Origin of the sequence: Qipengyuania vesicularis (assembly GCF_019711415.1) — a bacterium.
Classification (GTDB): domain Bacteria; phylum Pseudomonadota; class Alphaproteobacteria; order Sphingomonadales; family Sphingomonadaceae; genus Qipengyuania; species Qipengyuania vesicularis.
Window position 1 is genome coordinate 449,784 of the sequence record NZ_JAIGNJ010000003.1, and the last position, 109,911, is coordinate 559,694.

Consider the following 109,911-nt stretch of genomic DNA (forward strand, 5'->3'; position numbering starts at 1 on the left):
TACTGCGAAATGACTATCCGAACGATCCTCGTCGATGACGAGAAGCTCGCCATCCAGGGCCTTCAACTGAGGCTCGAACCCTTCGAAGACGTCGAGGTGATCGAGACCTGCCAGAACGGCCGCGAAGCGATCCGCGCGATCAAGACTTTGAAGCCCGACCTCGTCTTCCTCGACATCCAGATGCCCGGCTTCGACGGCTTCAGTGTGGTGCAGGGCGTGATGGAGATCGATCCACCGCTGTTCGTGTTCGTCACCGCCTTCCAGGAACACGCGATCCGTGCCTTCGAGGCCAATGCGGTCAATTACCTCATGAAACCGGTCGACGAGGACAAGCTTGCCGACACGATCGAGCGCGTGCGCCAGCGGCTCGCCGAGAAGAAGAGCTCAGACGAAGCCGACCGCCTGCGCGGCGTCCTGTCCGAAGTCGCACCCGAGGCGGTTGATGACATGGACGAGAGCGATACCGAAAGCGCCGGCCGTTATGAGAAGCTGATCAACGTGAAGGACCGCGGGCAAATCTTCCGCGTCGAGGTCGATACGATCGAGCACATCGAGGCCGCGGGTGACTACATGTGCATCTATACCGGCGACAACTCGCTGATCCTGCGCGAAACGATGAAAGACCTCGAACGCCGGCTCGACCCGCGCACTTTCCAGCGCGTACACCGCTCGACGATCGTCAATCTCGACCAGGTCCGCCAGGTGAAGCCGCATACGAACGGCGAGTGCTTTCTCGTGCTCGACAGCGGGGCTGAGGTGAAGGTCAGCCGCAGCTATCGTGACGTCGTGGCGCGCTTCGTTCACTGATGGCTTTCCAGCTCGACGGGTTCGACCTCGACCAGTTCGTTCGCGATACGCTTGCCGAGGACCTCGGCGAGGGCCTGCCGGGAGGCGGGCGTGACGTCACCAGCGAAAGCGTGATCCCTGCCGAGGCGCGCTTCTCTGGCGTAATGGATACACGCGATGCGATAGAGGTTGCGGGCCTTCCCGTAGCCAAAGCCTTCTTCCGCGCACTCGATCCGGGCATGACCATCGAGATCCTGGTCGATGAAGGCGCCAGCGTGCCGGCCGGGACCGATCTGATGCGGCTCGAAGGCAATGCGCGGGCCATGCTCACGGCGGAGCGCAGCGCGCTCAACACCGTCCAGCACCTATCCGGCATCGCGACCATGGTCGCCGAATATGTGCGCACGATGGACAATCCCGACTGCACGCTGCTCGATACGCGCAAGACGATCCCCGGCCTCCGCCACCTCGAGAAGTACGCCGTTCGGATGGGGGGCGGGGCGAACCACCGGATGGGCCTTTGGGACGCGGCGATGATCAAGGACAACCACGTCCTCGTCGCTGGAAGCGTGGGCGAGGCGGTCCGGCGGGCGGTCGCGGCGGGCGTAGAGGACATCATCTGCGAAGTCGACCGGATCGACCAGATCGAACCCGCGTTGCAGGCAGGTGCGACGCGGCTGCTGCTGGACAATATGGAGCCCGACACCCTGCGCGAAGCGGTCGCCCTTGTCGCCGGCCGCGTACCGACCGAGGCGAGCGGCGGGATCAACCTCGACACGATCAGGGCCAAGGCAGCCACCGGCGTCGACTATGTATCGGTCGGCCGCCTCACACAAAGCGCGCCCGCTGCGGATATCGGTCTGGACTTCACCCCCCTGTAATTTATATCAATTGTTGCGGGATCGGGAGGGAGACGGCCATGCGGCCACAAGCGATCAGGATTTTCGAGCTGCTTTACTTTGGCGCGATCGCGCTGGTTCTTGCCAATGCGGTTCGCGACTACAATGGCATTATCGAGGCAGCGGGCGGCGATTTGACGCGCCGCGGGCTCGATCCCGACACGCTGCTGATCGCCAGCATCGCATTCGTCGTCGGCATCATGCTGCTGCTGTGGTTCCTTGCCGCGCGGCTGCGGGTTGGATTTGTGCGCTACGTGCTGCTTGCAGTGACCGTCTGGCAGGCGTGGGAGCTGGCCATCGTGGTCTCCGACGAGAAAAGCGGCAGCGTGCTCGTGGCCGGTGCTTCCGTAGTCCTGCAGGCCATCGCGGTCGCCTTCACCTTCCTGCCGTCTGCCCAGGCATGGTACCGGGGTGACGATTTCACGCCTGGCGACGATTTCTAGCCTGCGATCCCTTCTCCCGGCGCTGGCATTGGGGCTCATTCCCACGACCGCCAGCGCACAGGCCTATCAATGCAGCCTGCCGCGCTTGTCGCAGGTCCCACAAGTCGAGAGCGAAAGACCGCGCCGCCTGCCCGTCACCGGCTATACGCTGGCACTGAGCTGGAGCCCTGAGTTCTGCCGCTTCCGCGAGGACCAGCGCCGTCACGCCCGGCAATGCTCCGGCCGCGATGGCCGCTTCGGCTTCACCGTCCACGGCCTCTGGCCATCAAGCGGGCGCAGCTGGCCCCAATGGTGCGGTGGGCCCGACATGCGCGCCGAAGAACTGCGCAAGAACCTCTGCATCAGCCCCGACGCCGCGCTGGTGACCCGCCAATGGGAGAAGCACGGGACCTGCATGGTGCGCCGCCCGGCGACCTACCTCAAGGTGACGCGGATCCTCTATAATGGCCTGCGCTGGCCCGACTTCGTGCGCATCAGCCGCGAGGACGACCTGACTGCGGGCACGATCCGCACGCGCTTTGCCGATGCCAACCAGGGCTGGTTCCCTGAAGCGGTCGGGGTTCATCTCGACAGCAAGGGCTGGCTGGAAGAATTGCGCCTCTGCTATGACAAGCGCTTCATGCCCACGGCCTGCGACCGGCGGCGGTTCGGCGCAACGAATGGCGAAGCGGCGAAGATCTGGCGGGGGCTATGACGCAATCCACGCCCACGCTGCACCTGCTCTGCGGCAAGATCGCCTCGGGCAAGTCCTCGCTCGCAGCCGCATTGACGAGCGAGCCACAGACAGTGCTGATCAGCGAGGACCAGCTCCTCTCGGACCTCTATCCCGGAGAGATCGATACGCTGGAGGCCTTCCGCGATGCTTCCGCGCGCCTGCGCAAGGCGATCGCGCCGCATATCGTCCAGCTGCTCGCCAACGGGCTGAGCGTGGTCCTCGACTTCCAGGCGAATACCCCTGGTTCGCGAAAATGGATGAAGGACCTCGTCGAAGCGAGCGGGGCCGCGCACAAGCTCCATTGGCTGCGCGCATCGGACGAGACCTGCAAACGGCGGTTAGGTGCACGCAATGCGGCCGGGACACACGAATACCAGGTGAGCGAGCAGGAGTTCGACCTCTTCACGAGCTATTTCGTCGAGCCGGAGGCGGATGAGGGATTTGTCGTCGAGATCCACGAACAGGATTGAGCCGGGTTTGACGGCGGGCCGCAACTGGGAGGCAGGAAGACGTTAGCCTATCCATCCTTCCAGCCGGTGCACAGACATGATCCGATACAGGCCATCTTCGCAGCCTCCGCCAAACTTGCCAGTATCCACTGCATCTTTAGCCTCCTCGAAACTATCGAAGAGGCAAAATCGGTTCGTAGGCAGTTCGCTAGCAACCGAGTTGCAAGATAGCGGTGAGTGGTCGGGAAAGTCACGATAGGCGACCACGTCATATCCTAGCTTCGTCGGACAATCCGCACGCACTGGGGGTGTCACATCAACTTCAATGCTCGAAGCGTCTGCAAACGTCAGGTTCTGCCAACCTTTTGGATCGAAGCTCCAGCCATCGCTATCGAGCTCCTGCTCGTAGATCTCGTAATAGAAGAGCGATGCGCCCTCCAAGCTGACACTGGCCTCTGCAGCAATTTGGAGGATCAAGTCCTTAGTATTCGCCAATCCGAGCCTGTTAAATTGCCAGCTATGTAACAGGTCGACGATATCATCATTCACGCATGCGGACACGCTGCAAACTTCATCCACATTCGTGTCTTTAGTCTTCAGCCAGTCAGGAGGAGGCGTGGTTCGCTTCAGAAGGTAACCTGCTGGAATCATGAAGTGGTATTAGCTCACTCTTCCGATGACGGCTATCGGCTCGCAAGCGGAAAGCAATCTCACCGCCGCTCCCTGAAGAACTCGCGCAGCACCTCTGCAGCCCTTGCCTCGCCAAGCCCTGAATAAACCTCCGGCCGGTGCAGGCATTTCTCTTGCTCGAAGACCCGCGCGCCGTTTTCTACCGCACCGCCCTTGGGGTCGCTCGCGCCGTAATAGACCTTGGCCAGCCGCGCGTGGACGATGGCGCCGGCGCACATGGCGCAGGGCTCCAGCGTGACCCAGAGTTCGCAATCGGTGAGGCGTTCCTCGCCCAGCACCTCGGCGGCGCGGCGAATCGCGAGGATCTCGGCGTGGGCGGTGGGGTCGTGGTGTTCACGCGGGGCATTATGCGCCTCGGCGATAACCTCGCCGCCGCGCGTGATGACTGCCCCCACGGGAACCTCGCCCGCGGCCGCGCTGGCTTCGGCCAGTTCGAGCGCGCGTTTCATCGGCTGCGGAAGGGTCCAGGACGACATATTGGACGCACCGCTAGCCCGCGTGCTGCGGGGGCGCAACGTGCTTGACGATTCGCACCCTCGCCGCTATGCGCGCCGCTTTCCGGGAATAATGAGCCCCGCACCCGCATTTGCGGCCAAGGGAACTCGCCCGCCCATTCGAACGAAGAGATCAGTCATGTCGCGTATTTGCGAACTCACCGGCAAGGGCCGCCAGGTCGGCAACAATGTGAGCCACGCCAACAACAAGACGAAGCGCGTCTTCCTGCCGAACCTGCAGAACGTCACGCTGCTGAGCGAGAAGCTGGACCGCAGCTTCAAGTTCCGCGTGTCGACCCAGGGCCTGCGCTCGGTCGAACACAACGGCGGCCTCGACAACTGGCTGCTCAAGACCAGCGACGACAAGCTCTCGGCCAATGCGCTCAAGGTGAAGCGCGAGCTGAAGAAGGCTGCCGCCGCTTCGTAAGCTGGCGGCGCTTCGGCGCTGTTTCCTGATCGGAATTACAAAAGGCGCGTGGGGCCTACCTGCGCGCCTTTTGCCGTGCGGACCACGGAGGATTTGCCCACCGCAGCTTGAGCAGCAGCGTGCGCTGGTGCGTGGCGAAGTTATCATCCGAGATCAGCCAGAACAGCCAGCTGCCGTCCTCTTCCTCGGTTACGGCCAACCCTTCGAAATTATCGCTCGGGAGCGGTTCGTCGATCGGGGCGAGGAGATTGGCATGGAGCACCTTCCCCCCGGCAATCTTCGCCGGATCGGCAATGGCGATGACAGAGGGGAAACGCGGCGGAAAGCCGAGCTCGAAGCCCCTCAGCAACACCGCAATCCGTCCATCGGGCAATAGCGCGGCATCGGAAGGCCGGAATCCTTCGGGCGCCTGAAGCTGGAAGCTGATCGGCTTGGCGCCGCTCGTCGGGTCAGACAGGAACAGCAGCCCCTCGTGCCGGCCGTCACCGCCCGAATACTCCTCGATCACGACAAAGCGCCCATCGGCCAGCCGCACCAGCGATTCGGGGCCTGCATTGCCCGCCCAGTCCTTCATCGCGTCGGGCTTTACCGCCTTGCGCCGTTCGAGCTTGGCGCCAAGCGCCATGATCTCCTGCCCCCACTCGAGGCCCGCCCACATCTCGCCCGTGGCAGGATCGATCGTGAGCGATTCGACGTCGACCGACATCTTGTCGACCATGCGCGAGGCAAGGAATGTCTCGATGCGCGGTGCTTCGCCCGAAATGTCCGGGCGCTCGAAATGGAGCAGTCGCCCGGCATCGCTCGCCGCAAGGAAGCGCGTGGGCGAACGGGCGACAAGCGCCGAATAGCCGCCGAAATTGGCATTCCCGCTGGCAAGCTCCCACGCCCCTTCGAGCACCAGGGGGCCCGCGCGCAGTCGCTTTGGCGCGAGGTCGATGACCTCGACCGGCGCGGTGTAATCCTTGGGCGGCACGTGGCTGCGCACGAAGGTGCCCGGCGCAAGGCCGCCCGCGACAAGGGCCAGGAGGAGCAGGCGCTTCATGCGCATCCTATGCCCCCGCCAGTCTTTCGTTTCGATTGACCTTCCGCCTCACGGTTGCGGCGGCAGGAAGAGCAGCGGATCGAGCCGCTTGTCTTTCCAAACCAGGCTCCAGTGGAGGTGCGGGCCCGTGGCGCGGCCCGAAGCGCCGACATTGCCGAGCAGCTGGCCCTGCTCGACCGCATCACCTTCCTTCACCGCTAGGCGCGAGAGGTGGATGAATGCGCTGTTGAGCCCTGCGCCGTGGTCGAGAATGATGATGCCGCCCTCGAGGCTGAAGCCGGTCCGCGCGAGGACAACGACACCGTCGGCAGGAGCGACAAAGGGGGCGCCATTGCCCGGGGCGATGTCGATCCCAGAGTGATAACTGCCCGGCTCGCCGCGATAGATGCGCTGGCGCCCGAAACGGCCCGAAACCCGGCCCGCGACCGGCCAGATAAAGTCCTGGCGCCAACCCTGTGCGCCCGTCTCCTTCGCGCGCGCATCGCGAATCGCCAGCCATTCGGGCTCTCGCTTCGCCCACCATTCCTCGTCATTGCCGCCACCCGGACGCTTGGCGACATTGACGCGTTCGATATCCCATGCGCGGGGACTGATACTGAGCGGTAACTCCACAGTGGGACCGACCCTATGGCTCGCGCGCAGAACCATGCGAACCGGCGCATCGCGGTCAAATGCAGCGAAGAAGTTGCCCTCACTGTCGAAGGAGAGGGGTATGTCATCGAGAGCCGCCGAGACGCTACCCACCGGTACTTTCCCGCGCACCCACCCGCCCTGCGTGAACTCGCCCGAATGCAACTCGATCGCGAGTATTTCCGTGCGGATCGGCGCAGGTGATCTTGATTGTGAGGCCGCCGGAACCGTGCTGGGCGCGGCGTTCGGTTCACCGGTACCAGTTTCCACCGACGAAACCTGTTCCGCCACAGGTGTTCCCAACGAGCAGGCAGCACTGAAGAGAAGGAGAAGCGGTGCGACCCAGCGCAATCTCACGGCTTCAGCCGCTCGGTCGCCAGTTCGGCGCTGGCATAGGCTTCCTGATACTCGACCGACCAGTAGCGCAACTCGTCGAGCGGGATCGGCACGCCACTGGCCGAGCAGAAGACATGCTGGCCCGCGCGCAGCACGCGAAAGCCATTGGGGCCGTACTGGAGCTTCGCCTCGCCCGAGGAACCGGAATTCTTGTTCATCAACATGGGTCTCGCCCTAGCAGCAAGCGTCTATCCGAACAAATCATCCTGCGCCGGCGGCGTTCCCTTCGCCTTGGGCCTTGGCGCGGGCTTGCGCTTTGGCGCGGGCGGAGGCGCATCGCCGGTCGACACGGCAAGATCGCCATCGCGGAACTTGAGCGTGAGCGCAGGATGTTTCGCGGCCTCAGCCCTGTCGGTCAGCGTGCCGTCCGGCCCGACCACGCGGACATAGCCGCGCTTCAGGACATTGTCGGGATCGAGCGAGACCATCAGCCGCGCGGTTGCCGCCAGCCTCTCCTGCGCCTGGGAAAGGCGGCTCTTGAGCAAGGGTGCGTTGAGCCGCGCGCGGTCCGATTGCAGCCTCTCGCGAGCCCGTGCCGCACGCTCGCGCAAACCATGGCCGAGCCGCGTGGCAAGATCATCAAGCCGCTGACCCTGCGGTTGCAGCAGGGCATCGGGCTGAGGAAGGCGATCCGCACGAGCTTCCAGCCGTTCGCGCCCTAATTGCACCGGGCGCAGGATCGCCCGCTTGGTGCGCGCCTCGAAATCGGTGAGGGTCGCGGCGAGTTCTGCGCGGACCGGAACCGCGATTTCGGCGGCGGCGGTCGGCGTTGGCGCGCGCCGGTCGGCGGCGAAATCGGCCAGCGTCGTGTCGGTTTCGTGCCCCACCGCGCTGATCGTCGGGATCGAGCATTCGGCGATGGCGCGCACCACCTGCTCCTCGTTGAAGCTCCACAAATCCTCGATCGACCCGCCACCGCGCGCGACGATCACGAGGTCGGGCCGGTCGGCATGGCCTTGGGGCATGGCGGAAAAGCCGCGCACGGCAGTCGCCACCTGCTCGGCAGCGCCCTGCCCCTGCACCAGCACCGGCCAGACCACCACGCGGCTCGGGAAGCGGTCGGCAAGACGGTGGAGGATGTCTCGAATCACCGCTCCGGTTGGTGACGTCACCACGCCAATCGTGCGCGGGAGGAACGGGAGCCGACGCTTGCGTCCCTCGTCGAACAGTCCCTCCGCCGCCAGTCGCGCGCGGGTCTTTTCGAGCAGCGCCAGCAAGGCCCCCTCGCCCGCCAGTTCCATCCGCTCGATCACGATTTGGTATTTCGAGCGCCCCGGATAGGTCGTGAGCTTGCCCGAAGCGACGACCTCAAGCCCGTCCTCCGGCTGGAAGGGCAGGCGCTGCGTATTCCCGCGCCACATGACCGCATCGATCACCGCCTTCTCGTCCTTGAGCGAGGCGTAGAGATGCCCCGATGCCGCGCGCTTCACCCCCGACAACTCACCGCGCAGCCGCACGAAGCCGAAACGATCCTCCACCGTGCGCTTCAATATGTTCGAGATTTCGCTGATCGAGAGCGGCTCAGCGTTGTCGCCGGGGCGGGCCTTCGCTACCAAGCCGTCATCGGCATCATCGGGTGGGAAATCGGCAGCCATGAATATCCTTTTGCTCGGCAGCGGCGGGCGCGAACATGCTCTGGCATGGAAACTGGCGCAATCGCCGCTGTGCGACAAGCTGTGGGCGAGCCCGGGAAATCCCGGAATGGAGGAATGCGCCGAGACTATCGCGCTCGATAGCAGCGATCACGGCGCGATCACGGCCTTCTGTGCCGCCAATGCCATCGGTCTCGTGGTGATCGGGCCCGAGGTGCCGCTCGTCGAAGGGCTGGCCGATTCCTTGCGCGCCGCGGGTATCCGCGTGTTCGGTCCGTCGAAAGCCGCCGCACAGCTGGAGGGCAGCAAGGCCTTCACCAAGGAACTGTGCGAACGCGCCAATATCCCGACTGCCAAGTTCATCCGCTGCACCTCGCTCGAGGCGGCATGGGGCGCGCTCAAGAAATTCGACGCACCCTTCGTGCTCAAGGCCGATGGGCTGGCCGCAGGCAAGGGCGTGGTCATTGCCGAAACCCGCGAGGACGCGCAGGAGGCGTTGTCCGAAATGTTCGACGGCAAGTTCGGCAGCGCGGGCAGCGAAGTCGTGATCGAGCAATTCCTCAAGGGCGAGGAGGCGAGCTTCTTCGCATTGGCCGATGGCGAGTCCATCGTCCCGCTCGCCAGCGCGCAGGATCACAAGCGCGTGGGCGATGGCGACGAGGGGCCGAACACCGGCGGTATGGGCGCCTATTCGCCCGCTCCGGTGCTTACCGACGCCCTGCGCGAGCAGGCCATGCGCGAAATCATCGAGCCCACGGTGCGCACCATGCGCGCAGAAGGCATGCCCTATTCCGGCGTGCTCTACGCCGGGCTCATGCTGACCAAGACCGGGCCGCAGCTGATCGAATACAACGTACGCTTCGGCGATCCCGAATGCCAGGTGCTGATGATGCGGCTTGAAAGCGACCTCGTAGAACTTATGCTGGCATGCGCCGAGGGGCGTCTGGGCGAGATCGAGACGCCGAAAATGTCGGACGACTTCGCACTTACCGTGGTGATGGCGGCAGAGGGCTATCCGGGCACGCCCAAGAAGGGCGGAACGATCGACCTTGGCGAGGCCGAGGCAAATGGTGCCAAGGTCTTCCACGCGGGCACGAAGCGCGATGGCGACCGGCTCGTCGCCAATGGCGGCCGCGTCCTCAACGTGACAGCCAAGGGCTCAAGCGCGACAGAGGCCAAGACCAATGCCTATGCCGCCGTCGACGCAATCGACTTCGCAGACGGCTTCTGCCGCCGCGACATTGGCCAGCGCGAGGTGAGACGAGAGCGGCACGGGTGATGCAAGAAACCTGCCGCTGTTGTCCGTTTGCAGGCTGAACCAGGTCTAGCCGTTACGACAGAAAGTGGGGTGGAAAGCGGACACCAGTCCTAATTTGCGTTGGTTGCGATACATCACCGGCGTCGCATGGACAGCCCGCGGTGCAGTCGATGCGACGCCGAAGCCCGGAATATCTGTCACTTGGCCGACTTGCTTCCGGCCGAGACCATCACAGCGAGCCGGGATTGGGCGGCTTTGCTCATCGCTAGCCGTGCAGTGGCATCTGCAATTTGCCGGTCAGCCTCGTCCCACGCATTCTCGCGGCATTCCCTGTGATCCGGATAGATCTTGATCGGACCCTGGATGCGTGCGGGGCAGGCCCAGTTGACGGCCACTGCGACGCGGCTCCTCAGGCGCTCCATGTCCTGTGCCTGTGAGATGTCGAGATCGTTGAAATCGACGATCCTGACCCGCGCATCAGGGGATGCCTCGACAAGCAAGTCCGGAGTGTCCTGAGCCTGCAGCGGTGCTGCAATCGCAAGGGCAGCGAAACCGATGGCGATGGCTCCGATACGATTCTTGGTCATTTGATTATCCTTTCCTCATGCGTTTTCGGTCGCGGTGGGGAACAGGAAGATGCAGCCCGTACTGTGGGATGTGCCCTCCGCGATCACTCAAAGTGCTCTTCATCCAGAGGGCTCGGGATTTCCGATTGCCCTTTGGTTAGACCTTTTTGCGCCAGGGCGGGAAATGGTGCCTTGGTGGTTGCATGAGGATTGCGTGAAACTTCGCTGAAACCTGTTGTTTTCCTTAAAAGGAATCGGCGCAAGCAAAGAAAAACAGATACTTACGGCTCTACCGGAAGTTCGACAGACGGTCCTACCAAAATTGGCAATTCGCGCCGGTTTGTGACAAGATCGCAAGACCGACTGATGGCAACAGCTTTTCTTAAGGTCGGGGAAAGGGGCCGGTGTGGAAGAGTTTCGCATCGGGTCGCATATCTTGCAGCCGCATCGCCAACTCCTGCTGGATGGCGAGCATGTACACCTCGGCCCGCGCGCCCTGTCGATCCTGACCATCCTCGCAGAAGCTGGCGGTGAGATCGTCACCAAGGACGAACTGATGGAAGCCGTCTGGCACGACGTCACCGTCGAGGAGAACGCGTTGCAGGTCCATGTCACCGCAGTCCGCAAGGCGCTGGGAGATGATGCCGGTCTGCTCCACACTCTGCGAGGTATCGGATACCAGCTTGATGCAGCCGAAGCGCTCGAATTTCCGCGCGGCGCGGGCTCGGCAGGTGCAGGTGAGCCGGAACCGCCCGCTGCCGATCAGGATGTCGGGTCCATCCGTCGAAAGACCGGTCCTTCCTCGTTGGCCATCACCAGCCTCGGGATATTGGTCGTGATCGCGGTGATCGCGACCGTAGCCCTATTCGGATCGACTAACAGCCCGACCCAGCAAGCACCCACATCGCTTGCGGTTCTTCCTTTCAACGTAAGCGGAGACGAGGAATGGCGGGAGCGCGGAGATGCCTTTACCGCTTCGATCTCCAGCAACCTTGCCCGCGTCCCGGGTATCGACCTCGCCCCCAGCGCTGCAATCGACGCCTTGGACGGCCGGAACCTCTCGCCGCAGGAGATCGGCCAGCGACTGGGTGTCGATCACTTTATCGAGGGTGATGTTCTGGCATCGAACAATCGCCTGGTAAGCCAGGTCAAGCTGGTCGAAGCTCGCTCCGGACGAGCAGTCTGGTCGCGGGAGATTGCGGGGTCGCCATCCCATCCTGACGAGTTCGAAGCACTGCTCCTGACCCGGCTTTCCGGCACGATCCTCGCCTTGCGCCGTATGGCCAGTGGCGAGGTCCACATTCCGGATGATCTCGACCCGCGGGCCCAAGAGGCTTATCTCGATGGCCTGTCCTTTCTGACCGCACGCGATTCATCGGACTGGCAGCACGCATTGCGACAAATGCAGCTTGCTACGTCGATCGAACCTGACTTTGCCGCTGCTCATGCAGTGGCGGCCTACGTCCTCGCGATCGGGACCAACAGCACCTTCTTCACACTCTCGCGAGATGAATACATTGGTCTCTACCAAGAACACAAAGATAAGGCACTCGCGCTCGACCCTGAAAGCTTCGAGGTCGAAATCGCTGAAGGCATCTTCCAGCTCAACACACATGGAGATATCGGCGGGGCGCTCGCGACTGCGCAAAAACTACTTGAGCAAAATCCCGATGATCCCCGTGTCGCCGCCTTTATGAGATCCGCGCTCCAGCTGGCTGGCCGCCCGAGGGAGGCCGCGATGCATGTTGAACGCGCCATGGCGGCAGATCCCTTCAACCGGATTCTTAAGCGGTTTCACCGATACTCTCTGCACGGGGCCGGCGACTATCCAGCGGTCCGGCGTAGCGTAGTGGAATGCCGGATTGATTGCTGGTTCGCCGCATTTCAATGGTGGGGTGCATTGCTCCAGCATGGGACCCCGTATGACTTTAGAATGGATATCGGCACCATCGCCGAAATGGTCGAGGATGAGCGCGCTTTCTATTCGGGAGACCTGGGGCCATCGCGATCGATAATCATGCACACCGAATTCATTTTCCTCGGGGAGAAAGGCACGGTGGAATGGGATGCGGAGGGACAAAATGATGGCTTGATGCCGCCCAGCGACTGGTTTTTGATCCTACTCCTTTACGGATATGTCGACGAGGCATTCGGGCTCGTTGAGAATTTCGATTTCAGTCGTCAGGGCATCCACATCGTGATACCCCTCTTGGTTGGAGGGCGGCTAACCGCCTCCGACGAGATCCGCGCCGACCCGCGCTACATGGCGATGTTCGAAGAGCCTCATATCAAGGCTCTGGTCGATTACCGGAGGGAACAAGGTGTGACCGACGGTTTACCAATCACCCGGTGACTGGGAGGGTCCGAGAAACGGCGCCTAAGGACCCTCTCCGCCTCTCGATCAAGCCAGCGAAATGTGCCGCTTCAGGTGGTGGTCCACGCTGCCGAATTCGCTTTCGAAGATCGTCAGGCGCTTGAAGTAGTGGCCGATGGCATATTCGTCGGTCACGCCGTTGCCGCCGTGGATCTGTACCGCTTCCTGACCGACGAAACGCGCCGACTGGCCTACGCCGACCTTGGCCGATGAGGCGGCACGTTTGCGCTCCTTTTCGCCCGCATCGAGCTTGAGCGTGGCGAGATAGGTCAGCGAGACGGCGGTCTCGTAGGCGGTGTACATGTCGACCATGCGGTGCTGGAGCACCTGGAACTTGCCGATCGGCACGCCGAACTGCTTGCGCTGCTTCGAGTACTCGAGCGTCATGGCGTGGGCGACCTTCATCGCCCCGCAGGCCTCGGCGCACTGGGCGGCGATGGCCTCGTCGGCGACCTGCTCGATCAGCGGCAGGGCTGCGCCTTCCTCGCCGATCAGCGCGTCGGCGGGGACCGAGACCTTCTCGAAATAGATTTCCGAAGCGCGGCGACCGTCGACGGTCTCGTAATCGCGCGTGACAATGCCGTCGGCGCTCTTGTCAACGATGAAGACGCTCACGCCCTCGGCATCGCGGCGGTCACCACCGGTGCGCGCGGTGACGACGAGGTGGCTCGCCCAGGGCGCGCCGATAACGACCGCCTTGTGGCCATTGAGGACATAGCTGTCGCCGTCCTTCTTCGCCGTGGTTTCGAGGTCGGCGTAATTGTAGCGCCCGCGCGGTTCGGCATAGGCGAAGGCGAAGACGCGGCTACCGTCGGTGATGGCCGAGAGGTGTTCCTCGCGCTGGGCTTCGCTGCCGGCGTGCTTCAGGAAGCCGCCTGCGCAGACGACGGTGGGGACGAAGGGTTCGACCACAAGGCCTTTGCCGAATTCCTCCATCACGATCATCGCATCGACCGCGCCGCCGCCGAAGCCGCCGACTTCCTCGCTGAAGGGCATGCCGAGGATGCCGAGCTCGGCCAGCTGCGCCCAGATTTCGGGGCGCCATCCGGCATCGCTCGCGATCGCCGCGCGGCGGGTTTCCCAGTCGTATTGTTCTCTGACAAGGCGCGAAAGTCCGTCGCGCACCATGTCCTGTTCTTCGGTGAAGTTGAAATCCACGGGTCTCTCTCCGCTAGAACTCTGGCCTTAGAGGCCGAGGATCATTTTCGTGATGATGTTGCGCTGGATCTCGTTCGATCCGCCGTAGATCGAAGTCTTGCGCATGTTGAAATAGGTCGCGGCAGAGTGGTGCGCGTAGTCCGGCCCGATCGGATATTCGTTCGAGCCCGCATCATTCGCGATGCTGCCGTAATAGGGCGCGGAATAGCTGCCGACCGCTTCCAGGGTGAGTTCGGTCAGCCGCTGCTGGATCTCGGTGCCCTTGATCTTGAGGATCGAGCTTTCCGGCCCCGGGCCCTTGCCGGCCTGCTCACCGGCGAGCGTGCGCAGTTCGGTGATCTCGAGCGCGGCAAGGTCGATTTCCAGCTGGCTCACCTTGCGGGCGAATTCGAAGTCCTCGATAAGCGGCTCGCCGTCGATCGTCTCGTTCGCGGCGATCTCGCGGAGCTTCTCGACGCCGCGCTTGGAGCGGGCGACACCCGCGATGCCGCTGCGTTCGTGGGCGAGCAGGAACTTGGCGTAGGTCCAGCCCTTGTTCTCTTCGCCGACGAGGTTCTCGACCGGAACGCGCACGTCGGTCAGCCAGGTCTCGTTGACCTCGTGGCCGCCGTCGAGAAGCTTAATCGGCTTCACTTCGACACCGGGCGATTTCATGTCGACGAGGATGAAGCTGATGCCTTCCTGCGGCTTGGCAGCATCGGTGTCGGTTCGGCAAAGGAAGAAGCCCCAGTCGGCATATTGCGCCAGCGTGGTCCAGGTCTTCTGGCCATTGATCACATAATGGTCGCCGTCGCGGACCGCGGTGGTTTTGAGCGAGGCGAGGTCCGAGCCAGCGCCCGGCTCGGAGTAGCCCTGGCACCACCACACGTCGCCGCTGCGGATGCCGGGCAGGTGCTTGGCCTTCTGCTCTTCATTGCCGAAAGTGTAGATGACGGGGCCGACCATGGAGACGCCGAAAGGAAGCGGCATGACCGCGTTCACGCGGGCGTTCTCTTCCGACCAGATGTAGCGCTGCGTGGGCGTCCAGCCGGTGCCGCCATATTGTTCGGGCCATGCGGGGACCGACCAGCCCTTTTCGCCGAGGATCTTGTGCCAGGCGAGGAAGTCTTCACGCGAGAGATCTTCGCGCAGGCCGACGTCGCCCAGGTGCTTGGGATAGTTCTCTTCGATGAAGGCGCGAACCTCGTCGCGAAAAGCCTGCTCTTCGGGGGTGAATTCGAGATTCATGGGGTCACGCTCCGCTTGTCATCCTCTCGCGCCCGCGATTCCGGGCTTGCTGGCGGATTTTCTTCACCAAGCGCGGCGGCGGCGCAAGGTTGCAAATCGAAATTCTTCGGGGGGCGAGCTGCCCGCAAGCGCTCTTTCTTCGGGCGCTGCCGCTACGGTAATGCGGGCGGTGGGGCCTTGAAATGGCGCGCGTCAGGCGCACGAAAAAGCCCCACCTTTCGAGCGGGGCTTTCGTGATTCCAGGCCAGGAAGGCTCGAATCGGGGTCAGCCGAGCTTTTCTGCGACCAGCGCTTTCAGGTCTTTTTCCGAGCGAGCACCGATGTGGCTGATGATCTCGCCAGCGCAGATCGCGCCCATGCGCAGGCAGGTTTCGAGGGCCTCGCCGCGGGTGTGGCCGGTCAGGAAGCCGGCGGCAAATAGGTCGCCTGCCCCGGTCGTATCGACCACCTTCTCGATCGGTTCGGCGGCGACCTGCGCGCGCTCGCCATTCGCTACGGCAATGGCACCCTTGGCGCTGCGGGTGGCGACGAGGACGGGCACCTTGTCCTGCAGAGCGGCGATGCCGGCTTCGAACTCGCTCTCGCCGGTCAACGTTGCCAGTTCGTGTTCGTTGACGAACAGGATGTCGATCTGGCCTTCCTCGATCAGCGCACGGAAATCGTCGCCGTGGCGGTCGATCACGAAGCTTTCCGAGGCGGTGAAAGCGACCTTGCGGCCAGCATCGCGGGCAACTTCAATAGCGCGGCGCATGGCGCTGCGCGGTTCTTCCGGATCCCACAGATAGCCTTCGAGGTAGAGCACTCCGGCGCTGGCAATCAGCTCCTCGTCGAGCGCTGCGGGCGGCAGGAACTGCGAAGCGCCGAGGAAGGTATTCATGGTGCGCTCGCCATCGGGCGTGACGAAGATCAGGCAGCGCGCGGTCGGCGGGTCGCCCTCGCGCGGCTGGGTGTCGAAATCGATGCCGACGGCGCGGATGTCATGCGCGAAGATGTCGCCGAGCTGATCCTTGGCAACCTGGCCGACGAAGGCACATTGCGCGCCCAGGGCTGCCATTCCGGCGAGCGTGTTGGCCGCCGAGCCTCCCGAGATTTCGGTCGCGCGGCCCATCGCGTCGTAGAGTTCCCTGGCGCGATCGGTATCGACGAGGGTCATGCCGCCCTTGGCAAGGCCCAGCTCTTCGATCAGCTCGTCTTCGCAGGGGGCCATCACGTCGACGATGGCATTGCCGATCGCGACGACGTCGTAACGGGGGTCGGTCATGAAAACTCCGGTAGAATCTTTGAAATGGGGGAAACTCGTCGGGCGCGGTTAGCGGTTCATCGCGCATAGGCCAAGGGCGGCGTTGACTTGACCGTCGCAGCGCGCAATTCGAGAACACACGATGATGTCGCTTCCACGCGCCCTTGCCTTGTCTTTCAGCCAGTTGGGCGATCCCGCGATTATCAGGGTTCTGGCCAAGAGCCTGGTGATTACGCTAGCGATATTCTTCGCCATCGGCGTCGGCTTCTGGTTTGCCCTCGATGCTCTGGTGGAAGACTGGATCGTGGCCAACCTCCCTGCCGATTACAGCGATACGGTGGCCGGCATCGTCGCATTTTCGGTTGGCCTGCTGGGCCTTTGGCTGCTGTTTCGTTTCGTCGCGCTCTTCGTCCTGCAATTCTTTGCCGAAGAGGTGGTCCGCGCCGTCGAGGCCAAGCATTATCCGCGCGAAGCCAGCGCGGCCCGCTCGCTTGGTTTCCGCCAAGAGATGGCCAACGGGCTTCGCTCAACGCTTCGGGCGCTGGTAGCGAACCTCATCGCCCTGCCCTTTGCGATTATGCTGCTTGTGACCGGGATCGGCACGGCGCTGCTGTTCTGGGCGGTGAACGCCTTCCTGCTGGGCCGCGAGCTGCAGGACATGGTCTGGCTTCGCCACCGACAGGACGAGGCGGAGTTGGCGCCCATGGGCGGATCGAATCGCTTCCTTCTAGGTGGCGCGATTGCTGGGCTGCTGCTGGTGCCCTTCGCCAACCTCCTCGCCCCTGTGCTCGGCGCGGCAAGCGCCACCCACCTGGTGCACCGCGGGAGGGCCGGGATTGCGTAAACTCCTCCCGCTGGCGGCCGTCTCGGCAAGCCTGTCGGCCTGCGTCAGCACGCCGCCCGACTATTTCCCGCAGCAGCGCCCCGCGCCATCGGCGAACCGTCCGGCCCCACCGCCACAACAGCCGCCTGTAAGGCCGGCGCCCTCGACGCCTACCTTCATTGCGCCGCAGGTCATGAACCTGCCGGGGCTGGAGGCCGTCATCGGGCGTAATGCAACCGCGCTCGCCAACATCTTCGGCCTGCCGAGGCTGGAGGTGAAGGAGGGCGATGCGGTCAAACTGCAGTTCTCGGGCAATGCCTGCGTGCTCGACATCTATCTCTATCCACTTCGGCCCGGCGGAGAGCCGAGCGCGACCCATGTCGAGGCGCGGCGTGCCAGCGATGGGGAAGATGTCGATCGCGCCGCCTGTGTGCGAGCCCTCAGGCGTTAGTCGAATTCGAGGTGCGCTTCCGCACCGCCTTGCTTCGGCAGCGGTCCGTTGGGTGGTATGACCGGAACTGCCATGCCCGCCTCGGGAGGCTTGCGGCGCTTGCCCCACCGATCATTGAGGAATGGATCAGATCGCCTACGTTCCCGCGACTCTCGCAAGAGCTGGCGAACTTCATCAAGGAGCCGGTCGGAGCGATCCATTCGAAAACTATACCATGAAGCTTTCGCCGCAGCCGCATGCGCCCTTGGCATTTGGGTTGTCGAACACGAAACCGGCGGAGAAATCATCCTCCACCCAGTCCATCGTGCTGCCGACGAGGTAGAGTACGCTGGCACCGTCGATGTAGAAGACCCCGCCGGGGGTTTCGATCTTCTCGTCGAACTTGGCTTCCTCGGTCACATAATCGACCGAATAGGCGAGCCCTGAACATCCGCGACGCGGGGTCGACAGCTTGACGCCAATCGCGTCCTCGGGCGCCTTCGACATGAGTTCGGCCACACGCTCTTCCGCGCGCGGCGTCAGGATAACGGCAGCCTTGGGGGCGGGGCGGGTCGTCGTATCGGCCATCACAGCATCCCCAGTTCGAGGCGAGCCTCGTCGGTCATCTTGTCCGGGCCCCATGGCGGGTCCCAGACCAGATTGACCTCGGCATCGCGCACGCCGGGAACGCTGCCGGCGCGCAGTTCGACCTCGCCCGGCATGGTCTCGGCGACAGGACAATGCGGCGTGGTCAGCGTCATGGTGACGGTGACATCGCATTCCTCGTCGACCTCGACGCCGTAGATGAGGCCCAGATCGTAGATGTTCACCGGGATTTCCGGATCGTAGATCTCCTTGAGCGCATCGATCACGGCCTGCTGAAGCTTGCCGCCCGCGCCGGTCGCAAGGTCGGCTTCGGGCTGCTTCGCCAGGAAGCCTTCGAGATAATCGCGCTTGCGCTCGAGCTTTTCGCCCGCGGTTTCGTCGGGGTCGACGGCGTCCGAGACTCGCGCGCGCGGAGGCTTGCCGACCACGGTGTCCGCCGGCGAGGGAGCGGCGATGAAATCCTGTTCGTCAGAGGGTTTGTTCATCCGAAGATCCTCCGGGTCCTTTCAATTCCGCGCAGCAGCGCGTCGATATCGCTTTCGTCGCTGTAGAGACCGAAGCTGGCGCGCGCCGTTGCAGGGACGCCGAGATGCGCCATCAACGGCTGCGCACAGTGGTGACCGGCACGGATCGCGACGTTCTCTTCGTCCAATATGGTGCCGAGATCGTGCGGATGAACCCCGTCGAGCGCGAAACTGACGATACCTGCGCTTTCCTCCGGTCCGAACAGTGTCACCGCATTCAGTTTCCGCAGCTCTTCCCGCAATTTGCGAGCCAGACCTGCCTCATGCTCGAACAGGCGGTCTGGGCCCAGCGCGGCGACGTAGTCCACGGCCGCATGAAGGGCGATCGCTTCGGTGATCATGGGCGTGCCTGCCTCGAAGCGCTGTGGTGGCGGGGCGTAGGTGGTGCCTTCGAAGGCCACTTTCTCGATCATGGCGCCGCCGCCCTGGTATGGCGGCATCTCGTCGAGGATTTCCTCGCGCGTCCAGAGGACGCCGATGCCTGTCGGTCCATAAAGCTTGTGACCCGACCAGGCATAGAAGTCGCAATCGAGTGCTTGCATATCGAGCTTCATCCGCGGCGCAGCCTGGCATCCATCGAGCAGGATCTTTGCGCCGACCGAATGGGCAAGCTCGGCAGCCTTGCGCGCATCGAGGACTGAGCCCAAAACATTCGAAACATGTGCCAGCGCAACCAATTTGGTTCGCGGAGCAAGCAACACCTCCAGACCTCCGAGGTCGATCTGCCCATCTTCGGTCAGCGGACAGACATCGATTTGAGCTCCGGTTCGTTCTGCAAGTATTTGCCAGGGAACGATATTCGAGTGATGCTCGAGCGTCGAAAGCACGATCCTGTCGCCCTCGCCGATGCGCGTCGCACCCCAGGTCGCGGCCACGAGATTGATCGCCTCGGTTGCACCGCGCACGAAGACGATCTCGTTCTCGCTTTTCGCACCCATGAAGTCGGCGACACGGCGACGTGCGGCCTCGTAACCTTGGGTCATGCGCGCCGAGCGGCCGTACACTCCCCGGTGGACGGTCGCATAGTCCCGGCCGAGGGCGCGGCTCATGGCGTCGATCACCGCCTGCGGCTTTTGCGCCGAGGCCGCCGTGTCGAGATAATGCCAGACTTCGCCTTCCGGCGTCACGAGGCCGGGGAAGTCGGCTTTCCGGGATAGGGTCGCCGTCTCGCTCACAGGTGCTTGTCCAGCTTGTCGAGCGCGACCTGCAGCAGGCGCTCCTGTGCATCCTCGTCATCGAGCGCGACCAGTGCATCGCCAATGAAGGCCTGCACCAGCAGGCGGCGCGACAGTTCGGGCGTCAGCCCGCGTGCCGCCATGTAGAAGCGCGCGCTTTCATCGAGCTGGCCGACCGTGGCGCCGTGCGCGCACTTCACGTCGTCGGCGAAGATCTCGAGCTGCGGCACGGCGTTCACGCTCGCGCCCTTTTCGAGTAGCAGGCCCTTGAAGTCCTGCGCGGCGTCGGTCTTCTGCGCATGGCGCACCACGTCGATCGAGCCGAGGAAGTTGCCCGTACCCTTGCCCCAGTGGACAGCACGCACGGCTTGGTTGCTCGTCCCGTCAGGCTCGGCATGGGTGGTGCGAGTAACGAACTCGCGCACGGTCTCGCGGCCGCCCACGGTGATCCCGCCCATCTCGAAATGCGCGCCCTTGCCCAGCGTCACATCGAGCTCGACGCGGGCGTAGTCGGCTGAGGCAATGACGCCAAACAGCTCGAACCGCGCGCCTTCGCCGACTTGCACACGCAGGCGGTGGACTTCGGTTTCGCTCGAATTCCCGTCGCTTATGACGAGGAGTTCGCGCGCACTCTCACCCGCCGCAATATCGATCTGCCGCCAGTTCTCGACATCGGCCTCGCGCAATTTCTCAACCGCGGCATAGCGCCAGGCCTCGTCCTTGCGGGTGGGAAGGGTAGCGGCCCCGCTCATGCCGGCTCCGCCATCACCGCGTCATAGCCCTCGTTCTCGAGCCGCTCGGCAAGTTCGGGACCGCCGGTGCGCACGATGCGGCCTTTGGCCAGGATCGATACCTTGTCCGGGCGCACGACTTCGAGCAGGCGCTGGTAGTGGGTGATGAGGAGCACGCCCTTGTTCGCGTCGCGCATGATCGCGTTGATGCCCTCGCCCACAACGCGCAGGGCATCGATGTCGAGGCCGCTGTCGGTCTCGTCGAGCACGGCGAAACTGGGGTCGAGGATACCCATCTGGACCATCTCGGCGCGCTTCTTCTCGCCGCCCGAGAAGCCGACGTTCACGTTCCGCTTGAGCATGTCCATGTCGAGGCCGAGCAGGTTGGCCTTTTCCTTGGCAAGCTTGAGGAATTCGCCGCCGGTCAGCGGTTCTTCCCCGCGCTGCTTGCGCTGCGAATTGAGGGCCTCGCGCAGGAACTGAACGTTGGAGACGCCGGGAATCTCGACCGGGTACTGGAAGCCGAGGAAGAGGCCGGCGGCCGCGCGCTCGTGCGGCTCCAAGTCGAGCAAATCCTGCCCGCGGAAATCGACCGATCCGCCGGTCACTTCATAGCCCGGGCGTCCTCCTAGAACATAGGACAGCGTCGACTTGCCCGCGCCATTGGGGCCCATGATCGCATGGATCTCTCCGGCCGCCACTTCGAGGCTGAGGCCGTTCAAAATCTGCTTGCCGTCGATTTCGGCGGTGAGGTTGTCAATCTTCAGCATTGTCATTCCTGGTGTAGCGGGGGCGCGGGGCGGAATTGCGTTGATGATCGCGGCGCGCCTGCTGCTTGTCGGCAATGCGGCTGCGCATGCCGAGGGTTATGCGTTCGAGGACCTTGTCCATGTCCTCGAGGATATCCTTGGCGGCGATGCGCATCACGCGGATGCCGACCGCCTCGAGGCTCTTGTCGCGGCGCTTGGCGAGGGTCTCGTCCTGCCCTTCCTCGTCGATCATGATCGCCATGCCGAGCTTGTGGCAGTTGAAATCGACGATCGCGCTGCCGACCACGGCGTGGCGCTTGAAGGTGAAGGGGCCCATGTTCGCGCTGGCGAACTTCTCGGCGAGCGCCTTATGCGCCTCGGTCGAGTGGCGGCGCATATCGCGCGCCTGCTCGTGCAGCGCATCGAGCCGCTTCTCCGAGATCTCCCACCCGCGGCCCTTTTTCTTGAGCGCAGGCGCGGCGTCGGCGGTTTCCGAGGGGTCGCGAAGCTGGAGTGTCTTGCGGTCAGTCATCTGGAATCTCGGTAGTAAGCAATTCTGCGCTCTTGGAGGTCATGCACGCTCTCTATGATTGCCATCGATTCCAATCGGCGTTTTACGAGATGGGCTTCAAGCTCTTCTCGCTTGAGAAGTTGCGCATCGGGGCTCTGCCAACTGGCAGAGCTTTCAAGCCTAATTCTTTCTCTACGGCACGCTGCGTCCGCCATGATCACAAGCTCCCCGATCCCGACTTTACCGTCATCGAGCTTGCGACTGAGATGATCGAGGCACGAAGAGTATCTGCTGGCAGTATAACCCATCGGATCTCCGCCAGCGTTGGCGATTGCAGCAGTTGATGGCACCATTAGCGCTAGGGCTAAGAAGGCGGCGGCTTTCCGCATCACCCCACACTCCCCTCAAGAGAAATCGCCAGCAGCTTCTGCGCTTCGACGGCGAACTCCATCGGTAGCTCTTTCAATACGTCTTTCGCAAAGCCGTTGACGATCAGCGCGATGGCTTCCTCGTCGTCGAGCCCGCGTTGCATGGCGTAGAAGAGTTGGTCGTCGCTGATCTTGCTGGTGGTCGCCTCGTGCTCGATCTGGGCAGAGGGGTTCTTCACCTCGATATAGGGCACGGTGTGCGCCCCGCATTCGTCGCCGATCAGCAGGCTGTCGCATTCGGTGCGGTTGCGCACGCCGTCGGCATTGGCCGCCACGCGCACCAACCCGCGATAGGTGTTGTTCGACTTGCCCGCCGAGATACCCTTGGAGATGATCGTCGAGCGGCTGCCCTTGCCGTTATGAACCATTTTGGTTCCTGTATCGGCCTGCTGGTAGTTATTTGTAACCGCAACGGAATAGAATTCGCCTACGCTGTCTTCGCCGTTGAGTACGCAGCTGGGGTATTTCCATGTCACCGCGCTGCCGGTTTCGACCTGCGTCCAGCTGACCTTGGACCGCGCGCCTTGGCATAGCGCGCGCTTGGTGACGAAATTGTAGATCCCGCCCTTGCCGTTCTCGTCGCCCGGATACCAGTTCTGAACAGTCGAGTACTTGATCTCGGCATCCTCGAGCGCTACCAACTCGACCACGGCGGCGTGCAGCTGGTTTTCGTCGCGCATCGGCGCGGTGCAGCCTTCGAGATAGCTGACGTAGCTGCCCTTTTCGGCGACGATCAGCGTGCGCTCGAACTGGCCCGTATTCTCGGCATTGATGCGGAAATAGGTCGACAGCTCCATCGGGCAGCGCACGCCTTCGGGCACATAGACGAAGGTGCCGTCGGAAAAGACCGCGCAATTGAGCGTCGCGAAGAAATTGTCCTTCTGCGGCACGACCTTGCCGAGCCACTTTTTCACCAGCTCGGGATGCTCCTGGATCGCCTCGCTGATCGACATGAAGATGACACCCGCCTTCTTCAGCTCCTCGCGGAAGGTGGTGGCGACGCTGACGCTGTCGAACACCGCATCCACCGCGACCTTGCGCGCGCCCTTCACCCCGGCGAGCACTTCCTGCTCTGCAATCGGGATGCCCAGCTTCTCGTAAGTCTCGCGGATCGCCGGATCGAGTTCGTCGAGCGATTCCAGCTCGGGCTTCTTCTTCGGAGCGGCGTAGTAGTAGGCGTCCTGATAGTCGATTTCCGGATAGCCCAGTTTCGCCCAATTGGGCTCCTCCATCTCCTGCCACATGCGGAAGGCCTTGAGGCGCCAGTCGAGCATCCATTCCGGCTCGTTCTTCTTGGCCGAGATGAAGCGGACCGTGTCTTCGGTCAGGCCCTTCTCGGCAAATTCGGTTTCGATGTCCGAGGACCAGCCGTGCTCGTACTCGGCCGCCTTTGCGGCAGCTTCCTTCGCTTCGCGGTCTTGAATGTCGACTTGCTCGTTCACGCGAGTTCCTTTTCCTGCGCCAGCTGCACCAGGCTGATGCCCGCGAGTGCGCCGCGCAGCGCTTCGTTCACCATCGGCCAGTGCGGCCTGACCCGGCATTCATGATCGACCGAGCAATCGCTGCCTTCGATACAGGCCGTGAGCGCGATCGGCCCCTCCACCGCCTCGACGATATCGGCGAGCGTGATCGCCGCTGCCGGTCGCGCCAGCTGCAATCCGCCGCCCGCCCCGCGTACCGAGCGCAGCAGGCCGGCGCCGACTAGCTTGCTCACGAGTTTTTGCACCGTGGGCACCGGCAGGCCCGTTTCCGCCGCCAGTTCGGACGCACTCACCCTGCCCCCGCCGCAATGGCGGGCCGCCTGGCTCATCGTGACGACGGCGTAATCTGCAAGGTTCGAAAGGCGCATGGTGCTGGTTCAATCTAAATCGGACGAATCCGTTCCGATTAGCCAGCTATGAGCGCAAAGCGCCATTTTCAACGGAAAACCGCCAGTTGCGAGTCGTTAGCAACTAGCGGCGCGGGCCTACTTCTTGCCCAGTTCCTCGTCCTGGTTCCCGCCGAACAGATCGACCGAGCTGTAGCCGTCCGGTGCGAGGGTCTCCTTCACCACCGATTGCTCCTTGGGCTGGAGCCTTCGCGGGGTGCGCCCGGTGAAATGCCGGATCTCCTTGATCATATGCGCCTGGTCGTAGAACGCCTCGCGGATCTCTGCCTCCAGCTTCGGGGCCAGGTCGGGCATGGCCAGCAGAGTCGCGGCGCGAACGGCGCGGTAGCGGCGGATCAGGCGAACCGGGGGTTGCCCGAAGAAACGCGTGACCAGCCGCTGCACCTGGCGCTCGGAGTAAGGGAGCGCGTCCTGCAGGTCCTCGATCTTGGGCTTGAGGCTGGCCGATAACCATTCGAGCGTGGTGTCGATTACCTGCAAGTGGCGGTCGGACGGGGGCTTGAGCCCGCGACGCACGATGTCGGCCAGCGCGTCGAGTGCATCGGCCTCCTCCATCTCGCCGCTCTTGCACCGCCCGACGATGGCATGCGCCTCCTCGGCCAGTTCGGCAGGCAGGGCTTTCTCGGCCGGAATATACTTATCGCAATATTCGTTGACCGGCAGGCCCGTTAGCGCCGTCCACCCGCGAAAATTGAGCGATACACCGAGCATGAGCGTGTGCGGCACGAGCGTGAAGGGATGCGCTTGCGTGAAGGGGCACTGGAAAAACGCCGGGCTGGGATGTGCGCGGTTGCCATCGGAGAACTCCATGTCGCCACCGCCGCGCAGCGTCAGAACCAGCTGGCCCGAATAGGCTGGCATCACATCATCGACCGGATTGCTGCCTGCACGCAGGATATAGAGTGAGTTCACATAATCGGTCAGATCAGGCGGTGCCTTGACCCATTCGAACCTGTAGGCCTCCTCAGCCTCCTGCCCCCGATTCATAGATTTGCGACCCTGTCTGGTTGTGCGATTACCCGTTTATGACAAGGAGCGTGCGCCTCCGTGCGGCACTCGTCAATGATTTCGTTAATGATCGGTGTGGCTTGAGCGAGGAAATCGATCATGATTCCTGCAACTTGCGCAAAAAAAGGGCGGCCCACGTGGAGCCGCCCCTTGTAGGTGAGAACTCGTTGCATTGCTGCCTCGAGCCCTTCGGGTCGCAAAAAGGCCAATACCGATTCTTCGCTCTGGTTGATTGTATGCACGCGACATCGGCGTTGCATCCAATGCATTTTGGCGGAATTTTACAATGGCTTGAGGCGCCCCTATTTGGCCGCGCTCGACAGCCTCTCGCGCATCGGCCATAGGCGCCGCGCCATGCTCTTCGATCTTGCCCGCCCCGCCCTCTTCGCGCTCGATCCAGAACGCGCGCACAAGCTAACAATCGCCGCCCTCAAGGCAGCACCGCTGGGGCGTGCTGCCAGACCCGGAGCCCTGGCAACCGAAGTGGCAGGAATTTCCTTTCCCAACCCGCTCGGCATGGCGGCCGGGTTCGACAAAGATGGCGAAGTCCCCGACAAGCTGCTCGCAGTCGGCTTCGGTTTTGCCGAGGTCGGTTCGATCACGCCGCGCCCGCAAGCCGGCAATCCGAAACCGCGCCTGTTCCGGCTGGTGGAGGACCGCGCGGTCATCAATCGCATGGGGTTCAACAATGGCGGCGCGGAAGCAGCACGCCAGCGACTCGCTGCACGCAAGGATCGTGGCGGCGTGCTGGGCATCAACATCGGAGCGAACAAGGACAGCGAGGACCGGATCGCCGATTACGCGGAAATGACCCGCATCATGGCACCGCTCGCGACCTATCTCGCGGTCAACATCTCGAGCCCGAACACACCAGGCCTTCGCGCGCTGCAAGACGAAAGCGCCCTCACCGGCCTGCTCGACGCAGTGCTCGAGGCGAGGGGAGCGGACGGCCCGCCAGTGTTCCTCAAGGTCGCGCCCGATCTCGAGCCCTCCGATATCGATGCTATCGCCCGCATAGCTGCGGACAAGCAGCTCGGCGCACTCATCGTATCCAACACTACGATCTCTCGCCCCGATCTGCGCTCACACCACGCCCATGAGGCGGGGGGACTTTCGGGTGCACCTCTACGCAACCTCGCCCTCCAGCGCGTGCGCGACTTCCATAAGGCGACAGGTGGCTCCATCCCGCTGGTGGGTGTGGGCGGGATTGCCAGCGCCGAAGACGCTTGGGCGCGGATCAAGGCGGGCGCGAGCCTGGTCCAGGTCTATAGCGCGATGGTCTATGAAGGCCCCGGCCTTCCGCGCCGGATCACCTGCGGCCTCGAGAAACTGATGCGGCGCGAAGGCTACTCCTCGATTGCAGAGGCGGTCGGAAGCGAATAGGCACCCGGCCATGGACCGCCGAATTATCGCTCCGCTCAGCGCCCTGGCACTTGCCGGATGCGCTTCCACCTCACCGCAAGAAGTGACGCTCGAAGGAGCGGATAACCTCAATTACGCTGGTGGCGGCGCAGTCAGTGCAGCCGACCCGAGGGCACAGGCGGCCGGGGAGGAAATCCTGCGCAAGGGCGGCAGTGCGACCGACGCGGCCATCGCCGTGATGCTCGCGCTGACCGTGGTCGAACCGCAGAGTTCGGGCATCGGCGGCGGCGGATTTCTCGTGCGGGGCGAGTCCGACGGCGATGTGACGACATTTGACGGTCGCGAGACAGCTCCGGCGGCGGCAACGCCCGACTGGTTCCTCGACGAGAACGGCAAGGTCCCGCCTTTCATGGAATCGGTTCGCAGCGGCCTCAGTGTCGGCGTTCCGGGCAATATCGCGCTCGCAGCAAAGGCCCACGCCGCGCATGGTAGGCTGGAATGGTCCGAACTGTTCGAGCCGGCAATCCGCCTCGCGCGCGATGGCTGGCAGATCAATCCGCGCATGAACGATGCGCTCGGCCGCTCGAAAGACCGCGCCGCCCACACTGCCGAAGCGCGCGCCATGTTCTACGACGCTGCAGGGGAGCCGCTGCCGGCGGGAACGCTGGTGCACAACGAAGCCCTTGCCCGCACCTTCGAGAAGATCGCAGCAGGTGGCTCCGAAGCCTTCTACAGCGGCGAGAACGCGCTGGCAGTGGCGACCACGGTTGCTGCCGACACGCCGCATTCGGGCGCGATGACCTATGACGATATCGCCAGCTACGAGGCGAGGGAGCGCGAGGCGGTCTGCAGCAGCTATCGTGCCTATCGCATCTGCTCGATGGGGCCGCCGACTTCGGGCGGGATTGCGGTGCAGCAGATGCTGCTCCAGCTCGAGCGCTTCGACCTGTCGTCGCTGGGGGCCGAGAATCCGGTCACATGGCACCTCTTCCTTGAATCGCAGCGGCTCGCCTATGCCGACCGCGAGCTTTATCTTGCCGATAGCGATTTCGTGAGCGTGCCCGTGGCAGGGCTGCTCGAGCGCAGCTACCTCGCCGAGCGCAGCGCGCTGATTTCCGCCGATAACACTATTGCACAGCCCCAGCCCGGTAATCCGCGCGGTGCGCCGATAGCGCTTGCCGATGGCGATGAGCCCGAAGAGCACGGCACCTCGCATTTCGCCGTGGTCGACGCGGATGGCACGATGGTGAGCTACACTTCGACGATCGAGGGCGCCTTCGGTTCGGGCCTGATGGTCGGAGGCTTCTATCTCAATAACGAGCTGACCGATTTCAGTCGCTCGCCGGAAGTCGACGGCCGCCCGGTTGCCAACAGGATCGAGGGCGGCAAGCGCCCGCGCTCCTCCATGTCACCGACAGTGGTTTATGACCCGCAAGGCGAACCCTTCATGGTCGTGGGTGCGGCAGGGGGCAGCACGATCCCGGTATCGACCGCGCGCGCCATCATCGGTGCGATCGATTTCGGCCTGTCGGCAGAGGATGCTCTCGGCTTGCCGTTCCTTATGGCTTTCGGGGACCGGGTCCTGCTCGAAGAAGGGACATGGCTCGCCGACTCGATGGAAGCGTTCCGCTCTCTAGGCCACGCGCAGCTCCTCGTCCGGCAGGCGCCGATCAAGGGTGGGGCACTGCTGCGCAGGGATGGCAAATGGCAGACCGCCCGCGATCCGCGTCTCGAAGGCTATCTCGACATGCCCTGACCAGTACCCGGGCTCTCTTGCCCAAGCAGGGGCGGGAGCCTAAGCCCCTGCCTTTCGTTGGTCGCACAACAACAGAATACAATCATCGAGGAGCCTGCCCGTGCTGTCGGATATCGATTCCGCCAACAATCTCGTCGAACTCTTCCTCAAACGGGCCGATCAGCGGCCCGACCGCGCCTTTCTCGGCGCAAAGCTGAACGGCGAGTGGCAAACCATAACCTGGGGCGAAGCGGCAGAGCAGGTCTGCCTGCTTGCCGAAAACTTGCGCAAGCTCGGCCTGAAGCCCGGCGACCGCGTGTGCCTCGTGTCCGAGAACCGACCCGAGTGGTGCATTTCCGACCTCGCCATCATGGCCGCAGGCTGCATCACCGTGCCGGCCTATGTGACCAATACGGAACGCGACCACATCCATATCCTCGACAATTCGGGCGCCAAGGCGGTCATCGTGTCGAACGAGAAGCTGCTGGGCCCGCTCCACGGGGCGCTGCAGGCAACAGGCATTGCAGATCACGTTATCGGCATCGAGGACCTTCATCGTCAGCAATCGGGGAGCTTTGGCTTCCATGACTGGGACAAGATGCTCGAGGGCGATGCGGCAGAGGCGCGCAAGGCTGTCGAGGAGCGGATCGCCGGCATCGGGCGCGGCGATACTGCCTGCATCATCTACACCAGCGGCACCGGCGGCGCACCGCGCGGGGTCATGCAGCATCATGGTGCGATCCTGTGCAATGTCGCGGGTGCGGCCGATATTCTGATCGAGGATTTCGGGATCGACGAGGACGAAAGGTTCCTGTCGTTTCTTCCCGCCAGCCACGCCTATGAACATACCGGCGGGCAGTTCCTGCCGATCAGCGTCGGCGCGCAGATCTATTACTCGGAAGGGCTGGAGAAGCTCGCCAGCAATATCGAGGAGACCCGCCCCACGATCATGGTCGTCGTGCCGCGCCTCTTCGAAGTGCTGCGCACGCGGATCATGAAGCAGGTCCAGAAGCAGGGCGGCCTTGCCGAGAAGCTGATGGATACCGCGCTCGAGGTCGGCGAGCGCCGGGCCGAGGGCAAGAAGAAGTTCGGTGACGGTGTGAAGGACGCAGTCGTCGGCCGCTTGCTCAAGCCCAAGATCCGCCAACGCTTCGGCGGACGGATCAAGGCGATGGTGTCGGGCGGCGCGCCGCTCAATCCCGAGGTCGGAATCTTCTTTGAATCGATGGGCCTGACCATGCTGCAGGGCTATGGCCAGACCGAGGCGGGCCCGGTGGTGGCCTGCAACAGGCCGAAGACCGGCATCGCGATGCATTCGGTCGGTCCTGCCATGCGCGGGGTCGAGGTGAAGATCGCGGAGGATGGCGAGATCCTCTGCCGCGGCGAGCTGGTGATGCATGGGTATTGGCAGAACGAGGCCGAGACCGAGCGCACGATCAAGGACGGCTGGCTCCACACCGGCGATATCGGGCACCTCGACGAGAAAGAGCGGATCGTCATCACCGATCGCAAGAAGGACATGATCGTCAACGACAAGGGCGACAATATCGCCCCGCAGAAGGTCGAGGGAATGCTGACGCTGCAACCCGAAATCGGGCAGGCGATGGTGGCAGGGGACAGGCGGCCTTATATCGTCGGCCTGATCGTGCCCGACGCCGAATGGGCGCTGGATTGGGCCAAGGCTAATGGCAAGAAGTTCGACATGAAGGCCTTGCAGGACGATCCCGAATTTCGCGGCGCAGTGCGCAAGGCGGTCGACCGGGTGAACAAGGACCTTTCGGTGATCGAGAAGGTGCGGCAATTCGCCTTCTCGGACGAAGGTTTCACGATCGAGAACGAGGAAATGACTCCCTCGATGAAAATCCGCAGGCACAAGATCAAGGAACGCTACGGCGAGCGCCTCGACGGGCTCTATCGCAGCTAGGCAGCGGTCATTCGGTTAGCGTCGAGTGGCGGGGTCAAATTAAGGCCACGCCAGAAAAACTGTGCCGAAATGCCTCGCTCTCAAGAAAACCCCGTTTCCTATCGAGACTATTCTTTAATTCCTTTCGCTTAGTGGTTACGACGTGATCGGACGCCAGCCGAATGACGGAAGGCTGGACAGGGCTCGATTGAATTTGGGGGTTAATGATTATGTCGACGTCGGTCGTCGCTATGAGCGCGCGTGGTGTGCGGGGTGTAGGAACCTTGCTCGCCGGAATTTCTGCTCTGGCTCTGGCGGCACCTGCCGCAGCGCAGGATGCAGAAGTTCTCGAGCGGCTGGAGCGGCTGGAGCAGCGGCTCGACGCGCTGCAGGCAGAAAACGCGGCGCTTCGCGCGCAGCTGGAAGCTGAGCAGGTCGAGGATCCTGCTGTCATCGCTACGGCAACCGAGGGCGAAGCGCCGGCAGCAACCGCCCAGGACGCCATCCCGGGCGAAGCGCCGACAACCATCGCGCAGGCGTCGGGTCCGGTCGATGTCGTGACCGAGGCCGACGACCCGCGCGAAATGCAGGTCGAGGGTTCGGAAAACTTCCTCGGCACGAATGCCGCTTACGCCTTCGCTATGCTCGACCATGCGGAGAACGTGAACTCCAAGCCGCTCATGCAGCTTTCCGCGCTGCAGGAGGGTGAGCTGCCCGATCGCGTCACCTTGTCTGGCGGCATCACGGCCATCGCGAACTGGCAGTTCGCTTCGTCCGACAGCAAGTTCGGCTATCTGATGCGCCATCCGACGAGCAACAACCAGCTCGGCGACAATGTCTCGGAATTCGTGCTGCATTCGGCCAATTTCGCCTTCACGGCGCGCGTTGCTCCGCGCGTAACCGGGTATGCGGAATTCCTTTACGACCCGCAGCAGAGCTTTGGCAGCGGAACCATCACTGCGCTTACCCGCAACCAGATCCAGCTGCGCCGCGGCTGGATCATGTATGGCGACCTCAACGAGCTGCCGGTCTATGCGCTGGTCGGCAAGATGGACACGCCCTTCGGCCTTCAGGACACCGTCAACCCCTTCACGAATTCGACCAACTGGCACGCGTTTGCCGGTCTCGCCTATGGCGGACAGGTCGGCCTCGTTACGGGCGGCCTGCACCTGCGCGGAATGATCATCCAGGGCGGCGCACAGTTCCGTTCGGCCAACGTGCCGGTGGAGGGAACCAGCGTTCCTTCGCGCGCGAACAACTTCGCCTTCGACGGTCGATATACGCTCAACCTGAGCGACGACGCGCGCGATTCGATCATGATCGGCGCCAGCTACCAGCACGGCACTGCCTATTGTCAGGGTTACCCGGTCTTCCACTTCAATCCGTGTGCAGACAATAACCCGGGCCTCGCCGCCTATGGCCGCCTTAATTACGGTCCGATCACGATCTTGGGCGAATATGCGACCACGACCGAGGACTGGGCGGGCACCGCCGTTCCCGACCCGACCAACCCGCTGAGCATCTACGGCCCGGTCGCGCCGGAATCCTTCACAATCGGCGGGCGTTACGGCATCGGCGAGGTGATCCCGGTGATGCAGCGCCACAGCCTGGCACTCTCGTTCGAATTCTCGAAGTTTATCTCGGGTGAGGAGGGTTCGCCCTGGAACCGGCAGACGCAGAAGGTGCTCGGCCTTTCCTGGTTCCCCGTCCCCAACGTGAACTTGTTCGGTGAGTATATCGACGTGGACGGGTTCGTTCCGCTCAATTTCCTCTCGGGCGGCAACTTCCCCGACGGAAGCACCTGGTCGGAGCGGGATGCGGACACCGACGTGATCATGGCGGGCGCACAGATCGCATTCTAATTCGCGAGCAACCTTGCTACGGGCCCGGCTCGATCGGGTCCAAGGCAAGGGTATTATGCGATATTTCCGAAACAAGAGCGCGGCCATCGCAGGGTTGCTGCTTGGCGGCTGTGCAACGACAACGCATGGAGGCGAGGCCTTGCCCTCCGCGCTGGAGGCGGGCTGGAAGGGCGAGAGCGTCTGCACGCTCCAGCACCAGGGTGAAACGCACCGCGTCCTGCGCTGCACCTTCCCGCCGGGCGTCGGTCACGAGCGGCATTACCATCCGAAGCACTACGGCTACGCGCTGAGCGGCGGCACGATGCAGCTGACCAGCGCGAGCGGCACGCGCACCGCGACGCTGGCAACCGGCTCGGATTACGCGAGCAATGGAGTGGAATGGCACGAGGTGGTCAATGTGGGCGAAACCACGGTGACCTATCTGATCGTGGAGGAACTTTAGGCCAGACAGGAAGCTGACACGTAGTTAGCTTTGGCCCCACTTGTGGTGATGCTTAGCGACCTTTCGGCAGAGGGCTACAAACTGCTGATGGCTTAGAGCGCCCTTGGCATGATTTACCGATCCCGCGCAGATGCGATACTCAAGCCTGTCAACACCGTGATAGTGATCAACCGAGGGATACCGCCCCAGGATCCGATGATTGCGTTGTCCACCGCCCATCGGTTTGTCGTGGTTAAGGCGGTTCCATTCCAATTGTTCACCAGTGTAGCAATCAATACCGTCGCTTTTCAAAACCGCCTTGTGAATAGCCTCACGATACTCATCGATTGGTCGCCGAGCGTTCTTGCCGTCTCGATTGCGACAATTCTGCGCTTGTCGCTCAAGCCAATCCGCATAGCGTTGACAGCCAATCCCCAAATTTCGAACTATGTCAGGCACATGGCGCGAAGATGGGCAATCGCTGACGCACGGCTTTGCTGGCGCACTCATAGCGCTTCAGATTCCCTGATAGCTAAGCAGCCACTTCCTCGATAAATTCCGGATAGAAGCTCGGGGCGCGGTCGCTCCAGCCGGGGGCGGTCGCGGCGGCTTCGCTGAGGCTCTGGAGGAGCATCTTGCGGCGTTCCGGGCGGATCTGCGGCAGCGCGGCGGCGGCGCAGAAGGCGCTCGGCAACCAGGGGCGCGCTTCGGCGCCCAGCAGGCGTTCGTAGAGGAAGCGGAAAGCCGAGAAGCACTCGATGCGTTCCTGCGCGAGGTCGAAGGCGGCAACGCGGGTGATCTTGCCGATGAAGCCTTCGATCTGGTCGAAGCCCGATTCATGCGGGATCGCGCCGCGCAGGGCCTTCAGTTCCTGATAGGCGACATACTGGCTGCGGATCGCGGCGGTCTCGCCCTGCGTGCGGCCCCAGATGCGGAAAGCGTCGCAGCGGCTGAGCCCGATATCGAGGCTGCGGCGGATGTAGCGCTGTTCGGCCGCGGTAAAGCTGGCGAACTCGCGCATTTCGGCAATGGTCAGCGACGCGGCATTGGTAACGGCCATGATTCGACTCCCTGTCGAATCGGACTTTCCACCAATATGGTTAACATTCTGTTCGGAGCGCCCTCGCTTACAGCTCGACGACGTCTTGCCAATCCTCGTTACGCTGGGCGAGGGCCTTGAAGAAGGGGCAGAGCGGGATGATCGCGATGCCCTTTTCCCGGGCATCCTTCACAAGATGGGCGGCGAGCTGCTGTCCGATGCCTTGTCCACGCATGCTCTCAGGTACGCCGGTGTGATCGACGATAATCCCGGTGGTGCTGACACGCGAGAAGGTGATCTCCGCCTCAGCGCCATCGGGCGCGCGATAGACGTAGCGACCCTTGCTATCACCCTCTTCCAATTCGATCGGGAGTTCGCTCACTGCCTGCTCCTTTGTCAGATCAATCCAGCCAACGGGCTCGAGGGATCAGCGTATTTGCGGCGCCCCATGCGACCGGCGAGATAGGCTTCACGGCCGGCCTCGACTGCCAGCTTCATGGCGCGGGCCATGCGCGTCGGGTCCTTGGCTTCGGCGATCGCGGTGTTCATCAGCACGCCGTCGCAGCCAAGCTCCATGGCCACAGCAGCGTCGGACGCCGTACCCACTCCGGCATCGACCAGAACAGGGACATTGGCGCCCTCGACGATAAGGCGGATGGTCACCTGGTTCTGGATCCCTAGCCCCGAACCGATCGGGGCACCGAGCGGCATCACCGCCACGGCGCCAGCTTCCTCCAGCTGCTTGGCGGCGATCGGATCGTCGACGCAATAGACCATCGGGTGGAAACCCTCTTTGGCCAGCACCTCCGTCGCCTTCAACGTTTCGCGCATGTCGGGATAGAGCGTCTTCGCCTCGCCCAGCACTTCGAGTTTGACGAGGTCCCAGCCGCCTGCCTCGCGCGCCAGCCGCAGCGTGCGGATCGCGTCGTCGGCGGTGAAGCAGCCGGCGGTGTTGGGGAGGTAGGTAACCTTCTTCGGGTCGATAAAGTCGGTGAGCATCGGCGCATTGGGATCGCTGACGTTCACCCGTCGCACCGCCACAGTGACGATTTCTGCGCCGCTCGCCTCGAGCGCGGCGGCGTTCTGCTCGAAGTCCTTGTACTTGCCCGTGCCGACGATGAGGCGGCTCTTGAAGGTGTGCCCCGCGACGCTCCAGCTATCTGCGGCCTGCCCACCCCCTACGAAATGTACGATTTCCAGCACGTCGCCAGCTGCGATGGCATGCGACGCGAGCTCACTGCGCGGTGCGATCGTTCCATTATGCTCGACCGCCACCTTGGCAGGGTCGAGATCGAGCTCGCGAACAAGGTCTGCGATGGTGGTAGCGGAGGTGCGGCGGCTTTCGCCATTGACGGTGAGGGCAATCATAGCCCCAGCCACTTAGTCTCCGCAGCGCTCCTTGCAAGCGGCGGAGTGCGCATGGCGCAGATTGAGGATGTGACCGAGCGACACGAGCGCGACACCGATGATCGTCAGGATCGCCTCTTTGAAGCCATGCGGGACGGCCAGCGCGGCCCCCATGAAGGTGAGGCCAGTCATGGCGATCACGAAAGGCGCGGCCATCCGGTGACGCAGCGCGCCCCAGCCTATCGCCACGGCAGCAACCAGCGTCGCGACGAGCAGGCCCCAGCGATGGATTTCGGGGGCGAGGAAGAACTCCCCGCCAATACCGAGGCCTGAAACCAGCACGATACTGGCGAGGCAATGCAGCGCGCACAGGCCCGAAAGCCCGATACCCACCCGGTCGAGACGTTGCCGAATCGGATTGATGGCGCGTTGCAACATGTCATGCTAGATATGTGATAGTATCACTTGATACAAGGGCAGGTTGCGAATTGCGACGTATTTGGTCGCTTGCTGTGGCCGTTATGTCGATTGAGCCATTTGCACTTGCGAAAATGCGCGCCCGGGGGAAGAAGTCGCGGCCATGTCCGACATGACCTCAACGGCCCGTCCGGGGCTTCTCGCAAACTGGCTTTTCATCGTCGCTGCACTTGTCGTGGTGATCGTAACGGTAGGGGGCATCACTCGCCTCACCGAGAGCGGTCTTTCGATAACCGAATGGAAGCCGTTGCTCGGCGCTCTTCCGCCGATGAACCAGGCCGACTGGGAAGCCGAGTTCGAGCTCTACAAGAAGATACCCGAATATATCGAGATCAATGGCCCCGCGGGCATGGATCTTGAAGCCTTCAAGTCGATCTACTGGTGGGAATGGATCCATCGGCAACTCGGGCGGCTGATCGGGCTTGCGCTTGCCGTGCCGCTCGCGATCTTCGCCATCCGCAAGATCATCCCGCAGGGGTATTTCTGGCGGCTTTTCGCCCTGACCGCGCTTGTCGGGCTGCAAGGCAGCTTCGGCTGGTGGATGGTCGCCTCCGGTCTCGAGACGCGAACCGATGTCAGCCATTTCCGCCTCGCCATCCACCTCTGCACGGCACTCGTCCTGCTGGGCGGTCTCGTCTGGACGGCACTGGACCTGCGAGCACTTGCTCGCGGCGAAGACAGGCCCGCACGCATGACCCGCGTCGCTGGTTGGACGGGAGCGATCCTGTTCGTCCAATTGCTGCTCGGCGCTTGGGTCGCCGGCCTGAATGCCGGTCTCGCCTCGGACAGCTGGCCGCTGATGCAGGGGCGTTTCGTTCCGGAATTCGATGACTCGCAAGGCCTGTTCTGGGCTATGACCCACGATCCCTTCCTGATCCACTGGATGCACCGGTGGTGGGCCTGGGTCGCGGTTGCCGCCCTCATCGTGATGGCTCGCAAGGTCAGGCCGCTGGAAAGGAAGGCTTCGATCGCGATCCATTCGGCATTCGGCATCCAGATCCTCCTTGGGATCGGCACCGTCATGACCGGGGTCGAGTTCCACCTTGCGGTCCTGCACCAGCTGGTCGGCGCTCTGCTTGTGGTCGCCTATGCCTGGGGGGCTCATGTCATCGGCAGGCGGGCGTGACTGCGCTCATCTATTGCCCGTTCCCTGACGCCGAGTGCGCTGAGAAGATCGGCGGCCAGCTTCTCGACGAAGGCCTGATTGGTTGCATCAACATCGGGAGCCCGATTGTCTCGCTGTTTGCGTGGAACGGCGAGCGCGGGAAGGGTCGTGAATGCCCTGCGCTGATGAAGACCGATGCTCGATCGCTCCGCGACGCCATGGATCGCCTCGAGATGCTGCACCCCTATGATTCGCCTGCGATTTTTGGCTGGCCTTGCGAGGCCGGCGCTGCAACAAGCGCCTGGCTGGGAAGTCTTGGCAAGGGGGACGAGGGGTGAGCGGATCGAGCCGTCGGCGCGCGCTGGAGATTATGGGTTGGGCCATGGCAATGTCTGCCTTGTCATTGCCTGTACGCCTTGCGGCGGCGTCGAGAGTGCAATTCCCGGCAGGTTCTTTCATCCTCCAACGCAAGCTCGAACGCGGGTTGGGCGATGGGGCGGCTGTCGTCGTCACCCGTGACTGGGAATGCCGGTTCCGTCCGCAAGGCGAAGGGGCTCTCATCGAGGCGCGCCAAGTCTTGGTCGAGGTCGATGCCCCGCCGATGCTTGCCGCTCTGGCGGACGTGGAGCGCCGCCGTGACGTCGCAGGCCTGTTCCCGATGACCCTCGACGGAAGAGGGCGGATCGCCGGTTGGTCAGAGGGGCAGGCGGGGCTCGAAGAGGCCCTGCAAGAGGCCAAGAGCTTCATGGAACGGCATCTCCCGGCTCCCTCGGATGCGCGGGATGCGAGGCAATATCTCGCAGCGATGAGCCAGACTGCGGCCGCAGCGGTCAGCCAGGTTCCGCGGGACCTGTTCTTCCCCCAGACCGGCGAGCGCAGTGCTGAGCGCGCGCTCGAACTGCCCGGTGGGGGCGAGGGGCGTTACGAGGTGACCATCCGCGCCAGCGCACGAGAAGCAGATGGCCTCCTGGAAATGAGCGAACGGCGCATCGTGACCCATCTTGGCGACAGCCAGAGAGCATCGCGGGAACGCTGGTCGATCACCTGAGTGCACATAGTGGAGTATTATTTTACCCCACCCACGACCCGCAGAAAAGCTTGACGAATCGCCCATCCAACGCCATTTTGCGCCCGCTAAGCGGCTCCTCGTGAGGGGCCGCGCATTCGTTTAGTGCCAACAAGCATGGCACGATAACTCGAGCAAACGGACACAAGCCCATGAAGGCTCTCACCAAGGTGACCCAGTCGGCCAAGCCGGCAGAGGTCGAAAAGGACTGGCACATCATCGACGCCGAGAATCTCGTCGTCGGCCGTGTTGCTGTCATCATCGCCAACATCCTGCGCGGTAAGCACAAGCCGAGCTACACCCCGCACGTCGATTGCGGCGACCACGTCATCGTCATCAATGCCGACAAGGTGAAGTTCACCGGCAAGAAGATGGACGACAAGATCTATTACAAGCACACCGGTCACCCCGGCGGCATCAAGGAAACCACCCCGAACAAGGTTCTGGGCGGTCGTTTCCCCGAGCGCGTGCTTGAAAAGGCCGTGCAGCGCATGATCCCGCGTGGTCCGCTGGGCCGTGCGCAGATGCGTGCACTCCACCTCTACAACGGCACCGAGCATCCGCATGAGGGCCAGAAGCCCAAGACGCTCGACGTCGCTTCGATGAACCGCAAGAACAAGGCTGTTGCGTAATGGCTGACGAAACCAAGAACGAAACCGTCTCGGATCTCGCCGATCTGAAGGACATCGCTGGCGACGCGCCGCAGGGTGATTCGGCAGACATCGCCGCCAAGGCCGACGTTCCGCTGCGTGAGCAGGAACTCGACGCACAGGGCCGCGCCTATGCAACCGGTCGTCGTAAGGACGCCACCGCACGCGTCTGGCTCGTCCCCGGCAGCGGCAAGATCACTGTCAATGGCAAGGACCAGGAAGTCTACTTCGCACGTCCGACCCTGCGCCTCGTGATCGATCAGCCCTTCGCCATCACCGAGCGCCAGGAACAGTACGACGTTGTTGCCACCGTTCGTGGCGGCGGTCTTTCGGGCCAGGCCGGTGCGGTCAAGCACGGCATCGCACAGGCTCTCGCCAAGTACGAACCGGCCCTGCGTTCGACGGTCAAGGCCGCCGGCTTCCTCACCCGCGACAGCCGCGTGGTCGAGCGTAAGAAGTACGGCCGCGCCAAGGCACGTCGCAGCTTCCAGTTCTCGAAGCGCTAATCAGCTCTTCGACACTGCCGATACGAGAAAGGGCGGCCCCTCGCGGGACCGCCCTTTTTCTTTGCCTGCCGCTGTCGAGTCAGCGCTGCATGATCATCAGGCCCCAGGCGAGCCCGGTGCCGGCGAAGAACAATGGCCAGCTCCACCAGAGATCGTACTGGTAGATGTCGGCGCGAAAGATGTTGAGATAGCCGCCACTGCGCCCTTGGCTGCCGATAACCAGCGCCACGACGTAAGTGAGAATGCTGCCCAGCGGGACTGCTTTGAAGAATTCCATCCAACTTCCCCGATTCCGCGCGAGATCATCGGAAAATCTGGTTTAGAACTGGTTAATGCACCGGCGGATCGACGCGGGGCACCTGCCGCACGGGGGCGATCGGCTCTCCGGGCAGGCGTGGAGGCATGGCATTTTCGGGGACATCGTCGATCTGCATGTCGCGTGTTTCGACATCCTCCAGGTTGCGAACGCATACCGAAAGACGCTCTCCGTCCCATTCCAGCTCGTTGAAACTGGGCGGGGTGGACCGCGTGCGTTTGGACAGCGTGCCCGCACCGATCATCCTGACCGGCCCCTCATCGGTTTGCTCCAAGATGTCGAAGGCATCGTGGACGTGGCCGGATAGAACCGCTTCGACCGGTCGCTTCGCCAGCTCGCGCAGGGCCTTGTCACCATGTTTGGTAAGGGCTGTGCCTTCGGTCCCCACCTCGCGCAGCGGATGATGGACGGCTACCAGGGCCCGCTTGCCTTCGGGCAAGGCATCGATTGCGGCGAGACAATGCTCGAGCGCCGCCTCGGTCACCCACCCCTTCGACCAGTTGAGGCGCGGCTGGGCGCGCACCGCGGTTTTCAGCGGCACGATCGACAGGCAGCCGAGGTCGAGTTCCTTCTCGACCTTCTCTTTCATCCCGCGAAATCGCTTGTAGGGATCGAGGAAGCGCTCGATCGGGTTGAAATAGGGCATGTCATGATTGCCCACCTCTACAGTGACCGGCACGTCGAGCGAGTTGATCCAATGGGTCGCAGCTGCAAACTCGCGGTGGCGGGCCCGCATTGTAAGATCGCCCGTGATGGCCACCGCATCGGGTTGCTGCTCGGCGATCTCCTGCTTGACCCAGTCCAGGGCCCTGTTGTCCTCCAGTCCGAAATGGATGTCCGAGAGGTGAAAGATGCGCCGCGATTCAGAAGCCATGATGCGTCGCTAGCAGATCGACTTCGCAGGGTGCCACCGTGAACTTGGCTTTCTTGGGGAGGGTGGCGGTTTCCCCGTCGATGAGAATGTCCAGCGGCTCTCCATCGCAGGTTTCCAGCGTCACCTCGTCGACCAGGCCGAGCCGCGTATGCGGCCCTTCGCGAAAGTTTCTTCGAAGCAGGGCAAGGCTCTGCCGCAGGATCTCGCCTGTCCCTTCCGCATGGTAGGCATCGAGTTGCATGCCGCGGTGGCTAGGTGTGAACTCGATCAGCGGATAGCCATCCTGACGACCCAGGCGGGGATCGCAGCATCGGACCATCGATCCGCCCGTGGTCTCGCTGATGGCGTCGCTCGCTCCTTCCGCGATCCCAGGTATGTCGAAATCGCGCATGGCCTCGCGCACGCCCGCCCAGGCGGTGCCTGGTCCTGCGAGCAGACCAGCCAGCGCGTCTCCCTCGGCGCAGCGAATCATGATCGGGCGCACGGCCCGCGACGCGCCTGTGGCAACATGCTTGAGGATGAGGCCGGGCTCTGCCTCGGGACCGTGGAGACGCTTGCTGAGAAGATTCATCGTGCCGCCGGGCAGGACGATCACTGCGCCGTCCCACCCCGACAGATTGGCAATCGCCGCGTTGAGCGTTCCGTCCCCGGTGAAGATCGCCAGCTGGTCGATCCCAGCATTCTCCAGATCGCTAGGTGTCGGAAGGCGGTCGTCCGGAAAGGCAAGGATCCTTGCAACCGTAAAGCCGGCCTCCCGGCAGTCCGCCCCCAGCAAGGCAAGTGCGCGATCACTATTGCTGCCGCTGCGGGAATTCGTGAGCAACCAGATGGGCTTGTCGGCAGGCATGGAGCAGAAGCGCGCCACTCATTCGCCGGTTCCCGCCGCTCAGATCCTTCCTGTCAGGATAAGCCAGCCGGTGGCAAAGTTCACTAGGCTGTAGATCGCATAGGCAATCGCCATGCCCGGCCAGCCGTTCCCCGCCAGCAGCATCGCGGCCAGCAGGATGAAAAACTCGAAACCCAGAGAGAACTTCCCGCCTCCCGACCTGTAGAAGCCCGGCAACGCATCAAGCATCGGGTGCCGGCTCTCCAGCACTGCCTTGTGGACGGCGAAATTGCCGATTCCCAGGATGAAGAGGAAAATAAGCACCATGTTTCAGATATAAGTACGCCGTTCGTGGATTGCCATTCGCGCTTGGTCCCTGCCGCTGCGCTTCTGGTCAAATCGCGGTCAACGCTCGTCGATACTGACGTGCGACTACAGATGTAGCCATGTAATACAGAATTCGCGACGGGCCACCCCAGTCCCCCAGACCGGCCCGTCGCGATTTTGGAGGTTACCATGAAGAAGACACTCACGACGATTGCCCTGCTCGCCCTTGCGACGCCCGCCGTGGCTGCAGAGGACCAGAGCGGTTTTACGATTGAATACAAGGACCTGAACCTCGGCACCGAAGAGGGCCAGAAGGTCCTGATGGAACGCATCGACGATGCGGCTCGCACGGCCTGCGAATTCAATCGCAGCCGCACCGGTTCGCGTCTCCGCAGCGGAGACGTGAAGCGTTGCTACAAGGAAGCGAAGAAGCAGGCGATGGCTCAGTTCGCCACACTGATCGAAGAGAATGCAGTAGGCGGCTGACCTCAGCCAGCCCCTCTGCGCCCCGGCCGGACCTGCAGTCCCCCGGCCGGGGCCTTTTTTGTGTCCGGTGTCATGGCCGACGCGCGTCTAGCGTCCGGCCATCGCCTTGACCTTGGGCAGATAGGTGCGCCCGATCCGCAGCGCTTCGCCATCGTCCATTTCCGCCGACCACACGCCGAGACCGTCATGGCGCAGGCCCTTGATCCGGTCCTTTCGCAGGATGGTCGAGCGGTGGATGCGGATGAACTTGGCCGGGTCCAGGCGCTTCTCCAGGCCGGCAATCGTTTGCAGCAGCAGGTAGGTACGGTCTTCCACGTGGAGCCGCACGTAATCGCGCTCGGCATCGATACGCGAAACTTCCTCCGTATCGATCCGGATCAGCTCGCTGCGGTGCGGGATCCAGAGCTCCTCGAGCCACTTGCTCGCTTCCCCGCCCCCTTCACCACGACGGGCCAGCGCGCGCTGTATCGCACGCTCCAGCCGATCCGGCTTCACCGGCTTGAGGACGTAATCGACAGCGTCGAGATCGAATGCCTCGACGGCGTAGTTGTCATGCGCGGTGACGAAGACAACGGCAGGCCGCTCTTCATGCTTGGAGAGCGATTTCGCGACCGAAAGTCCGTCGACTTCGGGCATCGTCATGTCGAGCAGGATCAGGTCCGGCTCCAAGGCTTCCACCAGCCGCAAAGCCTGACCGCCGTCGCTGGCCGTACCGACCACGTGGAGATCATCGATCTTGCTGCAGATGACCTGCATGCGCTCCACCGCAAGCGGCTCGTCATCCACGATCAGCGTTCGCAATTTCTCTTCAGCCATGCCTCACCATGGGTAGTCTCAGTTCCGTCTCGTAACCTCCGAGCGCCTGGCCCGAGGATATGCTGGCCTCGTTCCCGAAGCGCGCCTCCAGTCGGTCGCGGACATTGGCGAGGCCGATCCCGAAACCGCCCGAATGACCGCTCGGCAAACCGGGCCCGTCATCGCTTACCCGGATGACCAACCGTCCGTACTCTTCGCGTGCCACGATCGAAATCGTCACCGGACGATTGCTTGCGGACACGCCGTACTTGACCGAGTTTTCCACCAACGGCTGCAGGATCATTCCCGGCACCTTAAGCTGGGCGAGGTCATCCGGCAGGTCGACGCGAACCTTGAGTCGTTCGGGAAAGCGTACGGATTCGATCTCGAGGTAATGCTCTTGCAGGTCGATCTCGTCCTCGAGGCTGACATCTCCGGTCGAATCGTCCGCCAGCGAATGACGGTAGAATCGCGAGAGCGACTGGATCATTTCCTCGGCGCGGTCGCTCTTTCCGGTCATGACCAGCGAAGAGAGGGAATTCAGCGTGTTGAACAGGAAGTGCGGATTGACCTGGTAGCGCAGAGATCGGAGTTCTGCCGCCTTTGCTGCGCTCCGGAAACGTTCGCCGCGGCGCTCGGCCGCGCGGACCCGCGCTCCGGCAACGAAGGCTATATATAGCGCGGCCCAAGCAAGCAGCAGGAAGTAGCGACTGAGGGCCAAGTCGGTCAGGCGCCGCCAATAGTCGGCCACGGTCGGCGCCGGTTCGATGACGATCGAGGCCGGGGGCGTATCGCCGTCCGCCCTATCGCCCTGCCCGCTTCCCGGAATCCCGTCTTCGGTCATCCCGCCCGGGATATCGAGCAACAGGTTGCCCGATTCGTCGCGGCGAATGGTCAGGCCCTGCTTCTCGCCCATCTTCTGGCGCACCTTGTCCTCGATCGGCGCGAAGACCATGGTGTTGATCTGGGCGATGGCCAGCGAGGCAGGAACGGCGGCAACGATGGCAACCGCCACCTTGAACGACAGGCTGCGCGCATCGAACAGGCGCAGGAACAGCCAAAGGAGCACTGTGATGCCGGCGCCCGCAATGCAAACGACGAGCCGGCGCCACAGCAGCTCGTCCTGCATCTCCAGCCCGACCACGGCACCGCGTGCGGTAATCAGCAGGAAATAGGCGATCCACAGGCCGATGATGGATAGGACCACCACCTTGACCGGCGCGCGCGCATCGTCGCGATTAATCTGACGTTCAGTGTCCAAAACAGGCGATATGTGGCGATTTCGTTGCGAAAAGGCCAGAGCCGCCGTCGAACTTGCACTGCCGTTGGTCGAGCGGCGATGTCATTCGGCAGGTTCGACTTCGCCTTTCGCGATCTTTTCGCGCCAGCGAGCGGGGGCCAGTGTGTGCACATTGTTGCCCGCCGCGTCGACCGCAACGGTAACAGGCATGTCCTGCACTTCGAACTCGTAGATCGCTTCCATCCCGAGATCTTCGAATGCGACAACTTCGGCGCCCTTGATAGCGCGGCTGACGAGATAGGCGGCACCGCCGGTCGCCATCAGATAGGCGACCTTGAAGCGGCTGATCACCTCGACAGCGTCATGCCCGCGCTCGGCCTTGCCGATCATGGCGAGCAGGCCAAGGTCGAGCATCATCTCGGTGAACTTGTCCATGCGGGTTGCCGTGGTGGGGCCAGCCGGGCCGACGACTTCGCCCATCACCGGATCGACCGGGCCGACATAATAGATCGCGCGCCCCCTGAACTCGACCGGCAGCTCCTCGCCGCGGGACAACATGTCCTGGATGCGCTTGTGCGCGGCGTCGCGGCCGGTAAGCATCTTGCCCGAGAGCAGGAGGCGATCGCCATGCTCCCAGCTCGCCACTTCTTCGGGTGTCAGATGGTCGAGGTCGACGCGCTTGGCGGCCGCGTCGGGCTGCCAGGTGACATCGGGATATTCGTCGATGTTCGGCGGGTCTAGATAGGCCGGGCCCGAACCGTCGAGCGTGAAATGCGCGTGGCGCGTGGCGGCGCAATTGGGGATCATCGCCACCGGCTTGCCTGCCGCGTGGCAGGGCGCGTCGAGAATCTTGATGTCGAGCACTGTGGAAAGGCCGCCCAGCCCCTGAGCGCCGATACCCTGCGCGTTGACGGCATCGAAGATATCAATCCGCAATTGTTCGATATCGGTCTGCGCACCGCGCTGCTTCAACTGGCCCATGTCGATCGGGTCCATCAGCGAAAGCTTGGCCAGCTTCATGCAGTGCTCGGCCGTACCGCCGATGCCGATCCCGAGCATTCCCGGAGGGCACCAGCCCGCCCCCATACTTGGGAGCTGCTCGACCACCCAGTCGACGATATTGTCGGACGGGTTCATCATCTTGAACTTGGACTTGTTCTCGCTGCCACCGCCCTTGGCCGCGACATCGACCGAAATCGTATCGCCGGGCACCATCTCGACCGACAGCACGCTGGGCGTATTGTCGCGCGTGTTGCGGCGCGTGAAGGCAGGATCGGCGAGAATGGAGGCGCGCAGCTTGTTGTCGGGGTGGTTGTACGCCTGCCGCACACCTTCATCGACAACTTCCTGCAGGCTCCGCTTGGTATCAAGGCGGCAGTTCATGCCCCATTTCACGAAGACATTGACGATGCCCGTGTCCTGGCAGATCGGGCGATGGCCCTCGGCGCACATACGGCTGTTGGTAAGGATCTGCGCGATGGCGTCCTTGGCTGCGGGGCCTTTTTCGGCCTCATAGGCTTCCCCAAGAGCCCGAATGTAATCCATCGGGTGGTAATAGGAGATGTACTGGAGCGCGTCCTTTACGCTCTCGATCAGGTCTTCTTCCTTGATGACGGTCATGTCGCTCATCGCCGCGCGTTCCCATGTTGCAGAATTGCGCTCCCCGATAGGCGCGTTTGCCGTCATCGGTCAAAGCGCTTGGAAGCAAGGGGTCTTGCGCCTAAGTGAACTCACAGCTTGCAAAGCCGTGTTATCGATGTAATACAGCACCGGATTGATATGACCACTACAACCAAGACCCGCCCCGACTACGCCGCCGCAAGGAGGGCGATGATCGACAGCCAGCTGCGCACCAGCGGTGTGAACGAGCCTTTCGTGCTTGAGCGCATGGGCACGGTCGCGCGCGAAGATTTCGTGCCGGAAGCCGCCAGGGGCACCGCTTACATGGACCGCGCCATCCGTCTGGCGGACGGCGGTTCGCTGCCCGCTCCGCTGTTCCATGGCGCCATGCTGGCAGAGGCGCGCCCCTCGGGCGAAGACAGTGTTCTCGTAATCGACGGGGGCAGCGGCTACCTGACCGCACTGGTCGAGCCACTGGTCGCTTCGGTGAAGACAATTGCTGCAACCGACGCGCCGAAGGCGAAGAAGGGCGACTATTCGCTCGTGCTGATCGATGGCGCGATCGAGCATGTTCCGGCAAACCTTGCCAAGCTGGTTGCCGAAGGCGGCCGGATCGTGACCGGCCTCGTCGAGCGCGGCGTCACCCGCCTCGCCACCGGTCGCAAATCGGGCAAGGCGCTTGCCCTGCTGCCGCTCGCTGAAATGGGCGTGCCGCGCATGGGCGCATTCGACAAGCCGGAAAGCTGGAGTTTCTGAATGTTTGGGGGAGGGGTCGTGAAGAAGCTGGCACTATCCGGAAGCGTTATCGCGGTCGCTTTCGGCTCGGCGCCTGTGCATGCGGACACGCTGCAGGAAGCCCTCACCGACGCCTATCTCAACAACCCGACTCTCGAAGCGGCGCGCGCCAACCAGCGCGCCAATGACGAGAACGTCCAGATCCAGCGCTCGCAGGGCCTCCCGAGCGTTACCGGGACCGCCAATTACACCGAGGTTTTGAGGCAGAATAACACGAACTTCTTCAATCCGAGCCGCATCCTGACTGCGGGCGCGGATCTCGGTGTGCCCATCTATTCGGGTGGTGCGGTGCGCAATGGCGTGAAGGCAGCCAAGGATCGCGTCGAAGCGGGCCGCGCTGACTTGCGCGGCCTCGAAAGCGCGATCTTCAGCCAGGTCGTCGCCGCTTATATGGACGTGCTGCGTGGACAGGCTTTGGTTGCGCTGTCGGCAAACCAGGTCGACGTCCTGTCGGTCAATGTCGAGGCGACGAGCGATCGCTTCGAAATCGGCGATCTGACGCGGACCGATGTCGCCCAGTCCGAATCGCGATTGGCGCTCGCCCAGGGTGACCTGCGAAGCGCCGAGGCAAACCTGATTTCGGCGCGCGAAACCTATATCGCACTGACCGGCGATGCGCCTGACAACCTGCAGCCTCCGCCGCCTCTTCCGGGGCTTCCGGCTTCGGCGGACATGGCTGTCGACATCGCGCTCGACAACAATCCCGACATCATTGCTGCTCGCGAACGCGCATCGGCCGCACGGTCCGATGTCGAGGTTGCGGGCGCCGGTCGCCTGCCCACGGTTTCGATCTTCGCGGGATACGACTACCAGAACGCCCTCGGGAGCATTCCCGATATTCCGCCCGATCCGGATGTGCCGGGCAGCCAGCCGATTCCGGTCGACCAGACCGCCACCGGCGCCCAGGCAGGTGTTTCGCTACGGATGCCGATTTTCCAGGGGGGCTTGCCCGCCGCGCGCCAGCGCCAGGCGAGTGCCCGGGCCACTGCGGCACTCGAGGATGTGATCGCCGCAGAACGCGATGTGATCGCGCAGACGCGCGCCGCCTATTCGAGCTGGCAGGCCAGCCTCGCGATCATCGAGAGCTCGCAGGCCGCCGTCGATGCCGCATCGCTCAGCCTCGAAGGCGTGCGCGCGGAGAACTCGATCGGCAACCGCACGATCCTCGATGTGCTCAATGCCGAGCAGGAACTGCTGTCCAGCCGCGTCCAGCTCGTGACGGCACGTCGTAACGCCTATGTCGCGGGCTTCTCGCTGCTGGCCGCGATGGGCCGCGCCGAAGCGCGCGACCTTGGGCTTGGCGATGAGGGCGTGCTCTACAATCCGCTCGACAATTACAACCGCGTCAGCGGGAGCATCTGGGACTGGGGCCGCGACCCCGAGCCGGAAGCCAAGAGCACTTCGACCGCGAACATCCCTGCACAGACTGCGGATATTCCCGCAATTGAAGAAAGTGACGAAACCCCTTAGATTCGCTCGAATTCCCGAATCGGGAATGGTGCGAAACGAGGGGGGCCGCGAGCCATGCAGAACCACGGTGAACCGTCGGTCGAGGAAATTCTCGACTCGATCAAGAAGGTGATCGCACGCGACGCCGAGGATCGTGTCGCACAGCCGCGCAGGCACCCACTCATGGCCAGCGATGCCGAGCCTGCCGATGCCGAGGAAGCCGAGGAAGTGCTCGAGCTGGGCGTCGGGCTCGGCGAGGAACTGATCCTCGAAGACAATGCCGCGCTCGACCGGGCCTTTGGCGAAGAGCCGGGCGAGGAAGAGGTAGAAGAAGCCGCACTTACCGGCGATGCGACGCAGGAATCGATGCGTCAGAATTTCGCTGCGCTTTCCATGCTCGCCAAGCCCGGCAAACAGCCGCAGATCGTGCGCCAGGGCGAAACCTCGCTCGAAGGCCTCGTGCGCGAAATGCTGCGCCCGATGCTGGCGCAATGGCTCGACGACAACCTGCCGGGCATGGTCGAGGAACTGGTCAAAGCCGAGATCGCGCGCATCGCGGGCAAGAAGGGCTAATTCTCCCTTACGCTGGCACGGCACTCGCGCTACACCGCGCGGCCATGACACAACGCATTCGGGCCGCACTCCCGCTCGCCAGCGCCTTTGCGCTTCTCGCCACTCCGCTCGCGGCACAGGACGCGCCCGCGCCGATGCAGGCGAGGGACCTCGTTACCATGCCGCGCCTTGGCAGCCCTACCGTCTCGCCCGACGGCGCGATGGCTGTCTATTCGGTGATCACGACCGATCCCGAGAGCCTTGAGCGTTCGGCCCGGCTCTTCGTACGGTCGTTGACCAACATGGACGGCGAGGCAGTCGCCCTCGATCTCAAGGCAAGCGGGGCAAGCTTCGCGGGCGATGGCCACCTCTATTACCTCGCCAGCGGCACCGAAAGCGACAGCCCGCAGGTCTGGCGCGCGCATGTCGGCACGGATGGCTCGGTATCGGGCGCGATCCAGCTCACGGACATTATACGCGGGGTGAATGGCTACAGCGTCTCCGCAGACGGCTCCAGGATCGCCATCTGGACCGATATTGCCCGCAGCTGCGAAGACCTCGCCTGCGACGACAGCGCCAAAGCCTATTTGCCCGGGCCGGGAGACGGACGCCTCTTCCAGGGCGATGAAGGTTTGTATCGCCATTGGGACGAGTGGGAGACCCCCGGGATCATCAGCCGGGTATTCGCCGCAGACATCACCGAGGGCAAGGCGACCGCATTCGTGGCGGTCGACGGGGCGATGGGCGCGGGTGGTCCCGCTGGCGACACCCCGACCAAGCCCTTTGGCGGCGGCGAAGACATCGCTTGGGCGCCCGACGGCAGCGGCGTCTATTTCGTCGCGCGCGAGGGCGGGGCGAGCGAGCCTTATTCGACCAATCTCGATATCTGGTGGTCCGATCTCTCGGGTGATGCCCCGACCAATCTGACCGCCGCGAACGAGGCGCTCGACGCCCTTCCGGCCCCATCGCCCGACGGGCGCTATCTTGCCTATGTTGCCATGGAGCGCCCGACTTACGAAGCCGATCGCCAGGTGGTCATGCTGCGCGACCTCGCGACAGGCGAAACCACCGCGTTGACGCAGGATTTCGATCGCAGTTTCGGCTCGCTGGCATGGACGCCCGATTCCCGCTGGCTGGTGGCGACGGCGCAGGACGTGCTCGACACCCCAGCATTCCGCATCGATCCGCGCACCGGGGCTGTCGAACGGCTCGACCTCATGGCAGGCAACGAGGCGCATATCGGCAATGTCACGCCGCTCGAGGGCGGCGACCTGCTCTTCACACGCGATTCCATTGGTGCGCCTTCGGAGATGTTCCTCTCGGAGAACTGGGGAATGGCCGAGCCGCTGACCGAAGTCGCCACCCCGGTCATCGGGCAGTTCGCCCCTGTCGTTGTCGAGCGCTTCAGCTTTGCGGGCGCCAATGGCGAAACCGTCTGGGGCCAGATCACCAAGCTTGAGGGTCATGAGGGCAAGATGCCCGCCATCCTCTACGTGCATGGTGGTCCGCAGGGTTCGTTCAACGACGGCTGGTCCAGCCGCTGGAACCCTAGGATCGTCGCCAGCCAGGGTTATGCGGTCATCTCGGTCGATTTTCACGGCAGCACCGGATACGGTCAGGCTTTCACCGACGCCATCAATGGCGATTGGGGCGGCAAGCCGCTCGAAGACCTCCAGTTGGGCCTTGCTGCAGCGCTGGAACGCGACAGCCAGATCGACGGCAGCCGCGCCTGCGCCATGGGAGCGAGCTATGGCGGCTACATGATGAACTGGATCGCGGGCAATTGGCCCGACCGGTTCGACTGCCTCGTCCAGCACGACGGCCTCTTCGACCTGCGCAGCTTCTATTACACGACCGAAGAGCTGTGGTTTCCCAAGTGGGAATTCGGCGGCAGCTATGCCGAGAACCCCGAGGCCTACGAGCGCTGGAATCCGGTCAACCATGTCGACAAGTGGCAAACCCCGATGCTGGTGATCACTGGCGAGAAGGACTTCCGCGTTCCCTACACGCAAGGTCTCGCCAGTTTCACCGCGCTGCAGGAGCGTGGCATCGAGAGCCAGATGCTGGTCTTCCCGAACGAGAATCACTGGGTGCTCGGCGCGAAGAACTCGCTGCAGTGGCACAATACGGTGTTCGACTGGCTCGACCGGTGGTTGAAGCCGGGTGAGTAAGCGAGGACTTGCAAAGGCGCAGCAGGCGCTGGCGAAGATCGGCGGGGAAAATGTCGAGCGACAGATCTTCCTTTGCGCGTTGAGCGAGAAGCAGAAGTGCTGCTCGCGCGAAGATGGCAAGGCGGCCTGGAACTACCTGAAGAAGCGGCTCAAGGAGCTGGGCCTCGTCGGTCGCGGCGCACAGGTCCAGCGGACCAAGGCCGATTGCTTGCAAGTATGCGCGCACGGTCCGATCGCAGTCGTCTGGCCCGAGAACGTCTGGTACCATTCCTGCAATGAGGAGGTCCTCGAGGCCATCATCCAGCGCCACCTCATCGGCGGGGTCCCGGTCGAGGAGTACAGGTTGCGATCGGCGGAAGAAGCCTAGTCCCCGTCGATCGAATTGTCGGGCAGTTTGTTGTCCACTGCTTCGTCATGGCCCGTGCCCGAGGAAAGGAACACCAGTCCCATCAAGGCGCCCGTCAGCAGCATGACAAAGCCCACGCCCAAAGCGGTGGCGATGTAGAAATGGACCGAAACCTCGCCGCCAAACTTGTAAAGGAGGGCCATGGCGATCGCCACGAGCCCGACCGTCAGCAGGAACATGAACCGCATGATCCTGCGGTAGCGAGCCCAGGCAAAGGCGGCGCTTTCTGGGTCGTCGAGGGGGGATTTACTGACCATCGGCGCCCCTCATGGCCGCAAGTCCCCGGCCTTTCAATGCGCGATCTCGCGGTGCTGGCCTTTTCGCAGCGATGGTGGCATCCTTCACGCCGCAGCAGAAGGAGGCAGGCATGAACGTCACCACGCTTATCGAAGCCCGTGCCAGTTCGGATATCATCTCGGTCGATGTCGACAGGCCGGTGCGCGAAGCGGTGAGCCTCTTGGCAGAGAAACGGATCGGCGCGTTACCGGTCATGTCCGGCGGTTCGGTGGCCGGTGTCTTTTCCGAGCGTGACGTGATTTACCGCCTTGCTTCAGAAGGCCAGGCCTGCCTCGACAAGCGGGTCGGAGAAGTGATGACATCGCCTGCCATCACCATCGATCGGCAGACGCCCATCCTCAAGGCGCTCTCGCTGATGACCCGCCGCCGGATTCGCCACCTCCCGGTCATGGATGGGGACACGATGTGCGGCTTTATCTCGATCGGGGACCTCGTGAAGGCACGCCTCGACCAGATCGAGCATGAGGCCGAAGCCATGCGCGAGTATATCCAGACCGCTTGAGACCCGCGGCTGCAGTCACTACATCGCCTGTCATGGCCGAAATGCTCACCCTCACGCCCGCCGCTGCCAAGCGCGTCGCCGCAATCGCCGAGAAACAGGCGAAGCCGGCGATCTTGCGCCTGTCGGTCGAAGGTGGGGGTTGTTCGGGCTTCCAGTACAAGTTCGACCTTGCCGACGCAGCGGACGAAGACGATTCGGTCAGCGATACCGACGGCGTTCGGCTTGTCGTCGACCCCGTGAGCCTCGACCTGGTGGCAGGAAGCGTGGTGGACTTCGTTGAATCGCTGGGCGGCGCGGCATTCAAGGTCGAGAATCCCAATGCGGCCGCCGGATGCGGTTGCGGTTCGAGCTTCGGGATTTAGGTTAGACCCGCGCGCGCGCTTCGGGCATGAGGCGCGTCATGCGTATCGCCACCTTCAACATCAACGGAATCAAGGCGCGCCTTCCGCGCTTGCTCGAATGGCTCGAGGAAACCCAGCCCGCCGTCGCCTGCCTGCAGGAGATCAAGACGATGGACGAGGGTTTTCCGGCGGAGGACTTCGAGAAGATCGGTTATCACGCCATCTGGCACGGCCAGAAGAGCTTCAACGGCGTGGCGATCCTTGCCAAGGGCGAGAAGCCGGTCGAAGTCCAGCGCGGGCTCGGGATCGATGGTCCGAAGGAGGGCGAGGGCGAGCAGGCCCGCTATCTCGAGGCCGAAGTGAACGGTGTGCGCATCTGCAATCTCTACCTGCCCAACGGCAATCCGCATCCCGGACCGAAGTTCGACTACAAGCTTGCGTGGATGGAGAAGCTCCGCGCACGCATGGCCGCCATCTGGGCAGAAGAAGTGCCGGCGGTCGTGCTGGGGGATTTCAACGTCATTCCCGAAGACAAGGATGTGTGGTCGCCCAAGGCGATGGCCAGCGATGCACTGATGCAGCCCGAAAGCCGCGATGCATACAAGCGCATGCTGGCCGATGGCTGGACAGATGCGATCGACACGCTCAACCCGCGCGGCGGGGTGTGGACCTATTGGGACTACCAGGCTGGCGCGTGGCAGCGCGATCACGGTTTTCGGATCGACCATCTGCTCCTGTCGCCCGAACTGGCGGACAGGATGCTCTCCGCCGGTGTCGACAAGGAATACCGCGGCCGCGAAAAGGCAAGCGACCACACGCCGGTCTGGGTTGAGATCCGGGCCTGATCACGCATACCAAGAGGGGCCGCCACCCTCAGGCGACGGCTCCTCGATTCCCTGGTCTACCGATCAGCGGTAGAAAATGTGTGTCTTGATCGCGGCGCGGCGCGTCTTCTTCGACGCCCAGCGCGGGCTCACATAGGTCGCGTGGAAGTAGAGCGAATCCTGGGCTTCGCTTTCCCACAGGCCCTGGTGGGCGATGCGCGCAATCTTGGTGGCGCGTTCCCACGCTGCCGAACCGGTCTTGATGCGCGGCATGGTACCACCGCGCACGAAGCTGAACTGCGCGCGCTGGTAGACGACGCCGCAATAGCTCGCCGGGAAACGGTTCGATTCCGAGCGATTGATCACGACCTGTGCCACGGCCAGCTGGCCAGCCAGCGGTTCGCCGCGCGATTCGAAATAGACAGCGCCGGCAAGGCAGCGCATTTCGTCGGAAAGCTCGTCAGGCGCCGCAATCGTGGCGACCAGTTCGCGCAGGCTGCGCGCTTCGACATTTCCGGTAAATTCGTCGGTAGCTTCCTCGGGAAGCTCCTGGACCACTTCATTGCTCACGAAAACCGGGACCACCTCTTCGGTGAGCACCGTTTCCTCGGCAGTGGTTTCTTCGGCTGCAATTGCAGCCTGGGCGCCGGTTTCTTCCGCTCCGGCAAAGGTTGCAACCATCGCTGCGGCAGAAGCCGCGATGGCAATCGTAAACTTTCGCATGATTCCGCTTGTTCATGGCGGTGAGCTTGCTGTCACAGGCCGGGATCCAGTGCGCGTCACTCACGCGTCTTCAAACTGGTATCCGTCAGCGGGCCTGCCGCTTGCTCCCCGTCTGCGTGCTTGTTCATTGACCCCATTGCCAACCGAACCGCCTGCGCATCGAAGCTGGGGCCTAAAATAGTCTCATTTGAAACTGGGTCAAGTTAACGAGTGGGGGTTTCGAGCAGTTTCTCCACTTCAACCCCATCGAGCTCGACGAACCAGCAATCGGGGTCGCGGTGCTGCCTTTTGGCAACATACTCGTCGAATTCCCTTGGGTTTTCATGATCTTGTTCGCGCGTGCAGGTAAATTTCCGCGAGCCGTCAAGGCTAGGCATACGTTCCCACAGGCGGGTATTTTTGCCACTATGAGTGGTTAATAAAACCAGCGTCCCAGCGTCTTTTTCCCCTTTCTGAAGGACCGTACCGAAGCCCCCGAGGCCTTGTGCCAGCCGTATCAGTCCGGCCACTTCGAGGTGTGCCGGGAGGCGCGCCTCCTCCATCAGCCGGCGTATCCGGCGAGGCTAGAGAGGGGGATGCGCGATTTCATGAATGTGCCCGTGCCACGTCCGATTTCGTCCCCTTCGGCATCGACCAGCCGCGATTCGGCAACGAAAACTCGTCGACGGCCACTCACCCAGCGCCCCTCGGCGACAACCTTGCCTTCGCGCACCGGCTTGGTGAAATGCAGGTTGAAAGAGGTCGTCAGCAGGAATCGGTCCGTCACCAGCGTATTGGCCGCGTAGAAGGCGGCATCGTCGAGCATCTTGAAATAGATCGTCCCGTGAGCCGCACCCGCCGCATGGAACACTTGTTCCGTAACGTCGAAGGTTATGCGGGAGGTGCCGTTGCCGGTTATGTCGAGGGCGGATTCGAATTGCGCATTGACCGGCGCGGACCGGTAAAGGCTTTCGAGCGCACGCCAGTGCCGCTCGGCTCCGCTGCTTGCCTCTGTATCCATGGGTTCCCGCCTACCCGAATCCTAGCTGCGCGGCTCGACCCAACCGATCGACCCGTCGGGGCGACGATAGACCATGTTATGCGCCTCGGTCGCGCCGTTCTTGAAGAAGAGCGCGTTGGTGTTCTGCAAATCGAGCAGCATCACCGCATCTGCGACCGAGCATTCCGGGATCATCGCGCTTGTTTCGGCGATTACTGGCGGACTGTCGTGCGCCACCTCCTCTTCGGTGTCGACGTCCGGCGCCGCGAAAATCGTATAGGCAGCCTCCTGTTCGCGCAGGGCATGGTCGGCCTGTTCGTGGCGGTCCTTTATCCGGCGCTTGTACCGCCGCAATTGCTTCTCGATCTTGGCGGCGGCCGCATCGAACGCCTGGTGGACGTCATGGGCTTCGGCGTGACCCTTCAGGATCAGGCCCTGCATCACATGTGTGACGATATCTGAAGAAAACGCTCCGCCTGGCGCCTTGCCGAACGTCACATGGCTAGAAATGGCGCGGTTGAAGTATTTCTCGACGATGCCCTGCAGGCGATCTTCGACATGGGTCTGCAAGGCTGAACCAGTGTCGATTTGGTGACCCGAGACACGGATATCCATAAGCGTCGTTCTCCTGTTTTCGCGCCCCCGACGATCCCATCCGGCCCCGTCCGCCGGCTCGTCGATCCGGCACCTATCCCCACAGGGGGCTTTCGATCCCGGACATGAATCTCCTATGCCGCGCCAGCTCTTCCGGCGTCGGCGCATGCGGCCGTGGCTCGCGGCGTGGCCCCTCGGGTGCCTTGTGCACTGCGACGGCTTCCGCAGGGCTTTCGGGCGCGACGATATCGGCGGCGAGTTCCAGCCCGATCTGCCGCCCGCCCTTCAGTTCGACATAGACCTGCGCGAGGAGCTCGGCATCGAGCAGTGCGCCGTGCTTCACGCGATGGCTGCGATCGATCCCATAGCGCGTGCAGAGGGCATCGAGCGAGAGTTTCGCCCCCGGATGCCGCTTCTTGGCAATCTGGACCGTGTCGACCATCCGGCTCATGCAGATCGGCTCCTGCTCGATCAGGACCAGTTCGGCGTTGAGAAAGCCAAAGTCGAACCCCGCATTATGCGCGATCAGCGGCGCATCGCCTAGGAAGTCGAGCAGCTCGTGGAAGATATCGCGGAAGAGCGGCTTGTCGGACAGGAAGGATGCCGAGAGGCCATGCACCGCTTCCGCCCCAGCCGGCATATCGCGCTCGGGGTTGTAATAGGTGTGGTAGGTGTTTCCGGTGGGCACAAGATTGACCATCTCGATGCAACCGATTTCAACCATCCGGTCGCCCGTCTTGGGGTCGAGGCCGGTGGTTTCGGTGTCGAAAACAATCTCGCGCATTGCCTAATCTATCGGACTCAATTCCGCAGATTACAAGGGGTCTTGGCCAGCTATCTCGGCTCGCAGGAGGGCGATGAGTGCGATCACCTCATCCTCGGTCTCGGCGAGCGACTGCCCGGTATCGATAATATGGTGGGCCCGCTCACGCTTCTCTGCGTCGGGTGTCTGGAGCGACAGGATATGGGCGAACTTTTCTGGCGTCATACCGGACCTCGCAAGCACCCGCCGCCGCTGCACTTCGGCCGGCGCTGAGACGACGACGATCCGATCGACTGCCGCGTGGCCGCCTTTCTCGAAGAGCAACGGAATGTCGAAGACGACGAAGGGCGCGCCGAAATGCTCGATGAGGAATGCCTCGCGCTCAGCCGCGACAGCCGGGTGGACGATCGCCTCGAGCCGCGCGAGTGCCTCCTTGTCACCGAAAACCTGCCTGCCGAGCTTATCGCGAAGCACGCCATTGTCGTCGGTACTGCCCGGGAACGCCTTCTCGATCGCGGGCACGAGCGCGCCTTCCGGTCCCTGCATCTTGCGCACCTCGGCATCTGCATCGAAGACCGGCACTCCCGCTGCCTCGAACATGGCTGCAACGGTCGACTTGCCCATACCGATCGAGCCGGTGAGGCCGATGATCAGGGGCTTCGTCATGCCATGAGCCTTCCGCGTAGTTCGGCATCGTATTCGCGCGGAGGCTCCTTCCCGAAGAAGTAGGAGAATGCCGCCGCCGCCTGGCCGATCAGCATCGAGAGGCCATCGATGGTCCCGAAACCGGCATCGCGCGCCGCCTTGAGGAAATCGGTTTCGACCGGATCGGTGACGATGTCATAGGCAATCGAGCCGGGCGGGGCATGGCTCCAATCGAAGGCGAGCGGAGGCTGGCCGCGCATGCCGAGCGGGCTGGCGTTGACCACCAGATCGCAGCACCCTTCGCGGTCGTCGAAGGCGAAGTCGGTCGGATCGGCAAAATGGGCAAGCGGGGCGGTATGGTGTTCGCCCTCGGCCAATTCATCAAGAAGGGCGCGCGCCTTGTCGGGATTGCGTCCGGCTAGGACAAGGGTGAAGCCTTCTTTGGCAAGTCCTGTGACAATCGCCCTTGCAGCGCCGCCCGTACCCAGCACGCGCGCCATGCGGAAATAGTGCTGCTGTTCCAGCCGGTCAGAAAGTGGTTCGAGAAAACCCGCTACATCGGTATTTCGCCCGATGAGCTTGCCATCGGCCGCACGGTGGATCGTGTTGACGGCACCCACGCGCTTGGCGAGCGGTTCGAGCCGGTCAACCAGCGGGATCGCGTCCTTCTTATGCGGCATCGTGACATTGCAGCCGCGCCAGGCATGATCTGCGCGTCGCTCGGCAAGATAATCGGCAAGGCCTTCACTGGTGACATGACAGGCGCGATACTCGGCATCGAGTCCGAGCTTTTCTATCCAAAAGCCGTGAATCGCAGGCGATTTGGATTGTGCAATCGGATCGCCGATGACTTCTACATAGATCGTCACGAAGCGAGCACACCTTCTTCGCGCAGCGCGTCCAGCACCTGAAGCAACGGCATGCCGAGCACGGTAAACTGGTCGCCCATGATGCTCTCGAACAGTTGCACACCCGGTCCCTCTATCCGGAACACGCCGACGCAATAGGAGACTTCGGGCCATTCGGCATCGAGATAGGCCTCAATGAATCGCTCCGACAGCTCGCGAACGCGCAGCCGGGCGAAGTCCGAGCCGACCCAGACGATCTGCCCGTCCTTCGCGAGGGCGGCCGCGCTGTGAAGCGTCATCACCTTGCCCGAAAAGAACCGCAAATGCTCGGCGGCTTGTTCGCGGCTGGCGGGCTTGTCGAAGCGGCGGCCATCGACCTCCACCAGCGAATCGCTGCCCAACACCATGCGCTCGTTCGAAACGGCAGCAGCCTTGGCGGCAGCCAGCGCTTGGGCGATCTCGGCCGGCTCTGCACCCGCCATCTCGGCTTCGAGCGCGCGTTCGTCCACATCGGCGCCGCGCGCTTCGAAAGCGACACCGGCAGCTTCCAGCATGGCCTTGCGTGAAGAGGAATTCGACGCAAGCACGATCCCGCTCCCGGCAAGCGCGCTCATATTGCCTTCACTCCTTCGAAATCGCCGCCATTGCGGAGCGCCCGCTCGCCATAGAGCCGGATGACGGCCGCCGCGGTTTCCTCGATCGAACGCCGTGTGACATCGATCACCGGCCAGCCATTGTCGGCAAACATGCGGCGGGCGAAGGCCACTTCGCCCTTCACCCGGTCGTTGTCGACATAGGCGGTCTCGGTTCTCTCGTTCAACGTCAGTAGACGGTTGCGCCGGATCTGGACCAGCCGCTCGGGCGCGGTTGTTAGCCCAACGACCATGGGCTTGGTCAGTTCGAAAAGCTTGGGCGGGGGAGGGCTTTCGACCACCAGCGGGATATTGGCGACCTTGTATCCGCGGTTTGCGAGGTAGATGCTGGTCGGCGTCTTCGAGCTGCGCGAGACGCCCGCGAGAATGATGTCGGCCTCTTCCCAGTTCTCCCAACCCACGCCGTCGTCATGGGCGATGGTAAACTGGATCGCCTCGACCCGTTCGAAATAGGCCTGGTCCATCTTGTGCTGCTTGCCCGGGCGGCCATGCGCTTCCTGTCCGAGCGCCTTCTCGAGCGCTTCAGTCACCCGGTCGAGGATGGGCACCGCCGGCAAGCCATTCTGGGCGCAGACCTCTTCCAAGCGAGTGCGCGCTTCCTGGTTCACGAGGGTAAACAGGACGAGACCGGGATTGGCCTTGAGTTCTGGCACGATCCGGTCAAGATGCTGCTTGCTCCTGACCATGGGCCAGAAGTGCCGCACCACATCGGCATCGTCGAACTGGGCGAGCGCGGCCTTGGCCAGCATCTCCAGCGTTTCGCCGGTACTGTCTGACAGCAGGTGCAGGTGAATACGGTCGGGAATGATTGCCTCTTTCGGCTTGTGGACAGGGGCGGGATAAACCACGGGACATGTCTGGCGACAAGTTCGGTGATGAATTCCCTCCCCGCTACGAGTCATCCAGGGGGGTGATTCCCGCACAGCAAGACGCGATTTTTGCGCAGGCTGGGAACAGTGGGGACAAGTTTGACTCGACTCATATGAATCCGCGAGTCGCAATTCGCCCGGAACCCTTTCCTCCGCGAAAGTTTTCGGGCAGGGGCCACTTGTGCCCGATATCCACAGGGCCAACAGACTCCATCAATCCTTATAATAACTAGGTATTATTGGACTCCTGAATGCCCGGTCTCCTTCTCGACACGCTAAACGGTGCGCCTAGCGCACAGGTCCCTCTATGGCTCATGCGCCAGGCGGGGCGCTACCTTCCCGAGTACCGCAAGCTGCGCGCGAAGAAGGGCGGTTTCCTCGCGATGGCCTATGATAGCGAGGCGGCTTGTGAGATTACCTTGCAGCCGATCAATCGCTTCGGCTTCGATGGCGCGATCCTGTTTTCGGATATCCTCATCGTACCGCACGCACTTGGGCAGAATCTCGAATTCCTGGCCGGCGAGGGCCCCAAGCTTTCACCCAAACTGGTCGATCATGCGCTCGATGCGCTCACCCGCAATCCTTCGCGCTACGAGCCGATCAACGAAACGGTCCGCCTGTGCCGGACGCGCCTACCCGAAGGCGTGACGATGCTGGGCTTTGCGGGGAGCCCCTGGACCGTGGCGACCTATATGGTCGCAGGCGAAGGCAGCCGGGACCAGCACGAGGCGCGTGCCATGGCCTATCGCGATCCTGCAGCGCTCCAGGTGATCATCGATGCGATCGTCGAAGAGACAGTCGAATACCTCTCGGGCCAGATCGACGCAGGTGCAGAAGCTGTCCAGCTCTTCGACAGCTGGGCGGGCAGCCTTGCTCCCGACGAGTTCGAGAAATGGGTGATCGCGCCCAATGCGCGGATCGTCGCGGCGCTGTCCGAGACGCATCCGGATACTCCGGTCATCGGCTTTCCGAAGGGTTCGGGCGAGAAGCTGCCGGCATATGCACGCGAGACGGGCGTGAAGGCTGTCGGGGTGGACGAGACGCTGGATCCCGCCTGGGTTGCGCGCGAGCTGCCCGATGGCATGCCGGTGCAAGGCAATCTCGATCCGCTGCTGCTGCTTGCCGGATCGGATGAACTGGAGAAGCGGGTCACCGCAATCCTCGAGGCCTTTGCCGGTCGCCCGCATGTCTTCAACCTCGGCCACGGCATCGATCGACGCACCCCGATCGAGCATGTCGAACGGCTGATTGCGGCGGTTCGGGGCTACAAGGGGTGAAATCCGAGAACCGACCGCCTAGATCGTTCCCATGCAGGATGTGCTGTCGATGACCTATCTCTGGCTGAAAGCAGGCCACATCATCTTCATGGTCTTCTGGCTGGCGGGCCTGTTCATGCTTCCGCGCCAGATGATCTACCTCCATCCCGCAGCGCCCGGATCGGATGAATCCGCGCTCTGGGCCAAGCGCATGGGGTTGCTGCGCAAGATCATCCTTACCCCGAGCATCATCGTCGTATGGATTCTGGGCCTGCTGCTGGCCCAAACGCTGTCAGCATGGGGTGAGGGGTGGCTGCACGCCAAATTGTTACTTGTCGTCCTCCTGAGCGGCTTCCACGGCTATCTGGCAGCCCAATCGAAGAAGATGGCTGCCGGCGAACGGCCGCTCAGCGAAAAGCAGCTGCGCATGATCGGCGAGGTCCCGGGAATACTGCTGGCGCTCATCGTCGTATTGGTCGTGGTCAAGCCATTCTGATCATGGCCGGCGTGTTTGCCGATTGACGGCGCGGCGCGGCGAATTTATCTGACACCTACCGACCGGCGAGAGGTCCCGCATCCATAACGGGACCAGGTCCGCTTTCTCCAAGCCCATCGACCTGCCGGCCATCACCACACTCGAATACCGAGAAAATACATGCATCTCAAAGACTTGAAAGCAAAAGCACCCGCAGAGCTCGTGGCCATGGCCGAAGAGCTGGGTGTCGAGGCCGCGGGCACCATGCGCCGCCAGGACCTCATGTTCTGCATCCTGCGCGAACTCGCGGACGATGAAGAGTACAACGAAGAAATCATGGGTATCGGCACCATCGAGGTGCTGCAGGACGGCTTCGGCTTCCTGCGTAGCCCCGAGGCGAACTACCTTGCCGGGCCGGACGATATCTATGTCTCGCCCAACCAGATCCGCAAATGGGGTCTGCGCACCGGCGACACGGTCGAAGGCCAGATCCGCGCGCCCAAGGAAGGCGAACGCTATTTCGCGCTGACCGGCCTGACTACGGTCAATTACGAAGACCCCGACCAGGTCCGCACGCGGACCAATTTTGACAATCTTACGCCGCTCTATCCGGAAGAGAAGCTCAACCTCGATACGCTCGACCCGACGGTCAAGGACAAGTCGGCCCGTGTGATCGACATCATCTCGCCGCAGGGCAAGGGGCAGCGCGCGCTGATCGTCGCGCCGCCGCGTACCGGTAAGACGGTGCTGCTGCAGAACATCGCCAAGGCGATCACGGATAATCACCCCGAAGTCTTCCTGCTGGTGCTGCTCGTCGACGAGCGTCCGGAAGAAGTCACCGACATGCAGCGCAGCGTGAAGGGCGAAGTTATCTCCTCGACCTTCGACGAGCCCGCCAACCGCCACGTCCAGGTCGCCGAAATGGTGATCGAGAAGGCCAAGCGCCTCGTCGAACACAAGAAGGATGTCGTCATCCTGCTCGACTCGATCACGCGTCTTGGCCGTGCCTACAACACCGTCGTGCCCAGCTCGGGCAAGGTGCTGACCGGCGGTGTCGATGCCAACGCACTCCAGCGCCCCAAGCGCTTCTTCGGTGCCGCGCGTAACATCGAGGAAGGCGGCTCGCTGTCCATCATCGCCACCGCGCTGATCGATACCGGCAGCCGCATGGACGAGGTCATCTTCGAAGAGTTCAAGGGCACGGGTAACAGCGAAATCGTGCTCGACCGCAAGGTCGCCGACAAGCGCATCTTCCCGGCACTCGACGTCGGCAAGTCCGGCACCCGCAAGGAAGAGCTGCTGGTCGAGAAGGACAAGCTCTCGAAGATGTGGGTCCTGCGCCGGATCCTCATGCAGATGGGCACGGTCGACGCGATGGAGTTCCTCCTCGACAAGATGAAAGATTCCAAGACCAACGAGGACTTCTTCGCAACCATGAACCAGTAAGCGAAAGGGCCGCTTCCCGATTTGGGAGCGGCCCTTTTTCTGGAACGGCGAACGTCTGGCTAACCCTTCATCGACTCCAGCATCGCCGCCATCTGCTCCCACACCTTGTTCACTGCCTTGAGCGGGCGCACCATCACCTTGAACTCGGCGATCAACCCTTCCTCGTCGAAGCGGATGATGTCGACGCCGTTGACGTGAATTCCGTCCATCTCGGTGGTGAATTCGAGCATGGCATTCTCGCCATCGACCAGTTCGCGGACATAGGTGAAGCTGTCGTTGCCGAGCGTCTGTCCGGCTGCCGAAAGATAGGCGACCACCAGGTCTCGCCCCTGCTGCGGGGTATGGACCACGGGCGAGTGGAAAGCGGCATCTTCGCGGATAATCGCGGCGAGATCGGCTGGTGACGAACCGTTTTCAATCACCTCATGCCATTTGGCCAATCCCTTCTTTGCGTTCAACATGCCCTCCTGAAACTGTTTGCCTGTGCCGCTGCCCAATGACGCGCAAGTGGCGTCGTCTCGGGCTTGTCTAGCAAGACGCCCTCTTCGGCGAAGTAGTAGATGCGGTCAAAGGCGTCTGAGCGCGCGCCGTTGATGCGTTCGCGCATGTCCATCGCCTGCATTGCCCACGGGCTTTCGAGACCCATTGCGATAACGATTTCCTTGAGCGCGTGGAGCGTCTGGCGCTGGAACCGGGCGACCCTTGGGGCCTTGTCTTCCACCACCAGCCCGCGCTGGCGCCAGGCTTCCTGCGTGGCGATCCCGGTCGGGCATGTACCCTTGTGGCAGTTCATTGACTGGACGCAGCCAAGCGCGAACATGAAGGGCCGTGCGGCATTGCACCAGTCGGCCCCGAGCGCGAAGCTCTTGGCCATCTGCGCGCCCGAATGGATCTTGCCCGAAGTGGCGATCTTGATCTTGTGCTTCAGGCCCGTCCCGACAAGCATGTTGCGTACGAAGATCTGTCCTTCACGAAGCGGCATGCCAACCGAATTCGACAATTCGAGAGGGGCGGCGCCTGTCCCGCCCTCGGCACCATCGACGGTGATGAAGTCGGGATGGAGGCCGGTTTCGAGCATCGCCTTGCCGATAGCGAATATCTCGTGTGGCTGGCCAACGCACAGCTTGATGCCGGTCGGCTTTCCACCCGATAGGTCGCGAAGCCGTGTAACGAATTCGAGGAGTTCGATCGGCGTGTCGAATTCCGGGTGCGCCGCTGGTGAAAGGACGTCCTCACCCACGGGCACGCCCCGCGCCTCGGCGATTTCCTTGGTTACTTTCGCTCCAGGAAGTACCCCGCCATGTCCGGGCTTAGCGCCCTGGCTTAGCTTCAGCTCGATCATCTTGACCTGATCGCTCGCGGCGTTCTCACGGAACTGGTCCCGATCGAACCTCCCATCCTCGCGCCGCGCTCCGAAATAGCCGCTGCCGAGCTCCCAGATCAGGTCGCCGCCATGCTTGCGGTGATAGCGGCTGATCGATCCTTCGCCCGTATTGTGGGCAAAATCACCTTCCTTGGCTCCGGCGTTGAGCGCCTCGATTGCGCGGGCTGACAGCGAGCCGAAACTCATCGCGGAAATATTGAGCAGCGATGAGGAGTAAGGCTTGTCGCAAGTGCCTTCGCCAATCATGACGCGCCATTCTTCGGGCGCTTCCTTGGCGGGGGCAATCGAATGGCCGACCCATTCGTACTCGTCGGAATAGACGTCCAGCTCGGTGCCCATCGGGTGCTTGTCGAGGTCGCCCTTTGCCCTGGCATAGACCAGCGCGCGGGCCTGATGACTGAATGGTCGCCCTTCGAGATCGTCCTCGACGATGTAAGACTGGGCGAACGGGCGCAGGTCCTCCATGATCCAACGAATTCGCGCGATCAGCGGATAGTTGCGCCTAAGTGTATGATTTGGCTGGATGAAATCCCATAAGGCCATCAGGGCGAAGGGGACGAGAATCCACAGGCTCCATCGTGCCGGTTCCCATATCCAGGCGCCGGCCGACAGCGCCAGCAAGAGGACAGGGACCAGATAACGAAAGGGAAGGCGCTCGATCATGCGCCGGACCTATCCCAGATGCTCCTTGAAGAAATCGGACGTTCTCCCGTCGGCAAGATTGGCCGCATCTTCCGCGCGCCGTTTGCCGAACTCTGTCGCAAAGCCGTGGTCGAGTCCTTCGTAGTCGTAGAGCGTCACCTTGGGGTGGTCGTCCAGCCCGTCGTGCATCGCCTTTTGCGTGGCCTTGTCGACGAATCCATCCTCCGTGGGCACGTGGAGCAAGAGAGGGTGGGCGATCGCGTGTTTCTCATTCAGAAGTCCGTCGATGCCGACACCGTAATAGCCGACCGAGGCGTTTATATCGGTTCGCGCGGCGGTCATGTAGGCGAGACGGCCCCCCAGACAGTATCCGACGCAGCCGACCTTGGGCACACCTTCCTGGCGGCGGATGTGGTGGATGGTTGCCTCGATATCGCGAATGCCCTGGTCCTGGTCGAACTTGCCCATCAGGTCGAGCGCGCGCTGGAATTCGGGCTCCACATCCGGGTCCAGTTCCACGCCGGGCTCGAGACGCCAGAAGAGATCGGGGGCAACCGCTAGGTAACCCTCTTCGGCAAATTTGTCGCACTTGCGGCGAATGCCCGCATTCACGCCGAAGATTTCCTGGATGACGAGGATTGCGGCGGTCGGCTCTCCGGCAGGTCGGGCGACATAGGCATCGAAGGTCGCATCGCCCGAAAGGGTGGCAATCGTGACGGTCTCGCTCATGGCAGTAATCTCCCTCGATCAGCTCATCGGTGTCTTATGCTTGCATGACGCGGCATGCAGGGCCAGATAGGTGCTTGCAAGCTCTAACGGAGGAAACGCGATGAAGGTCCATATCGAAATCGACTGTACGCCCGAGGAGGCGCGGACTTTCATGGGCTTGCCCGATGTGGGCAAGGCCAACGATATCTACGTCGACATGATGTCGAAGGCGATGAAGGGCGTTTCCAGCACCGACCAGTTGCAGGAGTATGCACGTCAGCTCGCCCCCATGGGCCAGGCCGGGTTCAAGCTCTTCCAAAGCTTCATGGAAGGTGCGCAGGCAGCGAAGAAGCCGTCTAAGAAGCCCGCCACTTCTGACGACTAGAGACCGGTTACACCTATGGCTGACACCATCTTCGCCCTGTCGAGCGGAGCGCCTCCCGCTGCCATCGGTGTAGTGCGGATCAGCGGACCTGCAGCCGCAAATGCGATCGAGGCGCTCGCAGGAGGATTGCCCGAGGCACGCCATGCGAGCCTGCGTACGTTGCGCGACGGGCAGGGGCGGGAACTGGACCGTGTCCTCGTGCTCTGGTTTCCCGGCCCGCGAACCGCGACGGGAGAGGATCTGGCCGAGTTTCATTGCCACGGCGGCAGGGCGGTGGTCGATGCGATTGAAAGCACTCTAGGCAAACTGGAAGAGTTCAGGCGAGCTGAGCCCGGAGAGTTTACCCGTCGTGCCTTCGCCAATGGTGTGATCGATCTTGCCGAGGCCGAGGGACTGGGTGACCTGCTTGCGGCAGAGACCGAGCTCCAGCGGCAAGCAGCTCAGGCTGCGGCGGAGGGTGGACTTTCGCAGAAGGTGGATGGCTGGCGCGACCGGGTGTTGCATCTTTCGGCTTTGGTCGAGGCTGTTCTCGACTTCGGTGACGAGGACGATGTGGATGCACTCCCGGAGATGTTCCACGTGGAACTTTCGCAGCTTGCGAGCGAATGGCGAGACGCGATCGAGGCTCCGCGTGCGGAGCGGTTGCGGGATGGCATTAGGGTAGTCCTGGCGGGTCCGCCTAACTCGGGAAAGTCTTCGCTCTTCAATGCGCTGCTCGATGAGGGTGCTGCCATCGTGTCGGAAGAGGCCGGAACGACGCGCGATGTGATCGAGCGCCCGGTTGCCTTCTCGGGCGTACCTTTCGTGCTGGTGGACACGGCGGGCCTGCGCGAAGAGGGCGCGGGGCAGATCGAGCAGATAGGGATCGGGCGTGCGCGCGATGAACTGGCTAAGGCGGACATCGTCCTTTGGCTCGGCGGCGAGGGCGAGGGTCCGGATGGCGCTTGGGAGATTGCATCACGCTGCGATGTGGATGCGGATGGGAAGACCTGTCCCGACTATGTCGTTTCGGCTGTAACTGGTGCTGGCGTCAGCGCGCTCACGGAGGGCCTTGTGGCTCAAGCGAGGTCGTTACTTCCGAAACCGGGCAGCGCGGCACTGAATGCGAGGCAGGGCGCTGCGCTTGTGGATGCGCTCGATGCGATTGGAGGGATATTGGAAGGACACGATGCGCTCTTGACCGCAGAACGTCTCCGCCTTGCGCGACTGGCGCTCGACCGGCTGCTTGGCCGCCATTCGACCGAGGACATGCTCGAAGCCTTGTTCGGCCGGTTCTGCATCGGCAAATGATGTTTCACGTGGAACACGCTTAGGCTTTGAACGCGCGCCGGTTTGCGGTATCGGCGCGGCCATGCAGGATTTCGACATCGTAATTGTCGGCGGCGGACATGCCGGCGTCGAGGCGGCTTGTGCAGCTGCGCGGATGGGGGCGAGGACCGCTCTCGTCAGTTTCGACCTATCAAAGATCGGTGCCATGAGCTGCAATCCCGCGATTGGCGGTCTGGGCAAGGGCCACCTGGTGCGTGAAGTCGACGCGCTTGACGGGGTGATAGGCCGTGCCGCCGATGCTGGAGCAATTCACTACCGCATGCTCAACCGTTCGAAAGGCAGCGCCGTTTGGGGCCCACGGGTCCAGGCGGATCGAACACTCTTTCGTGCAGCTGTCCAAGGCATGGTCAAGCGCCAGGCGAACCTAACCTTGATCAAGGGGGAGGCCGCTTCGCTTCGCCTGGAGAGCGGGGAGGTGCGCGGGATCGCGCTTGCCGACGGCAAGGAGTTGCGAGCAGCCGCTGTCGTCCTGTGTACGGGGACGTTTCTCGGCGGCACTCTGTTCCGCGGAGAGGAGCGTCTGGAGGGAGGTCGCATCGGCGAGGATGTCGCCCGTGTCCTGGCGGCGCAGTTGCGGGAGGCTGACTTGCCAATGGCGCGCCTCAAGACGGGCACGCCGCCGCGCCTTGATGGGCGGACAATCGACTGGGCTTCGTTGGAGGAGCAGCCTTCAGACGGTGAGGATTGGACCATGTCCTCGCTCTCATCTGGGCGCGAGAACTCCCAGGTGTTCTGTGCGATCACACGCACCAATCGCGCAGCGCATGACATCATCCGCGCCAATCTTGACCGGTCGCCGCTCTTCTCCGGGGCCATCGGCGCTGCAGGACCGCGATATTGTCCCTCGATTGAAGACAAGATCCATCGCTTCGGTGATCGCGAAGGGCACCAGGTCTTCCTCGAGCCCGAGGGCCTGTCGACCCATCTTGTCTACCCCAACGGCATCAGCACATCGCTCCCCACCGATGTCCAGCTAGCGATGCTGCGCGCGATGAAAGGGCTGGAGCGCGTCGAGATGGAGGTCCCTGGCTATGCCGTGGAGTACGACCACATCGATCCCCGTGCCCTGCGGGCGAACCTTGAGCTTCGCGCGATCCCGGGCCTCTACTGTGCCGGTCAAATCAATGGCACGACGGGCTATGAGGAGGCCGCTGCTCAAGGGCTGGTTGCGGGACTGAATGCCGCCGCCAAGGTCTTGGGCCGAAATCCGGTCGGGCTTGATCGCTCCAATTCATATATCGCCGTCATGGTCGATGATCTGACATTGCAGGGTGTGAGCGAGCCCTATCGCATGCTGACGGCTCGAGCGGAGTATCGCCTCCGCCTCCGGGCGGCGAACGCTGATACGCGCCTTACCGGTCTTGGGATCGAAGCGGGGCTGGTCGGGGAGGAGCGTGCCACCTGGTTTGCCACCAGGGAGGCGCGGCGATCGGTCATCGACAACCAGCTCGATGAAGAAGTGCACGCCAACAGGTTGATCGAAGGTGGCGTCAGCGCAAAGGTCGATCGCGGCTCCCAGCGCCTGCGCGACTGGCTGCGCGGCGGGCAGATCTCGATCGATGACCTCTCACGGATAGTCGGTGGGCTAGATGCGCAGGACTCGCTCACGGTCGAAATGGTGGAAGATACGATCTACGAGCCCTATCTTGCTCGTCAGGAAGCCGAATTGCGAGATCTCAAGGCAGGCGAGAAGCTTCGTCTGCCGCATGACTTCCCCTATGGCGCCGTGCCCGGCTTGTCGAACGAGATGGTCGAGCGCCTGAGCAAGGCACAACCGGAAACGCTCTCGGCTGCAGGCCGCGTTCCGGGCATTACGCCTGCTGCCCTTGCTGCGCTTCTTGTCCACGCGCGCCGGCTGGAGGAGAAAGCGGCATGATCGGCGATGAGGCGCAAGCGCGCGCCAGCATAAGTGAGTGGGCCGGGGCCGCCGCTATCGATAAGCTGGAGATGCTGGCAGCAGCTCTGCGGGTAGAGAATGATCGCCAGAACCTCGTCTCAAAGGCGTCGATGGACGAGGTTTGGGTGCGACACTTTGCCGATTCAGCCCAGCTGATCGCCCATGTTCCACGTGAAACATCTGGGCCTTGGTTCGATCTCGGGAGCGGGGCCGGTTTCCCGGGCCTCGTCCTGGCCATCCTGCGCCCGGACGAATCGACCGTACTCGTCGAATCGCGCCGCCGCCGGATCGACTGGCTGGCGGCTATGACCGAGCAACTCGATCTTCCCAATTGCGAAATCGAGGGAAAACGCCTCGAGCTCGTCGATACGCGAAAAGCCGCGGTAATCTCAGCTCGGGCGTTCGCTCCGCTGCCGAAGCTCCTCAATTTATCCGCACGCTTCTCCACAGCCACCACATATTGGGTGTTGCCCAAGGGGCGTTCGGCTGCGCAAGAAGTCGAGGAGCTGCCGCGCAATATGCGCAAGATGTTCCACGTGGAACAATCCTTGACGGACGATGAGGCCGGGATCGTCATCGGCAAGGGCAAGATAGGGACGAAAAAATGATCACTATCGCGATCGCAAACCAGAAGGGCGGGGTGGGTAAGACTACGACCGCAATCAATATCGCCACCGCGATGGCGGCCTCCGGTTGGAAAACGCTGCTGATCGACATGGATCCGCAGGGCAATGCCTCCACGGGGCTTGGCATTGAGAATTCTGCTCGCGAACTCACCAGCTACGATCTGCTCGTTGGCGAAGCGACACTCGCCCAAGTCGCGCAAAGCACTGAAATTCCCGGGCTCGATATCGTGCCTGCCACTCAGGACCTGTCGGGCGCCGAGGTCGAGCTCGTATCGGTCGAGGATCGCACGCACCGCCTCCAGCGCGCACTCGACGCGCCGCAGCCCGGTTTCAGTGGCTATGACATCGCTTTCATCGATTGCCCACCTTCGCTGGGCCTGTTGACGCTCAATGCATTGGGCGCGGCGGATACCTTGATGGTCCCGCTCCAGTGTGAATTCTTCGCGCTCGAAGGGCTGAGCCAGCTTCTCCAGACCGTCGAACGCATCCAGCAGCGCTTCAACCCCGATCTCGGCATAGTGGGCATTGCGCTCACAATGTTCGACCGGCGCAACCGCCTGACCGACCAGGTCGCCGACGACGTGCGCGAATGCCTTGGGAATCTCGTCTTCGAGAACGTCATTCCGCGCAATGTCCGCCTGTCGGAAGCGCCGAGCCACGGGATGCCCGCGCTGATCTACGACCACAATTGTCCCGGCAGCCGTGCCTATATCGGTCTCGCTCGCGAGCTGATCGGACGTCTGCCCGAAAAGAGGAAAGCCGCATGAGTACCGCTATCGACCGCAAGAAGAAGCTCGGCCGCGGCCTCGGTGCGCTGATGGGAGAGATCCAGCGCGAGGAGCCGCTGGTTCGGGAAAATGCCAGTGAAAACAAGGCGGAAGGCGAACCCGGAGCTGTCGCGAAGGATGGCCTCGCTGACATCCCCGTCGCGGACATTTCTCCGCTCCCCGGTCAGCCGCGTACGCGCTTCGATGACGAGGCGCTCGACCAGCTCGCCGCGTCGATCGCCCAGCGCGGGGTTATCCAGCCCGTTATTGTCACCGCGAGGGGCGATGGGCGATACCAGCTCGTTGCCGGCGAACGCCGGTGGCGTGCCGCGCAGCGCGCTCGCTTGCATGCCATACCCGCGATCGTGCGCGACCTCGAGCAACGCGAGATCATGGCTCTTGCGCTGATCGAAAACCTCCAGCGCGAGGATCTTAACCCGCTGGAAGAAGCGCGCGCTTACCAGAAGCTTTCGGATGACGAAGGCATGACCCAGGCCGATATCGCCAAGCTGGTCGACAAGTCGCGTAGCCATGTGGCGAACTTCCAGCGCCTTCTCGCACTACCGCAGGAAGTCCTTGATTTCCTTGCGGAAGGCAAGCTCACTATGGGCCATGCTCGCCCCTTAATCGGGAACGATGACGCCACGGACATCGCGCGGCGAGCCGTGAACGACAATCTGTCCGTCCGCGAGGTGGAGAAGTTGGCCCGCGGGGGCGCTCCGAAGAAGGCGAAGGCGCCAAGCCAAAAGCCAGTCGGTGATGCAACGAGTGACGCCGACATTGCGGCAGTTCAGGGTCATCTCGAAGAATTCCTCGGCCTTCCCGTGAAGATCAAGACTGAAGGCGCCCCGGGCAATGGCACGGTGACTATCGGCTATCGTACGCTCGACCAGCTCGACCTCATTTGCCAGCGGCTGACAGGCGGCGACATCTGACCTTTAGATACGCTCGGAGATAAGCTCCGCAAGCCGTTCTATTCCGGCGCGATCTTCCTCGTCGAAGCGCGCCTTGGAGGGGCTGTCGAGATCGATGACCGCCACGACCTCGCCATTGCGAATGACCGGGACGACCAGTTCGGAGTTGGTCACTGCATCGCAGGCGATGTGGCCGGGGAATGCATGGACGTCGGCGACCAGCTGCGTCGTCGCTTCGGCTGCCGCCACACCGCAAACGCCTTTGCCGAGCGGGATGCGGATACAGGCAGGTCGTCCGACGAAGGGGCCGAGCACAAGCTCCCCATCGACCATGCGGTAGAATCCCGCCCAATTCATGTCGGGGAGGAACTCCCACAGCAGGGCGGCGATGTTTGCCATATTCGCGACGCCGTCAGCCTCACCGGCGGTGAGAGCCTCGGCCGCTTCAAGCAGCTGCCGATAGGCTTCTGGCTTCGGGCAATCGGCTGCGGGTCGAAAATCATACATGGCAAGCGATCTAGTCTGCCGCCGCCCAAGTGCAAGAGCGTTGCAGCCCGGAAGGCGCTGGCCTATCGCTGTCGTCATGAGCATTCTCAAGAAGCTGGGCATCGCCCTTCTCGTCGTGATCGCCCTGCTTGCGATTGCCTTCTTCGTCGTCAGCCGCGGGGATACCGCGACGTTGGGGGTGGACGAGGTATCGGGCACCGATCCGACCCTCGAAGACCCCGATGCGGAGACCTTCCCGACCGTGGCCATTGCCGATCCGGTCGGCTGGGCAGACGACGAAGCACCGATCGCGGCCGAAGGTCTTGAGGTAAATCGATTTGCGACCGGCCTCGATCACCCGCGGACGCTCTATGCGCTTCCGAATGGTGACATCCTTGTTTCGCTCACCCGCTCTCCGAACCAAGAGGGTGGCGGCATCATGGGCTGGATCGCCAACAAGCTCATGACCAAGGCAGGGGCAAACGGCCCATCTCCCAACCAGATCGTGCTTCTTCGCGATGAGGACGGTGATGGCGCTGCAGAAACGCGCAAAGTGCTTGTCGACGGCCTCGATTCACCCTCGGGCATCGCCTGGGGTAACGACACACTTTATATCGCGAATCACGACGAAGTGCTTGCTTTCCCATATCAATTGGGCGGCGAGTTGATCACGGGAGAACCCAGCAAGGTCACCGACCTCGCAGGTGGTGGCGGCCACTGGATGCGCAATCTTGAGCTTCATCCCGATGGCAACCGCCTCTATGTCGCCGTCGGTTCCGATACCAACATCGGCGACAAGGGGATGGAAGCGGAAGAGGGTCGGGCGCTCATCTGGGAAATCGACCTTTCCTCCGGCTCGCGACGCCAGTTCGCCGGGGGGCTGCGCAATGCGAACGGCCTCGACATCAATCCCTGGTCGGGCGAGCTCTGGACCACCGTCAACGAGCGCGACATGCTCGGCAGCGACCTCGTCCCGGACTACATGACCAATGTCCCGGTGGGCGCGCATTACGGCTGGCCCTGGGTCTATTGGGGCGACAATTACGACCGCCGTGTCAAGGCTCCGGTTCCGGATTACATCAGCTACGTCCGGCGTCCGGAGTATGCACTTGGCCCGCATGTCGCGGCACTGGGCCTCGTTTTCAGCAGGGAAGGTGCGGTCATGGGTGAGGAATTCTCCAGCGGCGCCTTCATTGCCCGGCATGGGTCGTGGAACCGCAAGCCGCCTTCGGGATACGACGTGGTCTATGTCGCCTTCGACGAGCGCGGCAATCCCCAAGGCAAGCCGATACCGGTGCTTACCGGCTTCCTGAAGGATGATGGAGACACGCGCGGTCGTCCGACCTGGGTCGAATGGGCAGCCGACGGCTCGCTGCTGGTAAGCGACGATACCGCCGGGATCATCTGGCGCGTCAAGGGCACCGATGCCTCGCCGCAGGGTGCAATCGAGCGGATTGCCGGAAGGCGCCTACCGCCGCAGCGCGAATTGCGCGGCCAGAATGCGACCTTTGGCGAGGACGATTACGCCCGCGAGGTAACCGCCAACTAGCCGGCCAGGGCTTCGGAAGAGATGTCGTAGAGCGGCTGTGCTCCGGCAATTGCAGCCGCTTTCAGGCCGGCGGCTTCGGGCACGATGCGATCGAGGAAGAAGCGAGCGCTCGCTGCCTTGGCTGCTGCCAACGCTGGAGACGCCCCCGCCTCGACAGCGCGGAGCTGGCGCAAAAGCTGCCACCCCGCCGTTGCCACGGCCAGCATGGTGCAGAAGGGCACGCTTCCCGCAAGGCGATCATCGAGGCTTGCTTCTTCGCGCATCCATTCCGCTACCGCCGCGCAGTCGCCAGCGAGGTCAGCCAGCGCGGATTCTCCGACGGAGTCCTTTGCGATATCACGGATCAGTCCGACCAGCGCCTCGCCCCCGTCGAGGCCGAGCTTGCGGGTCACGAGGTCGGCGGCTTGGATGCCGTTGGTTCCCTCGTAGATTGGTGCGATGCGTGAATCGCGCCAGTGCTGCGCTGCGCCGGTTTCCTCGATAAAGCCCATGCCGCCATGGACTTGAACGCCAAGGCTGGCCACCTCGATGCCGATATCGGTCCCCCAGGCTTTGATGAGCGGGGTAAGCACCTCGCCGCGCGCTGCTGCTGCTGCATCTCCCAGGACGCCGCGATCGACCTGCCCTGCAGTATAGTAGAGAAGGGCGCGCGCGCCTTCGGTCAGCGCCTTCATGCGCAGCAACATGCGCCGCACGTCAGGATGCTCGATGATCGCCACAGGAGACTTGTCTGGTGAACCTGCGCGGGCGGATTGAACGCGCTCCTTTGCATAGCCGATCGCCTGCTGTGTCGCGCGTTCGCCAATCTGTACGCCCTGGTTGCCGACGTTGATCCGCGCGTTGTTCATCATCGTGAACATGGCCGCGAGGCCGCGGTTCTCCGCGCCGACCAGCTCGCCAATGCACTCGTCATTGTCGCCGTAGCTCATGACGCAAGTCGGCGAGGCGTTGATGCCGAGCTTGTGCTCTAGGCTGACGCAGCGCAGGTCGTTTCGCGATCCTAGCGAACCATCGGGCTTCACATGGTATTTCGGCACGGTGAAGAGCGAGATGCCGCGGCTGCCCTCGGGCGCATCCGGCAGGCGGGCGAGGACCAAGTGGATGATATTCTCCGCCAGCTCATGTTCGCCCCAGGTGATGTAGATCTTCTGGCCATTGATCAGGAACTTGCCTGTGTGTTCGCCCTCGGCAATCGGCTTCGCAGTCGTGCGCAGCGCACCGACGTCGGACCCAGCCTGCGGCTCGGTCAGGTTCATCGTGCCCGACCACCTGCCGCTGACGAGGTCCGGCAAGTACTTTTGCTGCAATTCCTCCGACCCGTGGTGCTCCAGCGCTTCGATCGCGCCAACGCTCAGCATGGGCAGAAGGTTGAAGGCCATGTTCGCCGTGCCGAGATTCTCCAGCACGTTGCAGGCGAGGATGAAGGGCAGGCCTTGGCCGCCGAATTCCTCAGGCGAGGCGATCGCGTTCCAACCCTGCTCGACATACTCAGCATAGGCCTCGGCATATCCATCAGGCAGGCGGACGACGCCATTTTCCAGCCTGGCACCTTCGAGGTCACCCACGCGGTTGAGCGGTGCAAATTCCCCCGCGGCAAACTGGCCAACACCCGCGACGATCGCTTCGACCATGTCGGCTTCGGCAGCGGCGAATTTTTCCGACTGCGCAAGCTCCTCGATCCCGGCATTTACCCGGATGGCGAGCAACTGGTCCTGCGTGGCGGGGGTATAGGTCACGTCTAATCCTCTTGGCTTTGCACAGGACGCAGATATAGCGCGCGGGCATGAGCGGCAAATACGCTACGGAAACGCTCCAGGCGAACGAAGGTGGCATTGCGCGCGCCGCAGAATTGCTGCGCGATGGCGGGCTGGTCGCCGTTCCGACCGAGACCGTTTACGGCCTCGCGGCGCGTGCCGACAGCGATGCGGCGGTGGCGCGCATCTATGAGGCGAAGGGTCGGCCGAGCTTCAACCCCCTGATCGTCCATGTGGCCTCTGTCGAAGAGGCAAGAAGGATTGCCGAGTTCTCGCCCGAGGCGGAAGCATTGGCGGCAGCACACTGGCCGGGGCCGCTCACCCTGGTCCTGCCGCGCCGCCGCGACGCCAGCCTCGCTTCGGCCGTCACCGCGGGGCTCGAAACCGTTGCGCTTCGTATGCCCAACCACCCGATAATGCAGGAAATCCTTGCTAAATCGGGCGTTCCCCTCGCAGCACCGTCAGCCAATCGCAGCGGGTTTATCAGCCCCACGAGCGCCGCCCATGTGCTGGCCTCGCTCGAGGGGCGGATCGACGCCGTAATTGATGGAGGCAACTGCGATGCAGGCCTCGAATCCACCATCGTTGCTGTACGCGCCACTGGCGAGGTCGAACAATTGCGACCTGGCCCCATCGCCATCGCATCGCGTGCTGCCAATCGCGGGATCGAAGCACCCGGACAGCTCGCCAGCCACTATGCGCCGGGCAAGCCCGTCCGCCTCGAAGTCATCAAGGCGGTAGAAGACGAGTTCTACATCGGATTCGGAGAGGTCTCAGGCGATTGCTCGCTGTCGTCAACGGGCGATCTGGGGGAGGCGGCCTCGCGGCTCTACGCTTGCCTGCACCTCGCTGCCGCATCGGACAGGCCTCGCGTCGCCGTGGCGCCGATTCCCGACGAAGGCATCGGGAAGGCTATCAATGACCGCCTGCGCAGGGCGGCCACGCCGCCCGATTAGTCCTTGTCTGGCTCGACCGGTATGGTCGGAAGTATCTGCTGTATCTCGGCATAGGTCTGCGTGGCCTCGTCGCACGCGCGCCGATCACCCTCGTTGCATTCGTCGAGCTGCTTCTCATACTCGCGCTCGAGCTTGCCGAGACGCTCTTCGCGCTTGCGCAGTTCCCTGCCGCGCTTCTCGTCGGCTTCGGACTGGCTGGTGGTGGCAAGATCGACGCCCTTCGCGGCTACCTTAACCGGTGCCGTCACGACATCGGCGACGGTATTGAGGCATCCTCCCAGCAACAGGGCGCTGGCGGGGGCAAAAAAGAGGGCCAGGCGGCGCATCGAAATTCCTTCCGATGCGTGCCTAGCCCCGATGGAGTGAGCATTGGATTAATCAGCTGGCCGTTTCGGCTTCCTTTTCGGTCACGTTCTTGCAGCGCAGCTCGCCGGATCCGATCGCGCTCACGGTGCAGGTCGCACTTCCGATGACGGTCACATCGCCCGACCCGACGAAATTCGCTTCGACATTGCCATCAGACGCGAATTCTGCGTCACCCGACCCGACGACCGTTACTTCGGCCGTGTCGACCTTGAGGTCAGCCATCTTGGCCGATCCCGCGCCTGCCACCGTCAATTCCATGTCGGTAGCAGTACCTGCCGCCTCGAAATCGCCCGAACCGGCGATGGTAACCTCCAGCGAGTCGGTTGCCATCTCCTCGACCTTCACCGTTCCCGAACCGGCAATCGTGATCTCGGCCTTGCCATTCATCTGGTCGGCTTCGATCGTACCTGAGCCAGCCATCACCATTGCCGTGAGGCTGGGGATAGTCACGCGAACCGTCGCAATACCGATGTTGCTCCTGCTTTCGCTGTCGCGCGAGATGGCCAGTGTCTCATTGTCGCGGTGAAAGCGCAGGGCATCCACCGCACGCTCGTCACCAGATACGTCGATATCGAAGGTGTCTCCGCGATTCACCACGACGATATCGGGGCCTGCGAGGACGATCTCGGTCGGCGCATCGCCACCCCGGTCGAGTTCGGCGAGGGGAACGCCCTTCCCATCGCCGATCTGCACATCGACATTGCAGCCCGTCAGCAGGGCGCCAGCGGCGAGCGCGGCAACCGGGGCCAGCCCTTTCAAAAGCTTGTGGATCATGTCTGAGGTTCCTTCTCCGTATCGTCGCCTGGCGTCCGTATGGACCGTATTGGCGATATAATACAGCGAAGGACCAAGTTCAACCCATAGAAAAAGGCCGCCCCTTGCGGAGCGGCCCCTTCGTCGACCGGATCGAACTACCTGTCGATCAGGCGTCTTCTTCCTCGTTGTTGTAGTACTGCGGAGCGTGCTCGCGCAGCACGTCGAGGATCTTCTCGAGCGCGGTCGGCTCGTCGGTCTTTTCCATCGCCGCGAGTTCGCGGGCGAGGCGACTGGAAGCCGCTTCGAAAATCTGACGCTCCGAATAGCTCTGCTCAGGCTGGTCGTCCGGGCGGAACAGGTCGCGCGTCACTTCGGCGATCAGGACGATCTCGCCCGAATTGATCTTGGCCTCGTATTCTTGGGCGCGGCGCGACCACATGGTACGCTTGACCTTGGGCTTGCCCTTCAGCGTTTCCATCGCTTCCTTGAGCTTCTTGTCGCTCGAAAGCTTGCGCATGCCGATGGATTCAACCTTGTTGACCGGAACGCGCAGCGTCATGCGCTCTTTTTCAAACCGGAGAACATAGAGATCGAGCTGCATTCCGGCGATTTCCTCGCTCTGGAGCTCGATCACACGGCCAACGCCGTGCTTGGGGTAAACAACGTAATCGCCAACGTCGAAGGCGTCTGCCTTGCTCGCCATGCATCAATCCTTTCGTCAGGGCCGCGCGGGGGATGCAACGTCGCAGAAATCCCTATCCGCGAGCCGGGATGCGACACGCGGTGGTTTTTCAAACGGGCGTTGCGGGTGGTGCGGACCTTTCAATTCTCACATCTGCCCGGCCACAACCGGTGCAGTTGTTGCATTATATAGCACACATGGCGGAATATTGCGAGTCTCTGACGCTTTCGAGCGCCAGTCAGCGTTACCGAATGCTGAAAGTCACGATCGAACAGCGCCTCTGGCGCAGTGCCTAGTCTCCTTCGCCGGGCTCGGCCGAGAAGTATTTCTCGAACTTGCCCACTTCGCCCTTGTGCTCGTCTGCGTCGGCGGGCGGCTGCTTCTGGCTCGTGATGTTGGGCCATTCGGCGCTGAACTTGGTATTCAGTTCGAGCCATTTCTCAAGGTTGTCTTCGGTATCCGGCAGGATCGCTTCCGCCGGGCATTCGGGTTCGCACACACCGCAATCGATGCATTCGCTCGGGTTGATGACGAGCATGTTCTCGCCTTCATAGAAGCAATCGACCGGGCAGACCTCGACGCAGTCGGTGTATTTGCATTTGATGCAGGCGTCGGTGACGACATAGGTCATTGGGCGTGTTTCCCCTGAGTGATACGTGGTTCTGCGCTGCTATGGCCAATCATGCGCCGGGGTCAAGTTCCCGATAACATTCTTGCGCCTCGCGTGGTGGTCCGCGCCGCTCAGGCAAGGCGAGGACCTCGACGAGGTGAACCGATTTGCCGAGCGGCAAGGTCAGGACGTCGCCCGCCGAAATGTCGCGGCTGGCGCGCAGCACGCGTTCGCCATTGAGGCGGATGTGCCCCTCATCGACAAGCTTGCGTGCCGCGCTCCGCGTGCGCACGAAGCGCAAGAAGCAGAGCAGGCGATCGATCCGCAAGCTCAGCCCTGCTTCATCAGGTCGGCGAGCCCGGCAAAGGCACTGCCTTCGCGCGGGGCCTGCTCGCGGGCCGGTTTCTGGCGCTGCTGCTTGCGACGCGAGGGACGCCATTCCCAGCTATCGGGACGGGGCGGGCCGAATGCACCTTCTGCGAGGGGTCGTGCGCGCTGGACGCGGAAACCCGCCTGCCCAAGCAGGCGCTCGGCATTCTTCTCTTCCAGCCCGATGGATATCGGTAGCGCGAGATCGAGGCGGAATCTGCGCTGCTTGTCCGCCTTGGTGCGGGCCTCATGCGCAGCGCGGAAGATCTTCTCCGCCAGGTCGAGGCGGATGGCCTGCGAGCCGGCATGGCGATAGCCGGCGGGCAGTTTCTTCGCGTCGGGAATGACGGGTAGCATGGCCTCCTGCAATGGTCGGCGGTCGACCCCCAGCTCGCTCAGCAACTGCCGCGGGGCAGGCTTGAGCAACATCGGCGCGAAGATGTCGAGCGCACCAAAGGTGACGCCAATTTTGCGCAGGAAAGGCCGCATATCCTTGGGCAGGTGCTCGATCCCCGCCTTCTCGCGAGTCACGAAGCCATGGCCTGCGATGAGATTGAGCAGCAGGGCCCGCACCTGGCTGCCCGCATCGGGATTGGCGGAGGCTATATGCATCTTACGCAGCGGCTCGAGCGGCTCGAGCCGTTTGTCGAGCCAAGAATCGAGTGAATCAAGCAAGGATTTCCGAGCGTTGTCGGGCAAGGCTGCAACTTCACGCGAAGCCTCCAGCGCCGGCTTGACCTCGCCGTCACGGGGGGTGAGCTTGGCGAGCAGCTGTCCCTTCCAGCGAATGGCACCGCGCGACAGCTCGACGCCAGCCAAATCCGAAGCGGCCAGCGTTTCCGCTTTCTCGCCCAATATGCGCGGCAGCGCCTTCTCGGCTGCAGCCAGCAGCATCTTGCGGTCCGCGTGGTTGGCTGCAGGGTCGACTTCGAAGCGGAACCCCTCGACCTTGCCCAGCGCCTCGTCCTCGACCAGCAGCGTGCCGTCTTCCGACAGGGTGATCGGGAGCATGGAGGCGTCCTGTCCCAGCGATTTCATCAAGATAGCAGTCCTTCGGTTCACAAATCTTTCTGTCAGCCGCGCGTGGAGCGCGTCCGACAGCTTGGCTTCCACACCGCGGGCGCGTGACGCCATTTCGTCGCGGGCAAGCACCCAGTCGGGCCGCTGGCAAATGTAGGACCAGCTGCGGATAGCGGCAATCCGTCCCTGAAGCGTATCGATGTCCCCGCTGGTATTGTCGAGTTCGGAAATGCGGGCGGCGACATAATCCGCGCCGAGATAGCCTCCGCGCAGATCCTGCCACAGCCGTGCAACGAAGCGGGCGTGGACATCCGGACCACGCGCGCGGAAATCGGGCAGCGAGCACGCCTCCCAGAAGCGGCGGACCATTCCGGGTCCACGCACATCTTGCGCAAGTGGCTCTTCGGACAGGCGCTTGAGGGTCGCCAGGTCGATGGCTTCGTGAGCAAGACGTAGCGCCTCGTGCTCTGGCGGGCGCTCGAGATCGGCGATGAGGGTAGCGAGATTGTCGAAACGCGGCTCCGGCTCGCGCCAGAACAGCTTGGTGATCGGCGCGAAGCGATGTTCCTCGATCGCGTAGATCTCTTCGTCGGTGAACTCCGGCGAAGGGCCCATCTTGCCACCCGCACCGGCAAGCGTGCCGAAAGTACCATCGCGTTGATGACGGCCAGCCCGTCCTGCAATCTGGGCCATCTCAGCTGGTTGCAGGCGCCTCATGCGAACGCCGTCGAACTTCGTCAGCCCGGCGAAAGCCACGTGATTGACATCCAGATTGAGCCCCATGCCGATGGCATCGGTGGCGACGATGTAGTCAACCTCACCATTCTGGAACAATTCGACCTGCCGGTTTCGCGTTTCCGGTGATAGCGCGCCCATGACCACGGCGGCGCCTCCGCGAAAGCGGCGCAGCATCTCGGCAACCGCGTAAACCTGCTCCGCGCTGAAGGCGACAATGGCGCTGCGCGGCGGCAGGCGTGACAATTTGCGGGGGCCGATATGAGTGAGTGTGGAGAAGCGCGGGCGTTCGGTGATCTCTGCGCCGGGTAGCAGTGCCTTGACCATCGGGGCGAGGGTCGCGGCCCCCAGGAGCATGGTCTCCTCACGTCCGCGCGCGTTGAGCAACCGGTCGGTAAAGATGTGGCCCCGCTCGCGATCGGATGCGAGCTGAGCCTCGTCGAGCGCGACAAAGGCGCGTTCGTTCGCACTGCGCGGCATGGCCTCGACCGTGCAGCAAAGGAAGCGCGCGCCTTCCGGCTCGATGCGCTCTTCTCCGGTAATCAGCGCTACCGATTTCTCGCCCTTGATGGCGACCACCCGATCATAGACTTCGCGCGCGAGCAGGCGCAGCGGGAAACCCATCGCTCCGCTCGAATGCGCGCACATGCGCTCGATCGCGAGATGGGTCTTGCCGGTGTTGGTGGGCCCGAGGACCGCCAGGAGCGAGGCGTCGTTCACGCGGGCCTAGGTGGCAGCGCGGACCTCCGTGTGCAACCGTTCGGCGCGCCTTCCACTCACCTCGTCGCAGGTGAGACTCGGATCGTCGCTGGTTAAGGTCATCTTTACTTTGATTTCCCATAAATTCCGCGCATTGGTCGAACTGACAGCGGAGGCGGTGCGCAGAAGGCGCCGATCCCGCCAATGGAGGGTAGATCTTGGGCCAGCCCCCTGATCCGGAACAATTCGAATTCGCGATCTCGGTAAACCGCAACGCGGAAGCGTCGGTTGCTGCCGGGAAAGCCATACCCTCGGATGCCAGGCGGTCTCTTTCGCCGGACAATCTGCGCGAACGGCTCTTCTCCCGTATCGAGTCCCTCGATCTCGCTCCCGACCTCGGCGCCGATATCGGCTCGAAGCGCTGGTTCCGCGGTCTTGGGACTTTTGTCGGCCTGTCGGTTGTCGCGCTGGCGTTCTGGCCGGACTTTGCTCCGCTTGAGGCGGCTTCCCCGCTGCCGGACGATGCCGAGATCCGCGGCGAGTACCGCAGCAACATGATCATGCCGCTCGCGCTCGGAGCGGATACGGGCCGCAAGATGGGACCGACCTCGCTGGTCCAGCCCCTTGCCGAAGCTCCTGAGCGCCCGCAGATGCAGATGCTCGCGACGCTTGGCCGGGGAGACAGTCTGGAGCGCACCCTGCGCCGCGCCGGGGTCAACGCCGAGGAAGCCGGCCGCGTGACCGACCTGGTCGCGGGCGCTGTTCCGCTCGAGGATCTCGAACCGGGCACGCAGATCGATATCACGCTCGGTCGCCGCCCTGAAGCCGGGGCCGCGCGACCGCTCGAGAAACTGAGCTTTCGTGCGCGTTTCGACCTTGAGTTGAAAATCTCCCGGCTGGAAGAAACCGGCCCGCTCGACCTTACCCGGCGCGTTATCCGGGTGGATGACACCCCGCTGCGTATTCGCGGCAAGGTGGGTGACAGTCTCTACCGTTCCGCACGTGCCGCAGGTGCCCCGGCCAGCGCGGTCCAGGATTACATCAAGGCATTGAGCACGCAGCTCGACCTTCGCCGCGACGTCAGCGCGTCGGACACCTTCGACATCATCGTGTCGCACCGCCGAGCAGCAACCGGCGAGCGGCAGGCCGGAAAGCTCCTCTTTGCCGGGCTCGATCGCGGCTCGCGTGGCTCGCTCGACCTGATGCGCTGGGGCGAAAACGGCGACTTCTTCAACGCCAAGGGGGTTGGCGAGGAGAGAAATGGCCTGGTTGCACCGGTCCCGGGCCGGATGACCTCGCGGTACGGCATGCGCCGCCACCCCGTTCTCGGTTATCGCCGGATGCATGCGGGCGTCGACTTCCGCGCGAGCTATGGCACGCCGATCGTCGCGGTGACCGATGGCAAGATCATCGGTGCCGGCCGGATGGGGGGCTGCGGCAATGCCGTGAAGATCCGCCATTCGAATGGCTATGACACAAGGTATTGCCACATGAGCCGCATTGCCGTGAACCGCGGTGCGAATGTCCGGCGCGGCCAGGTCATCGGCTATGTCGGCTCGACCGGCCTGTCGACCGGGCCGCATCTTCACTACGAGATGTATCGCGGCGGCCGCCATGTGAATCCCACCACGGTGAACTTCGCCACGCGCAAGCAATTGTCGGGCGCGGATCTCGAACGCTTCCGCTCCGCCATGGGCACGCTGCGCCAGGTTGAGGAGGGCGCAGCGCTTGCCGACCTCACTCCGACCGCCACCGAAGTCGCGAGCGAGGAACCGGAACGCGAGATCGACAAGCTCGACAAGCCGCGCCGCGTAGGCTGACAACGCCCGATTGCTAAGCCCGCAGCTTTGCGGCAAGGCTCGCGCCCATGAGTGACGCATCCTATCCCGCCACCCGCCTGCGCCGTACACGGGCGCATGGCTGGAGCCGCGCGTTGCACAGGGAAACCGTGCTGACGCCTGCCGACCTGATCTGGCCGTTGTTCGTCACGAGCGGCACGGGTGTCGAGGAACCCGTGGCAAGCCTCCCCGGCGTATCGCGCTGGTCGGTCGACGGGATTGCCAAGCGCGCGAAGGAAGCGGTCGAGCTGGGCATCCCCTGCGTCGCGCTCTTCCCCAATACGCCAGCGGACAAGCGTAGCGAGAAGGGTGACGAGGCGCTCAACCCCGACAATCTGATGTGCCAGGCGATCAGGGCCGTACGCGATGCATGCGGCAATGACCTCGGCATCCTTACCGATGTCGCACTCGATCCCTATACCAGCCATGGGCAGGACGGTCTGGTGGACGACACGGGATATGTCCTCAATGACGACACGGTGGCGGTGTTGGTCGACCAGGCACTGAACCAGGCGCAGGCGGGCGCAGACATCATCGCGCCCTCGGACATGATGGACGGCCGCGTAAGATCGATCCGCATGGCCTTGGAAATGAACGATTTTCCCAATGCACAGATCATGGCCTATGCCGCCAAATATGCCTCCGCTTTCTACGGCCCCTTCCGTGACGCCGTGGGGTCGGGCGGGCTGCTGAAGGGTGACAAGAAGAGCTACCAGATGGACCCGGCCAATGGCGACGAGGCCCTGCGCGAGATCGCGATGGATATCGCCGAGGGTGCCGACAGCGTGATGGTAAAGCCGGGGCTCGCCTATCTCGACGTCATTTGGCGTGCAAAACAGCAGTTCGGCGTGCCTGTATTCGCCTACCAGGTTAGCGGCGAATATGCGCTGATCGAGGCCGGGGCCGCGGCCGGGGTGGCAGATCGAGAGGCGCTGCTGATGGAGAAGCTCGTTGCCTTCAAGCGCGCTGGCTGCTCGGGCATTCTCACCTATCACGCGCCCTTGGCGGCGCGGCTTCTAAGCAATTGACCGATGGCGGCTGACTTCCGCCACGAAACCGAACGCCTGGTCCTGCGTGACTGGCGAGAGGAAGACTGGGCGCTGTTCTGGGAGGGCACCAATACGCCTGCCGTCATGGAATGGCTTGGCGGCGTCTGCGATGAAGCCAAGCGCTTGGCGGCACAGGAAAGATTGCTGTCCTATCAACGCGATCATGGCCACACTTTCTGGGCAGTCGAGCGCAAGGAAGATGGAGCCATCCTTGGATTTTGCGGCCTCAAGCGCTGCAACCAGGCTGGTGGACCGGTCGGTGAAATGGAAGTCGGCTGGCGGCTGCGCGAAGATGCCTGGGGCAAGGGCTATGCGAAAGAGGCCGCAATGGCGTCGCTCGATCTCGCCTTCGACCGGTTCGGGGCGGAGCAGGTCATCGCGCTAACCGTGGAGCCCAATGCCGCGAGCTGGGGGCTGATGAAGCGGCTGGGAATGGAGCGGCGCGCCGATCTCGACATCGCCAGCAGCGATTTCGGAGCAGACCTGATCATCGTCTACTCGATTGCGCGCGAAGCGTGGAAGCAAATCCATGGCTGATATCATCGCAGAGACTGACCGGCTTATCCTGCGCACGATCGAGGAGGGCGATGCGGCCGAGCAGATGCGCGTGCTCAACACGCCGACAGTCATGGCGCGGCTTGGCGGGCCCAAGGAACTGCACGAGATCGAAGCGAAGCATGCGAAGGGCATGCAGCTCTACGCAAGACGCGGGTTCTGCTTCCTGTTCCTGGTCGACAAGCGAACGGGCGAGATGGTCGGCCATGCAGGCATCAAGGAGGTTGACCACGAAATGGCGCCCAACCAGGGCGATCACGAGGTTGGCTGGCTGATACGCGAAGACCGCTGGCGCCAAGGCCTGGCGGAAGAGGCGATGCGTGCCGTGCTCGACTGGGCATTCGGCCGCGTCGATGCCCCATACGTTGTGGCGCTCACCAGCGAGGCCAATATCGGCAGCCGGAAGCTCATGGAGAAGCTCGGCATGGTTCGGCGCCCGGACCTCGACTTCGTGGCGGAAGAGTTTCCTCCCGAGGATCGCGTAGTAATCCAGTATTCGCTCACGAAACAGCAATGGGAGAGCAGCAAGTGACCAGGCCCGGCGTCAACATTGTCCCGATCCACGGCAAGACGCCGCGAATCCATGAGAGTGCCTTCATCGCACCGGGCTGCACGATTATCGGTGACGTCACCATCGGGGCGGGAAGCTCGATCTGGTACAATTGCGTGCTGCGCGCCGACGTCAGCCGGATCGTGATCGGCGAGCGGACCAATGTCCAGGACGGCAGCGTGCTTCACTGCGATCCGGAACGCCCCGGCGATCCCGACGGCAGCCCGCTCATCATCGGCGATGACGTATTGATCGGCCATATGGCGATGGTCCACGGGTGCACCATCGAGGATCGCGGCTTCGTCGGCCTCGGCGCGATTGCCATGAACAAGGCGGTGATCGGCTCTGACGCCATGCTGGCAGCGGGCGCGATGCTGACCGAGGGCAAGGTGATGGGCGCGCGCGAGCTTTGGGGTGGTCGGCCGGCGCGCAAGATGCGCGATCTCGACGATGCAGCCGTGGCCGGCATGCGCATCGGAACGGCGCATTATGCCGAGAATGCCAAGCATCATGCGGAGGCGGTCGCCGCGGCGCTCGGCAGCTAGCTCAACCTAGCCGGTGGCTGGCTGGCGCAGGTAGCGGAACATGTAGCCGACGAAATCGGCCTTGCCGATATCGAGACCCTCGCTGCGCAGGATCGCGTAGGCCGTAGTCGCGTGGAAGTAGAACTGGGGCACGGCCCAGTCGCGAACGTACTCGCCCGCTGTCAGGTCGAAGGCCATGCCATTGGGTATGACGAGCTCGATTGCCTTATCCTCCGCAATGAATTCCTGCGCTGACCATTGCTCGATATCGGCCAGTCGCCCTTCGATCATGGCGCGGGCATCGGCGATGGTGGCAGGATCCTCCTCCACCGAGGTGAAGTTGAGACCGATCAGGCGGGCCATGGCCTCACCCGGCATATTGCACAGAAAGCGGACCTGCGTGGAAAGCGGGAGCATATCGTCTGCCAGCTTCGCACCAAGCAGCGCATCGCCTTTTTCGTGGGCCGCCGCCTTCGACAGCAATCCGTCCAGCGTGCGCAGCATGTTGCGGTGTGCGTTTACGATCAGGTCCTTGTGAGTCATCAATCTCTCCTTGTGCGAGAGACGTAGCGGGCGATGGAGTGCCGTCAATCCGCAATTAGCGCGCGCAGCGACTCGATCCGGTCTGCTTCATGCGGCGGCTTGTCCCAGCGGATACGATGGATACGCGGGAAGCGCATAGCGAGGCCGGACTTGTGCCGCTTGCTTTCATGCACACTGTCGAAGGCAACCTCGAAAACTAGTGTCTTCTCGGTTTCGCGCACGGGACCGAAGCGGTTGATGGTGTTCTGGCGCACGTGCCGGTCGATCTTCTTCAGTTCCTCGTCGGTAAAGCCCGAATAGGCCTTGCCGACCGGCAGCAGGTCCGCGCCTTTGTCCGGATCGCCGTCCCAGCAGCCGAAAGTGTAATCGGAAAAGAAGCTAGAGCGCTTGCCGCTTCCGCGTTGGGCATACATCAGCACGCAGTCGACCAGCAGCGGATCGCGCTTCCACTTGTACCAATATCCCACGCGCCGCCCGGCGATATAGGGGCTATCCTTGCGCTTGAGCATCAGCCCTTCGATAGCGTCCTCGCGACTCCCCTCGCGAATTTCGGCAAGGTGTTCGAAATCAGCGGCTTCGACGATGGAGCTGATATCGAAGTGAGAAGCCGGGAGGCGGGGCGCCAGCGCTTCAAGTCGCCCGCGTCGCTCCGTCCAGGGCAATTCACGCAAGTCTTCGCCTTCTAGCAGCAGGGCATCGTACAGCCGGACGAATGCCGGATATTCGGCAAGCATCTTTTTGGAGACGGTCTTGCGACCGAGCCGCTGCTGGAGTGCGTTGAAACTCGCCGCACCGCCCGCCTCGCCGCCCTGCGTACTGCCGCGCACGAGCAATTCGCCATCGAGCACTGCATTCATGGGCAAGACCTCAAGCAACTCGGGAAATGTCGCCGAGATATCGTCGCCCGAGCGCGAAAAGAGGCGTGTCTCGGCGTTCTGTCCTTGGCCGGCCCGCACTAACTGCACGCGGATGCCGTCCCATTTCCACTCGGCGGCGTAGTCTTTGAGGTCGACCACTGTCTCTTCGAGCGGGTGAGCGAGCATGAAGGGACGGAATGTCGGCAGGTTGTCGATATCGGGTGGGTCGGCCCCTTCGGCGGCCCAGGCGAACAGTTCGGCATAGGGCGGTGCGAGGCCGTGCCAATATTCCTCCACCTGATCGACCCGAACATCGAATGCCTGAGCAAATGCGGTCTTGGCGAGGCGAGAGGAGACACCGATCCGCATGCCCCCGGTGGCGAGCTTCAACAAGGCGTAGCGCCCCGAAGAATCGAGCCTGTCCAGGAGCTTCGGGAGCTCTTCCAGCACAGTCTTCCGGTTCATGGCGGACAGCAATTCCACCGTCTCGCTGACCGATGGTGGAGCAGGCGGCGTATCCGGTGTGGGCCACAACAGGCTTGCCGTCTCGGCTGTATCGCCCACGAAATCGCGGCTGAGCGTCCATAGCACCGGATCCACCCGGTCCTTCAGCAGAATGCGGATGGTTGAGCTTTTCACCGCCGGGAAATCGAGCCCGTCCGACAGGGCCGCCAGTGCCCACCCACGGTCGGGATCGGGCGTCGCGCGGAGATACTCCGCGATCAGCCGCAGCTTCTCGTTGCGGCTGCGCGTATAGACCAGCGCGTCGATCAGGGCGGCGAATTCCTCCACGCCTCAATCGTCCTCGTCATCATAGCCGACGAGGGCGAGCGCACGCGCACGCCGCTGGTGGAGCTGGCACCAGCGCAGCAGCGCATCCTCGCGGCCGTGGGTAATCCAGTTCTCATGCGCGTCGACCTCCCGGATCGTACGCGTCAGTTCGCCCCAGTCGGCATGGTCGGAGATCACCAGTGGTAGTTCGACATTGCGCTGGCGTGCGCGCTGACGGATGCGCATCCAACCGCTGGCCATGGCAGTGATCGGATCGGGCAGGCGGCGGCTCCACCGGTCATTGAGCGCGGAGGGCGGGCAGACCACGATGTGGCCGCGCATATCGTCTTTCGAATGGTCTGCCACGAGCCGCAATTCGCCGAGGTCCACACCATGCTCCTCGTAGAGGCGGCACATCTTCTCCATGGCGCCGTGGAGGTAGATCGGCTGGTGGTGCCCCGCGCGGCGCAACTCGGCGATCACCCGTTGCGCCTTGCCCAGTGCATAAGCACCGACCAGCACGCATCGATCGGGGTGGGCTGCGAGGCGGTCCAGCAGTTTGGCCATCTCCTCCTCGATCGGTGGATGGCAGAATACGGGGAGCCCAAAGGTCGCCTCGGTGATGAAGATATCACAAGGGACCACCTCGAAAGGCGGGCAGGTCGGGTCCTCGCGGCGTTTGTAATCGCCGGTGACGACCACGCGCTCGCCCGCGTGTTCGAGCAGGATCTGCGCGCTGCCGAGCACGTGGCCGGCAGGCACATAGGTCGCATCGACACCGCCCTTCAGTCGGATCGTTTCGCCATATTCGACAGGGACCGCGCCCTCGCGCGTGTTGTAGCGAAGATCCATGATCGCAAGCGTCTCGGGCGTGGCGATAGTCTCTCCATGCCCGCCGCGCGCGTGGTCGGCATGACCATGCGTCACCAGAGCCTTATCGACAGGGCGCGAGGGGTCGATCCAGCAATCGGCGGGCTCGACATAGATTCCGTGCGGTTCGGGCTTGATCCAGGAAAAGGGCGCGGCCATCGCCGATTCAAGCAAGAGGGGCGCGAACCGTTCCCGGACCGCGCCCCATCATGCACTTGTGAAAGAAGGTCTTAGCCTTCGTCCTTGCCACCCTTCGTTTCGCTGGCGCCGGCATCCGGCTTCTTCTTTGGGGAGGCCTTCTTCTTGGCGGCCGGCTTCTTCTTCGGTGCGGGCTTGGCCTTGGGTGGGGCTGGGGTGAGTTCAAAGGAGGGCTTGCCATCCTTCATCGTCACCGAGACCTCGCCGCCGTCGGCCAGCTTGCCGAACAGCAGTTCCTCGGCCAGCGGTTGCTTGATCTTCTCCTGGATCAGGCGGCCCATCGGACGGGCACCATAGAGCTTGTCATAGCCCTTGTCGGCGAGCCAGGCGCGGCTTTCCTTGTCGAACTGGATGTCGACATTCTGTTCGGCCAGCTGCAGCTCGAGCTGGAGGATGAACTTGTCGACCACGCGGGCAACGGTGCTCTTGCCGAGATAGGCGAAGGGCACGATCGCATCGAGACGGTTGCGGAATTCCGGCGTGAACATGCGTTTCACGGCCTCTTCGCTCGCATCTTCCTTCGAAACGTCGCCGAAACCGATGCCCTGCTTGGCCATATCGGATGCGCCCGCATTGGTGGTCATGATGAGCACCACATTGCGGAAGTCGACGGTCTTGCCGTGATGGTCGGTCAGGCGGCCGTTATCCATCACCTGCAGCAGGATGTTGAACAGGTCGGGGTGCGCCTTCTCGATCTCGTCGAGCAGGAGGACGCAGTGCGGGTTCTGATCAACCGCATCGGTTAAAAGCCCGCCTTGGTCGTAACCAACATAGCCCGGAGGTGCACCGATCAAGCGGGAGACGCTGTGGCGTTCCATGTACTCGGACATGTCGAAACGTTTGAGTTCGATCCCCATGATCGAGGCCAGCTGGCGCGCGACTTCGGTCTTGCCGACGCCGGTGGGGCCCGAGAAGAGGAACGAGCCGATAGGCTTGTCCGGATCGCGCAGGCCCGCGCGGCTGAGCTTCATCGCGGTCGAAAGCTTCTCCACGGCAGCGTCCTGGCCGAACACGACATGCTTGAGATCGCGTTCGAGGTTCTCGAGCGCCTTCTTGTCGTCCGAACTGACAGATTTGGGCGGGATGCGCGCCATGGTCGCAATCACGGCTTCGATCTCACGCGCCGTGATCTTTTTCTTGCGGCGGCTGGGCGGAACCAGCATCTGCATCGCGCCAACCTCGTCGATCACGTCGATCGCCTTGTCGGGCAGCTTGCGGTCGTTGATGTAACGCGCCGATAGCTCCACCGCGGTCTTGATCGCGTCGGGCGTGTACTTGACCTTGTGATGTTCCTCGAAAGCGCTGCGCAGCCCCTTGAGGATGGCAATCGTGTCCTCGACCGTCGGTTCGTTGACGTCAATCTTCTGGAACCGGCGCAGCAGCGCGCGGTCCTTCTCGAAGTGGTTGCGGAACTCCTTGTAAGTCGTTGATCCGATGCAACGAATCGTGCCACTCGACAGGGCCGGCTTCAGCAGGTTCGAGGCATCCATCGCCCCGCCGCTGGTTGCACCGGCTCCGATCACCGTGTGGATCTCGTCGATAAAGAGGATCGCCTCGGGCATGCCTTCGAGCTCGTTCACGACCTGCTTCAGCCGCTCCTCGAAATCGCCGCGATAGCGCGTGCCGGCCAGCAATGCGCCCATGTCGAGCGAGTAGATGACCGCTTCCTCGAGGACCTCGGGCACATCGCCTTCGACGATCTTGCGCGCAAGACCCTCGGCAATCGCCGTCTTGCCCACGCCCGGGTCGCCCACATAGAGCGGGTTGTTCTTCGACCGGCGGCAAAGGATCTGCACCGTGCGATCAACTTCGGGACCGCGGCCGATCAGCGGGTCGATCCTGCCGTCCTCGGCCTTCTGGTTGAGGTTGACCGTGAACTGGTCGAGCGCGGTTTCCTTCTTGTCGCCCGCCTTGCCTTCGGCGCCCGGCTCACCGCTCGACTGTGCTTCCTCGGCGCCTTGAGGGGTCTTGCCTTCGACCTGCTTTCCGCCCTTGCCGATACCGTGGCTGATGAAGCTCACCGCATCGAGGCGGCTCATGTCCTGCTGCTGGAGGAAATAGACCGCGTAGCTGTCGCGTTCGGAGAACAGGGCCACCAGCACATTGGCGCCGGTAACCGTGTCCTTGCCCGAAGATTGCACATGCAGGATCGCGCGCTGGATCACCCGCTGGAACCCGGCGGTCGGCTGCGGATCGGCGCCCTCGTCGTTCTTGAGCGACTGGTATTCCTGTTCGAGGTACTGCTTTACCACCGCGGCGAGCTCGTCGGTATCGACGCCGCAAGCGGACATCACCTGCGCCGCATCCTCGTCGCCGATCAGCGCGAGCAGGAGATGCTCGAGCGTGGCGTATTCGTGACGCCGCTCGCCCGCATCGGTGAGCGCGGCATGGAGTGTCTTTTCAAGGTTGGCGGCAAAACTGGGCATCAGGTCTCTGCTTTCCGAAGGACTCGCAAACGGGCGAGGTAAACACAGGCTACTCCAAGAAGGTTAGCCAAAGCTGTATGTTCCGAAGATATGGGGTGCGGCCGGCGTGTTGTAAGCCCCCGCATGCCGCTCAGTCCTTTCGCCCGAACAGGGCTTCGGCGGCGTCGCGGTGAGCGGCGGCCTTGAGGCGGTGCGATTCCACGCGCGCAATCTCCCTTTCGAGAAGGGCGATCCTTTCCTGCAGCTCTTCCTGGGAATAGGGGCCGAGATCTTCGGCAGCGAGCTTGCTCGCGGCATCGCCTTTCGGGCGCGGACGATCCTCGTCTTCCATGATGCTGGCACAATCCGCCTGCCGCCGGTTGCTGTCAACACGGCTGCGCGGTAATGCACCGTTTCATCGGCGAATTCGCATCAGGCACGCATTCCAGGGGGCATCTTTTGGCGACCGGCTTACCCGAAACCATGACCGCGATGGGTTACGACAATCCCGGCGGGCCCGATGTCTTTCGCCCCGAGACGCTGCCTCTTCCCGAAACCGGCAAGAACCAGGTCCTGATCGCAGTCAGCCATGCGGGGGTGAACCGCCCCGACGTCATCCAGCGCCAGGGCTTCTATCCGCCGCCTCCGGGTGCCTCGCCGATCCCCGGGCTCGAGGTGTCGGGCAAGATCGTGGCTGTGGGCGAGGGGGTGGCTCCAGAGATGCTCAATCGCCGCGTCTGCGCGCTGGTGAGCGGCGGCGGCTATTCCGAGTATTGCCTCGCCCACGCGGCACACTGCCTGAAAGTGCCCGAACACATGGATATGGCCGAGGCCGCGGCGATCCCGGAGACCCTGTTTACAGTGTGGCACAATGTCTTCGAGCGCGGCTGGGCACGCGAAGGGGAGACGCTGCTGGTGCATGGCGGCACCTCGGGCATCGGCACCATGGCGACCCAGCTCGCCAAGGCTTTCGAAATGAAAGTCGTTACGACCGCCGGCTCAGAGGAAAAATGCCATGCTGCCAGCGAGTTGGGTGCCGATCTTGCGGTCAATTACAAGGAAACGGATTTCGTCACAGCAGTGAACGATTTCACCGGAGGGAAGGGGGCTGACGTCATTCTCGACATGGTGTCGGGCGACTATGTCCAGCGCAACCTCGATTGCCTTGCCGTGGATGGAAGACACGTGACGATCGCCGTGCTTGGCGGTCTGCAGGCGCAGATCAACATGGCCAAGCTCATGAGCAAGCGGCAGACCATGACCGGCTCGACGCTGCGCCCGCGCTCGGACGAGTTCAAGGCGGCGCTGGCGGACGAAATCTACAGTCACGCATGGCCGCTGTTCGAGGACCGCACCATAGCGCCGGTCATGGACAAGATTTTCCCGCTGGCAGACGTGTCTGCCGCCCACGCGCGGATGGAGGCAGGAGACCACATCGGCAAGATCGTGCTAGAGGTCGCACATGGCTGACTTTGTTCTTCATGAAGATCCACGAAGCGGCAATTGCTACAAGATAAAGCTCACGGCGGCGCTGCTCGGCCTGCCACTTTCAACGCGCCAGTACGACATCATGACGGGCGAGACCCGGACGCCCGAGTTTCTCGCCAAGGTGAATTCCAACGGCCGCATCCCGGTGCTCGAAATCCGGGACGGCGAAGCGACCCGCTTCCTGCCCGAAAGCAACGCTGCCTGCTGGTATCTTGCGAGCGGCAGCGCCCTCATTCCGCAGGATCGCTTCGACCAGGCCGACATGCTGCGCTGGATGTTCTTCGAACAGTATAATCACGAGCCCAATGTCGCGACCTTGCGTTTCTGGCTGCATTTCGTGGGTGAGGCTCAACTCTCGGAGCAGCAAAAGGCGCAGGTCATGGCCAAGCGGATTGCCGGTTGTGATGCGCTGTCCCTCATGGATGGTCACCTGGCGAAGCACGAATGGTTCGTCGGAGATAGCGTGACGCTCGCCGATATCGCACTCTACGCCTATACCCATGTAGCTGAAGAGGGCGGGTTTGGCCTGGGCGACTATCCGGCCATCGGAAGCTGGCTCAAGCGGATGGAATCCTTGCCCAATTACGTGGCGATGGATTGACGCCAAACGGTAGCAAAGACGCTGATCCGTAACCCAATCGAGATTCGGCGGTAACAATCGCGTGGCATGGCGGCCCCGACACAGCTTCGGGGATCGCCGATGACTCAGCTACCCAAAGACCTTTCGGATTTCACCAAAGTGGCGGGCTTTCCGCCAATACAGCCGTCCGTCCCAGAGCGCACGCTTGGTGAGCGGCGCCAGTTCCGCACCATCTGGATCAGCGACATCCATCTCGGCACAAAGGGTTGCAATGCCGAGCTGCTTATCGATTTCCTCGACCATACCGACAGCGAGACCATGTACCTCGTCGGCGATATCATCGATGGCTGGCGGCTGAAGAAAAAGTTCTACTGGCCCCCGGAACACAACGACATCGTCTGGCGTGTCCTGAAACGCGCCCGGCGCGGCACGCGGATCGTCTACATACCCGGCAATCACGACGAAATGGTCCGCCCCTTCAGCGGCATAAACTTCGGCGGGGTCGAGATCCAGCGCGCGGCTTTCCACGAAACGGCCGACGGGCGTCGATTGATGGTTCTCCATGGCGATGAATTCGACACCATCATGCTCGCCCACCGCTGGCTCGCCTTCGTCGGAGACGCACTCTATCACCTCATGATGAAGCTCAACGGCTGGGTTGCCAGCGTCCGCAAGTTGCTCGGCCTGCCCTATTGGTCGATTTCGAAGGCCGCCAAGCACAAGGTCAAGAACGCAGTCGAGTTCATCTCGAAATACGAGGAAGTTGTCGCGCGCGCGGCGGGCGAGCGCGGGGTCGACGGCGTGGTCTGCGGCCATATCCACACCGCCGAGATCCGCGAGTTCGCCCACGAAGGGCGCAAGGTAGAATACTTCAACGACGGCGACTGGGTGGAGGGATGCAACGCTCTGGTCGAGCATTTCGATGGCACGATGGAGCTGCTCCACTGGCCCGACGAGATCGCGCGTCGCGACGTCACGGTGGCCAGCCAAGAAATGGAAGCTGCGTGAAGTTGCCCGAAGACGGCATGCCCGCGCCGCATATCCGGACCGAAACCTTGCAGCGCATCGCGATCGTCACCGACGCCTGGCTGCCGCAGATGAATGGCGTGGTCCGTACCCTGACCACGACCTGCGATATCCTGCGCAAGCAAGGCCACGAGCTGCTGGTCATCTCGCCCGACCAGTTCGCCTCGGTCCCCTGTCCGACCTATCCTGAAATCCGGCTTGCGATCGGAAGGCCCGGCGCGGTTTCGCGCAAACTTCGCGCCTTCGCGCCCGATGCGATCCATATCGCGACCGAGGGGCCGCTCGGCATGGCGGCGCGGCGATTTTGTGCACGGACCGATACGCGTTTCACCACCGCCTATCACACGCAGTTCCCTGAATACATCGCTCGGCGTACGCACCTGCCGGCGCGGTGGTTCTGGCGCTATATCGAATGGTTCCACGCGCCCGCGCGCCGCGTGCTCGTGGCAACCGAGAGCATTCGCAAGGAACTGCGCGAACATGGCCTCGGCAAGCTCCATCACTGGACACGCGGCGTCGACCTCGCCTGCTTCGATCCGCTCGCGCAGCGTCCCGCCGAATATGCGTCCCTGCCGCGCCCGATCCAGCTTTACGTCGGGCGTGTCGCGGTAGAGAAGAACATCGAAGCTTTCCTCGAGGCGAAGCACCCTGGCAGTAAGGTGGTGGTAGGCGACGGCCCGTCGCTCGAAAAACTCAGGCAGAAATACCCCGAAACGCATTTCCTTGGCCGCAAGAGCGGGCGCGAACTGGCAGGCTGCTATGCCGGGGCGGATGTATTCGTGTTTCCCAGTCGAACAGACACCTTCGGCCTCGTGATGATAGAGGCGCTGGCATGCGGCACGCCTGTCGCCGCCTTCCCGGTTGCAGGACCGAGAGACATCGTGACCGACGATGTCGGCGCACTGTCCGAAGACCTCGACCGGGCCATCGATGCGGCGTTGTATTGTGATCGGCGCGCCTGCGCTGAATATGGTGCAGGATTCAGCTGGGAGGCGGCGACCGAACAATTCCTGGCTGGGCTGGCCGCGCTCGATGGAGAGCTCCTCCCGGCCTGATCTTTCGGTTCTTGCCGAATCCGGCACTCTCGCCTACATGGAATGTGCAATGGCCGCTCCGAAAGGGGCGGCCCTTCTATTTTGAGTTCTGAGAAAAGGCACAATTCATGGCCGACCAACCCACCCCGCTGATGCCGCATGCGACCGCCACCTGGCTGGTCGACAACACCGGCCTGTCGTTCGAGCAGATCGCCGAATTCTGCGGTCTCCATATCCTCGAAGTGCAGGCCATGGCCGATGATCTCGCGGGCAGCAAATACACCGGCCGCGACCCGCTTCATTCGGGCGAGCTAACGCAAGAAGAGATCGCACGCGGCGAAGCCGACAGCGAGTACAGCCTCAAGATGCAGCGCGCGCCGGTTGCCGTGAGCCGCACCAAAGGCCCGCGTTATACGCCGGTTTCGAAGCGCCAGGACAAGCCCGACGGCATCGCCTGGCTGCTGCGCAACCATCCGGAAATCTCCGATGCGCAGATCTCCAAGCTGATCGGCACCACGCGCAACACGATCACCGCGATCCGCGAGCGCAGCCACTGGAACATCCAGAACATTCAGCCCAAGGATCCGGTCACGCTCGGCCTATGCTCGCAGCGCGAGCTCGATGCCGTCGTCGCAAAGGCTGCCAAGAACCTCCCGGCTCCGGAAGAGGGCGAGGTCGTGGCAGCACCCAGCGGCGCGAGCGACCGTGAGAAGCTGATCGAGGAACTGCGCGCAGAACGCGAAGCTAACGAGAAGGCCGCCGCCCAAGCCGCGCAGGAAGCCGAGGCCGAAGCATGGCTGACCGCCAAGCGCGCGTCCGAAGAGGCGGGCGAGGGCGACGCGGAAGCCTGAGCGTATCGACATCTATACATGAGGGCGGGAGAAGCATTGCGCTTCTTCCGCCCTTTTTACTTGCCTTTAGGAGGTTTTGCGCCAAGCTACTGACATGGATGTAAATAGTTACGCCTATCATCATCCCACTCCGTGGGAGACGAAGTTCGAGCCGGCCAGCCTGCCCGATATGCTCGCGGCCACGACCGCGAAGAATCCGCAGGCACCGTTCTTGCACTTTCTCGGCCGGACTTTCGACTATGGTAGCGTCCACGAGGAGGCACAGCGCTTTGCTGCGGGCCTCATTGCCCATGGGATCGAGCGCGGCGACCGGGTCGGCCTGTTCCTCCCCAATGTCCCGATCTATGCCTCAGCCTATTACGGCGCGATGCTGGCGGGGGCCATCGTGGTCAACTTCTCCCCGCTGTACACGGTCGACGAGCTGGCGTGGCAGGTAGCGGATTCAGGCACCAGGCTTCTCGTCACGGTGGACGTGCCCGAACTCTATTCCACGGCGGCACAAGTTCTCGATCATTCGGAGCTCGAAACGCTGGTGGTGGGCTCGCTTGCCGACATGCTGCCCTGGCCCAAGAAGCTGGCCCTGAAAACGCTCGGCCGCGGAAAGATCGCAAAGGTCGCGTTCGTCAAACGCGTTCGCGCCTTCTCGAGCATCTTGTCCGATCCCGCCGCAGCGAAATTCCCGCCCATCGACGCGCATAGCGATATCGCCCTCCTGCAGTATACCGGCGGTACGACCGGCAGGCCCAAGGGCGCCATGCTCGGCCATTCGCAGCTATCGATCAATGCGCAGCAGGTCGCGGGGATGAATCCCTTCGGCACGCCGGCGGAGGAAGTGTTTATGGGCGCGTTGCCCTTCTTCCACGTCTTCGCCAATACCGCGCTGCTCAACCACGCGATGGTTACCGGTGCCTCCATCGCCATGGTCCCGCGCTTCGAGGCCGGGCAGGTGCTCGATACGATCCAGAAGTATCGCACCACGGGCTTTCCCGGCGTCCCGACCATGTACCAGGCGCTGCTCGACCACCCCAAGATGGCAAAGACCGACGTGTCCTCGATCAAGGTCTGCATCTCGGGCGGAGCGCCGATGCCCGGACCGCTCCATACGCGGTTTGAAGAGAAAACCGGCGTGCGCGTGGTAGAAGGCTATGGCCTCACCGAGAGTTCGGGCGTGGTGTCCGCGAACCCCTACGACGGTGTGCGTAAGAAGGGCACGATCGGCCAGCTGGTGATGGGCACCGAGGTGGCATTCCTCGACAAGGAAGATCCGACCAAACTGGCTCCCGAAGGCGAGCCTGGAGAGCTGGCCGTCCATGGCCCGCAGATCATGCGCGGCTATTGGAACCGGCCCGACACCGATGCCGATACGTTCGTCGAGCGCGACGGCAAGCGCTACCTTCGCACAGGCGATGTCGCCGTGATGGATGAGGATGGATTCCTGTCGATCGTAGACCGGATCAAGGACATGATCTCTGTCGGCGGCTTCAAGGTCTTTCCCAGCCAGGTCGAGGACGTCCTGCTCGAACACGATGCAGTGAAGGAAGTGCTCGTGATCGGCCAGCCCGACGACTATCTCGGGGAATGCCCCTTTGCCTATGTCGTATTGCAGGAAGGCGCAAAGGCGACGGCCGATGAGCTGAGGGATTGGCTCAACGCTCGTGTCGGCAAGCACGAGCGGGTTGAACAGGTCGTGCTGCGCGAAAGCCTGCCCAAGACAATGATTGGGAAGCTGGATCGCAAGGCCCTGCGCGCCGAGGTTGGCGCCTGAGAGGGCCGCGCGAAGTTTCCGCATAGAGAAGGCCGTCTCCGCGCCATGCGGAAACGGCCTTCATCCTCTCCGACTGGGAAAGAGGTCAGTTCGCGATCTGGAGCTCGGGCTTGCCGTTGCCGTCCGCCTTGGGGGCAGCGGCCGGAGCACTGCTGGCACGGCGTTCGCGATGGGCGAAACGGCCTTCGACCTGCGCACCCTGCTCGATGGTCAGCGCATCGTAGAAGACGTCGCCGGTGATCTTGGCGGTCTTGAGGATCACCAGTTCACGAACGGTGATCGAACCGTCGACCGTGCCGGCGAGGCGTGCGCTCTCGGCCTCGATCGCGCCGGTCACCTTGCTGGTTTCACCCTGGACGAGGCTGGTGCAGGCGATGTCGCCCTCTACGTTGCCGTCGATGTGAAGGTCGGCCGAAGCCTTGATATCGCCCTTGATGGCGAGGTCCGAACCGAGGACCGAGAAAGTCGAATTGCTTTTGGAAGCCATGGGGGCGTTACGTCCTGGATTAGTGGGCGGTGTGGGCGAGCTCTGGGGCTCGGCGGATTTCTTCGAGAACATTGGGGGCTGTCTCCAGGAAGGTGCGTGGGTTTACGGCCCGTCCGTTGATACGGACCTCGAAGTGAAGGTGCGGACCGGTCGAACGACCGGTATTGCCGATCGCGCCGATCGTTTCGCCGGCACCTACATGGTCGCCGACCTTGGCGTTGAAGCGCGACATATGCGCATAGCGGGTCATTAGGCCATTGCCATGCGTAATCTCGACGGTCTTTCCGTATCCGCCCTTCCAGCCGACATAGGTGACGCGGCCCTTGGCGGCGGCATAGATCGGCGTGCCGATGGCGCCGCGGAAGTCGAGGCCATTGTGCATTGCCGCACGACGGTTGAATGGGTCGCGGCGATAGCCGAAACCGCTCGAAATCATTTCGCGGCGAGCAGGGGCAAACTGGGGGACGCCCTCAAGTGCCTGCTCGAGCGCGGCCATACGCGCCATCGAGAGGCCGAGGCGTTCGAAGCGCGGATCGATGTTGCCATTGGCGTCGGTTGCAAGGCCTTCGAGCGGACCACCCATAGCCTGACGCTCGCTGCTCCGGATCACTGCCTCGGGATTAAGCTGCAGCTTCTTGAGCGCTGCGGCTGCACGCTGCGAGCGCCAGTCGGCATAACGCGTCAGCCCTTCGACGATGGCCAGCTGGCGGGCCTCGATACGGGCTAGTTCGGCAGCCTGCGGGAAAGCGGCGCTGACCTTTTCGACGGTCGCGGCAGCTTCACCGCTCGAATCGCTGACTTTCGTGTCGACCTTCATGTCTTCGGGGAGGAGCTCGGCAACGCCTTCGATGAATTCCATGCGGCGGCCGAGGTCATCGCTGACCGATTCCAGATCCTCGCCATAAGCGGCGAGGCGTTCTTCGGAGGTTGCGACCTTGGCTTCGCGGCTCAGCAGCGACATGCGGTCCGCAGTCGCGCTATATTGCGCCCAACCGGCAACGGCCATCGATGCCGCCCACACGAGCACGACCAGCACAGCAACCGCTGCTGCGGCTTTCTGCACGCGCGATGAAATGGTGATGAACCGAACCTGGCCTTCCGATCGCATGAAGAATTCGCGATCCGGAAACCAGCTTTCTATGCGGCTTCTCCAGCCGGAAATGGCAGTTGCATGTTCCAAAACGACCCGTCCCTTGGTCTTTGACCCTGAGAACGTTAGCTACGTGAGAATCTTAACGAAATCGAATCCGCGCCCTCTTGGAATCCATGAGTTGAGTGCAGAACGGGATGAGTCGTTTCGTCGCGGGAAAATTTTTGTCGAACCGACGTTTTCAAAAGTTACCAAAAGTTTAACGCGCAAGCCCCGATTCGCGCCATGTCCCAAAGCCTGACACTTCGCTTGCAAGCTGCTAGGCGAGGGCAATGAAAACCGCCGGAAACCGCAGATTCGCATGAGTTTTTCCACCCGTCGCGTCGGCCTTCTGGGCGGCAGTTTCAACCCCGCGCATGGCGGCCACCGCCGAATTTCTCTGTTCGCCCGAGAAGCGCTGGGGCTGGACGAGATCTGGTGGCTCGTTTCACCCGGCAATCCGCTCAAGCCAAAGGCGGGAATGGCACCGCTCGCCGCTCGGGTCGCCTCGGCGATCGATCAGGCGCGCCGAGCGCCCATCCGCGTGACCGCAATCGAGCGCGAACTGGACACGCGCTACACGGTGGACACGCTGGCGGCGATCCGGCGACGCTATCCGCGCCGCGATTTCGTCTGGCTGATGGGGTCCGACAACCTCGCCCAATTCCACCGGTGGAAGGACTGGCGGGGGATCGCGCGAAGCATGCCGATTGCGGTAATCGCAAGGCCCGGCTATGATGGCGCTGCTGTCGCAAGCCCCGCGATGGCCTGGCTGGGCCGCTTCCGCGTCCCTCTCGCCAGCTTTCGAAATGGGGGCGAATGGAGCGCACCGGCACTGGTGACATTGCGTTTCGATCCCGACCCGCGTTCGGCCACGGCCATCCGCCGCGCCGATCCCGACTGGGCATCGCGCCACGCCGGTTCTTCCCCGCGAGACCAGGTGACGCATCGGATCATACCGAGCCTCATCCATCATGGGGAGGAAACGCTTACGCCATGAAGCGCGTTAAACGTTCCATGACCTTCGTTCCCACAATCAGGAGTACTGCATACGCCTATGACTCAGGCGCATACCAATCCGGCTGCTGCCGGAAACAAGACTGCGGAAGTCGTTCGCATGGCTAAGCCGGCGAAAGACGAACTGCTCGAATTCGTGCTCCAGCAGCTCGATGACGACCAGGCGCAGGAGGTCGTGACCATCGATCTGGAAGGAAAGAGCTCGATTGCCGATTACATGGTGATCGCTTCGGGCCGCTCGACACGCCAGGTCGCCTCGATCGCGCAAAAACTCGCGGAAAAGCTCAAGCAGAACGGCTATGGTCCGGTGAAGCTCGAAGGGCTGCCGGCAGCCGACTGGGTGTTGCTCGATGCGGGCGATATCGTCGTCCACCTGTTCCGGCCGGAAGTGCGCAGCTTCTACAACCTGGAGCGCATGTGGGCTTTCGGTGACGCACCGCCGGTGGCGGGCACGGCCTGATCGCGTTTCGCTCGCGCCTCCGCGCGAGCGTCCTCGATGCTAATCCTCCGCTTCGCTGCGGGCACCTGCGGGCGGGCAGTCACCCTTTGATTGCCGTGACCAGGAACGGGTGCGATTTGTGAGGTATCGATTTGCTCCTTCATGTCATCGCTCGCGGAAAGATCGCGCGGAGTCCGGAAGCGGAACTCGTCGCGCGCTATGAGAAGCGGCTTACCTGGCCGGTGAAATTCACCGAATTGCCTGAAACCGGTGGGCGCATTCCGGATCCGCAAACTCCCTTCAAGACCGTGCTGCTTGATGAGCGCGGAAAAGACATCTCTTCTGAGAGGTTGGCAGAGACGCTCGAGCGTTGGCGCGATGACGGCATGCGAGAATGCAGGTTCGTACTTGGCGCGGCGGACGGCCATTCCGAGGAGGAGCGGCGGGAAGCGGACCTGCTGCTCGCATTCGGCAAGGCCACCTGGCCGCACTTGCTCGCCCGCGCGATGCTGGCAGAACAGCTCTACCGCGCGACGACGATAATCGCCGGTCACCCCTACCATCGTAGCGGATAATCGGGCATCACGCCTTCGTTGAAGCTCTGACGTCATGAACCGCGCCGCGCCCCTCCTGCTTGCAGCAATCATCGCGATTTTCGCGTATTCTCAGGGTATTGGCCCCCTCACCGCACAAGGGACTTCAAGCGCCCAGGAGCGCAGCGAGGCGCGTGCAGCGCTGGAGGTCGCGCGCGACCAACAGCGCAATGCGCGCCTGCGGGCAGAGCAGCTCGAAGCCGAGACAGAGCGCGCGGAAGAAGCCTCGGCGAAAGCGCAAGGGCAGGCCGCCGCGCTCGCCGCGCGCGTGCAGCAGGCCGAGGCAAGTGTCGCGGCGGCCGAGGCCGAACTGGCCATCGTCGAGCGCGACCGCCGAGCCCTGTCCCGCAGCCTTGCCAGGCGTCGCGAACCACTCGCGCAACTGACCGCGGCGCTCCAGACGATGGCCCGGCGGCCGCTGGCCCTGGCCGCACTCCAGCCCGGCAGCCTGAAGGACATCGTGCACACGCGGGCAGTGCTGGGCAGTGCGATCCCGATCGTCCGGGAGCGTACTGCATCGTTGCGCGGTGAGCTCGACCAGGCTCGGGCACTCGAAGCGGAGAGAGGCGAGTTTGTCGCCACTCGCCGTGCGGCCGAAGAGCGACTGGAGGCCCGCCGCCGCGATATGCTGGCGCTGGCCGAACAGGAACGCATCCGCGCGCGGCAGGCAGCAGGCGGTGCCAGCCGCGAGGCGGTCCGCGCAATCGAGCTGGCCGAGGAAGCGCGCGATCTCGACGCGCTGGTCAGCGGTTTCGAGCAAGATGCGGCGCTGAGAAGCCGTCTTGCCGCGCTCGACGGTCCCGTCGCGCGTCCGTCCCGTCCCGGAGCCGCACCCGCGCCTCGCGCAACCCGTCGCAGCGCCGAGGCGACGGTCCTCGACACCTATCTCCTCCCCGTCACCGGCCGCGTCGTTCAGGGTTTCGGCGAGACTACCGCCGCAGGTTCACGGCGCCCGGGTATCGTGATGCAGCCGCGACGCGGGGCGCAGGTCGTCGCGCCTGGCGCAGGACGGGTCGCCTTTGCCGGCGAGTATGAAGGATATGGCAGGGTCGTCATCGTCGAACATGAGGGCGGCTGGACCAGCCTCCTAACCGGGCTTGCGAGCATTGCGGTGTCCACGGGGCAGGAGGTGAAGGCGGGTTCTCCCCTAGGCCTCGCCGCATCGCGGGAGCCTGAAATCGCACTGGAACTGAGGCGACGGGGCACGCCCGTCAATCCGCTCGACCATTTGCGCTAATCGCCCGCAACGGGACACTTGCAGAAAATCCCTCGCCCGCGGGCACTTTCCGGCTCATCTTCCATTCACCGATGATGCGCTATAGACTTGCGCCAGGATCCTGGAGTTTGCCTGCATGAAATTCGCTGCCCTCGTCCGCTCGGCTGCCCTTGTAACCGCAGTCGCCCTCGTGCCTGCCACAACCGCGGGCCTCGCCCGGGTGGAAGGCAACGCCGGACCCGAATTTTCCAAGCTTTTCGCAGTCTACCAGCGGGTGAAGGCCAATTATGTCGAGCCGGTCGAGGACGATGTCCTGATCAACGGTGCGATCACCGGTATGCTCGCCGCGCTGGATCCGCATTCCGCCTATCTCGACGGTAGCGACCTCCAGCGTCTCAACACGATGATCGACGGTAATTACTCGGGCCTCGGCCTCTCGGTCGTGGGCGAGGATGGGGCGGTCAAGATCATCGCGCCCTTCCGCGGCAGCCCGGCCGACAAGGCGGGCATCAAGGCCGGCGACTACATCACCCACCTCGACGGCAAGCTGATCTACGGCCTCGAACTGGACGAGGCGGTGGCGCAGATGCGCGGCAAGGCCGGCACCTCGATCCGCCTGACCGTCTTCCGCCCCGGCCGCGATGAACCCTTCGAGGTCGACGTGACCCGCGGCGTGATCGAGCTCGAGCCGGTCACCTGGAAGCTCGAGGGCGGCAATATCGGCCACATCATGGTCAACGAGTTCTCGCGCGATGTCGGTGCCGATGTGTTTGCCGCCTGGAAGGACTTGCAGACGCAGGCAACCGGGCGCCTCAACGGCCTCGTCCTCGACCTGCGATCCAACCCGGGCGGTTCGCTCGACGAGGCGGTCGCGCTTTCCGACCTGTTCCTCTCAAAGGGCCAGATCGTCTCGCAGCGCGGTCGCGCCCGCGGGGAATCGATTACTTATGACGCGGAAACCGTGTTCCGCGGCGATATCGCCGAAGGCCTGCCCATCGTCGTGCTGATCGACGCCGGCTCGGCATCGGCGAGCGAGATAGTCGCTGGTGCGCTGCAGGATCATCGCCGCGCGGTCGTCATGGGCGATCGCAGCTTCGGCAAGGGCAGCGTCCAGTCGCTCCTGCCGCTGGGGCGTACCGCCGCGCTCAAGCTGACGACGGCGCGCTACTACACCCCCTCGGGCCATTCGGTTCAGGAAGGCGGCATCACGCCCGATATCAAGGTGCCGCAGCTCTCCGATCCGGACCTCGCCAAGCGCAGCCGCTTCGCCGTGCGCGAGAGCGACCTTCGCGGGCATCTCATCAACGAACTCGGCATCAAGGATGAGGATCTGGAAAGCGATTCTCGCGAAGATCCGCGATTCCAGCTGACTGCCGAACAGCTCGAAGAGCAGGGGATCGAAGACTTCCAGCTGCACTACGCAGTCGAAACGCTTCGCCGCACCACGCCAAGGGCCGTTGCCTCGCGCAGCAAGTGAGGTTAGCGCTGCGCGCGCAATGAACGACATGTCGCATGTTCGCCGCGCCCAGCGCGTGGCCCTGGCGGTACCGGCCCTGCTCTTGGCCGGTGCCTATGTCTCGCAGTATGGATTCGACCTTTACCCATGCGAAATGTGCTGGTGGCAGCGCTACCCGCATTTCGCCGCGCTGGGCTTTGCCCTGCTGTCCTTCCTGGCGCGGCCCAAGCCCCTGTGGCTGGCACTCGCGGCCGGAGGCATGCTTACCTCGGGCGCGATCGGGTTCTTCCACGCGGGGGTGGAGTATGATTTCTGGGAGGGCATCACCTCCTGCGCCGCCGTGCCCCAGGCAGTCGAGGGACAGAGCGCGCTCGATGCGATCATGAATGCCCCGGTCGTGCGCTGCGACGAGGCTCCATGGACGCTGCTTGGCATCAGCCTTGCCGGGTTCAACTTCCTGATCTCGACTGCTGCGGGCCTATATGTCTTTTACCTCCTCCGGAAGGGAGCCACTGATGGCCAAGACGCCTGACCATATCGCCCGGATGATCCGCGTGGACCAGGCGGGCGAGTTCGGGGCGACCCGGATCTACGCCGGCCAGCTTGCGGTGATGGGCGATCGCGCGCCCGATTCGGCCGAGATCGCGGGTATGGCGGAACAGGAGGCCGGACACCGCGCGAAGTTCGATGCCCTGATGGCGCGCCGCGGGGTGCGTCCGACAGCCCTCCAGCCGTTTTGGGATCGCGCGGGTTTCGCGCTGGGCGCAGCGACTGCCCTGATCGGGCCGGAAGCTGCCATGGCCTGCACCGCCGCTATCGAAACCGAAATCGACGAGCACTATTCGAAGCAGCTGGACGAGCTGGCCGAGACCAATGAGGATCCCGAACTTGCCGCGATGATCGAGGAATTTCGCGAGGACGAGCGCGAGCACCGTGATGCCGCACTGGCAGCGGGTGCCGAGCGCGCACCGGCCTATCCGCTGCTGTCGGGGCTGATCCGGCTCGGCTGCCGCGCCGCAATCAAGCTCTCGGAGCGGATCTGACGGGAACGTACGGCCCGCTCCGCTCGCTTCATTACCGGTTCACGCGCAAAAGCGCCTAACCTGCCCGTCCCGCTTCCAAGAGGCCCCAAGATGACCAAGTCCCTGTTCGCCCTCGCAGCCATTGGAGCCGTCATTTCCGCGGCGCCCGCCTCCTCGCAGATCCCTGTCGATACGGGGGACGAAAGCTACAACATGGTCATCGTCTATGGCGACGACGAATGTCCGCAGGGCGAGGACGGCACGATCGTCGTCTGTGCTCGGCAGGCTGAAAGCGAGCGCTATCGCATCCCTGAAAGCATGCGCTTTACCGATGGTCCCGGCACGCAGAGCTGGGCGGAGCGGGTGGAGCGGCTCGAAATGGTCGGCTCTTCCGGCACGCTTTCCTGCTCGCCAGCTGGTGCCGGCGGTATAACCGGATGTACGCAGCAGATGATTGCCGCCGCCTATGCCGACAAGGAGAATGCGTCTTCGGTCCGCTTCAGCGAAATCATCGAAGCCCAGCGCGCCGAGCGTCTTTCGACCATCGATGAAGATGCCGAGCGCACACAGGCCGAAGTCGAGATGATCGAGCGCGAATATATGGAGCGGCTCGAAGGCGAACGCGATGGTCCCGCACCCGGCGAAGAAGAGCTGCCCCAGCCCGAAGCCGAAGTCGTGGCAGGCGATCCGGAAGGCTGAAATTAATCTTGTTTTCCAGCTGCTTGCCAGTAGGCAGGCGGCATGGGGTTTATTCGGGTACTGACGGTTTTCGGGACGCGTCCGGAAGCTATCAAGCTCTTTCCAGTGATCCATGCGCTCGAGGCGGATCACCGCTTCGATAATCGCACCTGCGTCACCGGGCAGCATCGGGAGATCCTCGACCAGGTTCTGGCGCTGGCGGGCATCGTCCCGGATCACGATCTCACCCTCATGCGGGATGGGCAGACGCTCGACCAGCTCACTGCGCGGGCGCTGACCGGGATCGGGCAGGTGCTCGATGCCGAGCGACCGGACTGGGTGGTGGTGCAGGGGGATACGACAAGCGCGTTCGCGGCGGCGCTCGCCGCGCACTACCGCAAGATCCCGGTCTGCCATGTCGAGGCCGGCCTGCGCAGCGCCAATACGCATCATCCATGGCCGGAAGAAGCGAACCGCCGGATGATCTCGAGCTTTGCCGACCTGCATTGTGCGCCAACGCAGCGTGCCGCCGATGCACTCAGGACCGAGCGGGGCGAGGGGGCGCAGATCCATCTAACGGGCAACACGGTGGTGGACGCCTTGGAGTGGGTCACGCAGAGGATCATGCAGCAGCCCGACCTTGCTTGCGGTCTGGCCGAATGGGAAAGGCGCTTTACCGGTCGGAAAATCCTCGCGGTCACGACCCACCGGCGCGAAAATCTGGGTGCGGGTCTCATCAATATCGCCAGATCGGTTCATGAGATCGCCAGACGCAGTGATATTGCGGTGATATTCCCAGTTCATCCGAATCCGCAGGTGCGGTCGGTCATGCAAGCGGAACTCGGCGGCCGCGACAACGTCGCGCTCATCGAACCGCTCGACTATCCGCACTTCGCACGCCTCCTCGCAATCAGCCATCTCGTACTCACCGACAGCGGCGGGGTGCAAGAGGAGGCACCGTCGCTGGGCAAGCCAGTACTCGTACCGCGCGAAACGACCGAGCGGCCCGAGGGGATAGAGGCAGGCACGGCGAAGCTGGTGGGGACCGATCCCATTGTCATCGAGCGGGAAATTGCGCGATTGCTCGATGATCCGGCAGCGCATGCCGCCATGGCGCGGGCGCACAACCCTTATGGCGATGGTCGTGCGGCGATGCGGATCGGCGACCTGTTGGCCGGTTAGGCGCTAGATGCCGTGGTAGGCCCGGTACCAATCGACGAACTGCGGCACACCATTCTCGATGCTCGTGGTAGGCTGGTAGCCGATGTCGCGCTGGATCGCGTCGATATCGGCATAGGTCTTCTCGACGTCGCCCGGCTGCATCGGCAGCAGTTCGACCTCGGCCTTCTTACCGCAGGCCTGCTCGATCAGCTCGATCACGCGGGTGAGCTTCTCGCTGCGGTGGTTGCCGATATTGTAGAGCGCATGCGGTTTGACGCTACCGCCAGCCTTTTCCGCACCGTCGTCGGCGGGCGGGCTGTCGAGGCAGGCGACCACGCCGCTAACGATATCGTCAATGAAGGTGAAATCGCGCCACATCTCGCCTTCGTTGAAGACCTTGATCGGTCTCCCGGCGAGGATTGCGTCGGTGAACAGCCACAGCGCCATGTCGGGGCGGCCCCAGGGGCCGTAGACTGTAAAGAAGCGCAGGCCGGTCAGCGGAATGCGGTAGAGATGGGCGTAGGTCTCGCTCATCAGCTCGTCCGCCTTCTTGGTGGCGGCATAGAGCGAGACGGGATGGTCGGCGCGGTCCTCGACCGAGAAGGGCAGCTTGTCGTTGCCACCATAGACCGAGGATGAGCTGGCGTAGACCATGTGCTCGACCCTGCGATGCCGCGCGACTTCGAGCAGGTTCACATGCCCCATGAGGTTCGCCTCGACATAGGCGCGCGGGTTCTCGAGGCTGTAGCGCACGCCTGCCTGTGCCCCGAGGTGGACGATACTGTCGAAATGCTCGCCTTCGAGCGCGGCGGAAAACGCATTCCAGTCCGAAAAATCGACCTGCTTGAAGGCGAAGCGGCCGGGCGCCCCCTCCTGCACATGCGCCACGCGGTCTTCCTTCAGTGATACCTGGTAATAATCGTTGAGGCTGTCGATGCCGAGCACCTCGTCGCCGCGCGCGCAAAGCCGTTCGGCCACGGCGGCGCCGATGAAGCCCGCTGCCCCGGTGACCAATACGCGCGCCATTCCGACCCCCTTGTCCGCCTTGCTAGCCCTTGTCGAGCGACATGTCGGGCGCGTCTTCCTGCTTCATGCCGACAACGTGGTAGCCCGCATCGACGTGATGCGTCTCGCCGGTCACGCCGCTCGACAGGTCGGACAGGAAGTAGAGCCCCGAGCCGCCCACATCCTCGATCGTGACGTTCCTGCGAAGCGGCGAATTATACTCGTTCCATTTCAGGATATAGCGGAAGTCGCCGATCCCGCTGGCGGCGAGGGTCTTGATCGGGCCGGCACTGATCGCGTTTACGCGAATGTTCTGTGGGCCGAGATCGTTGGCGAGATACTGGACCGAAGTTTCCAGCGCTGCCTTGGCCACGCCCATCACGTTGTAATGCGGGATGACCTTCTCCGCGCCGTAATAGGTCAGCGTCACGATGCTGCCGCCGTTCGGCATCATCTCAGCCGCGCGCTTGGCCACGGCGACCAGCGAATAGGCCGAGATGTTCATTGTCATCAGGAAGTTTTCGAGGCTGGTGTCGACATATTTGCCGCGCAGCTCGCTCTTGTCTGAAAAGCCGATGGCGTGGACTACGAAATCGATCGTGTCCCAGCGCTCCTTCAGCGTGTCGAAAGCACGGTCGAGCGCTTCCATATCCGACACGTCGCATTCGAAGGTGAAATCACTGCCCAGCTGCTCTGCGAGTGGCGCCACGCGCTTCTTGAGCGCTTCGCCCTGGAAGGAGAACGCCATCTCCGCACCCTGTTCGTGCAACTGCTTGGCAATTCCCCAGGCCAGCGACTTGTCGTTGGCCAGGCCCATGATCAGGCCGCGTTTGCCCTTCATCAGATCGCTCATGTTTCGCATCCTTCCTGCTCGCTGAGCATTTCCTTTTCCAGCTGCGCCCGGCGTCCCTCGTCGGCTTCGTCGGCCAGTTCCTCTTCCGGCGTTTCGGCGAGCGCGGCGTTGAGTTCAGCGCCGATAACGACCCCGAGGCCGACAAGCCAGAAAAAGAACAGTGCGATCATTACCCCGGCAAGCCCGCCATAAGTGAGGTTGTAGGTGAAAAAATTGCTGAGCACGGCGGGCATGATTGTCGTGACTGCAATCCACCAGATCGTAGTCAGCAGGACACCCGGCCACTTGGGATAGCGCTTGCGACGGTACTTCGACGGGGTCAGCGTGTAGAAGATCAGGTAGAGCGAGGCGAACAGGCCGAAGGCCGGCACGATCCGGGAAAGGCGCAGGTCGGCGACCCGATCCAGCAACTCGGGGAAATAGGCCTGGATGACCTCCTGTGCGGTCCCGATGAGGAATTGCGCCATCAGGCTGAACATCAGCAGCAGCACCGCGCCCAGGATCACGCCGGTCGAGAACAGCCGATATTTCCAGAAGGCCTGCGTGGCTTCGGTACCATAGGCTCGGCGCAGGATATCGCGGATCGTTTCGATCAGGCTACCCACGGTCCACAGTGCTACGGCCGCACCCGCCCAGAGCAGCCAGCCACTACGCGCCTGGATGACGTCGCGCGCAACAGGCTCGATCACATTGCCGACCACCGGGGGCAGGGCATAGAGCACCGCGTTGATCGTCGCCGCGCGCTCGCTTTCCTCGCCGATCGCCGAGAAGATCGCCGCACCCAGAATGAAGAAGGGGAATATTGCCAGCATGGCGAGATAGGCGAGGTTGCCGGCGTGGATGAAGCCGTCGTTATAGGTTCCGACCAGCGTGCGCTTGGCCACTTCCCATGCGCGTGTGCCGGGGCCGACATGGTCCTTGATGCGCCCACGCAAATGGCTCGCTTCCCTGCGCCGCGCCTCGGGCGAAAGCGAAAGGACTTCGCGTTCCTTCGGCGGGGGTAGGTCGGCTTCGGACAGGGTTACACCTGGAGCTTGCTGCGCGGGTCGCTGTCGTCCTTCCACCCATCGAGCCGCTTGGCAAGTTCGCCAAGGTCTTCGGGGAGCTGGATTTCGAGCGTGACCAGCTGGTCGCCGCGGCTGCCGTCTTTCCTGGTGAAGCCCTTGCCCTTGAGGCGCAGCACCGTGCCGCCATCGGTCCCGGCCTTGATCGTCATCATCACCGGACCATCGACCGTGGGTACGCGCACCTTTCCGCCATTGACCGCTTCGTCGAGCGTAATCGGCAAGTCGAAGCGCACATCATGCCCATCGCGCTTGTAGACCTTGTGCCCGTCGACGCGGATCGAAACGATGCCATCCCCGGCACCTCCCGGACCCTGTTCGCCCTTGCCCTTGAGGCGCATCTGCGTGCCATCCTCGAGCCCCTTGGGCAGCTTCAGGTCGATCGTCTTGCCGTCCGCCAGGGTGATCCGCTGGTCGCGCAGCGTCGCAGCATCCACGAAGGGAACGCG

Annotated in this window: 123 protein-coding genes (2 of these 123 running past the window's edge); 61 read left to right on the plus strand and 62 right to left on the minus strand. The window is 63.0% G+C overall.

Features of this window, described 5'->3' with window-relative positions:
• The 6 genes in view from K3146_RS10995 to K3146_RS11020 are tightly spaced (at most 38 nt apart) and all read left to right on the plus strand, a layout consistent with a single transcriptional unit that may run on beyond the window.
• Positions 1-13, plus strand: partial view of a sensor histidine kinase gene (locus K3146_RS10995; protein WP_221546326.1) — the 3' portion only. The gene continues 1,205 nt to the left of window position 1, outside the view; 13 of the gene's 1,218 nt are visible here — the last part of the coding sequence; its start codon lies off the left edge, out of view; the stop codon is at positions 11-13.
• Positions 10-807: a LytR/AlgR family response regulator transcription factor gene (locus tag K3146_RS11000; protein ID WP_221546327.1), complete on the plus strand. Its 798-nt coding sequence runs from the start codon at positions 10-12 to the stop codon at positions 805-807. Before K3146_RS10995 ends, K3146_RS11000 begins: the two co-directional genes overlap by 4 nt.
• Positions 807-1,667, plus strand: coding sequence for a carboxylating nicotinate-nucleotide diphosphorylase (nadC, locus tag K3146_RS11005; protein ID WP_221546328.1), 861 nt, complete (start codon positions 807-809; stop codon positions 1,665-1,667). Before K3146_RS11000 ends, nadC begins: the two co-directional genes overlap by 1 nt.
• Positions 1,668-1,705: 38 nt before the next feature.
• On the plus strand, positions 1,706-2,128 hold the full coding sequence (locus tag K3146_RS11010) for a hypothetical protein (RefSeq protein ID WP_221546329.1): 423 nt from the start codon (positions 1,706-1,708) through the stop codon (positions 2,126-2,128).
• Positions 2,097-2,822: a ribonuclease T2 family protein gene (locus K3146_RS11015; RefSeq protein WP_345724263.1), complete on the plus strand. Its 726-nt coding sequence runs from the start codon at positions 2,097-2,099 to the stop codon at positions 2,820-2,822. Before K3146_RS11010 ends, K3146_RS11015 begins: the two co-directional genes overlap by 32 nt.
• Positions 2,819-3,313 carry a P-loop nucleotide/nucleoside kinase family protein gene (locus K3146_RS11020; protein WP_221546330.1) on the plus strand — a complete coding sequence of 165 codons (495 nt, stop codon included), beginning with the start codon at positions 2,819-2,821 and terminating at the stop codon, positions 3,311-3,313. The genes K3146_RS11015 and K3146_RS11020 overlap by 4 nt, the downstream gene beginning before the upstream one ends.
• Before the next feature lie 42 nt (positions 3,314-3,355).
• Here the strand turns inward: K3146_RS11020 and K3146_RS11025 are convergent, their stop codons facing one another.
• Positions 3,356-3,943, minus strand: a complete 588-nt coding sequence (locus tag K3146_RS11025; protein WP_221546331.1) for a hypothetical protein — start codon at positions 3,941-3,943, stop codon at positions 3,356-3,358.
• 59 nt (positions 3,944-4,002) lie between these two features.
• Positions 4,003-4,458: a nucleoside deaminase gene (locus K3146_RS11030; RefSeq protein WP_221546332.1), complete on the minus strand. Its 456-nt coding sequence runs from the start codon at positions 4,456-4,458 to the stop codon at positions 4,003-4,005.
• A gap of 157 nt (positions 4,459-4,615) precedes the next feature.
• Here K3146_RS11030 and rpmB point away from each other — a divergent pair, with 157 nt between their 5' ends.
• Positions 4,616-4,903 (plus strand): 50S ribosomal protein L28, encoded by a 288-nt coding sequence (rpmB, locus tag K3146_RS11035; protein WP_221546333.1) that lies wholly within the window; start codon positions 4,616-4,618, stop codon positions 4,901-4,903.
• 55 nt (positions 4,904-4,958) lie between these two features.
• Here the strand turns inward: rpmB and K3146_RS11040 are convergent, their stop codons facing one another.
• The 4 genes from K3146_RS11040 to xseA all read right to left on the minus strand — a co-directional run bounded on the left by K3146_RS11040 (position 4,959) and on the right by xseA (position 8,566).
• Positions 4,959-5,945 carry an esterase-like activity of phytase family protein gene (locus tag K3146_RS11040; protein WP_221546334.1) on the minus strand — a complete coding sequence of 329 codons (987 nt, stop codon included), beginning with the start codon at positions 5,943-5,945 and terminating at the stop codon, positions 4,959-4,961.
• Positions 5,946-5,993: 48 nt separating this feature from the next.
• Positions 5,994-6,845, minus strand: a complete 852-nt coding sequence (locus tag K3146_RS11045; RefSeq protein WP_345724266.1) for a M23 family metallopeptidase — start codon at positions 6,843-6,845, stop codon at positions 5,994-5,996.
• 83 nt (positions 6,846-6,928) lie between these two features.
• Entirely contained in the window at positions 6,929-7,135 is a 207-nt protein-coding gene (locus K3146_RS11050) for a DUF2093 domain-containing protein (RefSeq protein WP_221546336.1), read from the minus strand.
• A gap of 24 nt (positions 7,136-7,159) precedes the next feature.
• Positions 7,160-8,566, minus strand: coding sequence for an exodeoxyribonuclease VII large subunit (gene xseA, locus K3146_RS11055; RefSeq protein ID WP_221546337.1), 1,407 nt, complete (start codon positions 8,564-8,566; stop codon positions 7,160-7,162).
• Between xseA and purD the strand changes: the two genes are divergently transcribed.
• The gene (gene purD / locus K3146_RS11060) at positions 8,565-9,842 is read left to right on the plus strand and encodes a phosphoribosylamine--glycine ligase (protein ID WP_221546338.1); all 1,278 of its coding nucleotides are present in this window, start codon (positions 8,565-8,567) and stop codon (positions 9,840-9,842) included. The genes xseA and purD overlap by 2 nt on opposite strands.
• A gap of 176 nt (positions 9,843-10,018) precedes the next feature.
• Here purD and K3146_RS11065 read toward each other — a convergent pair whose 3' ends face one another.
• A complete protein-coding gene (locus K3146_RS11065; RefSeq protein WP_221546339.1) occupies positions 10,019-10,408 on the minus strand; it encodes a UrcA family protein in 390 nt (129 codons plus the stop codon).
• Positions 10,409-10,793: 385 nt separating this feature from the next.
• Between K3146_RS11065 and K3146_RS11070 the strand changes: the two genes are divergently transcribed.
• Positions 10,794-12,740, plus strand: coding sequence for a winged helix-turn-helix domain-containing protein (locus tag K3146_RS11070; protein ID WP_221546340.1), 1,947 nt, complete (start codon positions 10,794-10,796; stop codon positions 12,738-12,740).
• Between the two features lie 48 nt (positions 12,741-12,788).
• On the opposite strand, the gene K3146_RS11075 is transcribed toward K3146_RS11070, so the two are convergent.
• From K3146_RS11075 to K3146_RS11085, 3 genes are all read right to left on the minus strand, one after another.
• Entirely contained in the window at positions 12,789-13,919 is a 1,131-nt protein-coding gene (locus K3146_RS11075) for an acyl-CoA dehydrogenase family protein (protein ID WP_221546341.1), read from the minus strand.
• 27 nt (positions 13,920-13,946) lie between these two features.
• Positions 13,947-15,146 (minus strand): acyl-CoA dehydrogenase family protein, encoded by a 1,200-nt coding sequence (locus tag K3146_RS11080; protein WP_221546342.1) that lies wholly within the window; start codon positions 15,144-15,146, stop codon positions 13,947-13,949.
• 265 nt (positions 15,147-15,411) lie between these two features.
• Complete coding sequence (locus tag K3146_RS11085; protein ID WP_221546343.1) at positions 15,412-16,407, minus strand: adenosine kinase; 996 nt, start codon at positions 16,405-16,407, stop codon at positions 15,412-15,414.
• 121 nt (positions 16,408-16,528) lie between these two features.
• Here K3146_RS11085 and K3146_RS11090 point away from each other — a divergent pair, with 121 nt between their 5' ends.
• Both K3146_RS11090 and K3146_RS11095 read left to right on the plus strand, forming a co-directional pair.
• Entirely contained in the window at positions 16,529-17,230 is a 702-nt protein-coding gene (locus K3146_RS11090; protein ID WP_221546344.1) for an EI24 domain-containing protein, read from the plus strand.
• On the plus strand, positions 17,223-17,660 hold the full coding sequence (locus K3146_RS11095) for a hypothetical protein (RefSeq protein ID WP_221546345.1): 438 nt from the start codon (positions 17,223-17,225) through the stop codon (positions 17,658-17,660). The genes K3146_RS11090 and K3146_RS11095 overlap by 8 nt, the downstream gene beginning before the upstream one ends.
• A gap of 207 nt (positions 17,661-17,867) precedes the next feature.
• Here K3146_RS11095 and K3146_RS11100 read toward each other — a convergent pair whose 3' ends face one another.
• From K3146_RS11100 to K3146_RS11140, 9 genes are all read right to left on the minus strand, one after another.
• Complete coding sequence (locus K3146_RS11100; RefSeq protein ID WP_221546346.1) at positions 17,868-18,227, minus strand: HesB/IscA family protein; 360 nt, start codon at positions 18,225-18,227, stop codon at positions 17,868-17,870.
• On the minus strand, positions 18,227-18,730 hold the full coding sequence (locus K3146_RS11105; RefSeq protein WP_221546347.1) for an SUF system Fe-S cluster assembly protein: 504 nt from the start codon (positions 18,728-18,730) through the stop codon (positions 18,227-18,229). Before K3146_RS11105 ends, K3146_RS11100 begins: the two co-directional genes overlap by 1 nt.
• Positions 18,727-19,944 (minus strand): cysteine desulfurase, encoded by a 1,218-nt coding sequence (locus K3146_RS11110; RefSeq protein ID WP_221546348.1) that lies wholly within the window; start codon positions 19,942-19,944, stop codon positions 18,727-18,729. The genes K3146_RS11105 and K3146_RS11110 overlap by 4 nt, the downstream gene beginning before the upstream one ends.
• Positions 19,941-20,696: a SufD family Fe-S cluster assembly protein gene (locus tag K3146_RS11115; protein WP_221546349.1), complete on the minus strand. Its 756-nt coding sequence runs from the start codon at positions 20,694-20,696 to the stop codon at positions 19,941-19,943. The genes K3146_RS11110 and K3146_RS11115 overlap by 4 nt, the downstream gene beginning before the upstream one ends.
• Entirely contained in the window at positions 20,693-21,445 is a 753-nt protein-coding gene (sufC, locus tag K3146_RS11120; protein WP_221546350.1) for a Fe-S cluster assembly ATPase SufC, read from the minus strand. Before sufC ends, K3146_RS11115 begins: the two co-directional genes overlap by 4 nt.
• Positions 21,432-21,956: an endonuclease domain-containing protein gene (locus K3146_RS11125; protein WP_221546351.1), complete on the minus strand. Its 525-nt coding sequence runs from the start codon at positions 21,954-21,956 to the stop codon at positions 21,432-21,434. Before K3146_RS11125 ends, sufC begins: the two co-directional genes overlap by 14 nt.
• Positions 21,957-22,323: 367 nt before the next feature.
• Positions 22,324-23,805, minus strand: a complete 1,482-nt coding sequence (sufB, locus tag K3146_RS11130) for a Fe-S cluster assembly protein SufB (RefSeq protein WP_221546352.1) — start codon at positions 23,803-23,805, stop codon at positions 22,324-22,326.
• Positions 23,802-24,212 (minus strand): SUF system Fe-S cluster assembly regulator, encoded by a 411-nt coding sequence (locus K3146_RS11135; RefSeq protein ID WP_221546353.1) that lies wholly within the window; start codon positions 24,210-24,212, stop codon positions 23,802-23,804. Before K3146_RS11135 ends, sufB begins: the two co-directional genes overlap by 4 nt.
• Positions 24,213-24,329: 117 nt before the next feature.
• Positions 24,330-25,238: a helix-turn-helix transcriptional regulator gene (locus K3146_RS11140; protein ID WP_221546354.1), complete on the minus strand. Its 909-nt coding sequence runs from the start codon at positions 25,236-25,238 to the stop codon at positions 24,330-24,332.
• A 375-nt stretch (positions 25,239-25,613) separates the two neighbouring features.
• On the opposite strand from K3146_RS11140, the gene K3146_RS11145 reads away from it, so the two are divergent.
• The 5 genes from K3146_RS11145 to K3146_RS11165 all read left to right on the plus strand — a co-directional run bounded on the left by K3146_RS11145 (position 25,614) and on the right by K3146_RS11165 (position 32,563).
• Positions 25,614-26,642 (plus strand): quinone-dependent dihydroorotate dehydrogenase, encoded by a 1,029-nt coding sequence (locus K3146_RS11145; RefSeq protein ID WP_221546518.1) that lies wholly within the window; start codon positions 25,614-25,616, stop codon positions 26,640-26,642.
• Between the two features lie 10 nt (positions 26,643-26,652).
• Positions 26,653-28,377: a gamma-glutamyltransferase gene (ggt, locus tag K3146_RS11150; RefSeq protein WP_221546355.1), complete on the plus strand. Its 1,725-nt coding sequence runs from the start codon at positions 26,653-26,655 to the stop codon at positions 28,375-28,377.
• 100 nt (positions 28,378-28,477) lie between these two features.
• A complete protein-coding gene (locus K3146_RS11155; protein WP_425594597.1) occupies positions 28,478-30,280 on the plus strand; it encodes an AMP-dependent synthetase/ligase in 1,803 nt (600 codons plus the stop codon).
• Positions 30,281-30,489: 209 nt separating this feature from the next.
• Positions 30,490-32,121, plus strand: coding sequence for a hypothetical protein (locus tag K3146_RS11160; protein ID WP_247711200.1), 1,632 nt, complete (start codon positions 30,490-30,492; stop codon positions 32,119-32,121).
• A 55-nt stretch (positions 32,122-32,176) separates the two neighbouring features.
• Positions 32,177-32,563 (plus strand): cupin domain-containing protein, encoded by a 387-nt coding sequence (locus K3146_RS11165; protein WP_221546356.1) that lies wholly within the window; start codon positions 32,177-32,179, stop codon positions 32,561-32,563.
• Positions 32,564-33,074: 511 nt separating this feature from the next.
• On the opposite strand, the gene K3146_RS11170 is transcribed toward K3146_RS11165, so the two are convergent.
• The 4 genes from K3146_RS11170 to K3146_RS11185 form a co-directional block, all read right to left on the minus strand.
• Positions 33,075-33,602: a hypothetical protein gene (locus K3146_RS11170; protein WP_221546357.1), complete on the minus strand. Its 528-nt coding sequence runs from the start codon at positions 33,600-33,602 to the stop codon at positions 33,075-33,077.
• 67 nt (positions 33,603-33,669) lie between these two features.
• A complete protein-coding gene (locus tag K3146_RS11175) occupies positions 33,670-33,963 on the minus strand; it encodes a GNAT family N-acetyltransferase (RefSeq protein WP_221546358.1) in 294 nt (97 codons plus the stop codon).
• Between the two features lie 14 nt (positions 33,964-33,977).
• Entirely contained in the window at positions 33,978-34,949 is a 972-nt protein-coding gene (gene thiS, locus K3146_RS11180; protein ID WP_221546359.1) for a sulfur carrier protein ThiS, read from the minus strand.
• A gap of 12 nt (positions 34,950-34,961) precedes the next feature.
• Positions 34,962-35,366, minus strand: a complete 405-nt coding sequence (locus tag K3146_RS11185; protein WP_221546360.1) for a MerC domain-containing protein — start codon at positions 35,364-35,366, stop codon at positions 34,962-34,964.
• Between the two features lie 142 nt (positions 35,367-35,508).
• Between K3146_RS11185 and K3146_RS11190 the strand changes: the two genes are divergently transcribed.
• From K3146_RS11190 to rpsI, 5 genes are all read left to right on the plus strand, one after another.
• On the plus strand, positions 35,509-36,531 hold the full coding sequence (locus tag K3146_RS11190) for a COX15/CtaA family protein (RefSeq protein ID WP_221546361.1): 1,023 nt from the start codon (positions 35,509-35,511) through the stop codon (positions 36,529-36,531).
• Positions 36,528-36,848, plus strand: coding sequence for a divalent-cation tolerance protein CutA (gene cutA / locus K3146_RS11195; RefSeq protein WP_221546362.1), 321 nt, complete (start codon positions 36,528-36,530; stop codon positions 36,846-36,848). The genes K3146_RS11190 and cutA overlap by 4 nt, the downstream gene beginning before the upstream one ends.
• 44 nt (positions 36,849-36,892) lie before the next feature.
• Positions 36,893-37,558 carry a hypothetical protein gene (locus K3146_RS11200; RefSeq protein WP_221546363.1) on the plus strand — a complete coding sequence of 222 codons (666 nt, stop codon included), beginning with the start codon at positions 36,893-36,895 and terminating at the stop codon, positions 37,556-37,558.
• A 170-nt stretch (positions 37,559-37,728) separates the two neighbouring features.
• Entirely contained in the window at positions 37,729-38,208 is a 480-nt protein-coding gene (rplM, locus tag K3146_RS11205; RefSeq protein ID WP_221546364.1) for a 50S ribosomal protein L13, read from the plus strand.
• Complete coding sequence (rpsI, locus tag K3146_RS11210; protein ID WP_221546365.1) at positions 38,208-38,732, plus strand: 30S ribosomal protein S9; 525 nt, start codon at positions 38,208-38,210, stop codon at positions 38,730-38,732. The genes rplM and rpsI overlap by 1 nt, the downstream gene beginning before the upstream one ends.
• 79 nt (positions 38,733-38,811) lie before the next feature.
• Here the strand turns inward: rpsI and K3146_RS11215 are convergent, their stop codons facing one another.
• The 4 genes from K3146_RS11215 to K3146_RS11230 are packed head-to-tail and all read right to left on the minus strand — an operon-like array spanning position 38,812 to position 41,075.
• Positions 38,812-39,009 carry a hypothetical protein gene (locus K3146_RS11215; RefSeq protein ID WP_221546366.1) on the minus strand — a complete coding sequence of 66 codons (198 nt, stop codon included), beginning with the start codon at positions 39,007-39,009 and terminating at the stop codon, positions 38,812-38,814.
• 52 nt (positions 39,010-39,061) lie between these two features.
• Entirely contained in the window at positions 39,062-39,922 is an 861-nt protein-coding gene (locus tag K3146_RS11220; protein WP_221546367.1) for a metallophosphoesterase family protein, read from the minus strand.
• Entirely contained in the window at positions 39,912-40,769 is an 858-nt protein-coding gene (locus K3146_RS11225; protein WP_221546368.1) for a diacylglycerol kinase family protein, read from the minus strand. The genes K3146_RS11220 and K3146_RS11225 overlap by 11 nt, the downstream gene beginning before the upstream one ends.
• Positions 40,770-40,808: 39 nt before the next feature.
• Entirely contained in the window at positions 40,809-41,075 is a 267-nt protein-coding gene (locus tag K3146_RS11230; RefSeq protein WP_221546369.1) for a hypothetical protein, read from the minus strand.
• A gap of 189 nt (positions 41,076-41,264) precedes the next feature.
• Between K3146_RS11230 and K3146_RS11235 the strand changes: the two genes are divergently transcribed.
• Positions 41,265-41,561: a UrcA family protein gene (locus K3146_RS11235; protein ID WP_221546370.1), complete on the plus strand. Its 297-nt coding sequence runs from the start codon at positions 41,265-41,267 to the stop codon at positions 41,559-41,561.
• Positions 41,562-41,648: 87 nt separating this feature from the next.
• Here the strand turns inward: K3146_RS11235 and K3146_RS11240 are convergent, their stop codons facing one another.
• The 3 genes from K3146_RS11240 to K3146_RS11250 all read right to left on the minus strand — a co-directional run bounded on the left by K3146_RS11240 (position 41,649) and on the right by K3146_RS11250 (position 45,216).
• The gene (locus tag K3146_RS11240) at positions 41,649-42,377 is read right to left on the minus strand and encodes a LytR/AlgR family response regulator transcription factor (protein WP_221546371.1); all 729 of its coding nucleotides are present in this window, start codon (positions 42,375-42,377) and stop codon (positions 41,649-41,651) included.
• On the minus strand, positions 42,370-43,617 hold the full coding sequence (locus K3146_RS11245; protein WP_247711201.1) for a sensor histidine kinase: 1,248 nt from the start codon (positions 43,615-43,617) through the stop codon (positions 42,370-42,372). The genes K3146_RS11240 and K3146_RS11245 overlap by 8 nt, the downstream gene beginning before the upstream one ends.
• An 81-nt stretch (positions 43,618-43,698) precedes the next feature.
• A complete protein-coding gene (locus K3146_RS11250) occupies positions 43,699-45,216 on the minus strand; it encodes a fumarate hydratase (protein ID WP_221546522.1) in 1,518 nt (505 codons plus the stop codon).
• A 159-nt stretch (positions 45,217-45,375) separates the two neighbouring features.
• On the opposite strand from K3146_RS11250, the gene K3146_RS11255 reads away from it, so the two are divergent.
• The 5 genes from K3146_RS11255 to K3146_RS11275 are packed head-to-tail and all read left to right on the plus strand — an operon-like array spanning position 45,376 to position 50,550.
• Positions 45,376-45,972, plus strand: a complete 597-nt coding sequence (locus K3146_RS11255; protein ID WP_221546372.1) for a protein-L-isoaspartate O-methyltransferase family protein — start codon at positions 45,376-45,378, stop codon at positions 45,970-45,972.
• Positions 45,973-45,990: 18 nt separating this feature from the next.
• On the plus strand, positions 45,991-47,481 hold the full coding sequence (locus K3146_RS11260; protein ID WP_345724280.1) for a TolC family outer membrane protein: 1,491 nt from the start codon (positions 45,991-45,993) through the stop codon (positions 47,479-47,481).
• A gap of 54 nt (positions 47,482-47,535) precedes the next feature.
• Positions 47,536-48,033, plus strand: a complete 498-nt coding sequence (locus tag K3146_RS11265; RefSeq protein WP_221546374.1) for a DUF2497 domain-containing protein — start codon at positions 47,536-47,538, stop codon at positions 48,031-48,033.
• 44 nt (positions 48,034-48,077) lie between these two features.
• Positions 48,078-50,183 carry a S9 family peptidase gene (locus K3146_RS11270; protein WP_221546375.1) on the plus strand — a complete coding sequence of 702 codons (2,106 nt, stop codon included), beginning with the start codon at positions 48,078-48,080 and terminating at the stop codon, positions 50,181-50,183.
• Positions 50,176-50,550: a (2Fe-2S) ferredoxin domain-containing protein gene (locus tag K3146_RS11275; RefSeq protein WP_221546376.1), complete on the plus strand. Its 375-nt coding sequence runs from the start codon at positions 50,176-50,178 to the stop codon at positions 50,548-50,550. The genes K3146_RS11270 and K3146_RS11275 overlap by 8 nt, the downstream gene beginning before the upstream one ends.
• Here the strand turns inward: K3146_RS11275 and K3146_RS11280 are convergent.
• Positions 50,547-50,846 (minus strand): hypothetical protein, encoded by a 300-nt coding sequence (locus tag K3146_RS11280; RefSeq protein WP_221546377.1) that lies wholly within the window; start codon positions 50,844-50,846, stop codon positions 50,547-50,549. The genes K3146_RS11275 and K3146_RS11280 overlap by 4 nt on opposite strands.
• Before the next feature lie 110 nt (positions 50,847-50,956).
• Here K3146_RS11280 and K3146_RS11285 point away from each other — a divergent pair, with 110 nt between their 5' ends.
• Genes K3146_RS11285 through xth form a run of 3 tightly spaced genes read left to right on the plus strand, consistent with a single transcriptional unit; the run spans position 50,957 to position 52,574 of the window.
• Complete coding sequence (locus K3146_RS11285) at positions 50,957-51,388, plus strand: CBS domain-containing protein (protein WP_221546378.1); 432 nt, start codon at positions 50,957-50,959, stop codon at positions 51,386-51,388.
• Positions 51,389-51,420: 32 nt separating this feature from the next.
• Positions 51,421-51,750 (plus strand): iron-sulfur cluster insertion protein ErpA, encoded by a 330-nt coding sequence (gene erpA, locus K3146_RS11290; protein WP_221546379.1) that lies wholly within the window; start codon positions 51,421-51,423, stop codon positions 51,748-51,750.
• Positions 51,751-51,788: 38 nt separating this feature from the next.
• The gene (gene xth, locus K3146_RS11295; protein WP_221546380.1) at positions 51,789-52,574 is read left to right on the plus strand and encodes an exodeoxyribonuclease III; all 786 of its coding nucleotides are present in this window, start codon (positions 51,789-51,791) and stop codon (positions 52,572-52,574) included.
• Between the two features lie 63 nt (positions 52,575-52,637).
• Here the strand turns inward: xth and K3146_RS11300 are convergent, their stop codons facing one another.
• The 9 genes from K3146_RS11300 to K3146_RS11340 all read right to left on the minus strand — a co-directional run bounded on the left by K3146_RS11300 (position 52,638) and on the right by K3146_RS11340 (position 58,606).
• Complete coding sequence (locus tag K3146_RS11300) at positions 52,638-53,276, minus strand: cell wall hydrolase (RefSeq protein ID WP_247711202.1); 639 nt, start codon at positions 53,274-53,276, stop codon at positions 52,638-52,640.
• A 203-nt stretch (positions 53,277-53,479) separates the two neighbouring features.
• Positions 53,480-53,818 (minus strand): DUF1491 family protein, encoded by a 339-nt coding sequence (locus tag K3146_RS11305; protein ID WP_221546381.1) that lies wholly within the window; start codon positions 53,816-53,818, stop codon positions 53,480-53,482.
• Entirely contained in the window at positions 53,818-54,276 is a 459-nt protein-coding gene (locus K3146_RS11310; RefSeq protein WP_221546382.1) for a PaaI family thioesterase, read from the minus strand. Before K3146_RS11310 ends, K3146_RS11305 begins: the two co-directional genes overlap by 1 nt.
• A 21-nt stretch (positions 54,277-54,297) precedes the next feature.
• On the minus strand, positions 54,298-54,870 hold the full coding sequence (hpf, locus tag K3146_RS11315; RefSeq protein WP_221546383.1) for a ribosome hibernation-promoting factor, HPF/YfiA family: 573 nt from the start codon (positions 54,868-54,870) through the stop codon (positions 54,298-54,300).
• Between the two features lie 73 nt (positions 54,871-54,943).
• Entirely contained in the window at positions 54,944-55,633 is a 690-nt protein-coding gene (dnaQ, locus tag K3146_RS11320) for a DNA polymerase III subunit epsilon (RefSeq protein WP_221546384.1), read from the minus strand.
• A 30-nt stretch (positions 55,634-55,663) separates the two neighbouring features.
• Positions 55,664-56,278 carry a dephospho-CoA kinase gene (gene coaE / locus K3146_RS11325; RefSeq protein WP_221546385.1) on the minus strand — a complete coding sequence of 205 codons (615 nt, stop codon included), beginning with the start codon at positions 56,276-56,278 and terminating at the stop codon, positions 55,664-55,666.
• Entirely contained in the window at positions 56,275-57,126 is an 852-nt protein-coding gene (locus tag K3146_RS11330; protein WP_221546386.1) for a shikimate dehydrogenase family protein, read from the minus strand. Before K3146_RS11330 ends, coaE begins: the two co-directional genes overlap by 4 nt.
• Complete coding sequence (locus K3146_RS11335; RefSeq protein ID WP_221546387.1) at positions 57,123-57,719, minus strand: Maf family protein; 597 nt, start codon at positions 57,717-57,719, stop codon at positions 57,123-57,125. Before K3146_RS11335 ends, K3146_RS11330 begins: the two co-directional genes overlap by 4 nt.
• Positions 57,716-58,606 (minus strand): pyruvate, water dikinase regulatory protein, encoded by an 891-nt coding sequence (locus K3146_RS11340; RefSeq protein ID WP_221546388.1) that lies wholly within the window; start codon positions 58,604-58,606, stop codon positions 57,716-57,718. Before K3146_RS11340 ends, K3146_RS11335 begins: the two co-directional genes overlap by 4 nt.
• 272 nt (positions 58,607-58,878) lie before the next feature.
• Here K3146_RS11340 and hemE point away from each other — a divergent pair, with 272 nt between their 5' ends.
• The 3 genes from hemE to rho all read left to right on the plus strand — a co-directional run bounded on the left by hemE (position 58,879) and on the right by rho (position 61,804).
• Positions 58,879-59,904 (plus strand): uroporphyrinogen decarboxylase, encoded by a 1,026-nt coding sequence (gene hemE / locus K3146_RS11345; RefSeq protein ID WP_221546389.1) that lies wholly within the window; start codon positions 58,879-58,881, stop codon positions 59,902-59,904.
• A 31-nt stretch (positions 59,905-59,935) separates the two neighbouring features.
• On the plus strand, positions 59,936-60,379 hold the full coding sequence (locus tag K3146_RS11350; protein WP_221546390.1) for a CopD family protein: 444 nt from the start codon (positions 59,936-59,938) through the stop codon (positions 60,377-60,379).
• A gap of 159 nt (positions 60,380-60,538) precedes the next feature.
• Complete coding sequence (rho, locus tag K3146_RS11355) at positions 60,539-61,804, plus strand: transcription termination factor Rho (protein ID WP_221546391.1); 1,266 nt, start codon at positions 60,539-60,541, stop codon at positions 61,802-61,804.
• Between the two features lie 59 nt (positions 61,805-61,863).
• Here rho and K3146_RS11360 read toward each other — a convergent pair whose 3' ends face one another.
• Genes K3146_RS11360 through K3146_RS11370 form a run of 3 tightly spaced genes read right to left on the minus strand, consistent with a single transcriptional unit; the run spans position 61,864 to position 64,559 of the window.
• Complete coding sequence (locus tag K3146_RS11360) at positions 61,864-62,265, minus strand: nuclear transport factor 2 family protein (protein WP_221546392.1); 402 nt, start codon at positions 62,263-62,265, stop codon at positions 61,864-61,866.
• A complete protein-coding gene (locus K3146_RS11365; protein WP_221546393.1) occupies positions 62,259-63,851 on the minus strand; it encodes an FMN-binding glutamate synthase family protein in 1,593 nt (530 codons plus the stop codon). The genes K3146_RS11360 and K3146_RS11365 overlap by 7 nt, the downstream gene beginning before the upstream one ends.
• Positions 63,852-63,860: 9 nt before the next feature.
• Positions 63,861-64,559, minus strand: coding sequence for a dienelactone hydrolase family protein (locus tag K3146_RS11370; RefSeq protein WP_221546394.1), 699 nt, complete (start codon positions 64,557-64,559; stop codon positions 63,861-63,863).
• Positions 64,560-64,659: 100 nt separating this feature from the next.
• On the opposite strand from K3146_RS11370, the gene K3146_RS11375 reads away from it, so the two are divergent.
• From K3146_RS11375 to K3146_RS11400, 6 genes are all read left to right on the plus strand, one after another.
• On the plus strand, positions 64,660-64,923 hold the full coding sequence (locus tag K3146_RS11375; RefSeq protein WP_221546395.1) for a DUF6489 family protein: 264 nt from the start codon (positions 64,660-64,662) through the stop codon (positions 64,921-64,923).
• 15 nt (positions 64,924-64,938) lie between these two features.
• Positions 64,939-66,213 carry a tRNA uridine-5-carboxymethylaminomethyl(34) synthesis GTPase MnmE gene (gene mnmE, locus K3146_RS11380; RefSeq protein WP_221546396.1) on the plus strand — a complete coding sequence of 425 codons (1,275 nt, stop codon included), beginning with the start codon at positions 64,939-64,941 and terminating at the stop codon, positions 66,211-66,213.
• A 61-nt stretch (positions 66,214-66,274) separates the two neighbouring features.
• Positions 66,275-68,128, plus strand: coding sequence for a tRNA uridine-5-carboxymethylaminomethyl(34) synthesis enzyme MnmG (gene mnmG / locus K3146_RS11385; protein WP_221546397.1), 1,854 nt, complete (start codon positions 66,275-66,277; stop codon positions 68,126-68,128).
• Positions 68,125-68,757, plus strand: coding sequence for a 16S rRNA (guanine(527)-N(7))-methyltransferase RsmG (gene rsmG / locus K3146_RS11390; RefSeq protein ID WP_221546398.1), 633 nt, complete (start codon positions 68,125-68,127; stop codon positions 68,755-68,757). The genes mnmG and rsmG overlap by 4 nt, the downstream gene beginning before the upstream one ends.
• A complete protein-coding gene (locus K3146_RS11395) occupies positions 68,754-69,542 on the plus strand; it encodes a ParA family protein (protein WP_221546399.1) in 789 nt (262 codons plus the stop codon). The genes rsmG and K3146_RS11395 overlap by 4 nt, the downstream gene beginning before the upstream one ends.
• Positions 69,539-70,477, plus strand: a complete 939-nt coding sequence (locus K3146_RS11400) for a ParB/RepB/Spo0J family partition protein (protein ID WP_221546400.1) — start codon at positions 69,539-69,541, stop codon at positions 70,475-70,477. The genes K3146_RS11395 and K3146_RS11400 overlap by 4 nt, the downstream gene beginning before the upstream one ends.
• Positions 70,478-70,480: 3 nt before the next feature.
• Here K3146_RS11400 and K3146_RS11405 read toward each other — a convergent pair whose 3' ends face one another.
• A complete protein-coding gene (locus K3146_RS11405; protein ID WP_221546524.1) occupies positions 70,481-70,963 on the minus strand; it encodes a GAF domain-containing protein in 483 nt (160 codons plus the stop codon).
• A gap of 76 nt (positions 70,964-71,039) precedes the next feature.
• Between K3146_RS11405 and K3146_RS11410 the strand changes: the two genes are divergently transcribed.
• Positions 71,040-72,491, plus strand: a complete 1,452-nt coding sequence (locus K3146_RS11410) for a PQQ-dependent sugar dehydrogenase (RefSeq protein WP_221546401.1) — start codon at positions 71,040-71,042, stop codon at positions 72,489-72,491.
• Here the strand turns inward: K3146_RS11410 and K3146_RS11415 are convergent.
• The gene (locus K3146_RS11415) at positions 72,488-74,227 is read right to left on the minus strand and encodes an acyl-CoA dehydrogenase family protein (RefSeq protein WP_221546402.1); all 1,740 of its coding nucleotides are present in this window, start codon (positions 74,225-74,227) and stop codon (positions 72,488-72,490) included. The two genes, K3146_RS11410 and K3146_RS11415, sit on opposite strands and share 4 nt — an antisense overlap.
• A gap of 47 nt (positions 74,228-74,274) precedes the next feature.
• Between K3146_RS11415 and K3146_RS11420 the strand changes: the two genes are divergently transcribed.
• Complete coding sequence (locus tag K3146_RS11420) at positions 74,275-75,201, plus strand: L-threonylcarbamoyladenylate synthase (protein ID WP_221546403.1); 927 nt, start codon at positions 74,275-74,277, stop codon at positions 75,199-75,201.
• Here the strand turns inward: K3146_RS11420 and K3146_RS11425 are convergent.
• From K3146_RS11425 to K3146_RS11450, 6 genes are all read right to left on the minus strand, one after another.
• Entirely contained in the window at positions 75,198-75,527 is a 330-nt protein-coding gene (locus K3146_RS11425) for a hypothetical protein (RefSeq protein WP_221546404.1), read from the minus strand. The two genes, K3146_RS11420 and K3146_RS11425, sit on opposite strands and share 4 nt — an antisense overlap.
• Before the next feature lie 52 nt (positions 75,528-75,579).
• A complete protein-coding gene (locus tag K3146_RS11430; RefSeq protein WP_221546405.1) occupies positions 75,580-76,341 on the minus strand; it encodes a head GIN domain-containing protein in 762 nt (253 codons plus the stop codon).
• A 148-nt stretch (positions 76,342-76,489) separates the two neighbouring features.
• Positions 76,490-77,026 (minus strand): CarD family transcriptional regulator, encoded by a 537-nt coding sequence (locus tag K3146_RS11435; protein WP_221546406.1) that lies wholly within the window; start codon positions 77,024-77,026, stop codon positions 76,490-76,492.
• A gap of 271 nt (positions 77,027-77,297) precedes the next feature.
• Positions 77,298-77,636, minus strand: a complete 339-nt coding sequence (fdxA, locus tag K3146_RS11440) for a ferredoxin FdxA (protein WP_221546407.1) — start codon at positions 77,634-77,636, stop codon at positions 77,298-77,300.
• A gap of 49 nt (positions 77,637-77,685) precedes the next feature.
• Positions 77,686-77,943: an RNA-binding S4 domain-containing protein gene (locus K3146_RS11445; RefSeq protein WP_221546408.1), complete on the minus strand. Its 258-nt coding sequence runs from the start codon at positions 77,941-77,943 to the stop codon at positions 77,686-77,688.
• A gap of 2 nt (positions 77,944-77,945) precedes the next feature.
• Positions 77,946-80,459 (minus strand): helicase-related protein, encoded by a 2,514-nt coding sequence (locus K3146_RS11450; RefSeq protein WP_221546409.1) that lies wholly within the window; start codon positions 80,457-80,459, stop codon positions 77,946-77,948.
• 197 nt (positions 80,460-80,656) lie between these two features.
• Here K3146_RS11450 and K3146_RS11455 point away from each other — a divergent pair, with 197 nt between their 5' ends.
• Genes K3146_RS11455 through K3146_RS11475 form a run of 5 tightly spaced genes read left to right on the plus strand, consistent with a single transcriptional unit; the run spans position 80,657 to position 84,975 of the window.
• Positions 80,657-82,258 carry a M23 family metallopeptidase gene (locus K3146_RS11455; protein ID WP_247711203.1) on the plus strand — a complete coding sequence of 534 codons (1,602 nt, stop codon included), beginning with the start codon at positions 80,657-80,659 and terminating at the stop codon, positions 82,256-82,258.
• Between the two features lie 47 nt (positions 82,259-82,305).
• Positions 82,306-83,304 carry a porphobilinogen synthase gene (gene hemB, locus K3146_RS11460; protein WP_221546410.1) on the plus strand — a complete coding sequence of 333 codons (999 nt, stop codon included), beginning with the start codon at positions 82,306-82,308 and terminating at the stop codon, positions 83,302-83,304.
• Positions 83,305-83,307: 3 nt separating this feature from the next.
• A complete protein-coding gene (locus tag K3146_RS11465) occupies positions 83,308-83,862 on the plus strand; it encodes a GNAT family N-acetyltransferase (RefSeq protein WP_221546411.1) in 555 nt (184 codons plus the stop codon).
• Positions 83,855-84,412 carry a GNAT family N-acetyltransferase gene (locus K3146_RS11470; RefSeq protein ID WP_221546412.1) on the plus strand — a complete coding sequence of 186 codons (558 nt, stop codon included), beginning with the start codon at positions 83,855-83,857 and terminating at the stop codon, positions 84,410-84,412. Before K3146_RS11465 ends, K3146_RS11470 begins: the two co-directional genes overlap by 8 nt.
• Positions 84,394-84,975, plus strand: a complete 582-nt coding sequence (locus K3146_RS11475) for a gamma carbonic anhydrase family protein (RefSeq protein ID WP_221546413.1) — start codon at positions 84,394-84,396, stop codon at positions 84,973-84,975. The genes K3146_RS11470 and K3146_RS11475 overlap by 19 nt, the downstream gene beginning before the upstream one ends.
• A gap of 6 nt (positions 84,976-84,981) precedes the next feature.
• Here K3146_RS11475 and K3146_RS11480 read toward each other — a convergent pair whose 3' ends face one another.
• The 5 genes from K3146_RS11480 to K3146_RS11500 all read right to left on the minus strand — a co-directional run bounded on the left by K3146_RS11480 (position 84,982) and on the right by K3146_RS11500 (position 90,950).
• On the minus strand, positions 84,982-85,497 hold the full coding sequence (locus K3146_RS11480) for a DUF1993 domain-containing protein (RefSeq protein WP_221546414.1): 516 nt from the start codon (positions 85,495-85,497) through the stop codon (positions 84,982-84,984).
• A gap of 44 nt (positions 85,498-85,541) precedes the next feature.
• On the minus strand, positions 85,542-87,146 hold the full coding sequence (locus K3146_RS11485) for a cisplatin damage response ATP-dependent DNA ligase (protein WP_221546415.1): 1,605 nt from the start codon (positions 87,144-87,146) through the stop codon (positions 85,542-85,544).
• A 3-nt stretch (positions 87,147-87,149) separates the two neighbouring features.
• Positions 87,150-88,154, minus strand: coding sequence for a ligase-associated DNA damage response exonuclease (locus K3146_RS11490; RefSeq protein WP_221546416.1), 1,005 nt, complete (start codon positions 88,152-88,154; stop codon positions 87,150-87,152).
• Positions 88,155-88,225: 71 nt separating this feature from the next.
• Entirely contained in the window at positions 88,226-90,619 is a 2,394-nt protein-coding gene (gene clpA, locus K3146_RS11495; RefSeq protein WP_221546417.1) for an ATP-dependent Clp protease ATP-binding subunit ClpA, read from the minus strand.
• A 130-nt stretch (positions 90,620-90,749) separates the two neighbouring features.
• On the minus strand, positions 90,750-90,950 hold the full coding sequence (locus tag K3146_RS11500; RefSeq protein ID WP_221546418.1) for a DUF1192 domain-containing protein: 201 nt from the start codon (positions 90,948-90,950) through the stop codon (positions 90,750-90,752).
• Positions 90,951-91,090: 140 nt separating this feature from the next.
• Between K3146_RS11500 and K3146_RS11505 the strand changes: the two genes are divergently transcribed.
• The 6 genes from K3146_RS11505 (at position 91,091) to K3146_RS11530 (ending at position 97,342) form a co-directional block, all read left to right on the plus strand.
• Entirely contained in the window at positions 91,091-92,068 is a 978-nt protein-coding gene (locus tag K3146_RS11505) for an NAD(P)H-quinone oxidoreductase (RefSeq protein ID WP_221546526.1), read from the plus strand.
• The gene (locus K3146_RS11510) at positions 92,061-92,687 is read left to right on the plus strand and encodes a glutathione S-transferase family protein (RefSeq protein ID WP_221546419.1); all 627 of its coding nucleotides are present in this window, start codon (positions 92,061-92,063) and stop codon (positions 92,685-92,687) included. The genes K3146_RS11505 and K3146_RS11510 overlap by 8 nt, the downstream gene beginning before the upstream one ends.
• A gap of 99 nt (positions 92,688-92,786) precedes the next feature.
• Positions 92,787-93,674 carry a UDP-2,3-diacylglucosamine diphosphatase gene (locus tag K3146_RS11515; protein WP_221546420.1) on the plus strand — a complete coding sequence of 296 codons (888 nt, stop codon included), beginning with the start codon at positions 92,787-92,789 and terminating at the stop codon, positions 93,672-93,674.
• Positions 93,675-93,691: 17 nt separating this feature from the next.
• Positions 93,692-94,747, plus strand: a complete 1,056-nt coding sequence (locus K3146_RS11520; RefSeq protein WP_221546527.1) for a glycosyltransferase family 4 protein — start codon at positions 93,692-93,694, stop codon at positions 94,745-94,747.
• 107 nt (positions 94,748-94,854) lie between these two features.
• Positions 94,855-95,577, plus strand: a complete 723-nt coding sequence (locus K3146_RS11525; protein ID WP_221546421.1) for a DUF1013 domain-containing protein — start codon at positions 94,855-94,857, stop codon at positions 95,575-95,577.
• A 94-nt stretch (positions 95,578-95,671) separates the two neighbouring features.
• A complete protein-coding gene (locus K3146_RS11530) occupies positions 95,672-97,342 on the plus strand; it encodes a long-chain-fatty-acid--CoA ligase (RefSeq protein ID WP_221546422.1) in 1,671 nt (556 codons plus the stop codon).
• Positions 97,343-97,427: 85 nt separating this feature from the next.
• Here K3146_RS11530 and K3146_RS11535 read toward each other — a convergent pair whose 3' ends face one another.
• Positions 97,428-97,829 (minus strand): bactofilin family protein, encoded by a 402-nt coding sequence (locus K3146_RS11535; RefSeq protein ID WP_221546423.1) that lies wholly within the window; start codon positions 97,827-97,829, stop codon positions 97,428-97,430.
• Between the two features lie 19 nt (positions 97,830-97,848).
• A complete protein-coding gene (locus K3146_RS11540; protein ID WP_221546424.1) occupies positions 97,849-98,937 on the minus strand; it encodes a M23 family metallopeptidase in 1,089 nt (362 codons plus the stop codon).
• 343 nt (positions 98,938-99,280) lie between these two features.
• Between K3146_RS11540 and K3146_RS11545 the strand changes: the two genes are divergently transcribed.
• The 9 genes from K3146_RS11545 to wecB all read left to right on the plus strand — a co-directional run bounded on the left by K3146_RS11545 (position 99,281) and on the right by wecB (position 106,561).
• Entirely contained in the window at positions 99,281-99,958 is a 678-nt protein-coding gene (locus K3146_RS11545) for a nicotinate-nucleotide adenylyltransferase (RefSeq protein WP_221546425.1), read from the plus strand.
• 117 nt (positions 99,959-100,075) lie between these two features.
• Complete coding sequence (gene rsfS / locus K3146_RS11550; protein WP_221546528.1) at positions 100,076-100,435, plus strand: ribosome silencing factor; 360 nt, start codon at positions 100,076-100,078, stop codon at positions 100,433-100,435.
• Between the two features lie 131 nt (positions 100,436-100,566).
• Complete coding sequence (locus K3146_RS11555) at positions 100,567-100,989, plus strand: 23S rRNA (pseudouridine(1915)-N(3))-methyltransferase RlmH (protein WP_221546426.1); 423 nt, start codon at positions 100,567-100,569, stop codon at positions 100,987-100,989.
• Between the two features lie 34 nt (positions 100,990-101,023).
• Positions 101,024-102,244 (plus strand): murein hydrolase activator EnvC family protein, encoded by a 1,221-nt coding sequence (locus K3146_RS11560; protein ID WP_221546427.1) that lies wholly within the window; start codon positions 101,024-101,026, stop codon positions 102,242-102,244.
• Between the two features lie 115 nt (positions 102,245-102,359).
• Complete coding sequence (locus tag K3146_RS11565) at positions 102,360-103,700, plus strand: S41 family peptidase (protein ID WP_221546428.1); 1,341 nt, start codon at positions 102,360-102,362, stop codon at positions 103,698-103,700.
• 19 nt (positions 103,701-103,719) lie between these two features.
• Positions 103,720-104,211 (plus strand): disulfide bond formation protein B, encoded by a 492-nt coding sequence (locus tag K3146_RS11570; protein ID WP_221546429.1) that lies wholly within the window; start codon positions 103,720-103,722, stop codon positions 104,209-104,211.
• Positions 104,195-104,722: a demethoxyubiquinone hydroxylase family protein gene (locus K3146_RS11575; RefSeq protein ID WP_221546430.1), complete on the plus strand. Its 528-nt coding sequence runs from the start codon at positions 104,195-104,197 to the stop codon at positions 104,720-104,722. Before K3146_RS11570 ends, K3146_RS11575 begins: the two co-directional genes overlap by 17 nt.
• Positions 104,723-104,812: 90 nt before the next feature.
• On the plus strand, positions 104,813-105,400 hold the full coding sequence (locus K3146_RS11580) for a hypothetical protein (RefSeq protein ID WP_221546431.1): 588 nt from the start codon (positions 104,813-104,815) through the stop codon (positions 105,398-105,400).
• Positions 105,401-105,442: 42 nt separating this feature from the next.
• Complete coding sequence (gene wecB, locus K3146_RS11585) at positions 105,443-106,561, plus strand: non-hydrolyzing UDP-N-acetylglucosamine 2-epimerase (RefSeq protein WP_221546432.1); 1,119 nt, start codon at positions 105,443-105,445, stop codon at positions 106,559-106,561.
• Between the two features lie 3 nt (positions 106,562-106,564).
• On the opposite strand, the gene K3146_RS11590 is transcribed toward wecB, so the two are convergent.
• The 4 genes in view from K3146_RS11590 to K3146_RS11605 are tightly spaced (at most 22 nt apart) and all read right to left on the minus strand, a layout consistent with a single transcriptional unit that may run on beyond the window.
• On the minus strand, positions 106,565-107,566 hold the full coding sequence (locus K3146_RS11590; RefSeq protein ID WP_221546433.1) for an SDR family NAD(P)-dependent oxidoreductase: 1,002 nt from the start codon (positions 107,564-107,566) through the stop codon (positions 106,565-106,567).
• 22 nt (positions 107,567-107,588) lie between these two features.
• The gene (gene fabI / locus K3146_RS11595; protein ID WP_221546434.1) at positions 107,589-108,398 is read right to left on the minus strand and encodes an enoyl-ACP reductase FabI; all 810 of its coding nucleotides are present in this window, start codon (positions 108,396-108,398) and stop codon (positions 107,589-107,591) included.
• A complete protein-coding gene (locus tag K3146_RS11600; protein ID WP_221546529.1) occupies positions 108,395-109,417 on the minus strand; it encodes a YihY/virulence factor BrkB family protein in 1,023 nt (340 codons plus the stop codon). The genes fabI and K3146_RS11600 overlap by 4 nt, the downstream gene beginning before the upstream one ends.
• A 2-nt stretch (positions 109,418-109,419) precedes the next feature.
• Positions 109,420-109,911, minus strand: partial view of a DnaJ C-terminal domain-containing protein gene (locus tag K3146_RS11605; protein WP_221546435.1) — the 3' portion only. It continues 474 nt past the right edge of the window; only the last 492 of its 966 coding nucleotides appear in the window; its start codon lies off the right edge, out of view; its stop codon occupies positions 109,420-109,422.

Bases quoted from the DNA above. Each gene is read 5' to 3' on its own strand.
- K3146_RS11470 (WP_221546412.1), top strand. From the start codon at position 83,855: ATGGCTGATATCATCGCAGAGACTGACCGGCTTATCCTGCGCACGATC.
- K3146_RS11525 (WP_221546421.1), top strand. From the start codon at position 94,855: ATGGCCGACCAACCCACCCCGCTGATGCCGCATGCGACCGCCACCTGG.
- K3146_RS11505 (WP_221546526.1), top strand. From the start codon at position 91,091: ATGGGTTACGACAATCCCGGCGGGCCCGATGTCTTTCGCCCCGAGACG.
- K3146_RS11085 (WP_221546343.1), bottom strand. From the start codon at position 16,407: ATGACCGACCCCCGTTACGACGTCGTCGCGATCGGCAATGCCATCGTC.
- coaE (WP_221546385.1), bottom strand. From the start codon at position 56,278: ATGACGAAGCCCCTGATCATCGGCCTCACCGGCTCGATCGGTATGGGC.
- rsmG (WP_221546398.1), top strand. From the start codon at position 68,125: ATGATCGGCGATGAGGCGCAAGCGCGCGCCAGCATAAGTGAGTGGGCC.
- K3146_RS11420 (WP_221546403.1), top strand. From the start codon at position 74,275: ATGAGCGGCAAATACGCTACGGAAACGCTCCAGGCGAACGAAGGTGGC.
- K3146_RS11140 (WP_221546354.1), bottom strand. From the start codon at position 25,238: ATGAATCGGGGGCAGGAGGCTGAGGAGGCCTACAGGTTCGAATGGGTC.
- wecB (WP_221546432.1), top strand. From the start codon at position 105,443: ATGGGGTTTATTCGGGTACTGACGGTTTTCGGGACGCGTCCGGAAGCT.
- K3146_RS11570 (WP_221546429.1), top strand. From the start codon at position 103,720: ATGAACGACATGTCGCATGTTCGCCGCGCCCAGCGCGTGGCCCTGGCG.
- mnmE (WP_221546396.1), top strand. From the start codon at position 64,939: ATGGCTGACACCATCTTCGCCCTGTCGAGCGGAGCGCCTCCCGCTGCC.
- K3146_RS11230 (WP_221546369.1), bottom strand. From the start codon at position 41,075: ATGGTGCTTATTTTCCTCTTCATCCTGGGAATCGGCAATTTCGCCGTC.
- K3146_RS11225 (WP_221546368.1), bottom strand. From the start codon at position 40,769: ATGCCTGCCGACAAGCCCATCTGGTTGCTCACGAATTCCCGCAGCGGC.
- rplM (WP_221546364.1), top strand. From the start codon at position 37,729: ATGAAGGCTCTCACCAAGGTGACCCAGTCGGCCAAGCCGGCAGAGGTC.
- K3146_RS11265 (WP_221546374.1), top strand. From the start codon at position 47,536: ATGCAGAACCACGGTGAACCGTCGGTCGAGGAAATTCTCGACTCGATC.
- K3146_RS11020 (WP_221546330.1), top strand. From the start codon at position 2,819: ATGACGCAATCCACGCCCACGCTGCACCTGCTCTGCGGCAAGATCGCC.
- K3146_RS11200 (WP_221546363.1), top strand. From the start codon at position 36,893: ATGGCAATGTCTGCCTTGTCATTGCCTGTACGCCTTGCGGCGGCGTCG.
- K3146_RS11515 (WP_221546420.1), top strand. From the start codon at position 92,787: ATGACTCAGCTACCCAAAGACCTTTCGGATTTCACCAAAGTGGCGGGC.
- K3146_RS11540 (WP_221546424.1), bottom strand. From the start codon at position 98,937: ATGCGATCGGAAGGCCAGGTTCGGTTCATCACCATTTCATCGCGCGTG.
- K3146_RS11305 (WP_221546381.1), bottom strand. From the start codon at position 53,818: ATGGAGGAGGCGCGCCTCCCGGCACACCTCGAAGTGGCCGGACTGATA.
- K3146_RS11170 (WP_221546357.1), bottom strand. From the start codon at position 33,602: ATGGCCGTTACCAATGCCGCGTCGCTGACCATTGCCGAAATGCGCGAG.
- clpA (WP_221546417.1), bottom strand. From the start codon at position 90,619: ATGCCCAGTTTTGCCGCCAACCTTGAAAAGACACTCCATGCCGCGCTC.
- K3146_RS11575 (WP_221546430.1), top strand. From the start codon at position 104,195: ATGGCCAAGACGCCTGACCATATCGCCCGGATGATCCGCGTGGACCAG.
- hemE (WP_221546389.1), top strand. From the start codon at position 58,879: ATGCCCGGTCTCCTTCTCGACACGCTAAACGGTGCGCCTAGCGCACAG.
- K3146_RS11430 (WP_221546405.1), bottom strand. From the start codon at position 76,341: ATGATCCACAAGCTTTTGAAAGGGCTGGCCCCGGTTGCCGCGCTCGCC.
- sufC (WP_221546350.1), bottom strand. From the start codon at position 21,445: ATGCTGAAGATTGACAACCTCACCGCCGAAATCGACGGCAAGCAGATT.
- mnmG (WP_221546397.1), top strand. From the start codon at position 66,275: ATGCAGGATTTCGACATCGTAATTGTCGGCGGCGGACATGCCGGCGTC.
- dnaQ (WP_221546384.1), bottom strand. From the start codon at position 55,633: ATGCGCGAGATTGTTTTCGACACCGAAACCACCGGCCTCGACCCCAAG.
- K3146_RS11115 (WP_221546349.1), bottom strand. From the start codon at position 20,696: ATGAGCGGGGCCGCTACCCTTCCCACCCGCAAGGACGAGGCCTGGCGC.
- K3146_RS11240 (WP_221546371.1), bottom strand. From the start codon at position 42,377: ATGGCTGAAGAGAAATTGCGAACGCTGATCGTGGATGACGAGCCGCTT.
- K3146_RS11250 (WP_221546522.1), bottom strand. From the start codon at position 45,216: ATGACCGTCATCAAGGAAGAAGACCTGATCGAGAGCGTAAAGGACGCG.
- ggt (WP_221546355.1), top strand. From the start codon at position 26,653: ATGGACCGCCGAATTATCGCTCCGCTCAGCGCCCTGGCACTTGCCGGA.
- fdxA (WP_221546407.1), bottom strand. From the start codon at position 77,636: ATGACCTATGTCGTCACCGACGCCTGCATCAAATGCAAATACACCGAC.
- K3146_RS11410 (WP_221546401.1), top strand. From the start codon at position 71,040: ATGAGCATTCTCAAGAAGCTGGGCATCGCCCTTCTCGTCGTGATCGCC.
- K3146_RS11425 (WP_221546404.1), bottom strand. From the start codon at position 75,527: ATGCGCCGCCTGGCCCTCTTTTTTGCCCCCGCCAGCGCCCTGTTGCTG.
- K3146_RS11000 (WP_221546327.1), top strand. From the start codon at position 10: ATGACTATCCGAACGATCCTCGTCGATGACGAGAAGCTCGCCATCCAG.
- fabI (WP_221546434.1), bottom strand. From the start codon at position 108,398: ATGAGCGATCTGATGAAGGGCAAACGCGGCCTGATCATGGGCCTGGCC.
- K3146_RS11580 (WP_221546431.1), top strand. From the start codon at position 104,813: ATGACCAAGTCCCTGTTCGCCCTCGCAGCCATTGGAGCCGTCATTTCC.
- K3146_RS11335 (WP_221546387.1), bottom strand. From the start codon at position 57,719: ATGAGCGCGCTTGCCGGGAGCGGGATCGTGCTTGCGTCGAATTCCTCT.
- K3146_RS11270 (WP_221546375.1), top strand. From the start codon at position 48,078: ATGACACAACGCATTCGGGCCGCACTCCCGCTCGCCAGCGCCTTTGCG.
- K3146_RS11405 (WP_221546524.1), bottom strand. From the start codon at position 70,963: ATGTATGATTTTCGACCCGCAGCCGATTGCCCGAAGCCAGAAGCCTAT.
- K3146_RS11165 (WP_221546356.1), top strand. From the start codon at position 32,177: ATGCGATATTTCCGAAACAAGAGCGCGGCCATCGCAGGGTTGCTGCTT.
- rsfS (WP_221546528.1), top strand. From the start codon at position 100,076: ATGGCTAAGCCGGCGAAAGACGAACTGCTCGAATTCGTGCTCCAGCAG.
- K3146_RS11535 (WP_221546423.1), bottom strand. From the start codon at position 97,829: ATGGCTTCCAAAAGCAATTCGACTTTCTCGGTCCTCGGTTCGGACCTC.
- K3146_RS11185 (WP_221546360.1), bottom strand. From the start codon at position 35,366: ATGTTGCAACGCGCCATCAATCCGATTCGGCAACGTCTCGACCGGGTG.
- K3146_RS11235 (WP_221546370.1), top strand. From the start codon at position 41,265: ATGAAGAAGACACTCACGACGATTGCCCTGCTCGCCCTTGCGACGCCC.
- K3146_RS11255 (WP_221546372.1), top strand. From the start codon at position 45,376: ATGACCACTACAACCAAGACCCGCCCCGACTACGCCGCCGCAAGGAGG.
- K3146_RS11135 (WP_221546353.1), bottom strand. From the start codon at position 24,212: ATGCGCCTTTCGAACCTTGCAGATTACGCCGTCGTCACGATGAGCCAG.
- hpf (WP_221546383.1), bottom strand. From the start codon at position 54,870: ATGGATATCCGTGTCTCGGGTCACCAAATCGACACTGGTTCAGCCTTG.
- K3146_RS11365 (WP_221546393.1), bottom strand. From the start codon at position 63,851: ATGATCGAGCGCCTTCCCTTTCGTTATCTGGTCCCTGTCCTCTTGCTG.
- K3146_RS11560 (WP_221546427.1), top strand. From the start codon at position 101,024: ATGAACCGCGCCGCGCCCCTCCTGCTTGCAGCAATCATCGCGATTTTC.
- K3146_RS11400 (WP_221546400.1), top strand. From the start codon at position 69,539: ATGAGTACCGCTATCGACCGCAAGAAGAAGCTCGGCCGCGGCCTCGGT.
- K3146_RS11190 (WP_221546361.1), top strand. From the start codon at position 35,509: ATGTCCGACATGACCTCAACGGCCCGTCCGGGGCTTCTCGCAAACTGG.
- thiS (WP_221546359.1), bottom strand. From the start codon at position 34,949: ATGATTGCCCTCACCGTCAATGGCGAAAGCCGCCGCACCTCCGCTACC.
- K3146_RS11490 (WP_221546416.1), bottom strand. From the start codon at position 88,154: ATGGCCGCGCCCTTTTCCTGGATCAAGCCCGAACCGCACGGAATCTAT.
- K3146_RS11510 (WP_221546419.1), top strand. From the start codon at position 92,061: ATGGCTGACTTTGTTCTTCATGAAGATCCACGAAGCGGCAATTGCTAC.
- rpsI (WP_221546365.1), top strand. From the start codon at position 38,208: ATGGCTGACGAAACCAAGAACGAAACCGTCTCGGATCTCGCCGATCTG.
- K3146_RS11215 (WP_221546366.1), bottom strand. From the start codon at position 39,009: ATGGAATTCTTCAAAGCAGTCCCGCTGGGCAGCATTCTCACTTACGTC.
- K3146_RS11370 (WP_221546394.1), bottom strand. From the start codon at position 64,559: ATGAGCGAGACCGTCACGATTGCCACCCTTTCGGGCGATGCGACCTTC.
- hemB (WP_221546410.1), top strand. From the start codon at position 82,306: ATGAGTGACGCATCCTATCCCGCCACCCGCCTGCGCCGTACACGGGCG.
- erpA (WP_221546379.1), top strand. From the start codon at position 51,421: ATGGCCGAAATGCTCACCCTCACGCCCGCCGCTGCCAAGCGCGTCGCC.
- K3146_RS11280 (WP_221546377.1), bottom strand. From the start codon at position 50,846: ATGGTCAGTAAATCCCCCCTCGACGACCCAGAAAGCGCCGCCTTTGCC.
- K3146_RS11395 (WP_221546399.1), top strand. From the start codon at position 68,754: ATGATCACTATCGCGATCGCAAACCAGAAGGGCGGGGTGGGTAAGACT.
- K3146_RS11465 (WP_221546411.1), top strand. From the start codon at position 83,308: ATGGCGGCTGACTTCCGCCACGAAACCGAACGCCTGGTCCTGCGTGAC.
- rpmB (WP_221546333.1), top strand. From the start codon at position 4,616: ATGTCGCGTATTTGCGAACTCACCGGCAAGGGCCGCCAGGTCGGCAAC.
- K3146_RS11160 (WP_247711200.1), top strand. From the start codon at position 30,490: ATGTCGACGTCGGTCGTCGCTATGAGCGCGCGTGGTGTGCGGGGTGTA.
- xseA (WP_221546337.1), bottom strand. From the start codon at position 8,566: ATGGCTGCCGATTTCCCACCCGATGATGCCGATGACGGCTTGGTAGCG.
- K3146_RS11475 (WP_221546413.1), top strand. From the start codon at position 84,394: ATGGGAGAGCAGCAAGTGACCAGGCCCGGCGTCAACATTGTCCCGATC.
- K3146_RS11300 (WP_247711202.1), bottom strand. From the start codon at position 53,276: ATGCGAAAGTTTACGATTGCCATCGCGGCTTCTGCCGCAGCGATGGTT.
- K3146_RS11010 (WP_221546329.1), top strand. From the start codon at position 1,706: ATGCGGCCACAAGCGATCAGGATTTTCGAGCTGCTTTACTTTGGCGCG.
- K3146_RS11360 (WP_221546392.1), bottom strand. From the start codon at position 62,265: ATGTTGAACGCAAAGAAGGGATTGGCCAAATGGCATGAGGTGATTGAA.
- K3146_RS11080 (WP_221546342.1), bottom strand. From the start codon at position 15,146: ATGAATCTCGAATTCACCCCCGAAGAGCAGGCTTTTCGCGACGAGGTT.
- rho (WP_221546391.1), top strand. From the start codon at position 60,539: ATGCATCTCAAAGACTTGAAAGCAAAAGCACCCGCAGAGCTCGTGGCC.
- nadC (WP_221546328.1), top strand. From the start codon at position 807: ATGGCTTTCCAGCTCGACGGGTTCGACCTCGACCAGTTCGTTCGCGAT.
- K3146_RS11590 (WP_221546433.1), bottom strand. From the start codon at position 107,566: ATGGCGCGCGTATTGGTCACCGGGGCAGCGGGCTTCATCGGCGCCGCC.
- K3146_RS11520 (WP_221546527.1), top strand. From the start codon at position 93,692: ATGCCCGCGCCGCATATCCGGACCGAAACCTTGCAGCGCATCGCGATC.
- K3146_RS11545 (WP_221546425.1), top strand. From the start codon at position 99,281: ATGAGTTTTTCCACCCGTCGCGTCGGCCTTCTGGGCGGCAGTTTCAAC.
- K3146_RS11100 (WP_221546346.1), bottom strand. From the start codon at position 18,227: ATGGCCGATACGACGACCCGCCCCGCCCCCAAGGCTGCCGTTATCCTG.
- K3146_RS11530 (WP_221546422.1), top strand. From the start codon at position 95,672: ATGGATGTAAATAGTTACGCCTATCATCATCCCACTCCGTGGGAGACG.
- K3146_RS11375 (WP_221546395.1), top strand. From the start codon at position 64,660: ATGAAGGTCCATATCGAAATCGACTGTACGCCCGAGGAGGCGCGGACT.
- K3146_RS11285 (WP_221546378.1), top strand. From the start codon at position 50,957: ATGAACGTCACCACGCTTATCGAAGCCCGTGCCAGTTCGGATATCATC.
- K3146_RS11480 (WP_221546414.1), bottom strand. From the start codon at position 85,497: ATGACTCACAAGGACCTGATCGTAAACGCACACCGCAACATGCTGCGC.
- K3146_RS11310 (WP_221546382.1), bottom strand. From the start codon at position 54,276: ATGGATACAGAGGCAAGCAGCGGAGCCGAGCGGCACTGGCGTGCGCTC.
- K3146_RS11050 (WP_221546336.1), bottom strand. From the start codon at position 7,135: ATGTTGATGAACAAGAATTCCGGTTCCTCGGGCGAGGCGAAGCTCCAG.
- purD (WP_221546338.1), top strand. From the start codon at position 8,565: ATGAATATCCTTTTGCTCGGCAGCGGCGGGCGCGAACATGCTCTGGCA.
- K3146_RS11125 (WP_221546351.1), bottom strand. From the start codon at position 21,956: ATGACTGACCGCAAGACACTCCAGCTTCGCGACCCCTCGGAAACCGCC.
- K3146_RS11500 (WP_221546418.1), bottom strand. From the start codon at position 90,950: ATGGAAGACGAGGATCGTCCGCGCCCGAAAGGCGATGCCGCGAGCAAG.
- K3146_RS11220 (WP_221546367.1), bottom strand. From the start codon at position 39,922: ATGGCTTCTGAATCGCGGCGCATCTTTCACCTCTCGGACATCCATTTC.
- xth (WP_221546380.1), top strand. From the start codon at position 51,789: ATGCGTATCGCCACCTTCAACATCAACGGAATCAAGGCGCGCCTTCCG.
- K3146_RS11565 (WP_221546428.1), top strand. From the start codon at position 102,360: ATGAAATTCGCTGCCCTCGTCCGCTCGGCTGCCCTTGTAACCGCAGTC.
- K3146_RS11090 (WP_221546344.1), top strand. From the start codon at position 16,529: ATGATGTCGCTTCCACGCGCCCTTGCCTTGTCTTTCAGCCAGTTGGGC.
- K3146_RS11040 (WP_221546334.1), bottom strand. From the start codon at position 5,945: ATGAAGCGCCTGCTCCTCCTGGCCCTTGTCGCGGGCGGCCTTGCGCCG.
- K3146_RS11065 (WP_221546339.1), bottom strand. From the start codon at position 10,408: ATGACCAAGAATCGTATCGGAGCCATCGCCATCGGTTTCGCTGCCCTT.
- K3146_RS11030 (WP_221546332.1), bottom strand. From the start codon at position 4,458: ATGTCGTCCTGGACCCTTCCGCAGCCGATGAAACGCGCGCTCGAACTG.
- K3146_RS11025 (WP_221546331.1), bottom strand. From the start codon at position 3,943: ATGATTCCAGCAGGTTACCTTCTGAAGCGAACCACGCCTCCTCCTGAC.
- K3146_RS11145 (WP_221546518.1), top strand. From the start codon at position 25,614: ATGCTCTTCGATCTTGCCCGCCCCGCCCTCTTCGCGCTCGATCCAGAA.
- K3146_RS11105 (WP_221546347.1), bottom strand. From the start codon at position 18,730: ATGAACAAACCCTCTGACGAACAGGATTTCATCGCCGCTCCCTCGCCG.
- K3146_RS11350 (WP_221546390.1), top strand. From the start codon at position 59,936: ATGCAGGATGTGCTGTCGATGACCTATCTCTGGCTGAAAGCAGGCCAC.
- K3146_RS11435 (WP_221546406.1), bottom strand. From the start codon at position 77,026: ATGGCGAGCAAGGCAGACGCCTTCGACGTTGGCGATTACGTTGTTTAC.